The 111,106-nt window shown below is 59.6% G+C and carries 117 protein-coding genes, 2 tRNA genes and 3 pseudogenes (1 of these 122 cut by a window edge); 62 read left to right on the forward strand and 60 right to left on the reverse strand.

The window, feature by feature from the left end; genetic code table 11:
- Window positions 1-122: 122 nt before the first annotated feature.
- Entirely contained in the window at window positions 123-1,583 is a 1,461-nt protein-coding gene (locus FJ320_00775) for an aspartyl/glutamyl-tRNA amidotransferase subunit A (GenBank protein MBM3924516.1), read from the forward strand.
- Here the strand turns inward: FJ320_00775 and FJ320_00780 are convergent.
- The 6 genes and pseudogenes from FJ320_00780 to FJ320_00805 form a co-directional block, all read right to left on the reverse strand.
- Window positions 1,580-2,161: a hypothetical protein gene (locus FJ320_00780; GenBank protein ID MBM3924517.1), complete on the reverse strand. Its 582-nt coding sequence runs from the start codon at window positions 2,159-2,161 to the stop codon at window positions 1,580-1,582. The two genes, FJ320_00775 and FJ320_00780, sit on opposite strands and share 4 nt — an antisense overlap.
- Before the next feature lie 153 nt (window positions 2,162-2,314).
- Window positions 2,315-3,276: pseudogene (locus FJ320_00785) on the reverse strand (ABC transporter ATP-binding protein).
- Window positions 3,276-3,632: a hypothetical protein gene (locus tag FJ320_00790; protein ID MBM3924518.1), complete on the reverse strand. Its 357-nt coding sequence runs from the start codon at window positions 3,630-3,632 to the stop codon at window positions 3,276-3,278. Before FJ320_00790 ends, FJ320_00785 begins: the two are co-directional and overlap by 1 nt.
- Window positions 3,633-3,638: 6 nt before the next feature.
- Entirely contained in the window at window positions 3,639-4,625 is a 987-nt protein-coding gene (locus FJ320_00795; GenBank protein ID MBM3924519.1) for a DUF3500 domain-containing protein, read from the reverse strand.
- 113 nt (window positions 4,626-4,738) lie between these two features.
- The gene (locus tag FJ320_00800; GenBank protein MBM3924520.1) at window positions 4,739-5,164 is read right to left on the reverse strand and encodes a PIN domain-containing protein; all 426 of its coding nucleotides are present in this window, start codon (window positions 5,162-5,164) and stop codon (window positions 4,739-4,741) included.
- Window positions 5,155-5,379: a ribbon-helix-helix protein, CopG family gene (locus FJ320_00805; protein ID MBM3924521.1), complete on the reverse strand. Its 225-nt coding sequence runs from the start codon at window positions 5,377-5,379 to the stop codon at window positions 5,155-5,157. The genes FJ320_00800 and FJ320_00805 overlap by 10 nt, the downstream gene beginning before the upstream one ends.
- Window positions 5,380-5,567: 188 nt before the next feature.
- On the opposite strand from FJ320_00805, the gene FJ320_00810 reads away from it, so the two are divergent.
- The 3 genes from FJ320_00810 to FJ320_00820 all read left to right on the forward strand — a co-directional run bounded on the left by FJ320_00810 (window position 5,568) and on the right by FJ320_00820 (window position 7,777).
- Window positions 5,568-5,810, forward strand: coding sequence for a zinc ribbon domain-containing protein (locus FJ320_00810; GenBank protein MBM3924522.1), 243 nt, complete (start codon window positions 5,568-5,570; stop codon window positions 5,808-5,810).
- 98 nt (window positions 5,811-5,908) lie between these two features.
- The gene (locus FJ320_00815) at window positions 5,909-6,655 is read left to right on the forward strand and encodes a 3-oxoacyl-ACP reductase FabG (protein ID MBM3924523.1); all 747 of its coding nucleotides are present in this window, start codon (window positions 5,909-5,911) and stop codon (window positions 6,653-6,655) included.
- A 105-nt stretch (window positions 6,656-6,760) separates the two neighbouring features.
- Window positions 6,761-7,777: a hypothetical protein gene (locus FJ320_00820; GenBank protein MBM3924524.1), complete on the forward strand. Its 1,017-nt coding sequence runs from the start codon at window positions 6,761-6,763 to the stop codon at window positions 7,775-7,777.
- Window positions 7,778-7,781: 4 nt separating this feature from the next.
- On the opposite strand, the gene FJ320_00825 is transcribed toward FJ320_00820, so the two are convergent.
- Window positions 7,782-8,261: a gluconate 2-dehydrogenase subunit 3 family protein gene (locus tag FJ320_00825; GenBank protein ID MBM3924525.1), complete on the reverse strand. Its 480-nt coding sequence runs from the start codon at window positions 8,259-8,261 to the stop codon at window positions 7,782-7,784.
- Between the two features lie 14 nt (window positions 8,262-8,275).
- Window positions 8,276-9,889: a GMC family oxidoreductase gene (locus tag FJ320_00830; protein ID MBM3924526.1), complete on the reverse strand. Its 1,614-nt coding sequence runs from the start codon at window positions 9,887-9,889 to the stop codon at window positions 8,276-8,278.
- Window positions 9,890-10,020: 131 nt separating this feature from the next.
- Between FJ320_00830 and FJ320_00835 the strand changes: the two genes are divergently transcribed.
- From FJ320_00835 to FJ320_00910, 16 genes are all read left to right on the forward strand, one after another.
- Window positions 10,021-11,025, forward strand: coding sequence for an asparaginase (locus FJ320_00835; protein MBM3924527.1), 1,005 nt, complete (start codon window positions 10,021-10,023; stop codon window positions 11,023-11,025).
- 221 nt (window positions 11,026-11,246) lie between these two features.
- The gene (locus FJ320_00840; GenBank protein ID MBM3924528.1) at window positions 11,247-12,512 is read left to right on the forward strand and encodes an MFS transporter; all 1,266 of its coding nucleotides are present in this window, start codon (window positions 11,247-11,249) and stop codon (window positions 12,510-12,512) included.
- Window positions 12,368-13,240 (forward strand): DUF1028 domain-containing protein, encoded by an 873-nt coding sequence (locus FJ320_00845; GenBank protein MBM3924529.1) that lies wholly within the window; start codon window positions 12,368-12,370, stop codon window positions 13,238-13,240. Before FJ320_00840 ends, FJ320_00845 begins: the two co-directional genes overlap by 145 nt.
- Window positions 13,206-13,778 (forward strand): GrpB family protein, encoded by a 573-nt coding sequence (locus FJ320_00850; protein MBM3924530.1) that lies wholly within the window; start codon window positions 13,206-13,208, stop codon window positions 13,776-13,778. Before FJ320_00845 ends, FJ320_00850 begins: the two co-directional genes overlap by 35 nt.
- A gap of 85 nt (window positions 13,779-13,863) precedes the next feature.
- A complete protein-coding gene (locus FJ320_00855; GenBank protein ID MBM3924531.1) occupies window positions 13,864-14,067 on the forward strand; it encodes a hypothetical protein in 204 nt (67 codons plus the stop codon).
- Window positions 14,057-15,478 (forward strand): amidase, encoded by a 1,422-nt coding sequence (locus FJ320_00860; GenBank protein ID MBM3924532.1) that lies wholly within the window; start codon window positions 14,057-14,059, stop codon window positions 15,476-15,478. Before FJ320_00855 ends, FJ320_00860 begins: the two co-directional genes overlap by 11 nt.
- A gap of 11 nt (window positions 15,479-15,489) precedes the next feature.
- Window positions 15,490-16,164: a TIGR00266 family protein gene (locus FJ320_00865; protein ID MBM3924533.1), complete on the forward strand. Its 675-nt coding sequence runs from the start codon at window positions 15,490-15,492 to the stop codon at window positions 16,162-16,164.
- A 203-nt stretch (window positions 16,165-16,367) separates the two neighbouring features.
- Window positions 16,368-17,669 (forward strand): glycosyltransferase family 4 protein, encoded by a 1,302-nt coding sequence (locus FJ320_00870; protein ID MBM3924534.1) that lies wholly within the window; start codon window positions 16,368-16,370, stop codon window positions 17,667-17,669.
- A gap of 209 nt (window positions 17,670-17,878) precedes the next feature.
- Complete coding sequence (locus FJ320_00875) at window positions 17,879-18,097, forward strand: hypothetical protein (protein ID MBM3924535.1); 219 nt, start codon at window positions 17,879-17,881, stop codon at window positions 18,095-18,097.
- Window positions 18,098-18,136: 39 nt separating this feature from the next.
- Window positions 18,137-19,312, forward strand: a complete 1,176-nt coding sequence (locus tag FJ320_00880) for a hypothetical protein (protein MBM3924536.1) — start codon at window positions 18,137-18,139, stop codon at window positions 19,310-19,312.
- A gap of 43 nt (window positions 19,313-19,355) precedes the next feature.
- The gene (locus FJ320_00885) at window positions 19,356-20,711 is read left to right on the forward strand and encodes a hypothetical protein (GenBank protein ID MBM3924537.1); all 1,356 of its coding nucleotides are present in this window, start codon (window positions 19,356-19,358) and stop codon (window positions 20,709-20,711) included.
- 37 nt (window positions 20,712-20,748) lie between these two features.
- Entirely contained in the window at window positions 20,749-21,708 is a 960-nt protein-coding gene (locus FJ320_00890) for an ornithine cyclodeaminase family protein (protein ID MBM3924538.1), read from the forward strand.
- A gap of 30 nt (window positions 21,709-21,738) precedes the next feature.
- A complete protein-coding gene (locus FJ320_00895) occupies window positions 21,739-23,094 on the forward strand; it encodes a CoA transferase (GenBank protein ID MBM3924539.1) in 1,356 nt (451 codons plus the stop codon).
- Between the two features lies 1 nt (window position 23,095).
- Window positions 23,096-24,322, forward strand: a complete 1,227-nt coding sequence (locus FJ320_00900; GenBank protein ID MBM3924540.1) for a CoA transferase — start codon at window positions 23,096-23,098, stop codon at window positions 24,320-24,322.
- A 74-nt stretch (window positions 24,323-24,396) separates the two neighbouring features.
- Entirely contained in the window at window positions 24,397-24,669 is a 273-nt protein-coding gene (locus FJ320_00905; protein MBM3924541.1) for a hypothetical protein, read from the forward strand.
- A 167-nt stretch (window positions 24,670-24,836) separates the two neighbouring features.
- Window positions 24,837-25,556 carry a dienelactone hydrolase family protein gene (locus FJ320_00910; protein MBM3924542.1) on the forward strand — a complete coding sequence of 240 codons (720 nt, stop codon included), beginning with the start codon at window positions 24,837-24,839 and terminating at the stop codon, window positions 25,554-25,556.
- 381 nt (window positions 25,557-25,937) lie between these two features.
- Here FJ320_00910 and FJ320_00915 read toward each other — a convergent pair.
- Window positions 25,938-26,177, reverse strand: a pseudogene (locus FJ320_00915) (DUF433 domain-containing protein).
- 24 nt (window positions 26,178-26,201) lie between these two features.
- A tRNA-Glu gene (locus FJ320_00920) sits at window positions 26,202-26,278 on the reverse strand.
- 71 nt (window positions 26,279-26,349) lie between these two features.
- On the opposite strand from FJ320_00920, the gene FJ320_00925 reads away from it, so the two are divergent.
- The 5 genes from FJ320_00925 to FJ320_00945 all read left to right on the forward strand — a co-directional run bounded on the left by FJ320_00925 (window position 26,350) and on the right by FJ320_00945 (window position 28,704).
- A tRNA-Gln gene (locus FJ320_00925) sits at window positions 26,350-26,423 on the forward strand.
- A gap of 91 nt (window positions 26,424-26,514) precedes the next feature.
- Entirely contained in the window at window positions 26,515-26,772 is a 258-nt protein-coding gene (locus FJ320_00930; protein MBM3924543.1) for a ribbon-helix-helix protein, CopG family, read from the forward strand.
- Window positions 26,769-27,086, forward strand: a complete 318-nt coding sequence (locus FJ320_00935; GenBank protein MBM3924544.1) for a type II toxin-antitoxin system PemK/MazF family toxin — start codon at window positions 26,769-26,771, stop codon at window positions 27,084-27,086. The genes FJ320_00930 and FJ320_00935 overlap by 4 nt, the downstream gene beginning before the upstream one ends.
- A gap of 170 nt (window positions 27,087-27,256) precedes the next feature.
- Window positions 27,257-27,694, forward strand: a complete 438-nt coding sequence (locus FJ320_00940) for an SRPBCC family protein (GenBank protein MBM3924545.1) — start codon at window positions 27,257-27,259, stop codon at window positions 27,692-27,694.
- A 104-nt stretch (window positions 27,695-27,798) separates the two neighbouring features.
- Entirely contained in the window at window positions 27,799-28,704 is a 906-nt protein-coding gene (locus FJ320_00945) for an NAD(P)-dependent oxidoreductase (protein MBM3924546.1), read from the forward strand.
- On the opposite strand, the gene FJ320_00950 is transcribed toward FJ320_00945, so the two are convergent.
- The 12 genes from FJ320_00950 to FJ320_01005 form a co-directional block, all read right to left on the reverse strand.
- Complete coding sequence (locus tag FJ320_00950) at window positions 28,675-29,955, reverse strand: DNA replication/repair protein RecF (GenBank protein MBM3924547.1); 1,281 nt, start codon at window positions 29,953-29,955, stop codon at window positions 28,675-28,677. The genes FJ320_00945 and FJ320_00950 overlap by 30 nt on opposite strands.
- Entirely contained in the window at window positions 29,956-30,702 is a 747-nt protein-coding gene (locus FJ320_00955) for a hypothetical protein (GenBank protein ID MBM3924548.1), read from the reverse strand.
- 85 nt (window positions 30,703-30,787) lie between these two features.
- Entirely contained in the window at window positions 30,788-31,168 is a 381-nt protein-coding gene (locus tag FJ320_00960; protein MBM3924549.1) for a RidA family protein, read from the reverse strand.
- An 85-nt stretch (window positions 31,169-31,253) separates the two neighbouring features.
- On the reverse strand, window positions 31,254-31,655 hold the full coding sequence (locus tag FJ320_00965) for a RidA family protein (protein MBM3924550.1): 402 nt from the start codon (window positions 31,653-31,655) through the stop codon (window positions 31,254-31,256).
- 38 nt (window positions 31,656-31,693) lie between these two features.
- On the reverse strand, window positions 31,694-32,155 hold the full coding sequence (locus tag FJ320_00970; GenBank protein MBM3924551.1) for a Zn-ribbon domain-containing OB-fold protein: 462 nt from the start codon (window positions 32,153-32,155) through the stop codon (window positions 31,694-31,696).
- A gap of 4 nt (window positions 32,156-32,159) precedes the next feature.
- Complete coding sequence (locus FJ320_00975; GenBank protein ID MBM3924552.1) at window positions 32,160-32,516, reverse strand: clan AA aspartic protease; 357 nt, start codon at window positions 32,514-32,516, stop codon at window positions 32,160-32,162.
- 7 nt (window positions 32,517-32,523) lie between these two features.
- The gene (locus FJ320_00980; GenBank protein MBM3924553.1) at window positions 32,524-33,039 is read right to left on the reverse strand and encodes a Zn-ribbon domain-containing OB-fold protein; all 516 of its coding nucleotides are present in this window, start codon (window positions 33,037-33,039) and stop codon (window positions 32,524-32,526) included.
- Window positions 33,039-34,175, reverse strand: coding sequence for a thiolase domain-containing protein (locus FJ320_00985; GenBank protein MBM3924554.1), 1,137 nt, complete (start codon window positions 34,173-34,175; stop codon window positions 33,039-33,041). The genes FJ320_00980 and FJ320_00985 overlap by 1 nt, the downstream gene beginning before the upstream one ends.
- 54 nt (window positions 34,176-34,229) lie before the next feature.
- A complete protein-coding gene (locus FJ320_00990; protein ID MBM3924555.1) occupies window positions 34,230-34,469 on the reverse strand; it encodes a type II toxin-antitoxin system HicB family antitoxin in 240 nt (79 codons plus the stop codon).
- Window positions 34,470-34,477: 8 nt separating this feature from the next.
- A complete protein-coding gene (locus tag FJ320_00995) occupies window positions 34,478-34,711 on the reverse strand; it encodes a type II toxin-antitoxin system HicA family toxin (GenBank protein MBM3924556.1) in 234 nt (77 codons plus the stop codon).
- Between the two features lie 12 nt (window positions 34,712-34,723).
- Window positions 34,724-35,746 (reverse strand): acetyl-CoA acetyltransferase, encoded by a 1,023-nt coding sequence (locus FJ320_01000; GenBank protein ID MBM3924557.1) that lies wholly within the window; start codon window positions 35,744-35,746, stop codon window positions 34,724-34,726.
- Window positions 35,747-35,903: 157 nt separating this feature from the next.
- Window positions 35,904-36,125: a DUF2905 domain-containing protein gene (locus tag FJ320_01005; GenBank protein ID MBM3924558.1), complete on the reverse strand. Its 222-nt coding sequence runs from the start codon at window positions 36,123-36,125 to the stop codon at window positions 35,904-35,906.
- Window positions 36,126-36,268: 143 nt separating this feature from the next.
- On the opposite strand from FJ320_01005, the gene FJ320_01010 reads away from it, so the two are divergent.
- Window positions 36,269-36,640, forward strand: coding sequence for an iron-sulfur cluster assembly accessory protein (locus FJ320_01010; protein ID MBM3924559.1), 372 nt, complete (start codon window positions 36,269-36,271; stop codon window positions 36,638-36,640).
- Window positions 36,641-36,709: 69 nt separating this feature from the next.
- On the opposite strand, the gene trxB is transcribed toward FJ320_01010, so the two are convergent.
- The 4 genes from trxB to FJ320_01030 form a co-directional block, all read right to left on the reverse strand.
- Complete coding sequence (gene trxB / locus FJ320_01015; GenBank protein ID MBM3924560.1) at window positions 36,710-37,633, reverse strand: thioredoxin-disulfide reductase; 924 nt, start codon at window positions 37,631-37,633, stop codon at window positions 36,710-36,712.
- 21 nt (window positions 37,634-37,654) lie between these two features.
- The gene (locus FJ320_01020; GenBank protein ID MBM3924561.1) at window positions 37,655-38,605 is read right to left on the reverse strand and encodes an SDR family oxidoreductase; all 951 of its coding nucleotides are present in this window, start codon (window positions 38,603-38,605) and stop codon (window positions 37,655-37,657) included.
- Window positions 38,599-39,492, reverse strand: a complete 894-nt coding sequence (locus FJ320_01025) for a protease HtpX (GenBank protein MBM3924562.1) — start codon at window positions 39,490-39,492, stop codon at window positions 38,599-38,601. The genes FJ320_01020 and FJ320_01025 overlap by 7 nt, the downstream gene beginning before the upstream one ends.
- Before the next feature lie 66 nt (window positions 39,493-39,558).
- Window positions 39,559-40,992 carry a magnesium chelatase gene (locus tag FJ320_01030; GenBank protein MBM3924563.1) on the reverse strand — a complete coding sequence of 478 codons (1,434 nt, stop codon included), beginning with the start codon at window positions 40,990-40,992 and terminating at the stop codon, window positions 39,559-39,561.
- A 237-nt stretch (window positions 40,993-41,229) separates the two neighbouring features.
- On the opposite strand from FJ320_01030, the gene FJ320_01035 reads away from it, so the two are divergent.
- Both FJ320_01035 and FJ320_01040 read left to right on the forward strand, forming a co-directional pair.
- The gene (locus tag FJ320_01035; protein MBM3924564.1) at window positions 41,230-41,415 is read left to right on the forward strand and encodes a hypothetical protein; all 186 of its coding nucleotides are present in this window, start codon (window positions 41,230-41,232) and stop codon (window positions 41,413-41,415) included.
- Window positions 41,416-41,549: 134 nt separating this feature from the next.
- Complete coding sequence (locus tag FJ320_01040) at window positions 41,550-42,425, forward strand: sortase (protein ID MBM3924565.1); 876 nt, start codon at window positions 41,550-41,552, stop codon at window positions 42,423-42,425.
- A gap of 32 nt (window positions 42,426-42,457) precedes the next feature.
- Here the strand turns inward: FJ320_01040 and FJ320_01045 are convergent, their stop codons facing one another.
- The gene (locus FJ320_01045; protein ID MBM3924566.1) at window positions 42,458-43,138 is read right to left on the reverse strand and encodes a hypothetical protein; all 681 of its coding nucleotides are present in this window, start codon (window positions 43,136-43,138) and stop codon (window positions 42,458-42,460) included.
- A gap of 132 nt (window positions 43,139-43,270) precedes the next feature.
- Between FJ320_01045 and FJ320_01050 the strand changes: the two genes are divergently transcribed.
- Together FJ320_01050 and FJ320_01055 are read left to right on the forward strand one after the other, a co-directional pair.
- Window positions 43,271-44,692, forward strand: coding sequence for a class II fumarate hydratase (locus FJ320_01050; protein MBM3924567.1), 1,422 nt, complete (start codon window positions 43,271-43,273; stop codon window positions 44,690-44,692).
- 79 nt (window positions 44,693-44,771) lie between these two features.
- Window positions 44,772-45,092 carry an antibiotic biosynthesis monooxygenase gene (locus FJ320_01055; protein ID MBM3924568.1) on the forward strand — a complete coding sequence of 107 codons (321 nt, stop codon included), beginning with the start codon at window positions 44,772-44,774 and terminating at the stop codon, window positions 45,090-45,092.
- Between the two features lie 69 nt (window positions 45,093-45,161).
- Here FJ320_01055 and FJ320_01060 read toward each other — a convergent pair whose 3' ends face one another.
- Genes FJ320_01060 through FJ320_01070 form a run of 3 tightly spaced genes read right to left on the reverse strand, consistent with a single transcriptional unit; the run spans window position 45,162 to window position 47,491 of the window.
- Window positions 45,162-46,022 carry an oxaloacetate decarboxylase gene (locus FJ320_01060; protein ID MBM3924569.1) on the reverse strand — a complete coding sequence of 287 codons (861 nt, stop codon included), beginning with the start codon at window positions 46,020-46,022 and terminating at the stop codon, window positions 45,162-45,164.
- Window positions 46,023-46,059: 37 nt separating this feature from the next.
- Window positions 46,060-46,497 carry a type II 3-dehydroquinate dehydratase gene (locus FJ320_01065; protein MBM3924570.1) on the reverse strand — a complete coding sequence of 146 codons (438 nt, stop codon included), beginning with the start codon at window positions 46,495-46,497 and terminating at the stop codon, window positions 46,060-46,062.
- A gap of 22 nt (window positions 46,498-46,519) precedes the next feature.
- Window positions 46,520-47,491: a hypothetical protein gene (locus FJ320_01070; GenBank protein ID MBM3924571.1), complete on the reverse strand. Its 972-nt coding sequence runs from the start codon at window positions 47,489-47,491 to the stop codon at window positions 46,520-46,522.
- Between the two features lie 155 nt (window positions 47,492-47,646).
- On the opposite strand from FJ320_01070, the gene FJ320_01075 reads away from it, so the two are divergent.
- A complete protein-coding gene (locus FJ320_01075) occupies window positions 47,647-48,828 on the forward strand; it encodes a hypothetical protein (protein ID MBM3924572.1) in 1,182 nt (393 codons plus the stop codon).
- Between the two features lie 319 nt (window positions 48,829-49,147).
- Here FJ320_01075 and FJ320_01080 read toward each other — a convergent pair whose 3' ends face one another.
- The 6 genes from FJ320_01080 to FJ320_01105 form a co-directional block, all read right to left on the reverse strand.
- Window positions 49,148-50,524, reverse strand: coding sequence for an aminotransferase class III-fold pyridoxal phosphate-dependent enzyme (locus FJ320_01080; GenBank protein MBM3924573.1), 1,377 nt, complete (start codon window positions 50,522-50,524; stop codon window positions 49,148-49,150).
- A 155-nt stretch (window positions 50,525-50,679) separates the two neighbouring features.
- Window positions 50,680-51,207: a response regulator gene (locus FJ320_01085; GenBank protein ID MBM3924574.1), complete on the reverse strand. Its 528-nt coding sequence runs from the start codon at window positions 51,205-51,207 to the stop codon at window positions 50,680-50,682.
- Window positions 51,208-51,522: 315 nt separating this feature from the next.
- Window positions 51,523-51,822 carry a hypothetical protein gene (locus tag FJ320_01090; protein MBM3924575.1) on the reverse strand — a complete coding sequence of 100 codons (300 nt, stop codon included), beginning with the start codon at window positions 51,820-51,822 and terminating at the stop codon, window positions 51,523-51,525.
- Window positions 51,823-52,059: 237 nt separating this feature from the next.
- Window positions 52,060-53,238 carry an aminotransferase class I/II-fold pyridoxal phosphate-dependent enzyme gene (locus FJ320_01095; protein ID MBM3924576.1) on the reverse strand — a complete coding sequence of 393 codons (1,179 nt, stop codon included), beginning with the start codon at window positions 53,236-53,238 and terminating at the stop codon, window positions 52,060-52,062.
- Window positions 53,239-53,336: 98 nt separating this feature from the next.
- Entirely contained in the window at window positions 53,337-54,236 is a 900-nt protein-coding gene (locus FJ320_01100; protein ID MBM3924577.1) for an NAD(P)-dependent oxidoreductase, read from the reverse strand.
- Between the two features lie 27 nt (window positions 54,237-54,263).
- The gene (locus tag FJ320_01105; GenBank protein MBM3924578.1) at window positions 54,264-54,677 is read right to left on the reverse strand and encodes a hypothetical protein; all 414 of its coding nucleotides are present in this window, start codon (window positions 54,675-54,677) and stop codon (window positions 54,264-54,266) included.
- Between the two features lie 148 nt (window positions 54,678-54,825).
- Here FJ320_01105 and FJ320_01110 point away from each other — a divergent pair, with 148 nt between their 5' ends.
- The 3 genes from FJ320_01110 to FJ320_01120 are packed head-to-tail and all read left to right on the forward strand — an operon-like array spanning window position 54,826 to window position 57,463.
- The gene (locus FJ320_01110) at window positions 54,826-55,584 is read left to right on the forward strand and encodes a LamB/YcsF family protein (GenBank protein MBM3924579.1); all 759 of its coding nucleotides are present in this window, start codon (window positions 54,826-54,828) and stop codon (window positions 55,582-55,584) included.
- Window positions 55,585-55,589: 5 nt separating this feature from the next.
- Entirely contained in the window at window positions 55,590-56,321 is a 732-nt protein-coding gene (pxpB, locus tag FJ320_01115; GenBank protein MBM3924580.1) for a 5-oxoprolinase subunit PxpB, read from the forward strand.
- An 8-nt stretch (window positions 56,322-56,329) separates the two neighbouring features.
- On the forward strand, window positions 56,330-57,463 hold the full coding sequence (locus FJ320_01120) for a biotin-dependent carboxyltransferase family protein (protein ID MBM3924581.1): 1,134 nt from the start codon (window positions 56,330-56,332) through the stop codon (window positions 57,461-57,463).
- Here FJ320_01120 and FJ320_01125 read toward each other — a convergent pair.
- Window positions 57,460-57,825 carry a DUF393 domain-containing protein gene (locus FJ320_01125; GenBank protein MBM3924582.1) on the reverse strand — a complete coding sequence of 122 codons (366 nt, stop codon included), beginning with the start codon at window positions 57,823-57,825 and terminating at the stop codon, window positions 57,460-57,462. The two genes, FJ320_01120 and FJ320_01125, sit on opposite strands and share 4 nt — an antisense overlap.
- A gap of 116 nt (window positions 57,826-57,941) precedes the next feature.
- Here FJ320_01125 and FJ320_01130 point away from each other — a divergent pair, with 116 nt between their 5' ends.
- The 3 genes from FJ320_01130 (at window position 57,942) to lhgO (ending at window position 61,260) form a co-directional block, all read left to right on the forward strand.
- Window positions 57,942-58,841 carry a hypothetical protein gene (locus FJ320_01130; protein ID MBM3924583.1) on the forward strand — a complete coding sequence of 300 codons (900 nt, stop codon included), beginning with the start codon at window positions 57,942-57,944 and terminating at the stop codon, window positions 58,839-58,841.
- A gap of 112 nt (window positions 58,842-58,953) precedes the next feature.
- Complete coding sequence (locus tag FJ320_01135; protein ID MBM3924584.1) at window positions 58,954-60,039, forward strand: Ldh family oxidoreductase; 1,086 nt, start codon at window positions 58,954-58,956, stop codon at window positions 60,037-60,039.
- Window positions 60,040-60,042: 3 nt separating this feature from the next.
- Window positions 60,043-61,260 carry an L-2-hydroxyglutarate oxidase gene (gene lhgO, locus FJ320_01140; GenBank protein MBM3924585.1) on the forward strand — a complete coding sequence of 406 codons (1,218 nt, stop codon included), beginning with the start codon at window positions 60,043-60,045 and terminating at the stop codon, window positions 61,258-61,260.
- On the opposite strand, the gene FJ320_01145 is transcribed toward lhgO, so the two are convergent.
- Entirely contained in the window at window positions 61,257-62,285 is a 1,029-nt protein-coding gene (locus FJ320_01145; GenBank protein MBM3924586.1) for an LLM class flavin-dependent oxidoreductase, read from the reverse strand. The genes lhgO and FJ320_01145 overlap by 4 nt on opposite strands.
- Before the next feature lie 167 nt (window positions 62,286-62,452).
- On the opposite strand from FJ320_01145, the gene FJ320_01150 reads away from it, so the two are divergent.
- The gene (locus tag FJ320_01150) at window positions 62,453-63,655 is read left to right on the forward strand and encodes a hypothetical protein (GenBank protein ID MBM3924587.1); all 1,203 of its coding nucleotides are present in this window, start codon (window positions 62,453-62,455) and stop codon (window positions 63,653-63,655) included.
- Window positions 63,656-63,660: 5 nt separating this feature from the next.
- Here FJ320_01150 and FJ320_01155 read toward each other — a convergent pair whose 3' ends face one another.
- Window positions 63,661-64,899, reverse strand: coding sequence for an MFS transporter (locus tag FJ320_01155; GenBank protein ID MBM3924588.1), 1,239 nt, complete (start codon window positions 64,897-64,899; stop codon window positions 63,661-63,663).
- Window positions 64,900-65,278: 379 nt separating this feature from the next.
- Here FJ320_01155 and FJ320_01160 point away from each other — a divergent pair, with 379 nt between their 5' ends.
- From FJ320_01160 to FJ320_01170, 3 genes and pseudogenes are all read left to right on the forward strand, one after another.
- On the forward strand, window positions 65,279-66,178 hold the full coding sequence (locus FJ320_01160) for a HAMP domain-containing histidine kinase (GenBank protein MBM3924589.1): 900 nt from the start codon (window positions 65,279-65,281) through the stop codon (window positions 66,176-66,178).
- A 708-nt stretch (window positions 66,179-66,886) separates the two neighbouring features.
- Window positions 66,887-66,967, forward strand: a pseudogene (locus tag FJ320_01165) (histone).
- Window positions 66,968-66,981: 14 nt separating this feature from the next.
- A complete protein-coding gene (locus tag FJ320_01170; protein ID MBM3924590.1) occupies window positions 66,982-68,406 on the forward strand; it encodes an amidase in 1,425 nt (474 codons plus the stop codon).
- On the opposite strand, the gene FJ320_01175 is transcribed toward FJ320_01170, so the two are convergent.
- Complete coding sequence (locus tag FJ320_01175) at window positions 68,407-68,736, reverse strand: carboxymuconolactone decarboxylase family protein (protein ID MBM3924591.1); 330 nt, start codon at window positions 68,734-68,736, stop codon at window positions 68,407-68,409.
- 108 nt (window positions 68,737-68,844) lie between these two features.
- Between FJ320_01175 and FJ320_01180 the strand changes: the two genes are divergently transcribed.
- Window positions 68,845-69,735, forward strand: coding sequence for an LLM class F420-dependent oxidoreductase (locus FJ320_01180; protein ID MBM3924592.1), 891 nt, complete (start codon window positions 68,845-68,847; stop codon window positions 69,733-69,735).
- 68 nt (window positions 69,736-69,803) lie between these two features.
- Window positions 69,804-70,334, forward strand: a complete 531-nt coding sequence (locus FJ320_01185) for a hypothetical protein (protein ID MBM3924593.1) — start codon at window positions 69,804-69,806, stop codon at window positions 70,332-70,334.
- A 32-nt stretch (window positions 70,335-70,366) separates the two neighbouring features.
- On the opposite strand, the gene FJ320_01190 is transcribed toward FJ320_01185, so the two are convergent.
- Window positions 70,367-71,161 (reverse strand): SDR family oxidoreductase, encoded by a 795-nt coding sequence (locus FJ320_01190; protein ID MBM3924594.1) that lies wholly within the window; start codon window positions 71,159-71,161, stop codon window positions 70,367-70,369.
- 248 nt (window positions 71,162-71,409) lie between these two features.
- Between FJ320_01190 and FJ320_01195 the strand changes: the two genes are divergently transcribed.
- From FJ320_01195 to FJ320_01205, 3 genes are all read left to right on the forward strand, one after another.
- The gene (locus FJ320_01195; protein ID MBM3924595.1) at window positions 71,410-71,982 is read left to right on the forward strand and encodes a hypothetical protein; all 573 of its coding nucleotides are present in this window, start codon (window positions 71,410-71,412) and stop codon (window positions 71,980-71,982) included.
- Window positions 71,983-72,161: 179 nt separating this feature from the next.
- Entirely contained in the window at window positions 72,162-73,382 is a 1,221-nt protein-coding gene (locus tag FJ320_01200) for a CoA transferase (protein ID MBM3924596.1), read from the forward strand.
- A 26-nt stretch (window positions 73,383-73,408) separates the two neighbouring features.
- On the forward strand, window positions 73,409-73,684 hold the full coding sequence (locus tag FJ320_01205; GenBank protein MBM3924597.1) for a hypothetical protein: 276 nt from the start codon (window positions 73,409-73,411) through the stop codon (window positions 73,682-73,684).
- Between the two features lie 7 nt (window positions 73,685-73,691).
- Here FJ320_01205 and FJ320_01210 read toward each other — a convergent pair whose 3' ends face one another.
- Window positions 73,692-73,910: a hypothetical protein gene (locus FJ320_01210; protein MBM3924598.1), complete on the reverse strand. Its 219-nt coding sequence runs from the start codon at window positions 73,908-73,910 to the stop codon at window positions 73,692-73,694.
- Between the two features lie 211 nt (window positions 73,911-74,121).
- On the opposite strand from FJ320_01210, the gene FJ320_01215 reads away from it, so the two are divergent.
- Window positions 74,122-75,018 (forward strand): PDZ domain-containing protein, encoded by an 897-nt coding sequence (locus FJ320_01215; GenBank protein MBM3924599.1) that lies wholly within the window; start codon window positions 74,122-74,124, stop codon window positions 75,016-75,018.
- Window positions 75,019-75,023: 5 nt separating this feature from the next.
- Window positions 75,024-75,632 carry a hypothetical protein gene (locus tag FJ320_01220; protein MBM3924600.1) on the forward strand — a complete coding sequence of 203 codons (609 nt, stop codon included), beginning with the start codon at window positions 75,024-75,026 and terminating at the stop codon, window positions 75,630-75,632.
- A 335-nt stretch (window positions 75,633-75,967) separates the two neighbouring features.
- Here the strand turns inward: FJ320_01220 and FJ320_01225 are convergent, their stop codons facing one another.
- Window positions 75,968-77,515 carry an amidohydrolase family protein gene (locus FJ320_01225; protein ID MBM3924601.1) on the reverse strand — a complete coding sequence of 516 codons (1,548 nt, stop codon included), beginning with the start codon at window positions 77,513-77,515 and terminating at the stop codon, window positions 75,968-75,970.
- A 129-nt stretch (window positions 77,516-77,644) separates the two neighbouring features.
- Between FJ320_01225 and FJ320_01230 the strand changes: the two genes are divergently transcribed.
- Entirely contained in the window at window positions 77,645-78,988 is a 1,344-nt protein-coding gene (locus FJ320_01230) for an aminotransferase class III-fold pyridoxal phosphate-dependent enzyme (protein MBM3924602.1), read from the forward strand.
- A 29-nt stretch (window positions 78,989-79,017) separates the two neighbouring features.
- Here FJ320_01230 and FJ320_01235 read toward each other — a convergent pair whose 3' ends face one another.
- The 3 genes from FJ320_01235 to FJ320_01245 all read right to left on the reverse strand — a co-directional run bounded on the left by FJ320_01235 (window position 79,018) and on the right by FJ320_01245 (window position 82,294).
- Window positions 79,018-80,853 carry an APC family permease gene (locus tag FJ320_01235; protein MBM3924603.1) on the reverse strand — a complete coding sequence of 612 codons (1,836 nt, stop codon included), beginning with the start codon at window positions 80,851-80,853 and terminating at the stop codon, window positions 79,018-79,020.
- A gap of 46 nt (window positions 80,854-80,899) precedes the next feature.
- Complete coding sequence (locus FJ320_01240; protein ID MBM3924604.1) at window positions 80,900-81,865, reverse strand: hypothetical protein; 966 nt, start codon at window positions 81,863-81,865, stop codon at window positions 80,900-80,902.
- A 132-nt stretch (window positions 81,866-81,997) separates the two neighbouring features.
- Window positions 81,998-82,294, reverse strand: coding sequence for a hypothetical protein (locus tag FJ320_01245; GenBank protein MBM3924605.1), 297 nt, complete (start codon window positions 82,292-82,294; stop codon window positions 81,998-82,000).
- A gap of 188 nt (window positions 82,295-82,482) precedes the next feature.
- Here FJ320_01245 and FJ320_01250 point away from each other — a divergent pair, with 188 nt between their 5' ends.
- From FJ320_01250 to FJ320_01260, 3 genes are all read left to right on the forward strand, one after another.
- Complete coding sequence (locus FJ320_01250; protein ID MBM3924606.1) at window positions 82,483-83,676, forward strand: amidohydrolase family protein; 1,194 nt, start codon at window positions 82,483-82,485, stop codon at window positions 83,674-83,676.
- A 239-nt stretch (window positions 83,677-83,915) separates the two neighbouring features.
- The gene (locus FJ320_01255; GenBank protein ID MBM3924607.1) at window positions 83,916-85,739 is read left to right on the forward strand and encodes an ABC transporter substrate-binding protein; all 1,824 of its coding nucleotides are present in this window, start codon (window positions 83,916-83,918) and stop codon (window positions 85,737-85,739) included.
- Between the two features lie 122 nt (window positions 85,740-85,861).
- Window positions 85,862-87,562: a CocE/NonD family hydrolase gene (locus FJ320_01260; GenBank protein ID MBM3924608.1), complete on the forward strand. Its 1,701-nt coding sequence runs from the start codon at window positions 85,862-85,864 to the stop codon at window positions 87,560-87,562.
- Window positions 87,563-87,569: 7 nt separating this feature from the next.
- Here the strand turns inward: FJ320_01260 and FJ320_01265 are convergent, their stop codons facing one another.
- Both FJ320_01265 and FJ320_01270 read right to left on the reverse strand, forming a co-directional pair.
- Window positions 87,570-87,887, reverse strand: a complete 318-nt coding sequence (locus FJ320_01265) for a cupin domain-containing protein (GenBank protein ID MBM3924609.1) — start codon at window positions 87,885-87,887, stop codon at window positions 87,570-87,572.
- A gap of 78 nt (window positions 87,888-87,965) precedes the next feature.
- A complete protein-coding gene (locus FJ320_01270; protein ID MBM3924610.1) occupies window positions 87,966-89,102 on the reverse strand; it encodes an amidohydrolase in 1,137 nt (378 codons plus the stop codon).
- 148 nt (window positions 89,103-89,250) lie between these two features.
- Here FJ320_01270 and FJ320_01275 point away from each other — a divergent pair, with 148 nt between their 5' ends.
- Window positions 89,251-90,075 carry a hypothetical protein gene (locus tag FJ320_01275; GenBank protein ID MBM3924611.1) on the forward strand — a complete coding sequence of 275 codons (825 nt, stop codon included), beginning with the start codon at window positions 89,251-89,253 and terminating at the stop codon, window positions 90,073-90,075.
- A 71-nt stretch (window positions 90,076-90,146) separates the two neighbouring features.
- Here FJ320_01275 and FJ320_01280 read toward each other — a convergent pair whose 3' ends face one another.
- The 5 genes from FJ320_01280 to FJ320_01300 form a co-directional block, all read right to left on the reverse strand.
- Entirely contained in the window at window positions 90,147-91,274 is a 1,128-nt protein-coding gene (locus FJ320_01280; GenBank protein MBM3924612.1) for an amidohydrolase, read from the reverse strand.
- Between the two features lie 65 nt (window positions 91,275-91,339).
- Window positions 91,340-91,657 carry a hypothetical protein gene (locus FJ320_01285; protein ID MBM3924613.1) on the reverse strand — a complete coding sequence of 106 codons (318 nt, stop codon included), beginning with the start codon at window positions 91,655-91,657 and terminating at the stop codon, window positions 91,340-91,342.
- Window positions 91,658-91,662: 5 nt separating this feature from the next.
- Entirely contained in the window at window positions 91,663-91,956 is a 294-nt protein-coding gene (locus FJ320_01290; protein ID MBM3924614.1) for a hypothetical protein, read from the reverse strand.
- A gap of 265 nt (window positions 91,957-92,221) precedes the next feature.
- Window positions 92,222-93,217 carry an amidohydrolase gene (locus FJ320_01295; protein MBM3924615.1) on the reverse strand — a complete coding sequence of 332 codons (996 nt, stop codon included), beginning with the start codon at window positions 93,215-93,217 and terminating at the stop codon, window positions 92,222-92,224.
- A 306-nt stretch (window positions 93,218-93,523) separates the two neighbouring features.
- A complete protein-coding gene (locus tag FJ320_01300) occupies window positions 93,524-94,519 on the reverse strand; it encodes an amidohydrolase (GenBank protein ID MBM3924616.1) in 996 nt (331 codons plus the stop codon).
- A gap of 325 nt (window positions 94,520-94,844) precedes the next feature.
- Between FJ320_01300 and modA the strand changes: the two genes are divergently transcribed.
- The 4 genes from modA to FJ320_01320 all read left to right on the forward strand — a co-directional run bounded on the left by modA (window position 94,845) and on the right by FJ320_01320 (window position 98,843).
- Window positions 94,845-95,549, forward strand: a complete 705-nt coding sequence (gene modA / locus FJ320_01305; GenBank protein ID MBM3924617.1) for a molybdate ABC transporter substrate-binding protein — start codon at window positions 94,845-94,847, stop codon at window positions 95,547-95,549.
- A complete protein-coding gene (modB, locus tag FJ320_01310; protein ID MBM3924618.1) occupies window positions 95,546-96,370 on the forward strand; it encodes a molybdate ABC transporter permease subunit in 825 nt (274 codons plus the stop codon). The genes modA and modB overlap by 4 nt, the downstream gene beginning before the upstream one ends.
- Window positions 96,367-97,440 (forward strand): molybdenum ABC transporter ATP-binding protein, encoded by a 1,074-nt coding sequence (modC, locus tag FJ320_01315; protein ID MBM3924619.1) that lies wholly within the window; start codon window positions 96,367-96,369, stop codon window positions 97,438-97,440. Before modB ends, modC begins: the two co-directional genes overlap by 4 nt.
- Before the next feature lie 71 nt (window positions 97,441-97,511).
- Window positions 97,512-98,843 (forward strand): MFS transporter, encoded by a 1,332-nt coding sequence (locus tag FJ320_01320; GenBank protein ID MBM3924620.1) that lies wholly within the window; start codon window positions 97,512-97,514, stop codon window positions 98,841-98,843.
- Window positions 98,844-99,122: 279 nt separating this feature from the next.
- On the opposite strand, the gene FJ320_01325 is transcribed toward FJ320_01320, so the two are convergent.
- The 3 genes from FJ320_01325 to FJ320_01335 form a co-directional block, all read right to left on the reverse strand.
- Window positions 99,123-99,770, reverse strand: a complete 648-nt coding sequence (locus FJ320_01325) for an MFS transporter (GenBank protein ID MBM3924621.1) — start codon at window positions 99,768-99,770, stop codon at window positions 99,123-99,125.
- Window positions 99,771-99,786: 16 nt separating this feature from the next.
- Complete coding sequence (locus FJ320_01330; GenBank protein MBM3924622.1) at window positions 99,787-100,503, reverse strand: MFS transporter; 717 nt, start codon at window positions 100,501-100,503, stop codon at window positions 99,787-99,789.
- Between the two features lie 310 nt (window positions 100,504-100,813).
- Complete coding sequence (locus FJ320_01335) at window positions 100,814-101,023, reverse strand: hypothetical protein (GenBank protein MBM3924623.1); 210 nt, start codon at window positions 101,021-101,023, stop codon at window positions 100,814-100,816.
- A gap of 200 nt (window positions 101,024-101,223) precedes the next feature.
- On the opposite strand from FJ320_01335, the gene FJ320_01340 reads away from it, so the two are divergent.
- The 3 genes from FJ320_01340 to FJ320_01350 all read left to right on the forward strand — a co-directional run bounded on the left by FJ320_01340 (window position 101,224) and on the right by FJ320_01350 (window position 104,922).
- Window positions 101,224-102,642 carry a DUF1800 domain-containing protein gene (locus FJ320_01340; GenBank protein MBM3924624.1) on the forward strand — a complete coding sequence of 473 codons (1,419 nt, stop codon included), beginning with the start codon at window positions 101,224-101,226 and terminating at the stop codon, window positions 102,640-102,642.
- A 229-nt stretch (window positions 102,643-102,871) separates the two neighbouring features.
- Window positions 102,872-103,891, forward strand: a complete 1,020-nt coding sequence (locus tag FJ320_01345; GenBank protein MBM3924625.1) for a hypothetical protein — start codon at window positions 102,872-102,874, stop codon at window positions 103,889-103,891.
- Window positions 103,892-103,902: 11 nt separating this feature from the next.
- Window positions 103,903-104,922, forward strand: a complete 1,020-nt coding sequence (locus FJ320_01350) for an aldo/keto reductase (GenBank protein ID MBM3924626.1) — start codon at window positions 103,903-103,905, stop codon at window positions 104,920-104,922.
- A gap of 398 nt (window positions 104,923-105,320) precedes the next feature.
- Here the strand turns inward: FJ320_01350 and FJ320_01355 are convergent, their stop codons facing one another.
- Window positions 105,321-106,535: a M20/M25/M40 family metallo-hydrolase gene (locus FJ320_01355; GenBank protein MBM3924627.1), complete on the reverse strand. Its 1,215-nt coding sequence runs from the start codon at window positions 106,533-106,535 to the stop codon at window positions 105,321-105,323.
- Between the two features lie 645 nt (window positions 106,536-107,180).
- On the opposite strand from FJ320_01355, the gene FJ320_01360 reads away from it, so the two are divergent.
- On the forward strand, window positions 107,181-107,663 hold the full coding sequence (locus FJ320_01360; GenBank protein ID MBM3924628.1) for a nuclear transport factor 2 family protein: 483 nt from the start codon (window positions 107,181-107,183) through the stop codon (window positions 107,661-107,663).
- A 14-nt stretch (window positions 107,664-107,677) separates the two neighbouring features.
- Here the strand turns inward: FJ320_01360 and FJ320_01365 are convergent, their stop codons facing one another.
- The 3 genes from FJ320_01365 to FJ320_01375 all read right to left on the reverse strand — a co-directional run bounded on the left by FJ320_01365 (window position 107,678) and on the right by FJ320_01375 (window position 110,646).
- The gene (locus FJ320_01365; GenBank protein ID MBM3924629.1) at window positions 107,678-108,232 is read right to left on the reverse strand and encodes a hypothetical protein; all 555 of its coding nucleotides are present in this window, start codon (window positions 108,230-108,232) and stop codon (window positions 107,678-107,680) included.
- Window positions 108,233-108,332: 100 nt separating this feature from the next.
- Window positions 108,333-108,767, reverse strand: a complete 435-nt coding sequence (locus tag FJ320_01370; protein ID MBM3924630.1) for a RidA family protein — start codon at window positions 108,765-108,767, stop codon at window positions 108,333-108,335.
- A 601-nt stretch (window positions 108,768-109,368) separates the two neighbouring features.
- On the reverse strand, window positions 109,369-110,646 hold the full coding sequence (locus FJ320_01375; protein ID MBM3924631.1) for a M20 family metallopeptidase: 1,278 nt from the start codon (window positions 110,644-110,646) through the stop codon (window positions 109,369-109,371).
- 120 nt (window positions 110,647-110,766) lie between these two features.
- Between FJ320_01375 and FJ320_01380 the strand changes: the two genes are divergently transcribed.
- On the forward strand, window positions 110,767-111,106 hold the beginning of the coding sequence (locus tag FJ320_01380) for an alpha/beta hydrolase (protein ID MBM3924632.1). 521 nt of this gene lie beyond the right edge of the window; only the first 340 of its 861 coding nucleotides appear in the window; the start codon lies at window positions 110,767-110,769; its stop codon lies off the right edge, out of view.

Raw genomic sequence — 111,106 nt, forward strand, 5'->3', positions numbered from 1 at the left:
CTTTCCCTTTGACGCTGAGCGTACTCGCCAATGCTCTCCCGGTTCACGGCTACCTCCCTGGGATTTCGGTAACCGTAGTTTTGAGACAATCACTTTATTTCGGTAACCATATTTTTAATGTCATGCGTGGACTTGACCCAGGAGGAGCCGTCACACCTATTTGTGAACGGAGGGCGTTAGAGATGGCTAAGCAAGACATCGCCAGGCTGAGCCTGACCCAGCTTTCGACCAAGCTAAAGGCTAAAGAGGTGTCGCCGGTGGAGGCGCTGGACGCCGTCTTCGAGCGCATCGATGAGGCCGACGCCGCGCTGAATTCCCACATCACCCTCTGCCGGGAGGAGGCGCGAAAGCAGGCTAAAGAGGCGGAGCGCCAGATTCTACAAGGCCAGTACCTCGGCCCGCTGCACGGCGTGCCGCTGGGCCTGAAGGACATCATCGCCACCAAGGGCGTGCGGACGACTATGGGCTCGCAGGTCTTCGCCGACTGGGCGCCGGACTACGACGCCACGGTGTCGCGGCGGCTCAAGGACGCGGGGGCGGTGATAACCGGCAAGCAGCACTGCCACGAGTTCGCCTGGTCTCACCACAATAAGAAGTACGGGCCGGTACGCAATCCATGGGACCAGGGCCGCGAGCCGGGCGGCTCCAGTTCCGGCACTGGAGCAGCGGTGGCGAGTTATATGTGCTACGGCGGCATCGGCTCCGACACGGGCGGCTCCATACGCATACCGGCCTCGCTGTGCGGCATCGTTGGCTTGAAGCCGACCTATGGCCGCGTCAGCCGCCATGGCGTTTTCCCGCTGTCCTGGTCGTTAGACCACCTGGGGCCAATGACCCGGACGGTGGAGGACACGGCCATCATTCTCCAGGCCATCGCCGGTCCGGACGCCAAGGACCCCACCACCCTTAACACGCCGCCCGCGCCCTATTATGCCGGCGCGATGAAGCGGGACATCAAGGGCGTGAGGCTGGGCGTGCCTGCCGACCATTTCTTCGACCACGCCGACAAGGAGACCAAGGCGGCGATAGATAAGGCGTTGGGGGTTTTGGAGAAGGCGGGGGCTGTGGTAGAGGAGGTTAAGACACCCATGGCCAACTACATTATCCCGGCCTGGTGGACGGTCATCGCGTCGGAGGTCGCCAGCGTCCACGAGCCTTATTTGAAGAAGTGGGGCAAGACATACACGCAGTCGCTGCTGGACGTGGCGGGGCCGGGGTGGTTCCTGCCTGCCGCCACGGTTCTGAAGGCGCAGCGCGCGCGGGCGATGATCACTCGCGGGTTCAACGAGTTGCTGCGAAAGGTGGACGCGCTGATAACGCCGGCGTCGCCCATACCGGCGTGGCCCCTAGGCGGGATGCTGAACCTGGGGAAGAACTCGGCGGAGTCGATAGGCGTGGTGGTAAGCTGCACGGGGCCGTTCAACCTGACGGGCCTGCCGTCCATGTCAGTGCCCTGCGGGCTGAATAAGGATGCGCTGCCGCTGGGCATGCAGATATCGGGCCGGGCGTTTGATGAGGCGATGGTCTTGAGGGTGGGGTATGCTTACGAACAGTTATCTCCGCCACCCCGCTTAAAAATCTAAAGCTCCTTTCGACTGAAGACGGCCCAGGCCCCCACGCTCAGCACGACAACAAGGCCGCAGGCGATGGCGAAGCCCGGCCAGAGTTCGTAGGAGTCGCCGACCATGACGTGGTTGGCGAATTCAGGGCCCACCACCGGCCAGAACCGTCTGGAGTGGGGAATGTTGGTCAGGATTTGCATTGCAATAAACACACCGAAGGCCAGACCTGAGACTAGGAGCTGTCTGGTGAACATGGAGCTCCAAAAAAGGGTGAGGCTGCCGATAAACAGCATAGATGTGGCGCTGATTAGAAGGCCGAGAATAAAGCGTCCCAAGCCGCCATTGCCGAAGAGGACCAGGGTCAGCAGGTAGGTCACGACGCCGGCGAGAAAGACCGCCCCGTATATCGATACCGCAAGAGCGAAGAACTTGGCTGACACAAAGGCGGCGCGAGTTACGGGCTTGTTCAGAGTCATGGCGGCAGTCCCACTGGCGCGTTCGCCGGCCAGGGCGCCGGAGGTGGTAATAATCGCAAGAAACAGGCCGAGGGCAGGTATGATGTCCCCCCGCGACGCCCCGCAGGATGTCCCTGGCTTCATCGACACCGTGAGGATGCCCCTGCGCCCGAGCGACGATGTATGAAATTGTGGGGACCAGCACTCCGACCAGGGTAAGGACAGCCGCCATGGCGAAGAATCTCCATGTCCGCCGCAGCTCCATGGCCTCTTTGCTTACCAGCGGCCAAAAACCGGTCATTGCCCTCTTTTATCCTCCTGACCGACCAAGGTCATAAACACATCTTCAAGGCTCGCAAGCTTCAGTTCGTATCGCAGAAGGGTGAGGCCGTTTTCAACCAAGAGCTTGGGCAACTCCTTCTTGGCTAGGACAACGTCTTTGGCATCCACCAACAGCACACGTCGTTGGCCTTGGGGCTTGACGCTGACGGTCCGCACCCAGGGGGTGTTGTTTAATTTCGCGGCTGTGGAGGCCAGATCTTCCTCAGCCTCTATTTCAAAAAGGGAGGACTGGCTTTGGGACTGGAGGTCTGAAATAGACCCGGAGGCGACGATTTTGCCTTTATTGATGATGGCTACCTGGTCACAGATGCGCTCAACGTCGGCCAAAATATGGGTTGATATGAAAATAGTGGTCTTTCCTCTAAGACCCTGAATGGTCTCAAGCATATCCCTCCGGCCCATAGGGTCCAGGGCGGATGCAGGCTCATCCAGGAGGAGGACCTCGGGGCTGTTGATTAGAGCCTGGGCTAGGCCGAGTCGCTGCTGCATACCTCGCGAGTAGCCGCGCACCTTGCGGCTGGCGGCGTCGGCGAGATTCACATGCCGGAGCAGTTCGTCCGCTCGACGCGAGGCGGCGGCCCTATCCAGCCCGTGGAGCTCGCCAGTAAACCGCAGAAATTCAAAGCCTGTCATCCAGCCGTAGAAAGCCGGCGATTCCGGCAAGTAGCCAATCTCGGAACGAAGCCGCAGGGGTTCCCGGACACGTTATGCCCTTCGACCCAGACTTGCCCCGACGTGGGATGAGTTAGGCCGGCGAGGAGCCTGAGGGTTGTAGTCTTGCCCGCCCCGTTAGGGCCAAGAAAGCCGAAGGACGCCCCCTTCTTAATCGCCAAGGTGAGGCTGTCAAGGGCGACGAAACTGCCGAAGTGCTTGGACAGGTTTTCGCAGCGTATCGCTTCCTGGGCGCCGATTGACATCAAGGAGCGGGCCTGAACATGGGCTTGAAGAAGGAGTGGAGGAAGTTGCGCTGGTGGGCCCACTTGTGGGCGCGCCGAAGGCCGGCGTCGGCGATGGGGCCGTCCCGATGGGTGATCGCGACGGCGTGGTACCGCTCGCCGGGCTGGAGCATGGGGTCGACGCCCACCTCCACCTTGCAGCCCGTGGCTTCGAGTGCAGCCTTCAGAACCTCGTAGCCTTTGGCCTTTTTGTTGGGCGTTATGTAAATATAGAACTCGGTGCTGCCCAAGACCTCGTCGATGTGGAAGGCGTCGACGTCGGCGCCAGAGCCCTGGCGGAGGTCGCGGCGGGAGGCGTTGAGGTCGTGGCGGTACATGGATGGTTAGAGGATGTGGAAGAGGAGGAGGTGGTCGCGCAGCACGTCTTGGGCGAAGTCGTTGTTGACGTCGCGCCAGACCGAGTGGATGTGGTTGGCGCCGTTCTGCCGGTTGTCGAACTCGACGACGAAGTTGCCGCCGTGGATCCGGTAGTAGTGTTCCTTGTCCTTGGAGATGGGGCCGCCCCAGGCAAAGTGCAGCTTGTCGAAGTCCTCCTGCTGAAGGCGCGTCAGCTTGTCCTTGGCTACCTCCGGTCTCGCCTGGTTCACGTACTCGGACACCAGGGCCATAAGCATTTCGCGCTGCGAACCGGACATCTTGGACACGGGCAGACCCTCGTACTCCGGCAGGGTGGCGCGGGCCGAGTTGTAGGTGAGGATGTCCCAGGGGGCGTTGGGCCAGATGACGGCCTTGGACCGCTGCGTCTTGTCGAAGCTGTCTATGAGGTCGAAGGCCAGGTCTTCGCGATCGCCGAGGATGCGCAGGCCCTTCTTGGGGCCTTTTCGTACCTCGGCGGGATTGGAGCCGAAGAAGAAAGGCGTGACGGAGACGACCTCTTTGTCCCAGACGCTGAAGTTCAGGGAGACGTGGTGGCCCTCAAACCGCCAGCCCCAGGGGTCCTTCTCGCCCGGCTGGCCGAAGAAGATGAAATAGTAGAGCTGCGGGTCGCGGACAAAGGTAATGCGGTTTTGCTCCTTTTCGATGGCGCCAAGGACGTTCTCGTGCTCAACGATCTGCAAGGCTTGTTTGTAGGACTTCTCCGGCAGGGAGACGGCCAGGATGTCCAGGGCCAGCTTTCGCTGATGGGGCTCCATATCGCGGAGGGGGAGGCCGTGGCGGTTGAGGGGAGGATAGAACCAGAAGAAACGCTCGCCATCGGCAAAGTTATAAATAGTCTTGGCGCGCTGAGGGGCCGAAAGGCTTTCAAGGAACTTGTCGCAGGCATCCGCCATCTGGGAGGCTAGCTTGGAGTGAGACTGGCCGCTGTGCATAAGAGGCCTCCTTTATGTCAAGTCGTGTATGGCAGCTTTGATGATGCCATAGGGAGAAGGGGAGGCGCAAATAATAGAAAAGGACGGTTACGAGTTCTTGGCTGTTTGACGCTCTATAGTTGGTCTTCGGGTACAAGCTTAAGAGTGTCCACATGTCGGGGGCGAAGAAATCGGAAGTGGCGGTAGTCTAGGGTAGCGAGCTTGGGCTCATTTAGGCGTTCCACGATAGCTAAGACTGCGGCGTCTACGAATCCTATATCGGTGTCAGCATAGCGGTCGCAAATCTCGCGGATGCGCCGATAATCAGAGGGCTGCAACTCCTCTACATGGTAGGAGCCAGCAAAAATATCGTCGAGAAGCACTAGGAAAACCCCAGAATGAAGCCTGTTATGCACAAGCCAGTCCACTTCAATCAGTACGGGCGCAGGTATTACCAGCGCCTCAGCAGTGCCTTCTAAAAAGTCGAGGCACCGACGATTCTGGGCGTCAGTTCGATCCAGAGTTGCGTATAATGGCCCAGTGTCAAGAACTAGCGCCATGAACGCGGTACCGGTCGCATGTCACCCGCTTTTGTCGAGGTGTCAGTGTAGCCCGAGGCGCCAATACCCCAACTTCGTGGTCTTGGTCGATAACTCTTGGCCTTCTCTTCTAGAGCTTCTCGGACTAGAGCAGCAATAGACGTACGCCGCTCTGCCGCCATCAAACGCAAGCATTGCAACAATTCTTCAGGGATAGATATTGTGGTGCGTTCCATGGCATCATGATATCACTAATGATGCGTTAAAGCTATGTAATATACGTGACTTTAGAGCGATTTATTCCCAAGAGACTTTAAAAGAATGGCAGTGACTTGCTTTATAATACCCTGAAGCGTTCCAAGCGGCCCATATAGGGCTTGGACAGAAGTAAGCCGCTTTAAGGCCAATCATAGGAGGTTCATCTATGGCTATCTATGAATACTACTGCGGCTCCTGCAAGCAGGAGTTCCAGCTTATGCGCTCCATGAGCCAGTTCAATGAGCCTGGGCCATGCCCGACCTGCGGGAAGCCGTCGCAGAAGCTGGTGTCGGCACACGCTTCCAAGATTGGGTATTATTTGAAGCCCTCGTCCGGGGGAGCGTTTCGGAGTCATAAGGCGGCATCGGAAACCGCCAAGAAGGGCAAGCCAAAGAAGAAAAGCAAGTAGCCAAACGCCATTCTTTGCTTTGGGCCCGTCCCGATGGAATCGAGGCGGGCTTTTGCTTATATTCGAGGCAAACGATACAGGGTAATTAGGAGGGAGCTATGGACTTGAAGGGGAAGGTGGCACTGGTGACGGGGTCGGGAAGGAACATTGGAAAGGCGACGGTCTTAGAATTGGCCCGCCAGGGCGCCGACGTGGTGGTGAACGCGCGGTCTAACCGAGGGGAGGCAGAGGCGGTGGCGCGGGAGGCGCGGGAGATGGGGGTGCGGGCGCAGGCGGCGGTGGCGGACGTGGGCGACGCAGCGCAGGTGGAGCGGATGGTGGCGTCGGCGATTAAAGAATTCGGGCGCATCGACATCCTGATAAACAACGCAGGCCTGCGGAAGACCACACCCTTCGTCGACATGACGCATCAGGAGTGGCGGGAGATTATGGCGGTGAACCTGGACGGGCCGTTCTACTGCTGCAAGGCGGTGGCGCCGGGGATGATAGAGCGGAAGTGGGGCCGCATTATCAACGTCGGCGGGCTGTACGCCTTCAAGGGGAATAAGGGGTTTGCTCACGTGGGCGCGGCGAAGATGGGGGCGCTGGGGCTGACGCGGTCCCTGGCGGTGGAGCTGGCGCCCTACGGCATTGTGGTCAACCACATCGTGCCCGGGTCCTTCGACACCAGCCGCGAGGGCGGAAAGCGGACGCAGTTGACGCCGGCGCAGCTAGCGGGGATACCCCTGGGGAGGTTAGGCCAGCCGGAGGAGGTGGCGAAACTGTGCGCTTTCCTCTCCTCCGACGGGGCCAGCTACATTACGGGGCAGATGATACACGTGAACGGCGGTGTGGTGACGCATTAGGAGAAGTCGTCGATTCTGGTACTAGAGTCCAGTAGAGGTCGCGAAAAGCCCCTCCTATAATCGTGTGCGTTGGACCAAGGTCCGACCGTATATGGAGGCCCTGCTGTGTCCGTCTATGACTTGGCCCTGGCAGACCGTGAGGGATTTTTCAGCGCGCGCGTCCGTGAGCTTTGTGGATTTCAAAACCTGTCGTTTTTCCTCGTCGAGCCGGTGTGGCTTCGAGAGTTCCTGGAGAAGCTGCAGCGAGGCCAGATTGGGGTTGGCGTATTAATCGACATGGCCTCGGACCCCTACGACGCGTCGGACCTCTACTACCGGCTGGCGAAGGAGGTCAAGGCCAGCGGCGGCCATGTCATCGACGACCCGGACCGCAGCCCCCTGGCGACGCACAAGGGCAAGTTCCACCAGGTGCTGCTGCAGAACCACGTGCCGGTGCCAGACACCGTATTTGTCAAGCGCAAAGACCTGGCGACGTTTAAGCTAACCGACGAGATAAAGTCCCGGCTGGGCATGCCCTTTGTGGTAAAGCCGGGTTGGGGGTTCGGCGGGCGGGGCGTGGAGCTGAACGCGACTTCGGAGGCGGAGGTGAGGAGGTCGGCGGAGCGGAGGCCGGAGTCGGACACCTTCATGCTGCAGAAGAAGCTCAAACCCAAGGCGCTGGACGGGCGCGTCGGCTGGTTCCGCATCTTCCATGTCTGCGGCGAGTACATCACCTGTTGGTGGAACCCGTCCAACGGCGACTACGGCATGGTGTCTCCCCTGGAGCGGCATCGCTACGGCCTGCTGGGGCTGGAGAAGATCGTCTATAAGATAGCCCAGCTATCCAAGATGGAGTTCTTTTCGACGGAAATAGCGATGCTGGAGGACGGGCAGTTTGTGGCGGTGGACTATCTGAACGACGAGTGTGACACGCACCCCAAGTCCTACTGGCCGTCAGGCGTGCCGGACGAGGTGGTGCGGCGCATCGCGTGGCTGTTTGTCCAGAAGGCGATGAGCGTGGTGCACAAGCACCCGTTTGAGAACGAGCTGGTGGAGCGGGATAAGAGCTGGCAGAACGGCCACAAGCGGCGCGAGCCGATGACAAAGGCGCAGGAGATAACGCCCAAGGTGACGGTGGAGTAGGGAATTACGCGTCCCTATATAGCTTCTTCCGCGCCTTGACCTTCTCAATTAGCACCAGCGTTTGCCCTTGCTCCAGCTTGTAGCCCTTGGGCTGGGGAGGCTCGTGGGGGAGGCCCAGCTTTTTGAGGACTTCCGGATTGGTGTAATAGCTGCCATAGACCATTTGGATAAGGGTCTCAAAAAAGATAGGCTCGGCGGATTCTATGGACTGGAGGACGGACACCTTGGCTTTTTCGGGGAGGCTGGCGAAGGGCTTGCCGCCTTTGGCGTGAGCGGCGAGGTCAATTTTATGTAAACCTTCCAGAAATGCGCGGCGTAGTTCGGGGGAGCGGCGGACCTCGCGGTCGATGAATACGACGCCGCCCGCCTGGCCGGCGCCGGGGGTGTTGCCCCGGGGTGGGATGAGGACGTCGGCCAGGGCTTCGACGAGGGCGGCCTGGGCCTCGCTGAAGAAGGTGAGGGGCTGGGCGGTGGTTTCAGGCATATTTATCTCTCCGGTTAGTCCAGCAGATGCCGATGGCTGCGCTTGAAGTGGTCGGCGAAGTAGAGGGCCAGGGCCTGCACGGTGGAGCAGGGGTTCACCGCGCCGGAGGTGACGAAGGCGCTGCCGTCGATGACGAACAGGTTCTTGACATCGTGGGCGCGGCCATGGCCGTCCACCACCGAGTTGCCGGCGTGGGTGCCCATGCGCGCCGTGCCCATGAGATGCCAGCCCGATACCCTCGCCAGCGGGTTCACGAATATTTGCTTGGCACCCGCCGCGTCCAGCAGCTCCTTGGCCCGGTCGATGCCGTGGTCCATCATCTTGCGGCTGTTCTCGCTGAGCTTGTAGGTAATCTTGGGGGCGGGAATGCCGTCGCCGTCGGTGAGGACGGGGTCGATGGTAACCTGGTTGTGGTGTTCGGGGAGGTCCTCGCCGCAGACGGCGATGTTGATGGTGTGGCCGAGGCGCTCTTTGAGGACGCGATGGTGGTCCTGGCCCCAGGGAACGCGGAACCGACCCTGGTTCCCCATGGCGGTCATAAGGGGGCCGGCACCTCGCCCTATCTGGAAGGAGTGGCTTCGGACGAAGCCGCGGCTCAGGTCGGTCTCGTAGAACTCCTGACAGAAGACGGTGCAGCTATTGGGGCCGATGTAGGACTCCAGGTCTTCCTCGAAGACGCCCATAGCCATGGCGTAGGGGTGGAACATGAGGTTCTTCCCGACCATGCCGCCGCTGTTGGCCAAGCCGTCTGGGGAAAGGGCCGACTTGGAGTTGAGGAGCAGGCGCGGGGTGCCGATGCCGTTGGCGGCAACGACCACGATTTTGGCCTTCTGGTGGTGGAGGCGGCCATCGCGGTCATAGTAGATAGCGCCGTCGGCGAGGCCCTGCTTGTTGACGGTGATCTCGCGGACGCGGGCGTAGGTCTTGAGCTGAGCGCCCTTGGCGATAGCCTTGGGCCAGTAGGTCACATCGCTGCTGGCCTTGGCCTTGACGGCGCAGCCGATGTCGCAGGGGCCGCAGTTGTTGCACGCGCCGCGCCCGTCGTAGTCGCGGGTGAGAATGGCGGCGTCGGAGGGCCACCAGTGCCAGCCCAGCTTGTCGAGGCCGCGGACAATGGTGTCGCCCATCTTGCCCAGGGGTATGGGCGGCAGGGGGCGGGCAGGCTTGATGGGGTAAGCGGGGTCGCCGGCGACGCCCGCCACGCCCACCATCTTGTCGTTGAGGTCATAGAAAGGCTCCAGGTCTTTGTAGGACATAGGCCAGTCGTCGGCGACGCCGTCCAGGGTGCGGACGCGGAAGTCGGAGGGCCGCAGGCGGGGGAACTGGCCGCCCCAGTGAATGGTGCTGCCGCCGACGGCGTTGAACATGAGAGGCGAAATGGGCGAGTCGGCATCGTTGACGGGATAGTCCTCGGGGAGGCGGCGGACGTTGGGGTTGGTGGCGTAGTCGCCGTAGCGGGTGAACTCCCAGCCTTCCTTCATAGCGGGATAGTGCTGGGGGTTGAGCCAGCCGCCCTGCTCCAGGCATAGGACTTGGAACCCGGCCTCGGTGAGGCTCCAGGTGAAAGCGCCGCCGGACGCGCCCGCGCCAATGACCAGCACGTCCACGGTATTGTATTGTTTAGCCATGCTGTCTCCGATTTTGTAAGTGCGACGTGAATTATAGCAAGGCGGAGACTTATACACACAGCCAGCAGATGGGTTGAGGGCTGGTGTTTGCTTCTATAAAATGGCGGCCATTGATAGAGGGAGGTGTTTATATGCCAGCCAAGCCTAATATTGTTGTTTTTGGGACGGGCGGGACCATTGCCGCCGTCAGCCCGGACAGGATGGACTTCACGCGATACGGCGACGTGGGAAGGCGCATGCCGGTGGCCGAGAACCTGGAGCGTCTGCCGGAGGCCAAAGAAATCGCTAACCTGCGGGCGGAGGACCTGTATCGGACTTCCAGCGGCGAGATTGGGCCGAAAGAGTGGCTCAACATGGCGCGACGCATCAACGAGACCTTCGCCAGGGACAAGACTGTTGACGGCATCGTGCTGACCCACGGCACGGGGACTATGGAAGAAAGCGCCTATTTCCTGAACCTGACGGTAAAGTCCAACAAGCCGGTGGTTATGACAGGGTCGATGCGCCCCGCCTCGGCCATTGGTACGGACGCCGACGTCAACCTGTACAACGCCATCAAGATCGCGGCGTCGCCGCAAGCCAGGGGGATGGGCGTGGTGGTGTGCCTGAACCATCAGATACACTCGGCGCGAGAGGTGACCAAGAGTGACCCCCTGCGCGTCGAGACCTTCAAGACCCACGAGTTCGGGATACTGGGCTACGCCGACTCGGACGGTGAGGTGCGATTTTATCGAGCGCCGGTGAGGAAGCACACCACGGCGACGCCCTTCGAGGTCAACGGCCTCACCGACCTGCCGAGGGTGGACATAGTGCCCCTCTATGCCGGCGGCGACGATTTGCTGATCAATGCGGTGCGCAAGAACAAGTCGGCTGGGCTGGTGCTGTCGGGTGTGGGCGGTGGTAGCGGGTCCAAGGTGCAGCGGGCGGCGGCGCTGGCGGCGGTGAAGGAGGGTATGGCGGTGGCGCTGTCGTCGAGGACCAGCGGCGGACGGGTGGTGATGACGCCGGAGCGAGAGGAGGAAGGGTTCATATCCGCGGACGACCTGCGGCCCTTGAAGGCGCGGATATTGCTGATGCTGGCGCTGAGCATGACCAAGGACCGCAAGGCCATCCAAAGAATGTTTTATGAGATGTAGGGAGGGGACCCTCATTACCCTTAGTCCCTCTTCTCCCGACTACAGGAGAAGGGGGAGAGAAAAATTAAAGAGCACCTCATCACCCTCCATCTCCCTCTTCTCCTTTTCAATAGGAGAAGAGGGAGGGCCAGAAGAGATACCCCAGCCTCATGGCACCCCTGTTAATAAACCCCTAAGCCATAATCCATCTATCCTCACTCTAAGAAGAAGTACACTGATTCATGCGCAATAGTCGCATACTGGCGGCGTTTAGCGTGCCGGGCTATGGGTGGCTGTGGCTTAGCACGCTCACAAACTCCAGCATCATCAGCGTATTCCTTCTGGCCCAGGGCTGGCTTCTCCTGGATATGACGGGGTCGGCGTTCATGGTGGGTTTCGGCCCGGGGTTCTTTGGCGGGGCCAGTCTGCTGTCCGGCCTTTTCGCGGGCGTGCTGGCGGACAGGGTAGACCGTCGAAACATAGTTATGGCCGTGCAGAGCAGCCTGGCGGCAGCCATACTCCTTCTGGCGGTGCTGGCGGTCAGCGACCTGATCCAGGTTTGGCATGTGCTTGCCGTCGCGGGTGTTGTGGGGCTGCTATGGGGGTGCCAGGGGCCGTCACGCAGCACTTTGCAGTTCGACCTGGTGGGACGCGAGAGGCTAGTGAACGCCATCGCGACGCAGTTCATGGCGCATCACTTGTCGTCGGTGCTGGGGCCGCTGGGCGCAGGATTTGTCCTGGAGTATTATGGAGCGGGACCGCTTTTCTTCATCGTCAGCGGGTGGCTGGCCCTGGGCGCCCTGTGTTTGACGAAGGTGCCGCGACCGGCACGAGTCACGCCAGCTAAAGGCTCGGTGATCTCCAACCTGCTGGCAGGGTTCTCATATATCTGGCACGACAAGCGGTCACGGACGGTGTTCTCGGTGATCCTGATCACGGAAGGGCTTGGATTCTCCAGCGTGTCGATGCTGCCAGTGGTGGTCAGGGACAACCTTCACGCCGGCGCATTGGTGTTAGGACTCCTGGCCACTTTCAGGGGTGTAGGAGGCATGACGGCGGCGCTTATCGTTTCCAGGTTCTCTGACGTGAAGTCTAAGGGATGGGTGTTTGTATGCGCGTCCTTCGGGTTTGGGGCCTCCCTGGTGCTATTCTCGTTCTCGCGCGAAATTCCGTTATCGCTGGCGCTGCTGGTGGCCGTCGGCGCGTGCGGCGTGGTCTACGACACCTTTGGCGTGACCCTTCTGCAATCGCTGTCGCCGGAGGCTATGCGGGGGCGGGTGATGGGGGTGTATAGCTCCATCCTCAGCGGGATTAACCTGGGAGGCTTCGGCATGGGGTCGGTGGCGGGAGCGCTGGGGGTAACATGGGCTATCGCGGGAGGCGGCGGCATCGTGGCGCTTCACGCGTTAAGCCGGATGCCGATGGCGGGATTTATGGGGAGGCCGCGCGGGGTGGAGGAATCAGCGACCCCGCCGGGCCGACCCGCGGCGGCGGGGGCGAAGGACTAGCGATGGATCCTATGTTCCGTATTGGCCCCGAGACCAACACCTTCACCATCCTCGCCCGGTGCCCCCAACGCGGCGCCCTGGGCACGGCCATCGCGACATACTCGCTGGCGGTAGGCGGGACGTGCCAGGCGATTAAGTCCGGCGTCGGCGTCATGGCAAGCCAGGCCTTCGGCGACCCCAGGCTTCGGCCGTTGGCGATGGGGATGCTGGAGGCGGGGTTGGACGCTTATGACACGCTGGAGCGAGTGAAGCGCAAGGACCCGTATATCGAATACCGGCAAATCGGGATTGTGGACTCGATGGGGCGGGTGGCGGCGCACACGGGGCCGAAGGCGAGGCCGTGGCACGGGCACATGGTGGGGCGAGGGTATGTGGTGATGGGGAACGCGCTGGTGGGCGGGCAGGTGCTGGAGGCGATGTCGAAAGCCTACGAGGCGTCGGAGTTGGAGGAACTGGAAGAGCGGCTGCTGCGGGCGCTGGAGGCGGGTCGGGACGCCGGCGGGCAGCCCCAGGGGCAACGGTCGTCGGTGCTGGTGGCGCATCGAGAGGAGAGCTACCCGTGGATGGACCTGCGGGTGGACGCGCACTCTGAGCCGGTGGGGGAGCTGCGGCGGGTGTACGAGACGTACAAGCCCATGGCGACGTACTACTACGAGATGCGGCCCAAGGACCCGGCCCATCTGCCGACTCAGGATGAGTGGCTGGCGAGGCAGAAGTGGAGCGGGTGATCAATTGTTGCGCAGCGCCCCCATAGAAGTTGTCGACTATGACCCTAAGTGGCCGCTTATGTACGAGGCGGAGAAAGAGCGGATTGCCTCGGCTTTAGGCCCCTTGGTCCGAGCGATTGAGCATATCGGAAGCACGTCAGTAGCGGGTCTGGCGGCGAAGCCTACTATTGATGCGCTGGTGGGTATTCATAATCTAGCTGACGTCGGTAAGTGCATAGTGCCGCTGGAACAGATTGGATACCAACACAGGCCAGCCTTTGAATCCCAGTTCCTAGGCGGCCATTACTTCAGGCGGCGCAACGAGTTGGGCCAGCATACTTATCATATCCATGTAACTGAGTTCAACAGCGAGTTTTGGAATCGACACATCGGCTTTAGGAATTATCTGAGGACGCATCCTGAAGCTGCCAGACAATACGAGCAGTTAAAAAGAGGTCTGGCGCAGAAGTTTCCGAACGACCGCGAGCGGTACACGGAGGGGAAGAGCGAGTTCATCCGCGGAATAGAAAAGATTGCCGGTATGCCAGCGAATGGTTGACACGTCCCAGTCCGTAAACAAATCTGCTATATTAGCGCCCATCGAACAGGCTTGAGATTCTGAGTATTCTCCGAAGGGAGGCGCTATGAAGCCGTACACCTATGACGAAGTCGCGATGCTGGCCAAGGCGGCGGGCATCAAGTGGGTGAAGGGGGCGGACCTGGTGGAGGTGACGCACCGGCTGAACTTTATTATTCAGGGCGTCGAGAAGTTTGAGCATCCTGACATCGACGCCACGCCGCCCGTCGCCACCTATCCTTTGAACGAGGAGCCTGGCCATGGAAAGTAAACTTTTGGAAAAACTGTCGGGGGCGGAGATGGCGCGGCTCATCGCCAAGAAAGAGCTGTCGCCCGTCGAGCTGACGGAGGCGTACCTGGAGCGCATCGAAAAAATCGACTCCAAGATTGGGGCGTATATCACGGTGACGGGCGAGTACGCGTTGAAGGAGGCCAAGAAGGCGGAGCGGGCGGCGGCCAAGGGCGAGAAGCTGGGGCCGCTCCACGGCCTGCCTATCGCTCTTAAAGACCAGTTCGATACCAAGGGCATCAAGACCACCTCCGGCTCGCGAAGCCTGGACAAGAACATACCCAAGCAGGACGCCACCACAGTGGAGCGGGTGAAGAAGGCTGGGGCCATCATCATCGGCAAGACGCAGATGACCCAGTTCGCCACGGGCATGCCCGACCCGTACCAGTACACCGACCCGCCTCGCAACGTGTGGGACCTGGAGCGCGACCCGCTAGGCTCTAGCACGGGGTCGGCCATGGCCATCGCGGCGTCCATGGCGGCCACGTCGCTGGGCGAGGACACGGGCGGGTCCATTCGGTGCCCGTCATCGGCCAACGGCGTCGTCGGGCTGAGGCCGACGTGGGGCCGGGTCAGCCGCCACGGCGTGATCCCGCTAAGCTGGTCTATGGACCAGGCGGGGCCGATAACTCGGACGGTGGAAGACGCCGCTATCATGATGAACGTCATCGCCGGCTATGACCCTCGCGACGCCCTGACGTCCAGGCTGCCGGTGCCGGACTACACCAAGTCGCTGAAGACCAGCCTTCGCGGCATGAGGGTGGCGGTGGTGAAGGAGCTGACCGACGATGACGCCGCCGACCCGGTGGTGTCCAAGGCGGTGAAGAAGGCGGCGGACCACCTGGCGGAGCTGGGGGCGGAAGTGGACGAGGTGTCGCTGCCCATGCTGCCGGACGCGATAGCAGTAGCCGGCGCAGTGACGGGCAGCGATTCAGCGTATGTACATTACAAGGGGATCCGCGAGCATCCCGAGAACTACGGGCGCACCCTGCGCATGAGGCTGGTGGCCAACTCGCTGATACCCAGCCAGGTGCTGCACAGGGCCAACAAGATTCGCGAGCTGCTGCGCCGTCACTGGCTGGCGCTCTTCGAGAAGAATGATGTTCTATTAAGCCCCACGCTGATGTACCAGGTCAACAAGATTCGATACCCGAAGGTCATCAAGTCGCAGGATGAATTGGTATCGAAGTTCGGCGTCGGCAGCGGCGACTCGACGGTCCACGCCGCCTTCCTGGGGACGCCCGCGATATCGGTGCCCTGCGGCTTCGACACCAACGGCGTGCCCATCGGCCTCATGGTCATGGGCGACAGGTTCCAGGAAGAAAAGATACTGAGGGTGGCCCACGCCTATGAGCGCAGCACCGACTGGCACAAGAAGCGGCCTAAGCTCTAGAGGGGAAAATTGTGGAATATCAGATACTGTATAAGCCGTCCTACGCCCTGGCCGTCATCAAGTTAAGGGAGGGCGAGTCGCTGAACGCTGAGTCCGGCGCCATGGTCAGCATGTCGGAAGGCATCCAGATGGACACTCACATCCGGGGCGGCCTGTTCTCCGGCCTCAAGCGCACCGTCCTGGGCGGGGAGAGTTTTTTCATCAACACCTTCAAGGCCAACCAGCCGGGTGAGGTAACCGTGGCGCCCGCCCTGCCCGGGGACTTGGCCTACCATGCCATGGACGGCGAGACGCTTTTCGTGCAGTCGGGGTCCTACATCGCGTCGTCGACAGAGATACAGGTGGACACCAAATGGGGCGGGGCCCGGTCCTTTTTCTCCAGGGAGGGCCTGTTCCTGCTCAAGGCGACGGGTCGAGGCCACCTGTTCATGTCGAGCTACGGCGCCATCCACGAGCTTACACTGGCCGCGGGGCAGAAATACACCGTCGATACCGGGCACATGGTGGCTTTTCAGGAGGGCGTCCAATACAACGTGCGGCGGTCAGGAAGTTGGAAGACGACCATATTCGGCGGCGAGGGGCTGGTGGTGGAGCTGACGGGGCCGGGAAAGATATATATGCAGACGCGCAGCCCCGAGTCTTTCCTGAGTTGGATTGTTCCTAAGCTGCCATTCAAGCGAGAGTAGGGTGTCAGGCCCGGATAATTTCTTCCCTCGTCCTTTTGTGCGCCGCGCTAATCCAATAGTGGCGGCCAAAGACAACCATTGTAATGGTTGCGGCGGTCCCGGAATCGGATAGCCTAATCGCTGGGGCGGGCGCGGAACACAGACTAAGCGCTGGCCCTAGAAAGACGCGCGATTTCAACTAACAAGCTGCCCCCATCAAATCAATGGGTCCTGGCGCGATGAAGTTACGAGCAAGCCTGGCGACACTCTCGCGCCGCCAGAAGGCGAAGGCTGGCCCATCGGAAGTCGAAGCGAGGACAAGGCCCAGCCCCGCGGCTGTCCTTTTCATAAATACCACTGAATTCTTTGGCCCTGTGATGCAAGTCCACAGCCGGATAATCAAGCGCCTGGACCCGCAGGACTACCGCGTCATAGTGGCGACCAACAGGCGGGGCGACTCGCATGACCAGTTCAGGAAAATCGACGGCATCGACATCCGTCTCTACAACCTGGGCGTTTCCTTTAATAGCTACAGCAAAAGTCCCCTGGGAAGAGGCGCGGCGCTAATCAGCAATCTGGAGTCAATAGGGAATATTCCACGGCTCATAGGCCTTATCTGGAAAGAGAGGGTCAAGGTCATACACAGCGCCTCAGCGCCCCGGATGGTCCTGCTGGGCGCGGCGCTGGCGCTTTTGACCCCGGCGAAGCTAGTAGTACACGTCCATGAGAAGCCGTCTTCGCTGCGAGGCGTTAAGCGCGTTCTGGTGAAGTGGGCTTCTCAAAGGGCTAAGGCGGTCATCACGGTCTCCAAGTTCATAGCCAGAGACATGGAGATCCTCGGCGTCGACTCGAAGAAGATATGGCCGGTGCTGAACACCGTCGATGCGGAACGGTTTAACCCCCATGCCAGCGGCGAGGCGATACGCCGGGAGTTTGGCGTCAAGCCGGATGAGCTGCTGGTGGTGGTGGTCGGCAGGATTGTCAAGGAAAAAGGGCAGTGGGACCTCATCGAGGCCATGGCGATGGTAAAGGAGCGATGTCCCAAGGCCAAAGCCCTGCTGGTGGGCTGGTCGCCGCCAGGGGACGGCTACCTGGAAGAGCTGCGGAGCTATCGCGACACTCTTGGTCTGGCCGACACCGTTATATTTGGAAAGCCGAGGACGGATATTCCGGAGGTGACGGCGGCGGCGGACGTAGTGGCGGTGCCATCTACCAAGTCCGACCCGTGCCCGCTGGTGGTCCTGGAGGCTATGGCTAGCGGAAAGCCGGTGGTGGGCACCATCACCGGCGGCATACCCGAGATGCTGGTGGAAGGGACCGGGCTTCTGGCGCCGCCCAGGGAGCCTGCCGCGCTGGCCGGGGCCCTTATCACACTGTTGTCCGACGCATCGCTGCGTCGAAGGCTGGGGGAGGCGGCGCGGCGGCGGGTGGAGCGGGACTTTTACGAAGGGCGGCTGGCGGAGCAGGTGTCGGAGGTCTACCGCGCGGTGGTTGGGAGCGAGGCAAGACAAGCCGTCGTGAAGTAGCCGGTCCCCCAGGCAGCTGAGTCAACAGGCGCCATTTAGCTGCGACAGCGCGCGCCGCCGCGTTTCCGTGATTCGGCACCCACGTTGACCCTGAAAACAAGCCCACGTATAATCCCGCCAAACTCGACTTGTGCAGTGGCTTCAGGATTTACTCTCCAAAACCGTTGCGCTAGTTAAACTTGCATATTGCCTGCGAGGTTCAACGTCCCATGATGGACCCGAAGAAGATAGGGATATATCTGAACAAGAAGGACGGGAAGCTGCTGAGGATAACCTCGCCCTACTACATCCCCAAGGGCTCGGACTGGACCATGGTGAGTAGCGACCCCAACGAAACGCTGGTCTCCTTAAGGAAGATTATTAAGAAGAAAAAGCTCCTAAAAGAACCCGAGAAGGCCGCCTGGGGAAGGCTGCCGCTGGAAAAGTAGCCGCAAGATTTCAAGCCACAGAAAGTTGGAGGAGTACCAATGACCGACCGAATCGAGGAATTTATTCGAGACTCCCAGGCCTACATAGGCAAAGAGGCCGAGGATGTCCCGCCCGGCGCTGAGCTGGCCGACTGGCTGACCATCCGCCGCTTCTGCGCCGCTCTGGGAGACCAGAACCCGCTATACAAAGACCCCGCCCACGGCGTCGGCTCCAAGTACCACGCCATGATAGCGCCACAGACCTTCGTGGCGGCCATACGCACGCCGACGGCGGGGGCGGCTTACGTCCACAAAGACTACGGCGTCGCGACGTTCCTGACCTCGGCGTCTATGGAGCTGGTGGACGTGGTCCGGTCGGGAGACAGGTTCAACAGCAGCCTAAAGGTGACGGGTGTGAAGGACGGGCCGGGGTGGAAGGACCGCGGTACGGCGCAGGTGAGGTCGAGCGCGGAGTACCGCAACTCCTATGGCGGGCTTATCGGCACCTCGACGGGCACAGTGGACGTGATACCCTTCGAGCGCGGCCGGGAGTTCTTCGATGAGCGGGATATATACAGCTATTCAGATGACGAGATCAAGGCGATAAAGAAGGGCATCGAAAGCGAGCCTCCGCCTCGCGGTAGGCACGTCCGGTATTGGAACGACGTGAAGGTGGGCGAGCGGCTGCCGGTGCTGGTGAAGGGGCCAATGAGCCTGCAGGACATGATGGCCTGGAGCGTGGCCGAGCAGAAGGTACTGGCCCTGGGCACGCCTATATACCAGGCCCTGAAAAAGATGCCGGGCCGTGTGCGCGTCAACCCCACCACCAACTGGCCCTACTGGGACGCCGACCAGGAGTTTGAGGACATACTGTCTTGCCAGGACCTGGGGTTCAAGGCGCCGGCGGGGCGCGGTATGCAGCGGGTGTGCCTGGCGGGCCACCTGGCGACGCAGTGGATGGGTGACGACGGCTTCCTGCGGTCGTTGGAGGCCGAGATGCCGCGCCACTGGCTCTACGGCGACACTATGTGGCTCACCGGCGATATCATCGACAAGTACAAAGAGAAGGTAGGCAAGGAGTTGTATCACGCGGCGGTGGTGCGGGTCACCGGCCACAACCAGCTTAAGGAAACTATCCTGCGAGGACGAGCCGTGGTGTACTTGCCCAACCCGGGGTACCCAGTGGAACTACCCATACCCCATGAGGATTGGGCGCCGTACTACGAAGGACGTTAAACGTTATTAGCGGTTATTTGTTAGACCTTTAAGGAGGCCAATCTTGGCTAAAGCAGCGCACGAGCAGAATTTTGAAGAAGCCATTCAAGAGTACCTGGAGAAGTCCAGGGCAATGATCGGCAAAGAGGTCATGGAGAACCTGCCGCCGGAGCCGCCCGCGCCCTTTGACCAGAAGGGACCGCCCTTCGAGGCGGCGCTGCGCATGGACTCGCGGACTATTCGCAACTACGCCCTGACCATCGGTGACGACAACCCTCTGTACACCGATCCCGATTACGGCAAGAAGACCAAGTACGGCAGCCAGATAGCGCCCGGGCCTATCCTATCTCTGGTGCGATACCCTTCCGCCCACGGCGCCAAGCGGCCCGAGGGCTATCCCATGGCTAACTTCATATCGGGCACGGCCTGGGAGTTCTACGACGCGATCAGAGTCGGGTCCAAATTCCGCTCGTCAAAAGTCACTAAAGAGGTGTTGGAGCGCAAGGGCGGCCAGGGCACCCTCATATTCCTCATTTCCGAGTGCTACTACACCGACTTCCACGGCGACATCCCTGCCAAGTGCTACGGCACGCAGATTATGGTGCCCAGGCCCGAGATGGGCGCCACCCGCGCCATGCCTAAGACCAAGCTGGGCCAGAGCATGATGTACAGCCGTCCGGCGTCCAAGTATTCGCGGGAGCAGATTGAAGACCTGGTGAAGAAAATTGAAGGGTTCAAGCGGCGCGGGCCGGAGCCTCTATACTGGGAAGACGTGCAGGTGGGCGATAAGGTGGGGCCGTTTGTGCTGCCGCCGTGGTCGCTGCAAGACCAGGTGTCGCGGCACTTCATGGACTACTGCTGCCGCGCGCCGGAGAACCTCCCCGGCGACAACTACGCCTTCGAGCCTTTCTACCACTTCGCGCTGAAAAAGACGGAATGGGTGCGCGAGCATCCCATCACCCGATGGCCCCACGAGCCGGGGTCGGAGCACGAGGACGCGCTGCTGGCGATATATCGAGGCCAACCCGGCCCCTTCGACTTCGGCGTGCAGCGGGTGCAAATACCGCAGCGTCTTATGAGCGACTGGGCGGGCGACGAGGGGTTTATTCGCCGCATGTACATCGCCATGCGACGCCCCGTCTTCTACGCCGACGCCACGATTTACGAAGGCGAGGTGGTGAAGAAATTTACGGAGGTCCAGGAGGGTAAGGCGGAGCCAGGCGGGGTGCCCGGCAAGGCCACGTACCACGCGGTCGGTATCAAGATTAACGGCACTAACCAGGTGGGCGAGCCACAGGCCCCCGGCACGGCGACGGTGTACCTGCCGTCGCGCGAGCACGGGCCGGTGCAGTTGCCTATACCCCACGCGGCCAGAACGCCTTTTGTGCCTTACGACACGTATAGGCAGGACTGGTATTAATCTAACCCCATACACAGTAGGAAGGCAGGAGTAGTCGATGGCCCTGTTGCTAGGCGATAAGGAAGTAACGCAGGTTATGTCCATGAAGGACTGCGTGGGCGTCATGGACGATGCCTTCAAGCAGGCCGGAAACGGCCAGACTTGGAACCGCCCCCGCTCTCGAATACGCATGCCGCGAGGTTTCCACCATCTGATGGCGGCAGCGGTGCTTGGCAGTAAGGTCTTTGGCCTCAAGACCTACACCAGCTTCCGCGCTGGCGTGCGATTCATGATCGTGCTGTACGACAGCGAGACGGGCGATCTGCTTGCGCTGGTACAGGGCTCACAGTGCTCGTTGATGCGGACGGGTGCTGTGACGGGCGTCGCGACCAAGTATATGGCCCGTCAGAACGCCTCGACGGTGGGGATCATCGGCACGGGGTTTCAGGGCCGGGGGCAGTTGGAGGGTGTGTGCGCCGTGCGGAATGTGAAGTCCGTTAAAGCTTTTGACGCTGTGCCGGAGTCGCTGAACAAGTTCTGTGGGGATATGAGCAAGAAGCTGGGTATCGAGGTCAAGCCGGCCGCCAGCGCCCAGGATTGTGTCAAGGGAGTGGACATGGTCATCACCATGACTACGTCTCGAGAGCCGGTGCTGCTGGGAGACTGGCTCGAGGCTGGGCAGCACGTCAATGCCGCCGGCAGCAACCACTGGATTCGCCGCGAGGTGGACGATAACGTCATCAAACGCTCGAACATCGTTGTGGTGGACAGTCTGGAGGACGCCAAAGTGGAGGCGGGGGACCTGCTGTACCCCATCGAGCGCGGAGTGATTCGATGGGACCAGATCCACGAGCTGGCGTCGGTGGCGGTAGGTAGGGTCCATGGCCGCGACAACGACCAGCAGATAACGCTTTTCGAGTCCCAGGGCGTCGCTATAAGCGATGTGGCGGCGGCTGCGTATGTTTACAAGAAGGCCAAGGAGCAGGGACTGGGGACGGAGATAAAGCTGGAACTGTAGGGGAAGGGACAATAAGAAACGAGGCGACGCTTGAAAGGGAATGGACAGCAGGGGCCTCTGGCAGGCCTTCGGATAATCGATTCCAACACCATGGTCGCCATGCCGACGGGGATGCACATCCTGGCGGACATGGGGGCCGAGGTGGTGAAGGTGGACAGCCACACCGTCTTCCGCACCGAGGAGGCCCGGGTTATCTACGCTGACAACGATCCCGGCGACCAGCCGTGGAACCGCGAAGGCTCCTTCAACACGCTGCAGCGCAGCAAGCTGGGCGTCACCTTGAATCTTAAGACTCCCCAGGGCATCGAGTTATTTAAAGAGTTGGTGGCTATCAGCGACGTGCTGGTGGAGAACAACCGGGCCGGCACTATGGAGCGGCTGGGCCTGGGCTATGATGAGATGAAGAAGATCAGACCGGACTTAATTTATGTCTCCAACACTGGTTTCGGGCACACTGGCCCGTGGCGTCGCTACGCCGGCATCGGACGCATGTTTGAACTGACCTGCGGCCTCAGCCAGTTTACAGGTTACACCGACGAAGGGCCTCGCCGAGTCGGCAAAGCCTTCTTCGACCTGCACGTTGGCTGGATGGTGGTCTTCGCGATTATGTCGGCGTTGCACCATCGCCAGAAAACCGGACGGGGCCAGTGGATTGACTTCGCGATGTACCAGGTAGGCGTGTCTACCATGGGCGACGCAGTCCTGGACTTCATCGCCAACGGCCGCAACGGCAAGACCATGGGCAATCGACACCCCTCTATAGCCCCCCATGGCGTCTACCCTTGCAAGGGCGACGACAAGTGGGTCGCCATATCCTGCGAGAACGACCAGCAGTGGGAGTCGCTGGTGACGGCCATGGGGAGCCCGTCGTGGGCGACGGATGAAAAGTTCAGTGACAGCCTGGCACGATGGAAAAACCAGGACGAGCTGGACAAGAACATTAGCCAGTGGACGCGGCACTTCGAGAATCTGAAGCTGACGCACATGCTCCAAGGCGTCGGGCTGCCAGCCATGGCGGTGATGAACAGCCGCGAACTGCTTACCGACGAACACATGAAGGCGCGGGGGTTCTATGAGAAGGTGGAGCACCCCGCCGAGACCAAGATCGGCACCAAGCTCTACTTCGGCAGGCCGTGGAAGATGTCCAAGACGCCATCGTTTATTCGCCGCCCTGCGCCCAATCTGGGCGAGCATAACGAGGAGATTATCGGCGATTTGCTGGGCCGGAGCAGGCAGGAGATGGAGAGGTTATACGAGCTCGGGGTGTGCGGCACTGTGCCGGACATCAAGCCCACGTATAAGCCGCCTAGCTACGACCAGCAGATGCAGGAAGGCACCCTGACCGCCATCGACACCGACTATCGAAAAATCCTGGGGTTGGAGTAATATGCCTGGCTTAGCTTTAGACCACTTCAACGTCCTGGACCTGAGCGGCAACATCGCCGGGCCTTTCTGCGCCAAGCTGCTGGCGGACTACGGAGCCGAGGTTATAAAAATCGAGCCACCGGGCCACGGCGACCCGGCCCGCAGCGCCGGCCCCTTCTTTAAGGACGACCCACACCCTGAAAAGAGCCTTCTCTACTTCTACCTCAACTGCAACAAACGCGGCGTGACGCTGAACCTGGAAAACTCGTCAGGGCGGAAGATATTCCTAGAGTTGGTGAAGAAGGCGGACGTGCTCATCGAGAGCTTCCTTCCTGGATACATGGCAAAGCTGGGCCTCGGTTACGAAGACCTGGAGAAAATTAATCCGGGGCTGGTAGTGCTTTCCATCACGCACTTTGGGCAGGACGGACCGTATAAAGACTACGCAGGCAACGACCTGGCCTACTACGCCATGAGCGGGATGATGCTGACCAGCGGGGCCTATGCCCGCGAGCCCCTGAAGCACGGCCACCCCCAGAGCTACTACATGGGCGGCATCATCGGCTCCTACACCGTGTCCGCGGCGCTGTTCTCGCGATACATGACAGGCGAGGGCCAGCACATCGACCTGTCGCTGGCCGAGTGCGTGGCGGCCCACAACTACGACAGCGCAACCAGATACGTTTACAGCGGTACTATCGAGCGCCGCGCGCCCAAGGTGGAAGCCTTTTCGACCAAGGGCATCCAATACGAAGGCATAGTGCCAACTAAGGACGGGTATATATCGCCCACTATGCAGAAGGGACGGCCTACCGCGCCTTTTAAGGAGTACGCCACCCTGCTGGGCCATCCGGAGCTTGAGAACCCCAAATATGACACGCGGCAGAAGGTGCTGGACAATCGAGAAGAGGTGGACGACCTGCTGCTCCCTATCATCAAGAACGAATGGAAGAAGTTCGACTATTACAACACGTTCATGGAGGAGGGGTTTGTGGCGGGGGTAGTGCAGACCAGCGAAGACCTGGTGAACTGCCCGCAGCTAGACGAGCGCGGCTACTTCATCGGGGTGGAGCACCCGGTCATCGGCAAGATTAAGTATCCGGGGGAGATGTTCCGCCTGCCGGACAGCCCCTGGAGCCTTCGGAGGCCCGCCCCGCTGCTGGGCCAGCACAATCGAGAGGTGTATTGCAGGGAGCTTAAGTACTCCAAAGACGACCTGGTGCTGCTGCGGCAGCAGGGGGCGATTTAGCAATCTACTGAAGTCGTTCTTCCAAGGTTGTAACCGCAAATTTGCATATTTCATCCCGTCATGGGAGGTTGCTTGTGGATGAAAGCACCAAGAAATCAATAACCCTGGGTAGAACGATTTACAGCTTTTTCCTTCTTGCCATCGTCGCATATCTATCGGTATTTCTGTGGCTGGAGCGCATTGGGTATGAGTACATTATCGATGATCAACCTGATTTGCTCCGTTTAACAACTATTGCCCTGGCCGTAATTGGCGTTATAAACCTCATTCAACCTTACTTCACCTTTAAAAGAATGATACTCCGTGGAGAACCAAACAATAACAAGCCTACTGTCCCCTTCCGTTAGCCTTCCTGATTCGTGCCAGTTTCTGCCAGAGTGTTGCTGTCTATGGTCTAATCTTAGGCGTCTTAGGGGCAAAATGGTATGTGGTGTTGCCATTTCTCCTGACGTCAACCATCGCTCTCGTTTTGACCTTCCCGAATGAACGACAGTTAGAGAATTAGGAGGCAGATATGACAGTCCGATGGGACAACGCCAGCGTCGGCGGCAACGCCATGCGCGTTTACGCCGCCGTCCCCTCCAGCGACGGCCCGCACCCGGCGGTGGTGGTCATCCATCACGGCGCGGGCGTCGATGGGTTTACCCAGGATGTTGTCAATCGGCTGTGGCGGGAGGGTTACGCCGCCGTGGCGCCGGACCTGTTCCATCGCCAGCCCGAGAGGCTGCCCGAGGGCAAGCGCCGCATCGATTTGTTGAAGGACAGTGAGATTATTGCTGACGTGAACGCCACAGTGTCGTATTTAAGGAACGCGGGCGCAGGTAAGGTAGGGATTGTAGGGTTCTGCATGGGCGGACGGGTGGTGTATCTGGCAGCGGGAGCCAGTAAGGATTTCAGCGCCGGGGCGTGCTTCTACGGCGGCAACATTTTCAAGCCCTGGGGCGGCGATGGCCCCACCCCCTTCGATCGCACCAAGAGCGTCGCGTGCCCCATCATCGGCTTCTTTGGCAAAGACGATCCCAACCCCACCCCCGCAGACGTGGATAAGATAAGTAAAGAGCTGACTAAACACGGCAAGGAGCACAGGTTCTATTCGTACACCGGTGCCGGCCACGCCTTCCAGAACTTCCTGGCGGACAGCTACCGAGAGCGGGCTGCCAAGGACTCGTGGGGTAAGATGCTGCGGTTTTTCGAGGAGAAGCTGAAGGCGAGGGAGATGGCGGGGGTAAGGTAGACTAGCTAGTTAGCTTACTTTACCTCGCTATCCTCATGTACCCTAAGCCGTCCAGGCTCCACGATCCATAGCTTTCCTGTTGGAGTTTCTGTCCGTAACGCCCTGATCAGCGTTTCGATGAGGAGCTTCGTAGTGGCGAAGAGTTGGTTTGGGCTGCGAAGGACTACAACCCCTAACGATTCTGCGGGGGGGGATAGCGGAGGACATTGGCGAAGTCCAAGTCCAAGGTGATTAGAATTCTTCCTTCAGCGCCGCATAATCTGAGGAGCGATGCATCATCTAGCCGGCTAATTCCTTGCTCTTTAACACTGGCTGCGTTATGGCCTGCGGTTCGCAACGGCTCAACAAGCCTAACGTCGAGGTTTTCGTCAAGTTTGACCTTCATCCGGCTTTTGGAGATAGGTCTACGAACCGCTCGCGAGCCATCTCAGCGGCAAAGGCCAGGGCTGCTCTTATATCCTCTCTGGTAAGGGCAGGAAAAGCTTCAATTATCTCTTCGTCAGTGGCGCCGGCAGCAAGATTATCTACGATGAGGGACACCCACACTCAAGTGCCCTTAATGCATGGCCGTCCATGACATGTTCTTGGGTCTATGGAGATTCGAGACTTCCAATCTTGCAAAAGACACCCGCCGCAAAGGCTTGTTGGTGGCGCATACGGGGTTCGAACCCGTGATCTCCGCCTTGAGAGGGCGATGTCCTAGGCCACTAGACGAATGCGCCACGCTGAGGCTATTTTAGCATAACCTAGTCTTGACCCCAATCCCGTGATAGGATTAGATGGAATTTCGCACTGCCCGATGGTGCAGCGGTAGCACACATGACTCTGGATCATGTAACCCTGGTTCGAATCCAGGTCGGGCAGCCAGCTTTCCCTCAACATTGCGATTCTCCGTGTTGACGACCGCCGATCATGCTGTCATACTGCTTTCATACCATTGTCATACCGAGGTGCTGCTATGGCTAAGATAGCTATTAGCCTTCCAGATTCCGTTTTGGATGCTGTTGAGAAAAAGCGCAAGTCGCGAGGGCAGAGTCGCAGCGATTTTTTCCGTCAGGCTGCTGAGGCCCTTCTAAAGCGAGAGACAGAGGCCATACAAAAATATATTCAGGGCTACCTTAAATATCCCGAGACTCGAGAAGGGCTGGATTGGCTTCAAGGAGCTTCTCGAGAGGTCCTTAATGAATATCCTTGGGACTCTGAGGATGACAAGTGAGGCGGGGTGAGGTGTGGTGGGCAGACCTGCCGCCTCCATCGGGCCGTAGGCCGGTGGTGCTTCTATCTCGTGATGAAGCTTACTCCCTTAGAGAATTCGTTATCATGTCCCCTATTACGACACGCAGAAGAGGTCTTTCCACCGAGGTATCTCTAGGGCCGGAGGAGGGCCTTCCCAAATCTTGTGTCGCAAATCTGGATGTCATCATCACGGGACCCAAAGCCAGTCTTAAAGAACGAATCGGCGTTTTGTCTTCGGCCAAGCTGCGCGCGGTGGAGGCTTCAATGCGTTTCGCGCTGGGGCTGGAGGACTAGAGGCCTAAGTTAGATCATGAACCTGGCTATCAATCGATTACGTATTTCGTCGCATTAAGTAGCATTCGTCCCGCCATTGGCCTGCCCCTCTTCACAAAAACAAGAATTCGAGTTATTATCTCTGCCATTTTAAGGGATGCCAACCGGCACTTAAAGGAGAAGGAGGTCCCATGCCTACTACTCAGGTGTCTATAAACGCCCCGCCGGAGAAGGTCTTTCCCGCCTTGAGCGATCTTACGCGCCACGCCAAGTGGTCCATTCATAACATAGAGATCAAGCAGCTTAGCGGCAACGGCAACGTCGTCGGCTCCGAGTACTCTTCCGGCCATGCCGGCAAGAAGGGCGACATAGTGAAGATCACCAAGGTTGATCCCAACAAGACCTTCGCCTTCCGATCAGCCATGCCCAACAAGATGGAGATTGATCATACTTTTAATATCAGGCCGGAAGGCACTGGGACGCGAGTGGTGCATCACATGAAGATGACCAAGGTGCCGGGAGCTATGATTCTCGCCACGCCTCTTCTAAAGCTGATGATTGGAATGGCGGCGCCCGGACAGGACCGCAAGTTCCTGCACAATATGAAGGTGGAGATGGAAAAGAGATAGCCTGAGCCAGTGTTTTCCGACGCCCCCTGATTCAATCAGGGGGCGTCTTTTGTTTTGCGCGGTGCTACAATTCAGCCGCTAACAGTATTCAGGGCAGGTGTGAAATGAGGATAGGTTTCATCGGCACGGGGCGCATGGGCAACCCCATGGCTCGCCACCTTATCGAAAAAGGCCACCAGCTGAAGGTGCACGACCTGGTACACAAGGCAACCACCAACCTGGAGGAGATGGGCGCCAAATGGGCCGCCACGCCCAAGGCCGCGTCCCAGGGCAGCGACGTAGTCTTCACCTCGTTGCCGGGGCCTAAGGAGGTGGAGGCGGCGGTAACGGGCGGGGATGGCGTCATAGAGGGCGCTGCCAGGGGCGCGGTGTACATCGACCTGTCTACTAGCTCGCCGACATCGACGCGCAAGATAGCCCAGGCGCTGCAAGCCAGGGGTGTCGATATGCTGGACGCCCCGGTCAGCGGCGGGGTCGTTGGCGCCGAGGCCGCCACCCTGGCGGTTATGGTGGGCGGTGACGAGGCGGTGTATCGACGGGTCAAGCCCGTGCTGGACTGCATTGGCGACAAGGCTATGTATTGCGGGCCGTTGGGAAGCGGGATGGTGTGCAAAATATGCAACAACCTGGTGACGCTGAGTCTGGCCGCGTTCCTGCCCGAGGTGCTGACCATGGGTGTGAAGGCAGGGGTGGACCTGGGGGTGCTGGCCAAGGCGATCACCAGCGGCTCCGGCCAGAACTACGCCCTGGAAAAGAAGTACCCCAACAAGCTCTTCAAGGGCGACTTCGATCCCGGCTTCAGCCTCGCGATGGCGGCCAAAGACATGGGGCTGGCTTCCGCCCTGGGCAAGGAGCTGGGGCTGCCTATGGAGGTTGCCAACGTGCTGGAACAGAGGTACGTCGAGGCTATGGGCCGTGGTCTGGGGCCGAAGGACAGCGACGTGGTGGCGACGCTCTACGAGGAGCGGACCGGCGTGAAGTTAAGACTCCGGGGCGCCAAGAAGTCCTAGCCTCGCCTCGATTTCGCTGGACAGCACCTGTCCCGCCCCTTTGACCACCTGCACGGAGGCCTTGTTGACGCCGTAGATGGTCGCCATGGCAAGGAACCCCGACTCGAAGGGCGCCAGGTCGGTAGTGGTGATAAGGGTCTGTCGAAAGCCCTGGACCCGTTCCAACACCTGCCGGCGGCGCTGCACGTCCAGCTCGGAAAGTACATCGTCCAGCAGCATGATAGGCTCGCCCTTGACCGACGACAGATAGGACGCCTCGGCCAGTCGCAGGGCCAACGCCAGGGTGCGGGCCTGGCCCCGGGACGAATAGCTGGACATATCCACGCCGTTGATAAGCAGCTTGAAGTCGTCGCGGTGAGGGCCGACACTGGTGGAGCCGGTGCTGAGGTCGCGGCGCAGGCTGGTCGTCAGGGCCTGGGCCATGCGAGTTTCCAACGTGCCGTTCTTTTCCGCCTCCACGCTGGGCCGGTAGTCTATCTCAAGGGCCTCACGTCCTTGCGTCAGCTCCTTCAACAGCGATTTGGCCTTCACCGATAGCAGCCTCACGGCATCGACGCGCTTTGTCGTAATAAATGCGCCCTCTTTCGTAAGCTCAACGTTCCAGAAGTCGAGTTCAGGCTCCTTCGCCCGTCCCTCGCGCAGGGCCTTAAGCAGTTGATTGCGCTGCTGCAGGACCTTCTGATAGCGCTGCAGCGAGCGCAGGTAAGAAGAGTCGGCCTGGGAGATGAGGATGTCTAAGAAGCGGCGTCGCTGCGATGGCGCGCCGGTCACCAGTTGGATATCGTCGGCGGAAAAGAGGACGGCGTTGAGCACGCCCACCAGGTCGGCGGCGGAGCGGCGGACGCCCCCCACCCGAATCTCCTTCCTCACCAGCATACCAACGCCGTCGGAAGGCGAGGGCTGAGGCGCAGGCGTGGCCCTCGTCGGCTGGTAGCCGACGATAACGCGAAGACGGCCGTTGTCGCCTATCAGCAGCCCGTCGACGGCGGCTTGATGGCCTGCTGTAGCGGCGCGCCAGTTGACCACCTCGCGTTCGTTCTCGGCGCGGAAGGCCCTGGCGATGGCAAGGAGGTAAACGGCCTCCAACAGCGTGGTCTTGCCCTGGGCGTTGGTGCCGACAAAAATGGAGGGGCCTTCCGGCAGGGCCAGTTCCAGGTGCTGGAAGCTTCTAAAGTTAGTCAGCTTTAGATGGGAAAGATACACGGTTCCCCCTGACGCCCGCCTGTCAGTGGAGGCCACCAGGCTGGGTATCTAGCCTTCCAGCGATTTTATCTCCTGATCCAGCTTCCCTATTCTGGACTGGTCTTTGTCCGAGAGGCTGTAGCACCGGTCGACATAGAGCTGGGCCAGCCGCGCTCCCTTGTCCGACGGGTCTTTAGCCCACTGTATAACTTGACCGATCTTGTATTCCTCGGGCATATAGCGGCCCAAAAGGCGCATCTCCTCCTCCACGTCCCGCTGCATTAGCTTGTCGCGGCTTTCCACGGCGAAGCGCAGTCGGACCAGCAGGCGGGAAAGCTCGCCCAGCTTGTCGCGCTCGCCCAGAAGGCCGAACATGACCTCGTTAAAGGCCGCGCCCTCCTCAATTGGGGTTGGTTGGGCAGCGGCGCTCTGGGCCTTATGGTGCGAGTCCCACATGTCGGTATACCGCTGAGCGATTTCCCCCACGGTCTGCATGGCTACGGCTACATCGAAGTTGCCCAGGTCGCCGCCGAAAATCAGGTCATCGCTTCGGGACTTGGCCAGGCGCACCAGCCAGTCGTAGCTTTCGACCTCTTCAGGGGCCGGCGGCATGGGGAAGGAGGAGATTTCGCCCATGGACGCGCCGCCTAGGGATGATGCCAGGAAGGGCGGCACGTACTTGGCGATGTTTATCTTTAGCGGGAACACCACCAGATAAGTAGCGAAGACTTTGCCAGGGTGGACCGCGCCTCGAAAGTACACTAGGGCGTGGCCCTTGGGGGTGGAGGCGTCGCCGATGTCAAAGGTGAATTGCATAGGTTTACGTTTAGAGTATAACCGAAAAGGGCGCGCCGCCATCGGCCTGAGGCGGACGGCGGCGCGGGTTGGGAATGGGTATCGACTAGCCGGTGTAGGCCCAGGCCTCGACCTCGACGCGAAGCTCAGGCTGTGCCAGGGCCGTGACTACCACCAGGGTGCTGGTGGGGTAGTTGGGGTTCTTCATGTACTTGGCGCGGACGGCGCGGAAGGGGTCCATGTCCTCTTTGTGGGTGACGTAGACGGTAATTTTCACAATCTGGTCCAGCGTCGCCCCGGCCAGCGCCAGCGCGGATTTCAGGTTCTCGAAGGTCTGAGTGGTCTGGCCGGTGATGTCCGATGGGATGGTGCCGTCAGGCTTGCGGCCGGTCTGGCCGGAGACGTACACAGTGTTGCCGGCTTTGATGGCGGGGATGAATCCTCTAGCGGGGCCCTGGCCCTTGGGGTCAAAACGCTGAGCAGGCATGTCAGCCTCCTTACGATGGTTGGTGTCGCGGGGCTACTGTATTCCAGCACGCAGGCCAGGTCAAGCGGACTGTTGGAACGCCGACTTACCCCACGTAGGCCCAGACTTCTATCGCGATGAGAAGCTCTGGGAAAGCCAATGCCTTCGCCGCGATCATGCTGCTGGTGGGATGATTCGGGGCCTTCATATGTCTGGCGCGGACGGCGCGATAGGCGTCCATGTCTTTCTCGTCCTTCACGAAAACGGTCATTTTCACTACCTGGTCTAGCGTTGCGCCCGCCATCGCTAAGGCGGACTTAATATTCTCGAAGGTCTGGTTGGCCTGACCAATGAAATCGGACGCGATAGTGCCGTCAGGTCTATGGCCGCCCTGGCCTGCGATGAAAACGAAGCTGCCAGCCTTGATGGCGTGGACCCACCCGCGTTTGGCTGCCTGGTTTTCGGGGTCGAAGCGTTGAATAGGCATAGTCGCCTCCTTGCTGCCCATAGTATTCGCGGCTACCGTAGGGCAGGAAGGAAGCCAGGTCAAGCGGGCCGGAAGAAGCGGATGTCCTCCAGGCTGCCGGTGCGTTTGTCCGACCACTCGGGCGCGACCTTCATGTCAATTTTTACCTTCGACGCCTCCACGCCTTCCAGCCGGTGCAGCAGCCCGCCTTCCACGTCGTCCCACCCCACCATAACCGCGACGATGGGCTTTTCCAGCGGCTCCTCATCCAGCGTGCGGTGCAGGACGGTGAAGGCTGTGATAACGCCCGGCCCTTCCACCGGCGACCAATCGGTCATTTCGACAAAACATTTTTCGCAGTACATCTTGGGCGGCAGCCATCGCTTGCCGCATTGGGGACATCGGGAGGTGAGAATTTGCTGCTGGTCGCGCAAGGCTTTGAAGAACCGTTCGCCGGCGACGCCCAGGGTGTAGCGGTGGTATATAGGGATGTTGCCCTGAACGGCGCGAGAGGGGGTGGAGCGGTTGGTTTTTTCTAGCATTGATTTACCTTAAAGAGCCAGGGACTGGAAAGAGTTTTCTTTTTAGGGGGTCAACCGCCAGCCCAAAGCTCTCTAACGAAAAAGCGCCGAGAAGAGGTTCCGTATCCTCCTCGCCAAAAACGACAAGTTGTGTCCTTGTCATACCGTCAAACTTCACTTTAGTCTCAGCCATGTCCAATTGGACCTCACGTCCGTCGGGGAGAATAAAGGGAAACTTGAAGGTGGGCTTTACGCCGAGCTTCTCTAATATCGAGCGAGGGACGTAGGTGTAGGACGCGCCGGTATCAACCATGGCGGACACTCGCTCAAACCGCCTGCCCTGCGTATCCCTTATCTCGATGTCGATGTTGAAAGTGCCCATGTGGATACTATTTTAATAGCCTGAAGTATTTAATATCCGTAATCGCGCCCTCTCGTTCAGCGGCGGGCTTCCATACCGCCTGCACTCTCATACCGATTTTCACACGTCGGCGTATGTCCTCTAGATCATCGCCTACCTCGCCTAGCAGATGGAGGATACCCATACCAGCACTGGCGCCGTCGATTTCTATAACGGCAGGGATTTCGGGGGTCTCGCGTCGAGTGGCGTCCCAGTTCACGAAGGAGATGGAGAAGGTGTTGATGATGCCGGTGTCTTGCAGTTCCACCCAGTCGTTGATGGGGCGGAAGCAAAGCTCACAAAAGCCGCGAGGGGGGATAAGGGTGCGTTTGCACTGTGGACATCGGACGCCCAGAAGCTTGCCTTCCTTTAGTCCGGCGAGGAACTTGCCGACAGCCTGGCCGGTGTCCCAAGCGTAGTCGGCCTTGACACGCCACATAGTCGCCAGGACTTCGCCCTGGGCTAAGGCCTGGTCAGTCAGGGAGGTTCCAGCGAAGGGTTTCATTACTTCTTGTCCTTGCCCATAATTATGACCGTACCCACCTGCATCAGGTCGCCCCAGGCCTGCGCCAGCCCCCGCTGCACCTCCCGTTTTACCTGCCGCGCGCCCGCCTGGCCCTTAAGCTGCCAGTAAAGCTCGGCCACTTTCATCATGCCCGCGGCGGCGATGGGGTTGCCAACGCCTAGGAGGCCGCCCGATGGTGTGGCAGGGATGCCTCTGGTGGTGTCCCGGTCCCAGAACCCCTCCTCGGCTAGGCGGGGGGCCTGGCCCTTGTCCGCTAGCTGCAACCCTTCCAGATGGTGCAGCTCTTTATAAGCAAAGGGGTCGTATGGCTCGACGAAGTGAATCTCTTTGCGGGGGTCTCTGACGCCCGCCATGTCGTAGGCCATCCTGGCGGCTTTTTCGACGTAACGAGGGTAGGCTAAGTCGCGAGTCGTCCAATAGGAGGTGTCTAGGTTCCAGCCTACGCCTTCAATCCACACAGGCTTGAGGCCGCGCTTTTTCACGAACTCCTCCGACGCCAGCACCACCGCTCCCGCGCCGTCGCTGATGGGCGACACCATTAGACGATGCACCGGCCAGGCCATGACCTCCGACTCCATGATTTGCTGGATAGTGAAGTCGCCGGCGATGCCTCTCTGGGAAGAGGGGTGGTCGAGGCCGTTGCGCTTGTTTTTCTGGGCTACCCGCGCGAAGGTCTCCATGGGAACTTTGTAGGCGTTCATGTAACGGTTCATTTCCAGCGAGAAGATCCAGAGAAGGTTCACCCCCAGAGGGCGCTCGATGAACTGGTCGTAGATAGCGTTGAAGGCACCCTGAGGGTGAGGCAGCGACGAGGACATCTTCTCCTCGCACACCACCAGGCAGGTGTCGAAGTAGCCGCTGGCGATGTGGTACCAGCCGTGGATAGCGCTAAAGACACCGCTGCCACCGCCGACGAAGCTCCGCATGTAAGGCTTGCCGTGGGCGCCTGCGCCGTCGGCGAAATACTCGGTGTTCATATGAACGCCGTCGAAGGCGTCGGGTGCCGTCACGCCGACGACACAGTCGATGTCGCTGATTTGCAGGCCGGCGTCGTCCAGGGCGGCGCGAGAGGCCTCGAAGGCCAGCTCCTTGGGGGTTTCAAGGGCGCGGCGCATGAACTTGGTGAGTCCAGCGCCAACGACAGCTACGCGGGATTTATAGGCCAAGGTTTACGCCTCAACCGAGACAAGTGATATTAGCCCGGTAGTCTGGGCGTTTTCACCCGGAATGGGAAGCCCGCGCTCTTTCAGACTGAGGATATAGCCCTGGACCGCTTCTTCTGCATTTTTTAACGCTTCCTCTACGGTTTCACCCTGAGTTACACAGCCAGGAAGGGCTGGAATTTTGACCCAATAGCCTCCCTCATCCGCTTCACCTGGAATTAGTAGTACCGTATATGAGAGTCTCATTTTCTCACCTAAAGCAAATCTTTTAACTCACTAATACTTAGACCTGCTTGCTCAAGGATGTCTGATAAAAGTCCTTTTTTGACGGGTCGGTTATGTACTGGCACAACTATCGTAACATCCGGTCTATTAGCATTCACCAACATATGATGTGAACCATGGACTCTATGAACAGTCCAACCTGCTCTTCTTAATGCCCGAACAACTCTTGCACCGTTTACCTGTGGAAGACGTTGAGTGCCCATCTAGGTAGTGTCTTATCTCCCCAACACCATTACGCCCCCACTCGCCGTGGGGATGCCCCGCCAGGACTGCGCCAGGCCGGCGCGGGCGCGGTCTAACTGGCGCTCGCCGGCATGGCCTCGAAGCTGGAGGACGCACTCCAGAACGCTGCGAATGCCTGACATATCGTGGGTATAACCGCAGCCCAGGCTGCCGCCGGAAACGTTGACCGGCAGCTTGGCGCCATTTAAGCCAAGGGCTGTGAGGTGCTGAGGCTCCTTGTAGGCGAAGGCGTCGTCAACCTCAGCGAAATCAATTTCGCGGACTGGGTTCTTAACGCCTGCCATCTTGTAGGCCCGCTGCGCAGCGGCCTCGGCGTAGCGGGCGCGGGACCAGTCGCGGGCTTCCAGGTTAGGCGTGTCCTGGCTCCAGCCGACGCCCTTTATGTAAACTGCCGTACCGCTGAGCTTCTTGGCGGCTTCCTCCGTCGCCAGTACCAGAACGATAGCGCCGTCGGCCCGCTGGGCGACTTCTAGCTCGCGCAGGGGATCGGCCACGGGCGGCGAGGAGAGCACGTCGGAGGCGGAAACCCGCGCGGGGTAGGCGGCCAGGGGGTTGCGAAGGGCGCGGCGTCGGTTTTTCTCGACCACCGCCGCGATTTGCTCCTTCGTCAGGCCGGACGATTCCATAAACGCCCGCATCTCCATGCCGGCGATGAAGTGGGGATGGAAGGCCAGGGGACGGATGAAAACGGGGTCCAGGGCGAAGGCCTCGATGTGAGCGGGGCGGAGGACGTTGGAGGCCTTGCTGTGGGCTTCAATGACGGCGACGTTAAAGGCGCCGGTGGCTAGCTGCATGGCGGCGGCGCCCAGGGCGGCGATGCCGTCGGCGCCTATAGTGTGGACGGGCTTGAGGACGGCGCCGAGCTGGTCGGGCACATACTCGTCCGCGATGGCGGTGCCTTCCATATAGTCCTCGGTCACAGACATAAAGGTGTCCACCTGGGCCGGCGTTATGCCTGCGTCCTCGTAGGCCTTAGTCGCGGCCTCGAAGATCATCTCGCGGAAGGAGACCTCCGGCGACACGGGCCTGAACGGCGTGTATCCAACACCGACGATGGCGACTCGTTGCGGCAAGGGCAGACCTCGATGGGCTAACTGGCTGGATTGTATCGGGGCCGTTGGGCAGAGACAAGTATCGAAGGGATTACTTATGTCATCGGACAAAGAAGCGGAAGACAATCATAAGGACTAGGGATAAAAGGATGCTGACTATAATGCTGGTGACCCAGGGAAAGTAAAAGGTGAAATTGTCGCGCTGGACTACAATGTCGCCTGGGAGGCGGCCAAGGCCCAGCCGGTTCATGAGCAGCACCGCCAGCCCCGCCAGGACTATCACCCCGCCCGCGATAAGCAGAAGTTTCCCAACCGCATCCATCTATCACATCCCCTAGCTACTATTATAGAAGGGGCCCAGGATATAAACAGCATAGTGTGATAAAAAGCGCTAAAGCCATTGACAACGCTGACGCAATCCTGCTACGGTTGTACGTGCAGGTATGTGAATCAAAGGAGGGGTTAATGCTGGAAGTCACCAGTGTTGCCGCGGAGAAGATTAAAGAGGTCCTGAAGGAAGAAGGCACGCCCCAGGCCGCCCTGCGCGTTATCGCCATACCCCAGGGCCAAGGTGTGCAGTATATGCTCACTATGGAGGATGAGACCCAGCCCGACGACATGACTCTTGACCGCGACGGCCTCAAGTTCCTGGTGGACTCCGACAGCGCCCCCTTCCTGGACAAGGCCACCATCGACTTCGTCGAAGACCTTACCCGCGTCGGCTTCATCATCTCCAACCCCGACTTCCCGGCCGCCAGCGGCGGATGCGGCTCCGGTGGGTGCGGCTGCGGGGCTGGGGGATGTGGCGGCGGCGGTCACGAAGGCCACGGCCACTAGGCCGATACGTAATAAAAATCAAAAGGCCCTCCGATTATCGGAGGGCCTTTTATATTGCCTGGGCCGTGGTTAATGGGCTTCGGTGATGTACTTGTAGGCGGACAGCGCGGCGGCGATACCGTCGCCGACGGCGTTGCCTAGCTGGCGGAAGGACTGGGAGCGGATGTCGCCGGCGGCGAATACGCCGGGGATGCCGGTGGACATGTTTATGTCTGTCTTTACGTGGCCGGTCTCGTCCAGGGACACCTGGCCCTTCAGGAACTCGGTGTTGGACACAAAACCAATGTAGATAAACGCGCCGGTGGCGGGATACTCATAGCTCTTGCCGGACTTGAGGTCTTTGACCTGCACCCGGTCCATTTGTCCGTTCCCTTTAATCTCCTCCACCACGTGGCTCCATAGAAACTTGAACTTGGGGTTCTTTAAGGCCCGCTCCTGGAGGATTTTGCTGGCGCGAAGCTCGTCGCGGCGATGAACTACCGTGACCTGCTTCACCAGGCCCGACAGGTAGAGCCCCTCGTCTAAAGCCGCGTCGCCGCCGCCGACCACCACTACGTCCTGCCCCTTGAAGAAGTTGCCGTCGCAGACGGCGCAGTAGGACACGCCTTTGCCTGAGAACTCCTCCTCGCCGGGAACGCCCAGCTTTCGATGGGAGCCTCCGGCGGCGATGATGATGGTCTTGGCGTGATAAGTGCCCTCAGTGGTGTGGACCTGCTTCAGCTTGGCGTCGAGGCGGGAGACGCCGGTGATCTCCTCAAACTTCATCTCCGCGCCGAAGCGTTTGGTCTGCTTCTCCATCAGAATGCCCAGGTCCGGGCCTTTAATGCCTTCCGGGAAGCCCGGGTAGTTATCGATAACGTCGGTGACCAGGATCTGGCCGCCGTAGCCCAGCTTTTCCAGGATAAGGGTCTTGAGCATGGCGCGGGTGGTATAAAGGCCGGCGCTGAGGCCCGCGGCGCCGCCGCCTAAGATGATAACGTCATACTGCTGCATTTATCGCGACCTCCCAATGATTTAAACCCGCGCCTGGACGCCCACAGCCTTTCGAAAGAAATCGGCGGTGCGGCGCAGCCCATCATCGATGCCAACTTTTGGCGACCAGCCTAGCTCCCGCCGGGCTTTGGAGGCGTCCAGGGCGATTTTGTAGACATCCCCCGGACGGGGCGGCCCGTACTTGGCCTCCGATTTGTATCCCAAGGCGGCGCTGAGGATCTTGTACACACGATTGACATTGACGCCGTTTCCGGTGCCGATATTGTAGTGGCCGGCTATGCCGGGTTTCATGGCTAGAATGTTGGCTTCCACCACGTCGTCCACGTATACAAAGTCCCGTTCCTGGAGGCCGTCGCCAAAAATGGTGGGCTGCTTCCCCGCCAGCATCATGCTGGCGAAGATGGCCACTACGCCTGCCTCGCCGTGGGGGTCCTGCCGAGGCCCGTACACGTTGCCGTATCGCAGGGCCACGGACTTGAGGCCGTGGATGCGGCCATAAAGCTCCATATACTGCTCGCCTGCGTATTTGGACGTCCCGTAAGGCGAGAGCGCATTTATGGGGTGTCCCTCGTCGCAGGGGAGGTATTCCGGCTCCCCGTACAGAGCGCCGCCGGTGGAAGAGAAGACCAGCTTCTCGACCTTGTAACGGCGGCATAGCTCCAGCACTCGAAGGATGCCCAGGACGTTAGTCTCCGCGTCTTTAGCCGGCTCTCGAACTGATACGCTGACGCTAATCTGCGCGGCGTTGTGAAAGACTATGCTGGGTTTCTCGGCCTCGAAGACCCTATCCAGGTCAGGGCTGGTGATAGAGGCAGGGTAGAACTTGGCCTGGGTAGGGAGGTTCTCCCGCTTGCCTGTGCTGAGGTCGTCCGCCACCGCAACGCGAAGGCCCAGGCCCGCCAAGCGTTCGACCAGGTGCGAGCCGATAAATCCCGCGCCGCCGGTAACCAGGGCCGACGCGCGGCTTACCATCCTTCCTTTACTGCCCTCAGACGCTTCACCCGCTCCGCAATGGGCGGGTGGGTGGATAATAGGTTCATCAGGCTGTCGGCGTTGAAGAAGCCCATTGCGCCCTTGTGCATAGGCTCGACGATGAACAGATGGGCGACGGCGGTGTTGGCCTCCATAGGCTTGCGCTTGGAACCTATGTGGAGTTTCTCCAGGGCGCTGGCCAGGGCCTCAGGAGTGCCGGAGGTGCGGGCGCCGGTGGCGTCCGCCTGGTACTCGCGAGTCCGCGAGATGGCGAGTCGAATAATGGTGGTTATCAGCGGTATCAGGATGGCGATGACCAGCAGGCCAACGATCCCGATAATCCCGCCGCCTCCTCCCCGCTCATCGCGGTCCCGGCCGCCGAAGCCGCCGAATATCATGGACCACTGGGCCATCCAGGCAATCATGCCCAGGGCGGAGGCCACAGTGGCGACTATGGTCATGATAAGGGTGTCGCGGTTGCCGACGTGGGCTAGCTCGTGGGCGATGACGCCGCCCAGCTCGTCTCGATTGAGAATGCGCATGATGCCCGTGGTGGCGGCGATGGAAGCGTGCTTGGGGCTGCGGCCCGTGGCGAAGGCGTTGGGGGAGTCGTTGTTAATTATGTAAACTTTGGGCTTGGGTATGCCAGCCTTGGCAACCTGCTCATCGACCACCGAATGAAGCACAGGCTCGGCTTCGGGCGTGGCCTCGTGGGCGCCGGCCATTCGGAGCGCGATCTTGTCGCTGAACCAGTACATGGCGAAGTTCAGGACGAAGGCGAAAATGAGGGCGACGATGATGCCGCCCATGCCGCCCATCAGGTATCCGACGGCCAGCAGCAAACCGCCCAGCAGCATCATGAAGAAGCCGGTCTTAACGGTATTCATCTGTCTCTAGGCCTCCAAAGCTAGACCCGGTCTAAACTACAATAGAATTATACCATTCCTGCAGCCCTACTTCTCACGCCTGGGAGCGCCTGCGGCGGTGAGGGCCCCGTAGCGCGTCCTGCCGTTGACGCTCTCACGATTGAGCTTGCGGTTCAGGTATAGGCCTTCCAGGACAAACTCCACGGCGGCGGACTGGGCCTCGGGGCGCTTGTCCGGCCCCAGCCTGGCGATGGCCTTTTCCAGGGCCGGCACCTGGGAGAGCAGCTTCACGTAGTGGGCCGCCGGCGTCTGGCTTCCCACCTCCACGGACTTTCCGTCCTCGAAATACTGCACCACGGGTTGCAGGGCGTTGACATCCAGGTGGCGGCCAAAGACGCCCAGGACGGCCCGCTTGACCAGGTCGTCGATGATCTTTCCTTCCTTGCCCTCGTCGAAAGACTCCATCTCCACTTTGCCCGTGAAGGAGGCTTGAATGTAAGGCAGATCGCTGATGCGCGGCACGGCCCACTCCTCGTTGCTGCGAAGGGCGCGGCGGGTGGCGTTGCCGATGACGGTCTCCAGGTTGGCGATGGAGACGCGGACGCTAACGCCGGAGCGCTGGTTTATCTGCTGGCTCTTGCGGGCCAGGGCGGTGATGTCCGCTATCACCTCCTTGAAGTATGGCGGTATGAAAACCTGGTCTTCGTTCAGGAAGCGGGAACGCTCCTGGTCCATGATGGCGATTTCGTCTTTGGTGTCGTGAGGATAGTGGGTGCGTATCTGGGCGCCGTAGCGGTCCTTCAAAGGCGTGATAATGCGGCCTCGATTGGTGTAGTCCTCCGGATTGGCGGTGGCGACGACGAAGATGTCCAGCGGCAGGCGGATTCGATAGCCCTTTATCTGAACGTCCCGCTCCTCCATGAGGTTGAACAGGCCCACCTGCACGCGCTCCGCCAGGTCAGGCAGCTCATTGATGCAGAAGATGCCGCGGTTGGTGCGGGGCACCAGGCCGTAGTGGATGGTGTACTCGTCCGCCAGATAGCGGCCCTCGGCCACTTTTATCGGGTCCACCTCGCCGATGAGGTCGGCGATGGAGATGTCGGGGGTGGCCAGCTTTTCCGAGTACCGCTCGTCGCGGGCGATCCATGCTATCTCTATCTTGTCTCCCTCTTTAGCGATGCGGTTTTTGCAGGGCGTGCATATAGGGTTGAAAGGGTCGTCATTGATTTCGCAGCCGGCTATGGCGGGGACTTCTTCATTCAATAAGGAGACCATCTGGCGGATAATCCTGGACTTGGCCTGGCCTCGCTCTCCAAGAAGGATGATGTCCTGGCCCGCCAGAATGGCGTTCTCAAGCTGCGGTATAACGGTGTCGTCGTAGCCGACTATGCCTGGAAAGAGCCTCTCGCCGTTCTTGATCTTCTCCGCCAGGTTCTTGCGCATCTCCTGCCTGACGCTGGCGGGCTTGTGACCCGAGCGTCGAAGGGATGCCAGGGTTGTTGATTTTGAGCGGGTCGGCATGATAATCCCCCATCCATCACAATATTGCCCCACGTGTAGGCGTGAGGTTGATTATAGACGGCCCCCAGCGCATACGCCAGACACAGGACGCAAGCTGAGGCGCGCCTGAAAATCTATTACATATACGCTTGCTTTTAACTTGTCATTCAGAAAACGTGGATGCTATACTTCGACGACTTTGGTAAACCATCGAGGCGATTAGGAGGGATTGTGGAAGAAAGGGCCCTACCCCAGTGCATGAGGTGCAATACAGGACTGCTGGTTCCGCTTTCGGACTACGGTAGCCAGGGGGCTGCCGTTCACTACAAGGCATGGGTGTGTATAAATCCTGACTGTGGCTTCAATATAAAGATTCGCAACGGCGACATCTATCTCAACGAGCCTATCAACAGCGGCGCCGCCCATGCGCCCAGAATGCGGTAACCTTCCTAAAGCGCCCCTAACAGGGCGCTTTAGAACGCATCCAGTCCCTCGCCTTCGCTCGTACCCTCTCCTGTGGGCAGGCGCGTCCGGCGCGTAAAAAACGGACGCGCCTTTAGGCCCGCCGGAGGATTAATTTGGGTCCTGGTCAAGCAAAGACGCCCGCGGTAAATCCCTGGAAATCCAGGGCCGTCCTGGCGGCTATGGCCATAGGCGTGTTGCTTCTGGCCGCCGGTGGGGGCTATTTCCTCTACTCGTTGAAGGCGCACCAGGGTCTGGACAAGCTTAACGTCTCGCTGCCCAGCGACTCGGTGGACGTCACTAACTCGGACGGGCTTATCGGGGGCCGCGCGCCCACGCCTTCCGGCGGCGATGCGCCGTCAGCCTCGCCCAGCGACGCCGCCATCGCGTCCTTCGGCCTCTACCCCGGCGAGGTGTTGAACCCCCTCCTGTGGGCGGAGCCGTTGCACGACGAACACCAGGCCTACATCCCGACGCCGCCCCTGGATGGATACGAGCCGGTGGACGCGACCTCCCTCCCTGTCGTTGGCGCCTTAGACCCGCCCAGCCGCATGTTAATACGCGCCATCAGTATGGAAGCCACGGTGCAAGGCCTGAAAATCGAGAACGTTGGCGATAGCCGCGCCTACCAGACGCCCAAGGACGTGGTGGGCCACATCCCTGAGACGGCCAATGCCGGCGAGAGGGGCACGGCGTGGTTCTTCGGCCACCTGCAAAGCCCGGTCAGGGACGAAGGCAACGTCTTTGCCAACCTGCCCAAGATAGCTGGCCTGCTGCGGAAGGGCATACCCGTGTATGTAGAGGTGGAGAACGGCCAGGCCTCTTACCTGTACCGCATCACCGACAGCAAAATCATCCATCAAAACGAACTGGTCATCGAGGACGGCGGGGCGGCCATCATCAGCCTGGTCACCTGCTATCCGCCGATTTATTATGACGAGCGGGTTGTTGTTTCAGGGCCGCTAGTGGGCGTGAAGGCGAGGGCGGGGTAGGTACAATCTGTATTTGAAGCACTGCTAGAGTCTCAACAAGGCCCTGAAAGTGGGCACTGTGGGGCACTGAACGTTCCTGCTGGCTCTATGATGACTGCTTCACGTGGAATGTTAAGGTTGGCAAGAATTTCTTGAACGGCTTTTATTGCCGCTTCATTTGGGCTATCGCCTTCCGTGCCTATGAATATCCGGTTCTTACTTTCGTCTAAGTCCTTCATATTAACGCCATACTGCCATAACTTCTGTGTCCGTAATTTTGAGTACCAATCAGAAAGTTGGGCCATTGTATAATCGCCTTGTATTAAGCGGATTCCATCTTGTGGAATCCTCTTGGTTCCAAAAGTATCTGCAATTGCTTCTTGAGCTCTTTGAATATCACCACTTTTTTGCTCCCCTACCCAATAAACGTTAATAACACGTTGGTCTGCACTCATAAACAGTCCACCAAATTCAGGAACCCTTGAACCAATTTCTGCAAGCTGCTCGTTCATGTCCTTATGCTGTGCCTGATCATAGTTACGTTCTCGGTCAGTTCCTTCATAAAGGCTTGGTGTAGCGGTAGCTGTTGGCGTGAGAGTAGGAGAGGCCGTGGGGGTCGCTGTTTGTGGCGCGGAAGTATGGGTTGGCGTTGACGTTGCAGCTGGCTTCTCAGCACACCCTACAGAGAGAATCAGCACTAAGCTGAATAGCCATACTGAAATAGTAGATTTCATTTCGGAACACCTGATGATACTTAATGATACAAGTGTGCAGGCTTGTTAGTTAGAGCCAATGGTTGGCTAACCCATGAAAAAGCGTTATCCTTTTGCCCGCATACATAAATCGCCTGGAAGGGGTATCGCTGCATGACCACCAAGACCGCAAAGACTCGCATCGAAAAAGACTCCATGGGGCCAATGGAGGTGCCCGCCGAGGCCTATTACGGCGCATCCACTATGCGGGCCGTCCTCAACTTCCCCATCAGTAGCCTCCGGTTCTCTCGAGGCTTTATCCGCGCCCTGGCCCTGATTAAAGGCTCGGCGGCCCAGGTGAACATGGATCTGGGTATCCTCGACAAGACTATCGGCGAGGCCGTTGTGAAGGCCGCCCAGGAAGTCGCCGACGGCAATTTTGACCGCGAGTTTGTCCTCGACATCTTCCAGACCGGCTCCGGCACCTCCACCAACATGAACGCCAACGAGGTCATCGCCAACCGCGCCGGCGAGACCCTGGGCCACCCCCTGGGCTCCCGCAAAGTCCACCCCAACGATCACGTGAACATCTGCCAGTCCTCCAACGACGTCATCCCATCGGCTATCCACCTGGCCGCGCTTATCGAAATCAAGGAGAGACTGATACCGGCCCTCCAGAATCTGCAGCAAGCCCTGGATAAAAAGAGCAAGGAGTTCTGGCCTATTATCAAGACAGGCAGGACGCATTTGCAGGATGCCACGCCCGTCCGGCTGGGCCAGGAGTTCCAGGGCTACGCCAGTCAGATAAAGCTGTCGCTGAAGCGGCTGCAGCACGCCCAGGAAGAGCTGTCGGAGCTGGCCCTGGGGGGCACCGCCGTCGGCACCGGCGTCAACGCCCACCCTGAGTTCTCGCGACGCGTCTGCGAAAAGCTGTCTCAGACCACGGGCATAAAAGTCCGCGAGACCCAGCACCACTTCCAGGCCCAGTGCACCCTAGACGCTGTGGTGGAGGCCAGCGCCGCGCTGCGCACCATCGCCGTCAGCATGTACAAAATCGCCAACGACATTCGATGGCTCGGTTCCGGCCCTCGCGCCGGCCTGGGCGAAATCGCCCTGCCGGAGGTTCAGCCCGGCAGCTCCATCATGCCCGGCAAGGTCAACCCAGTCATAGCCGAGTCGGTCATACAGGTCTCCGCCCAGGTTATCGGCAACGACGCCACGGTGGTCCAGGCCGGCCAAGGCGGCTACTTTGAGCTGAACATGATGATGCCAGTGGCGGCGCACAACCTCCTGGAATCCATATCGCTGCTGGCGGCGTCGGCCAACAACTTCGCCGACCAGTGCGTCAAGGGCCTCAAGGCCACGGACACCGGCCCGAAGATGGTGGAGCGCGGCCTCATGCTGGCCACGGGCCTCGCCCCGGCCATCGGCTACGACAAGGCGGCGGACATCGCCAAGACAGCGGCCGCCAGCGGGTCGACGATTCGAGAGGTCGCCAAGCAGAAGACCAGCCTGACCGATAAAGAACTGGACAAATTGCTGGACCCCACCGGCATGACGGAGCCGGGTCTGGGCAAGGGCGGCGGCGGAGGCTAACAGACAAGCCATTGTTGACAGCCCTGCCGATTGTTAAAATGGGTCGGTTTTACAACTAAATCGTCTGCGAGGAAACGGCATGTACGTAATACTATCGCCCATCCAGATCAAACGAGAGCATCGCGAAGAGTTCATGAAGGCCATTGTCGAAGACGCCCAGATGTCGGTGAAGAACGAGCCGGGCTGCCTGCGGTTCGACGTTATCCAGGACGCCAACCACATGGACCGCATCTGGCTCTACGAAGTCTATAAGGACAAGTCCGCCTTCGACGCCCACCTTCAGACGCCCCACTTCAAGAAGGTGGCGCCGGTGCTGGAGAAGGCGCGAGACCAGGGCCCCGCGGGCGCGGGCCGGGGCAGCTACACCGTCTGGCCCACCGATAAGGAATGGAAGAAGTAGAGCCGCCTCTATGAATTACAAAGGCCTCCGATATGTTCGGAGGCCTTTTTGTTTGCATCAGTTGTCGGGCTAGTTCAGGTACTTCTCCTGCCAGTCCTTATAGTCCTTTGTGCGGAAGACCATGTTCATGACCTCTTCCGTAGCCATCTTCCCCTTCAGTTCCTCCGGCGAGCCTCCGTCCTTCAGGTGCTTTATCGAATCGTATAGAGACTGGACCGCCACGTAGAAGGAGAAGTGGCCGCGCAGGGCTATGCGCACGCCGCAATCGGCCAGCTTCTTTAGATCGTCGGTCTTGGGCGTGACGTAACCTATGATGAGGGGCAGCTCCGTGGCGTGGTGGATGGCGGCTATCTGCTCATAGCTGGTGGCGCCCATAAGCATCAGGGCGTCCACTCCCGCGCCGGCGTAGGCCTCAATGCGCTCTATGGCCTGCTCCGGGCAGTGCTGCAATGCGCTGCTTCTGCCTATCACTACCAGGTCCGGGTCCCGTTTGGCCTCCACCGCCGCCTTGAGCTTGGCGATCATTTCATCCTTGCCGATAAGCTCGCCGCCCTTCTTCTGCCGGAAAGGCTTGGGCAGGGCCGTGTCTTCGATGGTCAGGGCCGACGCCCCCGCTGACTCCAGCTCCTGTACTGTGCGCATCACGTTCAGCGCGTTGCCATACCCGTGGTCGGCGTCGACGATGAGGCTGATGTCCGCGGCGCGGGTGGTGCGGTTAACGTGGTCGGCCAGTTCAGTGAGGGTGAGGACGATGAGGTCCGGTGCTGCCAGGACTGAGGCTGAGGCCAGGGAGCCACCCATGATGCCGGCCTCGAAGCCCAGGGCGAAGGCGATGCGGGCTGAGATGGGGTCGTAAACGGAAGCGGGGTAGATGACCTCCTTCCGCTCTAGTATCTTTCTAAACCGTTTTCGTGCCTGACTTTGGTCCATAAACTTCCTGAGCTAGATTTGATGCATAGCTGTAAAGCTATTTCTTTTTAGACGCCAGGTCTTTAACGGCCTGCAGCGCCAGATAGTAACCGAAATATCCAAATCCGTAAACCAGGCCCTTGCTCACCCGCTGCACCTGGGAAACCGTGCCCCGCGCTGACGGGTTGGAGGCGTGGACTTCAATAACGGGACATTTGATTTGAGTGATGGCGCCCAGCAGCGGCCCAGTGCCCGTGGTGTATCCGGCGGGATTCATCACCACGGCATCCACGCCGGAGTCGTGCGCTGCGTAGAGCTTGTTCACCACCTCGCCCTCGATGTTCGAATGGAATATTTCCAGTTCGATGCCCAGGCCCTTGGCCCAGTCTCGAATGCGCGCATTTATCTGGTCCAGCGTGTCAGTTCCAAAGATATCGATTTGGGCTTTGCCGCGCATGTTCATGCCCGCGCCTTGGACGACCAGGACTTTAACCATGCTTTTCTCCCCCGGCCGCTACTCAGCGCATAGACGGCGTCTTGACCTTTTTGAGCTTCTGGAGGCTCCGAATCTCGCGGGGTGGGGTCATCTTGCTGCCGGTGTTGGTCCAGGACACCTCGGCCACGTAGATGTCGCCGTTGGGGTCCAGGGCCACGCCGTGGGGCGCGATGAACTTGCCGTCCTCCAGTCCGGGGCCGGTGTCGCCTAGGCGCGCCAGGAGCTCGCCGCTGAGATTGTAGATGGACACCCTGGGTCCCAGGCCGGGAGCGCCCTCGTTGGTGCCGATGGCCGTGCCCAGCTCGCCGATGTAGCACAACTGGTCTTCGTCCGACAGGTCTATATAAAGGCCGCAGGGCCTCGCCATATCCACCCACTGGGTCTCGAAAAGGCCATTGGAATCGAAGACCTGGATGCGCTGGTTCTCGCGGTCGGCCACATACACGTAGCCTTCCCGGTCCACCGCGATGTTGTGGACTATATTGAACTGGCCGGGGTCGGTGCCGGACTCGCCCCAGGACTTCAGCAGTTTACCTTTGGGCGAATACTTGTGGACCCTTGCGTTGCAGTAACCGTCGGCGACAAAAATTGAGCCGTCTACGGGAGAAATGGCTATGTGGGTGCATCGGTTGAAGGGCTTGCCGCTGTAAAACCCCGAAGGCTTTCCCGGCGCGCCCAGGGTCAGCAGCACCTTGCCGTCGAAAGTGCATTGACGGACAGCGTGGTCCATGTCGTCGGTACACCAGATAGTGTCGTCAACGCCCATGGTCACGCCGTGGGCGCGTTTGAAGATATCCTCGCCCCAGGACTTGACGAAATTGCCCTGCCGGTCGAATACGATCATAGGGTGGTCGCCGCGATTGAAGGCATACACGTTGCCTTTTGAGTCCACGCCTACCGCCGCCACCTCCCTGAAGCTCCACCCAAGAGGCAACCTGCCCCATCCCTGGGCCACCTCGTAAGTAAAGCCTCTGTCGCTCAACTGTACTGACATCAAAAACTCCTAACCATGGATTATGACAGGTTAACGCGTGCGCGGCTAGCGTTCAAGATGCATGTGCCTGTCAAAAAGCCAGCCAACCACGTTTTATATCAAATCAGGGTCGGCTTTGTGATATATTGTCGCAAATAAGGCCAAAGGAGGGCGAAATGCAGTACAACCTAGTCTCCGGTGACTCCCACGTGGACATGAGCTGGCTGCCTGGCGACCTCTTTACCAAGAACGGGCCTTCCCACTTAAAAGACGTCATGCCGCAGGTGGTGGAGACGGATAAAGGCGGACGATGGGTGACGGAGGGCCGGGAGCTGGGCGTCTACGGCGGCATGGGCTTCGGCTTTACCGCGCCCCGACGGGGCCGCAATCGGACCGTAGATAAGCTCTACGAGGCGGGTTTCTACGAAGGCCCGCCCCGCCCCATCAACCCCAAGCTGCGCCTGGAGGACATGGCCCGCGACGGCGTCGACGCCGAGGTGCTTTACGGAATGACCACCGCCGGCATGAGGATTAAGAACCCCGAAGTCCTCACCCACACCTTTCGCATATATAACGAGTGGGTGTCCAAATTCTGCCGTCAGGCCCCAGGCCGGTGGTACGCCCTGGCCTGCGTCCCCATCCACGACCCCGCCCTGGCCGGCGACGAGGTGCGCCGCGCCTCCAAGCTGGGCCTTCGGGGCGTCGACCTCTATGTGACCGGCACCATCCGGCCTATATACCTGCGCGACGGCTACTGGGACCCGCTATGGAAAGCATCAGCGGAGTGCCACATGCCCATTTCGTTCCACATAGGCGGCGGCGGGATTCAGGTGCCCGGCCCCAACCCGGGCGAGGAGGCCAAGGCTGCCTTCGCCAAGGTGAACCCCACCCAGGATGAGCTGGCCTACCAGGGCGTACACTTGCCCCTGGAGCAGCTGGCCGGTTCCGAGTGGCTTGTGAGTATTATCATGAGCGGCGCCTGCGACCGCTTCCCCGAGTTCCAATTCGTCCTCGGCGAGTGCGGCGCCGGCTGGGTGCCCTTCATCATCGAGCGCATGGACATCAAGTACCACGACCAGTACCTGGACGAGAAGTTCAATCCGCGCCTGTCCCTGGAGCCCAGCGAGTACTGGTACCGCCAGGGCGCGACAACCTTCCAGAAGGACCCGTGCGTCGGCTATATGGCGGAGCACATCGGCGAAAACAATCTCATGTGGGGCAGCGACTACCCCCACCCAGACGGCGTCTGGCCGGGCAGCCAGGAGGTCATTAAAGAGACCATGAGCATGCTGCCCAAGAAGACCCTGCGAAAGATTGTCTGCGAGAATGCAGTGAAAAGGTACAGGATGGGGGAGTAGCGGCTATCACTCGTTCGCTGGATTTATCCACGGTTAGGTATTCTTCTTGTGGGTGGATGGGTAGTCTCAGCCTGCTTCGTGGAAGCCGCCTCGTTAAGATTCATAATGAAAATTAACGTGGAGGTGACACTAATGATTCAAGCTACCTTAATGGTTTGCCTGGCGGCGGGGACGGCGCTCCTGGGGCGGTCTGGTGACTGTTTCCACTGTCAGGAGAGGCAACATCCATCGCAAGTAGAATACTGTTGAAGCGTGGGAGGAGCGCAGGAGGGTTCGATTCCCTCCACGCCCCGCCTTCTAATGATTCTTTGATGCCCTATTACCTCAGCTCCTCCCGGTGCTTCGTCAGGAAGTCCCGCGTCACGTCTATAGTCCTCGCAATCTCTTCATCCGTATGCGCCGCCGATATAAAGCCCCTGCTGGTGTAGTAGGGCTGTAGGTAGACGCCGGCGTTCAGCAGCGTGTTGCGGTAGGCCACGTCCTTCTCGTAGTTCTTGTGCTGCGACGCCATGTTCTGGATGTCGCGGTAGTTTTCCACCTTTCGAGTGAAGTAGAGGTTCCATATGGAGCCGAAGTTGACGCATTTGGCGTTGATGTCCAGCTCGTCGATGACGGCGTTGACCTCGCGGGTGACGCGGTCGCCCATATCCCATAATCGCCGGTGCACATGGCCGTCACGGAGGATTTCGATGGTCTTGAGCGCCGCCGTGACGCCCAGCAGGTGGCCCATGTAGGTGCCCGACATGAACACCGGCCCCTCCGGCGCGAACATGGACATTATCTCGTTCTTGCCCGACAGCGCGCTGATGGCGTAGCCGTTGGCCATGGCCTTGCCGAAGACTCCCAGGTCCGGCGTTACACCTAAGACCGCCTGCGCCCCGCCGATGTGATGCCGAAAGCCTGTGATAACCTCGTCGAAGACCAGCACGATGCCGTACTGGTCGCATATCTTTCGCAAGAACTGGAGGAAATCGGGCTTGAGGATGAGACAGCCCGCGCTGTGGCTTACAGGCTCGATGACGATGGCCGCCAGGTCGTCTTTGTGCTTACGCACCAGCTTTTCGACGGCCGCCTGGTTATTGAACGGCGCGACGATGATCTTGTCCACCGTCTCTTTTAGCGCGCCGGCGGAGATGGGGACGGTATGGGGAGCGTCGGCGGGGCCGACTTTCGCGGGGTCGGGCCGCACGCTAGCCAGGAGGTAGTCGTGCCAGCCGTGGTACCCGCCCTCAAACTTCATAATCTTAGTCTTGCCGGTATAAGCGCGGGCCACGCGGACGGCGTGGTACATGGGATCGGAGCCGCCCCCGCCGCAAAGGACCGTCTTTTCGGCGCAGGGCACAAGCTCGGCAAAGAGCCTGGTCAGTTCCACCTCTTTGGGATGAGGGGTGGCGAAGAGGACGCCCTCGTTATCAAGGGTTTCAAGAATGGCCTGCTTGACCCGCGGGTCGTTGTGGCCCAGGACGGCGGGGCCATAGGAGCCGTGGTAGTCGATGTATCCGTTGCCGTCCACGTCCCATATCTGAGACCCCTGGGCGCGTTGGATAAAGATGGGGAAAGGCTCGTACCATCGCCCGTCGCCCTGCACGCCGGCAGGGGCGTACCGCCGCGCCTCCTCCAGTAAACGTTTGCTTTCGTCCAGCTTTACCTTGATAGGAACGTTAAGCACGGAGGGCCTCCCGGTGTACGGCGGAATGTGGTGTACTCAAGAGTGTGGAGGCCTACTATATCACCTGCGGCGGCCTGCTCCCACCTGCCGGCAGTTTTTATGAGTTGAACAGAATAATTGAGCTTGAGTCGGCGGGCTAAAGCGATGCCGGCGTCGCGGCCTGCTTTGTTAGCGATAGAACCCTATGACTTGGACCGTGACGACTTTAAAGCCTTTTCAATGGTCTTAATCAGATCCGTCAGGTCGCAGGGCTTGACCAGAAAACCTATGGCGCCTTCCCGGAAGGCCACCTCTTTTGCTCCCACTGATGGAAAGCCGGTGAGGACAATGGCCCTGCACCGGGGCTGCTGAGTCTTCAAAGTGCGCATGACTTCCAGGCCGCTGTGCCTATCCAGGTCCATGTCCACAATGGTTATGCTGAAATCTTTTCTTTCTATCAGGTTGTTAGCCGCGGAAATGTCCGAGGCGTACCAGACATGAAACCCTTCGCGTTCCAGGACGGCTTTCAAGGTCAGGCCGGTAGTCCTGTGGTCGTCCACAATGAGCAGATTGAGCGACCCGGAGGAGTTCCCCTCGGTTATATTGGCAGCCAGCCGGTCTGTTTCGACTTCCTTGCTCATACCATTATGAGACCGCAGTCCCTCCTTGCTGTCCGCCAGCCTGCGTCTATGCCTGCCGCCGCTGTTCGAGTTCTTATATTGGTTTAGCATCTCCTGTCTAATTATTCCTATCGAACGCGGGCTCTTCCATTGTCCAATTGAGTGACTTCAATGGTTACATTCATTAGCTGGAATTTTTGAATAGGGCACCTTTCCGCTTAGCAGCAGGTCAAGCGGTAGGTACCATTTCTACCTGTCTTTTATCTGCGTAGGCTCTTTCCCACGATGGGTCTGAGTTTATGGACTGCGGCGGCTTAATTTGCGCGGGTCGGTTTTAGCCCTGCCAATGGGCGCCGATGTTATGCGGGGTGGTAATCTAGTAGGGGCGGCCAAATCAGAGGCGTCAGAGCAACAATCGGATAACGCCTAGCCTGGCTGCGAGGTCATTGTCGCGCCCATAAGGCGCTTCAGGGTTTCGACACGGGCTAAGATCTCCGTCATGTCGTCTTCAATCTCTTCCAGCATCTCGACAATTTCGTGAAGCATAGAGCCGTACTCAGCATCCCGCTGCTCGGAAAGCTCCAGCTCCTGAATGAACAATCCCCACTTGATCTTAGGAGAAAGAAGGCGGGACGAGTTCAAGTGGGAAGAAAGCAATTGGACGTCACGAACCAAATCTTTTTCACTTGTGAATTGAGCAAACCTTGCCACCAATACCTCCGCCACACCGCCCCCGTAGGTCCAATACGGATTCTAAATGAGTGTCAGTACACTCTACCTTCGTCCGCAGCGTGTCTCTACCGCTTTAATAAGTATTTGTGCAATGACACAACCGCTTGCCTGATTACACTTAATGTCTAGTCAGCCTTAACTAGCTGTTAGGCAGGGTGGGAGCGCAGCCTTGCCGCTTATAAAACTTGGGATGCGTCCTAGAAGCCGTCCGCCCGCTTGGAGCGACGGCTTCTAGCTTCTGCGGTACTGCGCCAGGTTGGACAGCTTCTCACGCGCCCTGGCGAAGGTCTCGGGCCGTTTGGGGAAGGCGAAGCGGATATAGGGTTTTGCCAGGTCCGCGTCATGGTAGAAGGCCTTGGCGGGCACAGGGGTCACGCCCACCTTGCTGGACAAAAATATAGAGAACTTCATGTCGTCCGTGTAGCCGCAGTCCGGGTAGCGGGTCATCACGTAATAGGCGCCCTTGGGCGTGATGTAGTCGAAGCCCATCTCGCCCAGGATAGAGAGCATGGCGTCGCGGCGCACTGTGTAGTCGGCGGCCAGCGTGTCGTAATAGCTCCTGGGGAATCGAAAGGCGGTGACGGACGCCTCCTGGAGCGGCGCGGCGGCGCCGACGGTGATGAAATCGTGGGCGCGCCTTATGGCCACCGATACCTTTTCGTCCAGGCAGATGGCCCAGCCGATGCGCCAGCCCGTGACGCTGTAGGTCTTGGACATGCTGTTGACGGTAATGGTGCGATGCCCCATCCCCGGCAGCGACGCGATGCTGTAATGCCTCTCGCCGTCGAAGAGAATGTGTTCGTAAGGCTCGTCGGTGATAGCCAGGGCGTCATGCTCCTGGCAAAGCTCCGCAATGAAACCCAGCTCGTCGTAAGAAAATACCTTGCCCGTGGGGTTGTGGGGCGTGTTGATGATAATAGCCTTGGTCTTCTTGGAGAAGGCGCGGCGGAGCTCGTCGCGGTCGAACTGAAAGGAATCGCCCACTTGCCGCAGCGACACGTAGACCGGCTTGCCGCCGGACAGCAGCGAGTCCGGGCCGTAGTTCTCGTAGAACGGCTCGAAAATAATAACCTCGTCGCCCGGGTCTATGACGGCCAGGACGGCGGCCAGCATGGCCTCAGTCCCGCCGCAGGCGATGGTTACGTGCTTATCCGGGTGTACCTCGACGCCGTTGTACCAGGCAAACTTTTCCGCCAGAGCCTGCCGCAGGCGGGGCGCGCCCCAGGTAATGGCATACTGGTTAAAGTTGCCGTCCAGGGCGGTCTTGGCGGCCTCGATAAGCTCTTTAGGCGGGTCGAAGTCCGGGAAGCCCTGGGCCAGGTTGATGGCGTTGTGCTGGTTGTTGACACGGGTCATCTCTCGGATGATGGACTCGGTGAAAAGGTTCACCCTTCGGGAGGTATAATCCATTCTGTTAGCCTTTTTGACTCGCGCGCTCATAATTATTTATGGACAGGTTATCACCAATCTCCACAGGTATCCAAGAGATACGCCCGCGCCATGCCCCGCTATCCCGTCGACGCGCCATCCTTCCCCATCCCCTCGACAAAGGCGCGGATGGTGTCCTCCAGCGTGCGGCCCTTGTCCACCGTTTCCGCCCGCTCCTCCGCGAAAGGCGTGGTTCCCAGGATTCGATACACCTCAGCGGCGCCGTGGTGGAAGTGCGACGGCGCGCCCAGCGACTCGTAGGTGGCGGCTATCTCCTCCATCTCGCCTACCCATCGCAGGGTCTTGGCCGGCAGCGGCGGTATCCACCGGTTCATAGACTGCAAGACCGTCGCCTGGCTGTACTCCAGCTCCATAATCAGCGGCTCCCACAGCCCTAGCGACATAGCCGCCGACAGTATAGCGATGTGGAGGGCTGTGGTGCCCTTGGTCATCCCGGCGAAGCACATCTTAATGCCGGAGGCCTGTCCCACCTTGTCCCCGACGTTGCGGATCAGTATCCCCTTGCCATCGAACTCGGACATGACCGGAGCGTGGCCGCCCGACACGTAAAACCGGGGCATTGCGCCCTCCCGCGGTACGCCGCCGATGATGGAGGCGTCGATGAACCTGCCGCCGGCGTCGGCAATTATGCGTTCGGACAACTGGACGGTCTGGGGCGATACGGCGTTGCAGTCGGCATAGTAAGGCGTCGCGCCGGTGCGACGCAGGGCGCGGGCCACTCGCCAGGCGTGGCTCACGGACTCGGACGGGACGATGATACATAAGACGATATCCGCCTGCGTGACCACGTCTTCGAGCGATCCTACATCCTCTATCCTTGCCTTTTTAGCCAGGCCATGAGTGCGCTGGCTTCGCCCCTCCAGGCTGGTGATGACGCGGTAGCCGTGCTGATGGAGCGCCCGCCCCACATTGCTGCCCATATCGCCGGGGCTCAAAATCGCTACAGTTCCAAAGGACACTGGTCACCTCCAAGGAAAATAGGAAAGCTAAACGAAATCCAGGATCCTCTGTCCAATCACAACATTCTCCCCCTGCTTAACGTGGACAGCTTTAATAACGCCGTCGCGCTGGGCCTGCAAATTGACCTCCATCTTCATGGCCTCCAGGACGCACACTATCTGGTTCCGGGCTACCTGCTCTCCCTGGCGTACGCTGAGACGCAGAACAACGCCGGGCATGGGGGCGCGGAGCGTGTCGCCGTCCCCCGGGTCTGAGGCAATGTCCGCCTGTCCAGCACCCTCGGCTTCGGGGGCGCTGGAAGGGACCAAGTCCCCCACGTCTACCTCCAGGGTCTCGCCGTCTACGATAACCTGGATGGGATTAGCATCCAGGCGTTCAACCTCGACGACGTACCATCGTTCGCCGATTTTGACCTTTAGCCGTCTAGGTTTTCGTTCCATGCGTTAGCAAGAGTTTTCCTGTGGAATTCTCAAGGGGTCTTTGCGCTTTATGGGATAACCGCGCGTTGCCTAGCGTTGAGATGTCATTATAATAGTGCAAACTAGGCGTCCGCCAATTCACTTCCAGTGAAGGAGCCGTGCAGTGGCTATTAAAATAGACTTCAACGCGGATATGGGCGAAGGCTTCGGGATGTACAAGCTGGGCTTTGACGACGACCTGGCCAAGTACATCACCTCCGCCAACCTGGCCTGCGGCTTCCATGCCGGCGACCCGCTGACTATTGAGCGCACTGTGCGCCTATGCGAAGCCCACGGCGTCGGCATCGGCGCCCAGCCCAGCTACCCCGACCTTATGGGCTTCGGCCGCCGGTTCATGGCGGTAAGCCCGGAAGAGGCCAAGGCAGACGTGACCTACCAGATTGGCGCGCTCCAGGCCTTCACCAAGAAGAAGAAGCTGCAGCACGTGAAGCCTCACGGCGCCATGTACAACGCCGCCGTGAAGGACCTGGTGTTAGCCCGGGCCATCTGCCAGGCGGTGAAGGACACCGACCCTGACATGATAATCGTGGCCCTGGCGGGGTCCCAGTGGGTGGGCCTGGCCCACGAAATGGGCCTGCGGGTGGCCCGCGAGGCCTTTGCCGACCGCGCCTTCAACGACGACGGCACTCTGGTGCCCCGCACCAAGCCCGGCGCGGTCATTCATGACGTGGACGAGGTGGTAAAGCGCAGCGTCCGAATGGTCACGCAAGGCAAGGCCACATCCATCAACGGCAAGGAAATCGACATGCGTGCCGACAGCCTGTGCCTTCACGGGGATACCCCAGGGGCGGTGGAGATGGCTAGGAAGGTTAAGGATACTCTCCTGAAGTCGGGCGTCCAGATTGTTCCTATGGCCCAGTTGGTCTAGCCGCCGTGTTTCCCAGCCCTCGATATATACCCGCGGGCGACAGCGCCCTGGTGGTCGAGTTGGGCAACAGCATTAGCCCTCACGTAAATCGGATGGTGCACAACCTGGCACGCGCCGTCGAAAAGGAAGCCGTCAACGGCGTTGTAGACCTCACGCCGTCCTACCGCTCCCTTCTGGTCTACTACAACCCTTCGGTCATCGCGGCGTCAGACCTCCAGAAGAAACTGCACGCCCTCCACGGCTCGCTGCTGGAAGGCGCGGCTCGCGGCAAGGCCAGGGTTGTACGTGTGCCAACCCTCTACGGCGGCGACATGGGGCCGGACCTGGAGGTTGTGGCTAAGCACAATAGCCTGTCGACCGACGAGGTTATCCAGATACATTCCAGCGCCGACTATCTGGTGTATATGCTCGGCTTCTCGCCAGGCTATCCTTACCTGGGCGGCATGTCGGAGCGCATTGCGACGCCTCGATTGAAGACGCCTCGGACGGCGGTGCCGGCGGGGTCCGTGGCCCTGGCGGAAAAACAGACCGGCGTCTATCCCACCGAGACGCCCGGCGGCTGGCAGATCCTGGGCCGCACGCCGCTGAAGTTCTTCGACGCCAGCCGCGACAAGCCCTCCCTGGTGGAGCCCGGGGACTATATTCGATTTGTCGCCATCGACGCCGGCGAGTACGCGCGGGTCAAAAAGCAGGTCGATGAAGGGACGTATCAGGTGAAAATCGAGGCCAAGGACTAGTCGTGGAAATCATTGAGGTTATTGAGGGCGGCCTGCACACTACGGTCCAGGACCTGGGCCGGTACGGTTACCAGCGTTACGGCGTCCCGGTTTCCGGAGCCATGGACTCGCACTCGCTGCGCCTTGCCAATCTCCTGATAGGGAACCCGGAGGATGCCGCCGGCCTGGAGATAACCCTGGTCGGCCCCAAGCTGAAGTTTTTGGCCGACACCGCTGTTGTGCTGGGCGGCGCCGATCTCCGCCCCCGCGTCGACGGCCAGCCCTTCCAGATGTGGCGAATCGTCAAAATTAAGGCAGGCAGCCTTTTGACCTTCGACGGCCCGCAGGCGGGGATGCGCTGCTACCTGGCTGTTCCCGGCGGCGTCGATGTGCCTGTGGTCATGGGCAGCCGCTCCACCTATACCCGCTCCGCCATCGGCGGATATAAAGGACGCATCCTCAAGCCAGGCGACCGTTTATCCGCCCTCCAAGGCCCCGGCCCCCTGAGCCGAGGGTGCAAGCTGCCTCAAGCCCTTATGCCCGCCTTCGGCCATCTACATCTGCTGCGAGTGATCATGGGCCCCCAGGAGGACGCCTTCACCCCCCAGGGCATCGCCAGCTTCCTTAGCTCCACCTACACGGTCAGCCGGCAGTCGGACCGGGTGGGCATCCGGCTGGAAGGAGAGGGCATTCAGCACGTTAAAAGCGGAGATATCATTTCCGACGGCGCGCCCTTCGGCGCGGTCCAGGTTCCTGGCAGCGGCCAACCCGTGGTCCTGATGGCGGACCGGGGCACTACCGGCGGCTACACCAAAATCGCGGCCATTATAACCACGGATATAGGCAAGCTGGCCCAGGCGCTTCCCGGCGACAAGGTCAGCTTTAAGGCTGTGACTTTGAATGAGGCCCAGGCGCTGCTGGCCGAGCGCGAGGAGCTGGTGCTGGAGTTTAAGCGGCACGTCGAGGGCATCAAGGCGGGCGGCGTGTCCAGAGTTACAATAGCTGTGGAGGGCGCGGCGCTTCTGGTCACTGACGACTCGGGGACGCCTCTGACCGAGACCGAGAGGTTTCCCATCGGGCATGCCGGCTTGAAGCGCTCTATGACGGTCAGGGCGGGCGGGCAGGCTTACACCTTCGAGGTTGAGGTGCATAGGCAGGATTAGGACTTCCTGACGCCCCCAAGCCTGTACCGGTTTCGTGCCACCCATCGATAGACCACGGGTCCGAGCCAGCCCATGCCCGGCAGCCATAACAGCGCCGCCAGAGGCCAAAACCAGGGCCTTCGCCAGGCCAGGCGTCGCACCGCATGAAAGCCACCGTATTTGCGACCGTCCGGCAACACTAGCCAGAGTTGTCGATGAACGTCCTGGCGCGTCAGTCCGGCGGGCAGTTGCTCAATGCCCTGGGAGGGCCGATACTCCATCGATTCATCTTCCTGGCGGCCCTTAACAAGCCCTACGCTGGCGGCGCAGAACTTGCACTCCCCGTCGTAATAGACGGCCGGCTTTTTCTTCTCGTCAGCCATAGCATTAGTCTAGCAAAAGCGGGCTGACCATAGGCTCATTGACCCTTCATTTCTACTGGGGTACACTACCAGCGCCTGCACAATTAGGCGTACTTGGCGGGCGAGCAGGAGGGTTTATGGTCAGCGTGGGGACCGGTAAATATAGCTACAAAGTAGTCGAAGGCTGGGGAAAGCTGCCTGAGGGGTATGAGTTCGGCCAGGTGGCGGGCGTCGCCACCGACTCCCAGGGCAACGTCCACCTCTTCAACCGCAGCAAGCACCCCATCCAGGTCTTCGACATGAACGGCAAGTTCCTCCGGGCCTGGGGCCAGGGCCAGTTCGCCAGCCCCCACGGTATCACCATCGCGCCCGACAACACCTACTGGATGGTGGATACTGACCTGCATCAGGTACTCAAGTTCTCCTCCGACGGCAAGCTGCAGATGACCCTTGGCGCCAAGGGCCGGCCCTCCGATACCGGCTATTCTGAAAAGGACCGCACCGTGAAACGCGCCGCCGGCCCCTTCAACCGCCCCACTAAAGTTGCCCTCGGTAAGCGCGGCGAGGTCTATATATCCGACGGTTACGGCAACAGCCGCGTCCACAAGTACTCCTCTGACGGTAAGCTGCTCATGTCCTGGGGCGAGCCCGGTACCGGCCCCGGCCAGTTCCACCTGCCCCACAGCATCTGGGTAGACAAGGACGAGCGGGTCCTGGTCTGCGACCGCGAGAACCATCGCATCCAGGTCTTCACGCCGGAGGGCCGTTACATTACCCAGTGGACCGGCTTTAAGCAGCCCACGGACATCTACATTGACCCCTCCAACACCGTCTACGTGTCGGAGTTGGGCGACCGCGTAAGTATCCTTGATTTGAAGGGCAACCTCCTAGCGCGGTGGGGCGAGGACAAGCCCCGCAGCCACAAGCCCGGCGAGTTCTTTGGCGCCCACGGCATCTGGGTCTGCGCCCGCGGCGACATCTACGTCAGCGAGGTGCTGGAGGGGCGTCGTGTACAGAAGTTCGTCCGCTCCACCTAGACGCGCTCCTATCTGATGGCCCTTCAAATTCAAGGACTAGCCCGCGCCGCCAGGGTCCTTTTGCGCCCTTGCCCCTCATTCATGCCAATCGAAAAGCTGATGAAGGAGACTCATGCTTAAGCAGTTCCATACCTCCGACGCCCAGGCTGTTAGAGTAAAAGCCGATAGCCTTCGCGACACGGTCCAGGCCATCTTTGAGCGCCTGGAGGTGCCCAAGGACCAGGCCTGGCTGGGCGCCGACGTCCTCACCTTGACGGACCTCCGGGGCGTGGAAAGCCACGGCGTCTCCGGCCAGTTCAAGACCTACGTGCGCGAGTACCGCCAGGGCGTCACCAACCCCAAGCCCAAGTGGCGCGTCACCCGCCAGACCGAGGCCACCGCCAACATCGACTCAGACCGGGGCCTGGGTATCATCATCGCGCCGCAAGCTATGGAGATAGCCATTGAGAAGGCCAAGAAGTCCGGCGTGGGCATGGTGACAATGCACAACGGGCGGCACATGGGAATGGCTGCCTACCACGCCATGAAGGCCCTGGACCACGATATGATAGGCGTCGCCATGACCTGCGCCGGGCCGTCGGTAGTGCCCACCTTTGGCGCGGTGCCTCGCCTAGGCACCAACCCTATCTGCCTGGCGGCGCCAGGCAAGACCCAGCTCCCCTTTGTCTACGACGGCGCCACCAGCGTCATCGCCGGCAACAAAGTCGGTGTGGCGCGGCGCAACGGCAGCAAGCTCCTTCCCGGCTGGCTTGCCGGCCCTGACGGCGCGCCCGTTATGGAGGAGGCCGACCCGCCCGACACCAACCACCCGTCCCTGCTGCCCCTGGGCAGCACCCGAGAGGGCGGCTCCCACAAAGGCTACGGCCTCGGCGCCATGGTAACGGTGCTGACGGGCATCCTCTCCGGCGGCGGCTTCGACAGTTTCCCCGGCCGCCCCTACTACTATCACATGGTAGCCGCCTACCGCATCGACGCCTTCACCGACCTGGAAGACTTCAAGAAGATGATGGACGACTTCGTTATCACCCTCAAGTCTACCCCGCCGGCCCCGGGCCACGAGCGTGTGCTGGTCCCCGGCCAGGTCGAATGGGAGACGATGAAGGAGCGGCAGGCTAAGGGCATCCCCATCCATAAGGATGTTATCAAGTGGCTGAAGGACATGTGCGGGGAGTTGGAGATCCCCTTCAAGCTGGCCTAGCCTATGGCGTCGCTGGACTTTGAAGTCGTTGTCATAGGGGCGGGCATCATCGGCCTGGCCTCAGCCCGCGCCCTGACGCGACGGTTCCCCAAAACGCGTGTCGCTGTGCTGGAAAAGGAAGAGCAGTTGGCCTTCCACCAGACGGGCCACAACAGCGGCGTTATTCATTCCGGCATCTACTACAAGCCCGGCTCTCAGAAGGCCAAGTTCTGCGTTGCGGGTGTGGACGCTTTGAAGAAATACTGCCGTGACCACGCCATACCTTACGAGGAGTGCGGCAAGGTAGTCGTCGCAACCGACGAGTCGCAGCTTGGCCGAATGGAAGAGCTGTACAAGCGCGGCACCGCCAACGGCGTCCCTGGGATGGAAATCATCAGCGGCGAGGCGTTGAAGGAGATTGAGCCTCACGCCGTCGGCGTAAAAGCTCTGCTGGTGCCCAAGACCGCCATAGTCGATTATAAGGCAGTAGCCGCCGCCTACGCCGAGGACTTCAAGATGTCGGGCGGCTCCATACTCACCGGCCACAAACTCACCGCCATCAACCACGTCAACGGCGGTCTATCCCTCACCACGTCGAAAGGCACTGTCCAAACCAAGCACCTCGTAAACTGCGCCGGCCTCTATTGCGATAAGGTGGCCGCCATGATGGGTGTGCCGCCCAACGTCCGCATCCTCCCCTTTCGCGGCGAATACTATTTCCTCCGGCCCGAAAGCCACCACCTGGTCAAGGGCCTCATATATCCCGTGCCGGACCCCCGATTTCCCTTCCTGGGCGTCCACTTCACGCGCCGCGTCACCGGCGAGGTGGACGCCGGCCCCAACGCCGTCCTGGCCTGGTCGCGAGAAGGCTACACTAGGTCCAAGATAAACGTGGCCGAAGCCATGGCTACCCTCACCTTCCCTGGCTTCTGGCGCATGTCGCGTAAGTACTGGCGCATCGGCATGGGCGAGATGCACCGCTCGCTAATGAAGAGCGTGTTCGTGAAAGACCTTCAGCGCCTGGTGCCTGACGTCAAGGACAGCGACTTCGTTGGCGGCGGCTCCGGAGTCCGTGCCCAGGCGGTCAGCCGCAAAGGCGTCCTCTTGGACGACTTCTTCATCGAAGAAAGCCCCGGCGCCATCCACGTCCTTAACGCCCCCTCGCCCGGCGCCACCTCCTCCCTCGCCATCGGCAGCTACATCGCCGAGCTGGCAGGCAAGAGTTTTGGTCTGAAGGGCTAGCGGAACCTCGGCATCACCCTTTCTGCAAACAGCCGCATCGATTTCGCCACCCTATCCCTCGGCATCTCCCCCGGCGTCATTCCCAGCAGCATGTTCCGCACGCCGGCGTCTTTAAGCTCCGCTATCTTCTCCGCTACCGTCCTGGGCGACCCGACGATTAAAAACTTCGACGGGTCGCTGGCGCCCTGGGGTGGTGCAGGAATAGCCTCCGGATAGTCCTTGGGGTTGTGCTTCTCCCGCGCCTCGCGAATGTGCCGCCGCTCCGCCATGAAGTGCGGCAACGCCTCCTGGGCCTCGGCGTCGCTGTCGGCCACGTAAAGCGACTTCCGCGCCCACGTCTCGTCCAGCGCCCCTTCCGCCGCCTCCTCGCTAAACCCCGACGACAGCATGATGTCCCGGTAGGTATCCAGGCGAAACTTGAACTCCTCAGGCGTCTCCACGCCCATCAGCACCGGCCGCCCAATCTTCGCCATCTCGAACATCGAATCGCGGCCCAGGCAGGCCCTCACCAGCGGCGGGTGGGGCTTCTGAAAGGGACGAGGCCGCATCAGCGGAAACTTCACCTGCCAGTACTTGCCCTGGTAGTCCACGTCCTCGCCCGTCCAGGACCTCAGCAGAAGGTCCTCGGCCTCGGCCAGCCGCTGCCTCCCCTCCTCCATGCTCACCCCAAATCCCATGTATTCGTAGGCGTTGTAAGCCGAGCCGCGCCCCGTCCCGACGATGAGCCGCCCGTGGCTCAGGTTGTCGAGAAGCGCCGTCTGGGCCGCCAGCTTCACCGGGTGGTGGAAGGCCATCTGCACTACCGCGAAGCCAATAGTTATCCGCTTGGTGCGGGCCGCCACCGCCGCGCCGAAGACCACCGGGTCGGCATAGACGGTGTCGCCGGCGAAGTAGTGCTCCGTGAGCCACACGACGTCGAAGCCCAGGGTGTCGGCCAGCTCCGCCTCCCGCAGCGTCTGGTCGATGACCTGGCTGTCCTTAGCCGGGTCCGGGCTTACCTGCAATACAAAGGTGCCGAATCGCATGGCCGCATTATAGACAACCAATGGCAGGGCCAAAAGGCCCCGGCAGGAACCGCAAGAGGCCGCAAATCTAGTCCAGCCTGATGATTTCTCTGATATTTATGCGCCGTACACTTAAACATATCCGAGTTAACACGCGGCCCCTTTCATCAAGGCTTTGGGAGGCTTTTATGGCTACCACGACTCAGTACCCCATCAATGCTACACGAGAAAACCTGCGAGACCTTTTGCCTTTAATCCACTCGCAAGAACTCTTCCTATCAGCATACCTGGACACCACACGTTCCGAACACACCGCCAAAGAGGCGCGCCTGCGTCTGGCGTCGATGCTGGACCAAATCTCCGCCGACGTGGAAGACACCCACTTGGAGAAACCATTTAAAGCCGAGCGAGAGGTGGTAGAGTCCTACCTGGAAGGACTGGCGCCAGGCAGCGACGGCCTCCTTATATTGAGCGCTTCCGGAGGAAGTCAGTGGCGCGCGCTGTGGCTGCCAAGCCAGCCGTCCCGGGAGCGGGCGCGGTTTGGCCGCGGCGTCTTCGCCCTTCCTATCATGGAGACGCTGGACGAGTGGGAACCCGTCGCCTTCATCGGCATATCCAAGGACAAGGCCAGGCTGCTGGTGGCGGCGGCGGGGCGTATCGGCGAGGCGCGGCGGCTGGCGTCCAGCGTCCCGGGGAGCCATAAGGCCGTCGGCGGAAGCGCCACTTATCGCGGGCCGGGCGGCTCCAAGAAGGAAGGCGGCGGCGGCGCGGGCCTCCGACACGAACGCCACATTGACGTGCATATGGAGGGCCACTTCAAGTCGGTGATCGACGAGCTGACTGCTGTGCAGCGGACGCAGCCCTTCAGGCGGTTATTCCTCGCAGGCCCCATCGAGTCTCTGACCAAGTTCAAAGAGGCTATGCCGAAGGTCTTCAAGGACATGGTGGTTGGCGAGCTGCCGGCGCCCGGCTACGCCTCCGACAACGACGTGCTGTCCATGCTTCGAGACGAGGCCCAGCGGGTCGAGCGGGAGCAGGAGGAAGCCCTGGTGCAGGACCTGATCAATCGCGCCGAAAAGGGCGGGAACGCGGTAGCCGGCGTCGCGCCTATTCTGGGCGCTCTAAACCTTCGCACAGTCCACCTCCTCGTCATGGACGCCGACACGGAGCATCAGGGCCGCCAGTGCCTAACTTGCGACTTGCTGCTGCCTCCCGAGAATGCCCGATGCCCCCAGTGCGCCCAGAAGACCCGGCCTGTCGATCTGCTGGAGGAGGCCCCCAACGCCGTGGCGGGCCAGGGCACAAGGCTGGAGTTAGTGCGCGGCCAGGCCGCGGCGGCGCTGACGAATTACCAGGGCATCGCGGCGATGCTGAAGGCGCCCACCAGGTAGCCGCGTTACTGCAAGCTGCGTATTCGCGGCGCGAAGGCGTAGCAATAAAAGCTGACCATCACCAGCATCACGCCCGTGGCCCCCACCGCCCACTGCACCCCCACAAACTCGGCGGCGATGGCTACGATAAAGGCGCCCAGGCTGGTGACGCCCCACTGCATCATAAACAGGCTCATAACCCGGCCTATATAGGCGTCCTCGGTGTAGCTTTGCAGCAGGGTGTTGCTTAGAGTCAGCCGCGCCGCCTGGCCGAAGCCCGCGGCTATCATTATCAGCAGCGACATCCAGAAGAGCCCGCTTATGGAAAAGGCGATGATGCTAGCCCCCAGGAAGACGCCTGTGTGCAAAAAGATTATCCCCCGGTTCTTGTTTCCCATGGACGCCACGATTAGCGAGCTGACCAGCGCTCCCGCGCCCGATACGCTGACCAGTATGCCGAGCTTTTCAGGCCCTACGTGCAGTATGTCCTCGGTGAAGACCGGCAGCAGCAGCCTGAAGGGCATAGCCAGGATGACGGTTATCTGGGTGAGTATCAGTATCATCAAAAGAGTCTGATTGCTCCTGACGTACACCAGGCCGTCCTTAATGTCGCCCATGACGCTGCGTCTGGGCTGGCCGGAGGGCCTTTTGGCCCCGTTCCCCGCCCTCATAGGCAGGAAAAGGACGGCAGCCACCAGGAACAGGCCCACCATCAGGTAGTACACGCTTTCGATGCCCGAGGCCGCCACCATGAACCCCGCGATGGCCGGCGCCCCAATCTGGTTGACGTTCATCACCGCGCCGTTGAGGGCCACGGCGTTCATCAGATGCTCCCGCCCCACTATCTCGTTTATCAGCGACTGCCGGGCGGGCATCATGAAGGAGATGATGCAGCCCTGGATGAAGCTGCTGATGACAATGTAATGCCAGGTAATGATGCCCGCCGTGGTGGAGACGGCTATCCATAACGACAGTAAGCTGGACAGGATAAGGCAGACAATCATGATGTATTTTCGATGGGCGCGGTCCGCCAGCGTGCCGCCCAGGAAGGAGAGGACCAGGGGAGGTATGGCGTTGGCCAGAAGCGTGAGGCCCAGCAGCGCCTCAGAGCCGGTGAGCTTATAGACAAACCAGCCGTCCACAACCATTCGCATGTTCATGCAGGCCATGTGGAACAGGCCTGACAGCATATGAAAGCGGTAGTCCCTGATCTTCAGGGACTGGAAAGTCCGCAGATTGAATACTCGAGCGGTGGCTAACGCCATGTTGTTCGCAAGAAATTGCCCCAACTACTGAGATTACCACAGCGACCCTGACAGGGCTATATGGGCGGCAGGCTGGTTGAGGCCATTGAGAACTTCACTCAGGTACGATTTCCATCTAGTCCGTTAGGACTATTTTGCTGAAAGTCGATGGGCTTACCCAATGGAAATTCTAGAAAATGGTCTATTATTTGTTTGGAAAAGGTGTGGCATGAAAATCGGCTTTATAGTGTATGCGCGGCGTTGGCTTTCGAATCTGAACTAGCGAAGCATTGCGTTGCCAGACTTACCGTCAAAAGAAGAGGTTGCCCGGCTCATACAGGAGAATTTTCCTAACCTGCAAGGCGTGGTCGTAGACACCTCAGATGAGAGGCAAGTGGTTGTGACCATCAGGCCCCCCAGACCTTCCGCTCCTCCCTCCTCCAGGCCGCGGGAGGGTAGGGAGCCGTCCCCGTCGCTTCTGGCCGCCGGTACAGCCTCGGAGCCTCACAGGGAGATTATTGATCGCCTCGCCCAGGCCCTCAAGACAACCAGGCAAGTTCCCTGGCCCCGGGAGGAAAAGCAATCGTCCTCCGGGTTCCTGGACCCCGGACTGCCTCCGGAGCGCCATAAAGAGATCATCGACAGGCTGGCCCACGAGCTGCGTAACCCCCTCATGTCCATCGCAGGCTACATCGACCTGTGGCTGAAGCGGACCGACATCGATGTCGCCTTCCGCCAGCAGCTGCTTCTGGCCTGCCGCGAGTCCAAACGCATCATCACCACCGCCAACAATCTGATAGTGACGGCTTCCATTGAGGCCGGTACGCTGGCCGTCAACCCTTCGCAAATCGATCTTAGAAGCTTCCTGGACGAGCTTCTTCGCGAGCGCCAGTGCCAGACGGCGGGCCGGGACATTTCTGTCAGTACCCATCTTTCTCTTCCAGAGGTCAAGGCGGATAGGATGCTGCTGTCCCTGGCCCTGTGGAACCTGATAAGCAACGCTCTGAAGTACGGCTCCGAGGAAGGCAGCATCTCCATCTCCCCCTATTTCGAGCAGGCGCGGCGTCGGGTGGTTATCGCCGTCGCCAACGACGGCGAGGGAATTGACCAGTCCACACAGCTTTTCAGCGGCGCCTCTTTCGCAGGCCCCAAGGCGGGAGTTAAGGACGTGTTCACAGGGTTAGGGGTGGGGCTCTTTGTGGTGAAGGGCGTAGCGGAGGCCATGCAAGGCGGTTTTTGGATGGAAAGCAGCAAAACCCAGGGCACTACAGCCTACCTGGCCGTCCCCAGCGTTTCGTAACATCGCTGTCAGGCGGCGCGTGTCTTCTAATGACATCTGCCCATTTACTTAAGCTCTTCATCTCCACTATCCTGTCCCCGTGCCCTCCAATCTTCCATACCTTTCAGCTTATCTCCCCGCAACCCTGGGAGTGTGCCTAGTCTATCCGTATTCCCCCCATCTCAGAAACGAATCACGCTTGAGCCACGCCTGGAAATCCGATTCGTTTACCCCAAAAACTTTTTTCTGAGACCTTAAAAGGAAAATCGAATAGCCGACGGGAGGTTGTTTTGGTTGTTTTTGGGCGTTTTAGACACAAAAGCACCCCCTTTTTCGAGAAACAACCTCCACCCGCATTCCCAACTCTCCCTCTCCCTACATCCCCATACCTACTGTTACCCGGGATTCGTTCCTCCCCCACAAAACGAATACGCGTAAACAGCCCGCTCATTGACACCCGTCTGCCGCCGATGCAAGATAGGGCCGCATCGCTTGCCCATTTGTGATGGTTAAAGCGATGCCATATCCAGCCAGGAGGCCCCAATGGCAGACCTCACCAAGGATGACATCAAGTCCATGGCTAAGGCCGTAGGCTTGGACATCAAAGAGCCTCACCTTTCGGAAGTCACCTACAATATCAACGCCCTCAAGGAGCTGCTGGACGACCTCAATCCGCCGGGCCTGGAGAACGTCGAGCCCCTGCCCATCATCCACCCCAACCAGTGGCCCCCTGCCGCCGGCGCCGCCCCCGCCAGGAAGCCCGCGGCGAAACGGACTGCCGCTAAGAAGCCCTCCACCAAGAAGGCCGCCAGGCGCGCCCGCCGATGAGAAAGGCCGACATCCCCTTTCTTACCGCGGCCCAGCTCGGCAGTCTCATCCGTAAAAAAGAGGTCTCCCCGGTCGAGGCCACGGAGGCCTACCTGGAGCGCATCCGGGCGATTGACCCTAAGGTCCACGGGTATATCACCGTCACCGACGAGTACGCGCTGAAGGCGGCGCGGCAGGCTGAGAAGGCCATCGCCAAGGGTGCGTACATCGGCCCCCTCCACGGCATCCCCTACGCCGTCAAAGACCAGTTCTGGAGCAAGGGCATCCTGACCACCGGCGGCTCTAACGTCCTGCGCGATTTTGTGCCCGCCGAAGATGCCACGGTAATAGCTCGAATGAATAGCGCCGGCGCTGTTCTCCTCGGGAAGCTGAATTTGAGCGAGTTCGCCACGGGCAATAGCGTTGTTCACCCCTGGGGCATTCCCCGGAATCCCTGGGACCTGGAGCGCACTCCTGGTACCTCCAGCAGCGGATCAGGCGTGGCTGCCGCCGCCTTCCTCTGCTCCACTTCCCTGGGCGAGGACACGGGCGGCTCCATTCGCGGCCCCGCCAACAACTGCGGACTGGTGGGCCTGCGTCCCACCTACGGCCTGGTCAGCCGCTACGGGATGCTGGGCGCGTCCTGGTCTAACGACATCGGCGGCCCCGTATCCCGCACCGCCGAGGACGCCGCCATCACCCTCCAGGCCATTGCCGGACACGACCCCAAGGACCCATACACCGCCCGCTACACTCCGCCCGACTACCGTGCCGGTCTTAAGGGCGGCATCAAGGGGTTGAAAGTCGGCATCTTCAAAGAGGCTATGTACGCCGACTTTGTCCATCCCGAGACCCGCAAGGTGGTCGGCAAGGCCGTCGACAAGCTGAAGGAGCTGGGCGCGAAAATCAGCGAGGTCTCGGTGCCGCTAATGCCCTACACTTCGGCGATAAACCGTATCTTCATCGAGGTCGAAGCGGCCCACCAGCACCGCCAGTGGCTTGAGACCCGCCCGCGCGACTACGACCACAACGTCCGCACCGACTTCTACACGGGCCTGGTCACGCCCGCCAACCTTTACTACAAGGCCCAGCGGCTGCGAGAAATGATTCGCCGCCAGGTCTTTGAGGCGTTGGACAAGGTGGACATCCTGGCCCTCCCCGGCTCCTCCGATGCGCCGCCGCTGATAAGCACCAAGGTCGGCATCTTCAGCAAAGAGGAGGCCCTATCCAGGATGACGGGCCGCCGCGCCCTCAACGGCGCTTTCAATCTGGCCAGCGTGCCTGCCATGACCTTCCACTGCGGCTTCCTCAGCTATACAGGCAAAGACCTGCCCATTGGGCTGCAAATCGCGGGCCGCCCCTTTTCCGATGGCCTGCTCCTTCGCGTCGCCCATACCTACGGGCAGGCCACGGACTGGCGCAAACGCCGCCCGCCTATCTAACTATAACTGGACAGGCTCGAAAGCGTTGAGGGCGGGGAACAGCACCGCCAGCCCGCCCATGTAGTACGCTACTTCGCAGGTTTCGGCAATCTCCTGCTCGGTGGCGCCCAGCTTGCGGGCGCGGTCCGCCAGCACCTTGACGCCATGGGGTCGGGCCAGGAAGGCGTCGCCCAGCATCATCATCAGGGTCTTGGTCTTGAGGTCCAAGCCGCCGTCCTTGCGGACGTGGTTCTGAACGCTCAGCACCAGCTTCAACAGATTAGGGTCGTGTCGATAGACCACCTGCTGCCAGGGCGGCAAATCCTGGACCGGGGGAAGCTTCTCTTGCATGGCGTCCTCCTTGAGGTTTGGCTTGCGTTCCAAGTCTAAGCCTCGCTAGTGTATTCTACAAAAGCCGATGGGCAAAGGCCGTCGGGCTAAATACTGAGGGGGTGAGCTATGAAATTCGGCATCTGCCTGCCTACCAACAAGGGTATCACCGACTTCCGCGCCCTCATCAGCATCGCGCCCAAAGCCGAGGAGCTGGGCTTCGACTCGGTATGGGTCAGCGACCACCTGTTCAACATTGGATACATCGCCAAAGGCCTCGGCAACCGCCCCTACTACGATCCCATGACTGTCCTGACCTACGCCGCGGCCATCACCTCCAAGGTCAAGCTGGGCACGTCGGTGCTGGTGCTGCCTTACCACCACCCCGCCAGGCTCGCCAAAGTGGCCGCGACGCTGGACCAGGCCTCGGCGGGACGTGTGGTGCTGGGCCTGGGCGTGGGCCGGATAAAGGAGGAGTACGACGCTATCGGCGCAACCTTTGAACGTCGTGGCGCTCAGGCCAACGAGATGCTGCGGGCCATGAAGGCGCTCTGGACCCAGGAGAAGCCGGAATTCCACGGCAAGTTTTACAACTTCTCGGACGCCTATTTCTCGCCCAAGCCTCTTCAGAAACCACACCCCCCGCTTTGGATTGGCGGCATGAGCGAGTCGGCCATGAAGCGCGCCGCGCGCTACGGCGATGCCTGGCACCCCAACAGCCTGACGCCAGACCAGGTGCGGCAGGGCCTGGAATTCGTACGGCGAGAGGCGTCCAAGCTGGGCAGGGATGGCAAGATGCCGGCGACTATGCTCATTACCTGGGACCCTGCCAACAAGACCGGACCCACGGCGGAGAGCGCTAGCCTCAGCGGCTCGCCGGTGGACGTTATCAAGCGGGTGAAGGAGTACCAGGCCGCCGGTGTCACTGAGTTCGCCATCGGCATACCCGTTGACGACCCTCTAGTTATGCAGCGGCATATGGTCCGCTTCGCCAACGAGGTCCTGCCGTCTTTTAAGTAATCAGCCCATATTGCGTTTTCAAGACCAAACGGCTCGAATAAACATGAATATCCAGAAGGTGATTGGACATGAATTACCAGACTTTAGAAAACCAATTACTGAAACTTAGTTTATTGTGTGGCCTAACTCCCAACAGCAAGTCAACCCACAGAAAACAGTTTTTTCTCTTGGCTTATACGATTCTACATTCCAGAAATCACCAGGAAGACTACCAAAGAACCCTTGAGTCTGGAGTTAAGAAAGGAATCTGGGGTAACGATTTAAGATTGACGGGTCAATATTTTATTACAGCTAACGGCTATTTGCTGGCGCAAAAATCGTTTCCAGACGCAGTCTCCCAGTTTTCCCCGGTCAAGCTTGATCAGTGCAACTTTTACCAGAAAGGTAAAATACGAGGACTTTCAATATTTATTGCAGGGCGAGGAAGGCAAAATGACGTATTCATCAACGGAGAAAGAATGCGGAATGCCAAAACTGCATGCGAACTGATTATGGCTGAAACTGGCACTCCAATCCCTATAAAAGGAGCATCTGCTTTTACAAAGCTTTACAACTTGGCTTTAGATTACAGCTTCCGGATGAATTGTTGGTTTACTTAGCTTTCAAGACATATTTAGATTAATGCCCTTGCTCAGTAGTAGATGCCCCGGCCCGCGCCGCCATCGACAGCGATGGACTGGCCGGTGATAGCCCCGGCCTTGTTAGATGCCAGGAACACCGCCAAGCTGGCAATATCCTCCGGCTCCACCATCCTCCCGATGGGGATAGACTGTAGGGACTGCCGCCGCACTTCTTCCACGGTTATGTTCAGCAGCCTGGCCCTGTCCTGAGCGAGTTGGACGTTCCTGGGTGTGCGCGTGGTGCCAGGATGTATACAGTTCACCAGGATGCCATCCTTAGCCACTTCCTCGGCCAGATTCTTGGCGGTGGCCGCCACGCCGGCGTTGGTGACGGCGTTGCTGGCGTTGGTGGCGCTGACGCCCCGCGCCGCCATCCCTCCGATGACAACAATCCGCCCGCCGCCTCGCTTCTTCATGTGGGGCGTCACCTCGCGGGCCAGGCGCACAAAGGCCATAAGCTTCACGCTGATATGGTTCATCCAGTCCGAGTCTTTAAGCGTCAGGACGCCTCCGGGCACCGAGTTCACGGCGTTGCTGACCAGGATGTCTATGCCGCCCAGGTCTCTTACAGCATCAGCTACCAGCGCCTGGATGTCGGAAGGGTTGGTGACGTCGGCGCGGATGGGGACGGTGTTGACGCCGGTGGCGTCGGCGATTTCACGGGCCGCCTGGCGCAAGGGGCCTTCGCCTCGGGCGCAAATCGCTACGTTAACGCCCTCCCTCGCCAGCGCCAGCGCCGTGGCCTTGCCGATGCCCTGGCTGCCGCCGGTAACTATGGCCGTTTTCCCCTTGAGTCCCAGGTCCATAACCGCCTCCCTTTGAGCGTGAACTCGTCAAGCTTTAGACACCGCCGACAGAGCTGCTAGCTTAAGATATCGCCGCTTCTTAGTACTAGTCCTCTACTATTTTTTCGAGCATCCATTTGGATGAATTGAGAATTACCCTAGGGACATACAATATTACTAGCTGTGTCATCTCATGGACTGGGATAGGGGCGAGCGCCGGCAGTTCGACCAGAGATAGGGGCCGCTAGATACCAGGGAGGTACAAAATCATGCGAGAACGGAATGACATTATACGCCAGTATTGCAGCGATCTGCTGTCCTTGGACCGCCAGATCCTAGACATGCTAAAGAACCATTCGTCTCAGCAAGAGGTGCTGCAGTACCCTGAGGCGCACCAGTTGGTAGGCAAGGCCCAGCAGGCGGTAGGAAGGGTCTTTATGGAGCTTGAGCAGAACCTGACGGCCCAGGGCGGGGACACCATGTCGCCGCTGAAGGTGGCCATGAACAGGGTGACGGGCATGATGGTGGGTATGGCCGGCAAAGCGGAAGGCTCGGAAAAATGTTCAAAGGTGCTGCGAAACACCTACGCATCCCTGGACGCCGCTTCTTTAGGCGCCATGATGCTGCACACTACCGCGCTGGCTTTTAATCTGCCATCCACTGCAGAAGTGGCCTCAAAGCACTTCAGAGAGCTGGCGCCCATAGCCAACGAGGCGCGGGACATGATACCTGGCATAGTGGTCAAGGAGTTTGTGGACCAGGGGTATCAGGTGGATACCGGGGCCGCCGAGGAGGTTAAAAAGGAGATGCAGCAGGTCTGGGTTTCCGGCGGAACGTCCTAGCTATGCTATAGAAGCCTCTCAACAATGGTCTTATCCCAGCGCCCCATTTCCATCAGGGCGCTGGAACTATTTGCGACGGCTTTCAAGGACTACTAGACGGACGGGACGCTCTGCACTAGAGTAATGGCTAGCTGATGCCGGCCAGGCATCACGGACAGTCTGTCCTATAGGAGTAGCCCATGGCTAAGCGACGGCATGCCCTGGAAGGCGTTCGAGTTCTGGACCTGGGGAGGTATCAGGCGGGGCCGCGGGCGGCGCTGGTGATGGCCCGCATGGGCGCCGAGGTTATAAAGGTGGAGGCGCCCGGCGGCGATGAGAGCCGCTCCAACGGCCCCTACGTGCGGGGCCAGAGCGCCTACTGGGTGCAGTACAACAGCGGAAAGAAGAGCCTTGGCCTGAACATGCGCACCGACAAGGGCAAGGAGATTATTAAAGATCTGGTAAAAGTCTCCGATATCTTTATCCAGAACTTCCGCCCTGGGACTATCGACAAGATGGGTTTTTCATATGACACGCTGCGGTCGCTGAACAAGGGCATCATTATGGTCAACGTATCCGCCTATGGGCAGTACGGGCCCTATCGAGACCAGGTGGGCTTCGACCCCATCGGCCAGGCTATCAGCGGCATGATGATGCTTAACGGCTTCGAGGGTATGCCGCCCATTCGTGGCTACAACCCTGTTATCGACCGCATAACGTCGCTGCACGCTACCATCGGGGCGTTGTCGGCGCTGTACGAGCGGCAGTTCACCGGCGAGGGCCAGTGCGTGGACGTGTGCCTGGCGGACAGCGGTTACACCATGACCGAGATTCAGATGAGCGCGTACCTGGGCGGGGGCATTGTGACCAAGCGAGAGGGCAACGGACGTGGCACCAGCAACGTATATCAGACCAAGGACGGATGGGTGCTGATTGCCGCGGCCAGCGACAACATATGGCCTCGCTTCTGCCAAGTCATCGGCGCGCCGGAATGGGCCACCGATGCCAGATTCGTCGGCAAGCGGGAGCGAGAGAAGAACCTGGACGTAATGGAAGAACGGCTGAAAAGGTGGTTCCTGGGCCACACCACAGCGGACACGGTGGCGAAGCTCGGCCCCCTAGGCATCCCCGTCAACGCCGTCAACGACGTGCCTGCCGCCGCTAAAGACCCTCACCTTCTGGGCCGCGATCTGCTGGTAGAAGTGCCGGACCCCGTTGCCGGCAAGATGTACGTCTCGGGCAAGAACATCAAGCTGAGCCGCAGCGAGACGGTGGTCGGCACCACGCCCGTCCCAGGCCAGCACACCCGCGAAATCCTGACTCGTGTGTTGAAATACAGCGACGCCGACGTGGAGCGGCTGGAGTCGGAAGGCGTGGTCTACACGCCGACGGCCAAGGAACGGGCGACAGCGTCGGACTAGAGGATATATCGTCGACGGAGGAGACTTTGAAGATTTACTGGCAGGAGAGAAGGTCAGGCCAGGAGCTAGTGCTGGAGCGAGATGGCGGGGAGAAGGTTACCCTGGGCGGCGTAAGAAAAACGCCCCGGGGCTTCGACGCCTTCGCCACCACCACCGGCTACGATCCCGGCAGGGCGGTTAAGGGTGCGCCATCCATGGAGGAGGCCAAGGCCTTTGTGGAGTCCTTTGAGCCGTGGAACCTGTTTATGGAAGTGGTAGATGAAGTGACGGTAGAGCCGGGGGTGAGGCCTATGGTGGGGTAGGCGAATTCTATCCAAGCAAGGACAGGATAAGGGACAGGACTACAACCCAAGCCACAATTAGTCCCGCTATAAACATGGCATCTTTAAGAGTCATTCGGCGGAGGGCGCTGGGCTTGCGCTCCCAGGGTCTACCTTCTTTGGCTTGAGCCTCTTCTCGGTGGCGCATTTCCTTGGAAGCGGTGTACTCGCGGGACGGGTCTGATTCGGGGCCTATGGGCGTAATCATGATACCTTCGCTTTCCCGACGCCATGCTCGCGCTGAGTGGTTAGCCTTAGGTTATCACACATATCTTGTCACCAGGTTCACAGCGCTTACTTGGAGTGACTGCAAACAAGCCCTAACCAATCGTCTAGGCGACGGCCCCGCCTAACGGCTCATGCGCCCGCTGACTGGTAGATCTAGGCTATAGCTACAGTCCTTATCTAAGGAGCGCATCATGGCGGAACTACTATCTAACTTTTCCAACGCGCTGGCTGAGACAGTATCGAAGGCGGCGCCGAGCGTGGTCCGAGTCGAAGGGCGGCGGGGCATACCAGCCAGCGGCATCGTGTGGTGGGCCGATGGCGTCATCGTGACGGCGCATCACGTGTTGGAGCGCGACGACAACCTGGAGGTGGGCCTTGCGGACGGGCAGTCGCTGCAAGCGGCGCTGGTGGGCCGGGACCCGACCACCGACCTGGCGGTCCTCAGGGTGAAGGCCATTGGCCTTCCCGCAGTGAGCCGTGGCAGCATCGAAAACTTGCGGGTGGGGCACCTGGCGCTGGCGCTGGGGCGGCCCGGGGAGTCGGTGCGGGCGACGATGGGGGTGGTCAGCGCCCTGGGCAAGGGCTGGCGCACGCCTACCGGCGGCGAGGTGGACCGATACCTTCAGACCGATCTAGTTATGTATCCGGGATTCTCGGGCGGACCGCTGGTGGACGCCGAGGGCAAGGTACAGGGAGTTAACACGTCGGCCATACTGCGAGGCGTGTCCCTGGCAGTACCCATCGGGACTATAAATCGAGTGGTGGAGGCGCTGCAGGCCCACGGGCGAATCCGTCGGGGCAAGCTGGGCATTGGCGCGCAGCCGGCGCGGTTGTCGGAGGGCGTCGCGGGGCAGGCAGGACAGGAGACGGGGTTGCTGGTGGTGGCCGTCGAGAAGGGCAGCGCGGCCGATGCGGCGGGGCTTCTGATGGGCGACACCATCGTATCCCTGGACGGGCAGTCGGTGCGGCACCTGGACGACCTGCTGGCGCTGCTGAGCGCCGAGCGCATCGGCAAGCGGGTGAGTGTGCGGATAATTCGCGGCGGCCAGCCTAAGGAGATTACGGTGGCCGTGGCGGAAAGGACTTAGTATCGATGGCTAATCTTTTGCAATTGCTAAACGACGAGATGGCGCAGGTGGCGGAGAAGGCGAGCCGCAGCCTGGTGCAAGTCCACGCTCTTGGTCAGGGCAACGGGTCGGGAGTTAGCGCCCATGCTTATGGTCTGGTGCTGACCAACGCCCACGTGGTGCGCGGCCCTAAGCTGATGGCGGTAACTATGGACGGCCGAAAGCTGCCCGCGCGATTAATGGCCTACGACACGGATATCGACCTGGCGGCGCTGGTTGTGGAGGCTGACGGCCTCGTGCCCATGGAGTTTGGTGAGTCGACGAAGCTGCAGCCGGGGCAGCTGGTGATGGCTCTGGGGTATCCCTGGGGAGGCCCGGGCGCGGTGACCACAGGTGCTGTCATCGGGTCCGGGCGTGAGTGGGTTAACCTGCCGAGAAGTCACCGCGACTGGGTGGGGGTGAGCCTGCCCCAGCGGCCGGGAAATTCGGGCGGGCCGCTGATTGATGTCGAGGGCCGGCTGGTAGGGCTGAACACGATGATTACAGGCCCAGACGTAGCCATGGCTGTGCCTATCCACGTGGTGAAGGCGTTCCTGAAGAAGAACGTGGCGATTAAGGAGCCGGTGATGGTGTAGGGGACGGTGGGGATCACCGATTCCAAATTTCCATCCCCCAGCTTTGCAAGAATAGCCAGCGCCGTTCCTCATCGGTTCGACCTTATCGCCCTTTGTACCTCTTCTCAGAAAGGAGAAGAGGGAAAGAGAAAAATAAAGCACCACAACCTCCTCCTTCGGCCAGGCTCAGGACGGCGTCTAACTCCCTCTTCTTCCCTCGGGGGGGGGGGGGGGGGGGGGGGGGGGGGGGGGGGTACTCGGGACAGGCACTTTGCAATAGGAGAAGAGGGAGAACCAGATGGGACAGCCCCAGAACCCGAAGGAATCGGATAGGCAGGGATTCTAGGACTAAATTGTTACTCGCGTCCGTTGTAGGCGTAGAAGGGCTTCGGCATCTCTTGAGTCGTGCCAGTACTGGCGAAGAAGCGCTGCAGGTAGGGTTCGATCTGCGGGCGGAGTTCGCGCCAGGCGACCTTTTGGGGCAGCGGCGGCTTCTTGAAGGTCTTGGCGAGTTCCTTATAGAGAGCTTTCTTGTCTATCTTCGTAAGCCTCTTGCCCTTCATCACCACCTCGCCATCAACGACGACCGTGTCCACATCCACGCCGCGGCCCCTATATAGAACGCCGTCTATGATGGACACGCTCGGATCCAGAAGCGGCGCTTCGATGTTGCCTAAGTCCATGAGTAGCATATCGGCGCGGCGGCCAGGTTCGAGGGCGCCGATGCTATCGGCGAAGCCGGTGGAGGCGGCGCCGTTTTCCCACACCATCTGAAACACTTCGTAGGAAGTGAGGGGACGTGCGTCGGTGCCGGGGACTCGGTGGAGCTTGTGGACCAGACGCATCTCCTGGAGCAGGTCCTTGTCGTCGTTGAGGCCTGCTTCGTCGGTGCCGATGGACACGCGGACGCCAGCGTGCCGCAGCCGGGCGAGGGGCGTCACGCCGGCCTGAAGACGCAGGTTAGAGCTGGGGTTGGTAGCAACGAAGACACCGTGGCGAGCCATGACATCGATATCTTTCTCCGTGGCCCAGACGCTGTGGACGCAGTCGACCTCGGGGCCGAGAAATCGCAGGTCTTGCAGGTGCCCAACAGGCGTCTTTTTCCAGGCCCACTGCCCGTAGAGCCTCTGCTGGTAGACCTCCACCACGTGGATATGTATGGAGGTGTCATGTTTGACCGCCAGGTCTTTGAGGGCGGTGAGGAGCGTGTCGGAGCATCGATGGACGTTGCCGGGGGCGACGTTGATATTGAGCCTGGAGCTTGCGCCGCTGTACTTCGAGAAAACATCTTCGTGGCGGGCGATTAGCTCCTCCACAGGCAGATAGCCGGGCTTGAGAAAGTCCCAAAATCGTCGGCGAAGGTCGGGAGGCAGCGACGCGCTGAACTGCTCCTCGCCGCCACGGGCGCCGGCGACGGTGGTGTTCTGGTCGACAACCTCGGGCGCGAAAGCGAGGCGCATGCCGGCGTCTAGGTAGGCTTTGATAACCTTGTCAGTGTGTTCAGGGATGATGGGTGGGAAACCGCGGCCGGGGTCGTAGATAACCTGGACAGTAGTGGTGCCGGTCTCAAGCATCTGGATGGCGCCATAGAGGTGCTCCAGGTATGGGTCTAGGTCCCAGGGTCCGGCCAGGGAAAAGCTCTCCATAGCCTTATCCGGCTGGCCGAGTTGGAAGAACGAGACGCCGGTGTGATAGTGGGAGTTGATGAGGCCGGGCATGACCACAAACCGCCTGGAGCCGATGTCTTCGACGTCAGGGTGTTTGGCTTTCAGCGTTCGGTAGTCGCCCACCTCTTTGATGCGCCCATCTTTCTGGTAGACAGCGCCGTCGTTGATGATGGTTGCGGAGGAGGGGCCGGTGATTTTGCAGATGACGTACTTGCCGTGGATAAGTGATGAAGGCATGGGCAACCTCAAGTCGAAGTGAGGGGAGTGTACCAAATCGTCGGCTTTGACACTTCCCCACAGCCGTTGTTAGACTCACGGCGTTAGGCGAAATAATTATATGGATGAAGTGTTCCCTAAGGAGGGGCTATGTCTACGGCCAAGGCTTACCGGCGAGAAGAGGAGCGGCATTTCGCGCGCACGTCCAAATCTAGGCGGCTGGCGGAAGAGGCGAAGAAGTACCTGCCGGGCGGCAACACCCGCGCCGCCGCCTGGCTGGACCCCTATCCAGTCTTCGCCGTCCGCGGACAGGGCGCGCATATCTATGACGCCGACGGCAACAAGTACCTCGACTTCCTGATTAACGCCACCAGCCTGATACTGGGCCACGCGCATCCGGCGGTGGTGTCGGCGCTGCAGGAGCAGGCGACGATGGGGACCGCCTTCGCCAATCCCACAGAGTCGCAGGTGCGGCTGGCGAAGATGCTGTGCGAGCGAGTGCCCTCCGTGGAGCGCGTGCGGTTCACCAACTCGGGCACTGAGGCGACCATCAACGCTATCCGCGCCGCCCGAGCCTACACGGGACGCCCCAAAATCGCGAAGTTCGAAGGCACCTACCACGGTGTGTACGACTATGTGTCCGTCAGCGTGAAGCCGCCGCTGGACAAGGCGGGGAGGAAGAACGCGCCCAAGGCCGTGGCCGGAGACCCCAGCGTGACTGCGTCGGTGGTGAAGGACGTGGTGATTCTGCCGTTCAATGACCTGGAATCGAGCGAGAAGATACTTCGCAAACATGCGCATGAGCTGTCGTGCGTCATCATGGAACCGATTGTGTCCATGCTGGGGTATGTGGTCGGCGATCTGGAGTTCCTGCAAGGCATCCGCCGCATAACTGAGGAACTGGAGATTGTGCTGATATATGACGAGGTGCAGAGTTTGAGACTTGGCCGGGGCGGCGCGCAGGAGATGTATGGGGTGAGGCCGGACCTTAGCACCTTTGGAAAGACTATTGGCGGCGGTTTGCCCGTGGGGGCTTTTGGCGGGAAGAAGGAGATTATGGCGCTGTTCGACCCATCGGAGGGGAACGCGGCGCTGCCCCACGCGGGGACGTTTAACGCCAACCCTATGACTATGGTGGCGGGGGCTACGGTGCTGGAGCACCTAACGCCTGGTATCTACAAGAGGTTGAACAGCCTGGGCGACAGGGCCAGGCAGAAGCTGCAGGCGACTTTCGACGAGATGGACGTGCCTGCCAAGTTAACCGGCGTAGGGTCGTTGTACGGCATCCACTTCACCGACAAGCCTGTGAAGGACTATCGCGACGCCGCCAGGGCGGACCAGGAACTAAGAAAGTGCCTGGTGCTAGGACTGCAGAACGAGGGCGTCATCCTTTACGAGCGGGCTACGGGCGCGATAGCCGTGCCCCATAGCGATGACGACGTCGACTTGCTAGTGGAGGCTACTCGAAAGGTTATCCAGAGGGCGAGGGGCTAGGACAAGCGCAAGCAGCAACCGTCCAGCGGTCATCGGGGCAGGTGGTAGGGGACGCTCACGACGATGATATGCCGCTGGAAGAGCAGGGCGCCTTTTATGAAGAGGGCGGTCTGGTTGTGCAGGAACTGCTGCCACCACCGCCTCGGCACAAACTCGGGTATGACTACCACGACACGCTGATGGGGACTCTCCTCGGCGACTTTATGTATGTATTGGACTAGCGGCGAAACGACGGCCCTGTATGGTGACGGCAGGAAGATAAGGTTCAGGCCCTGGCTTATCCTCGACCAGCGGTCCCTGACCGATTGCGCCGCCACCTCGTCCACCGTGACGTGCACCGCCCGGACATCGGCGGCGATGGACCTGGCGTAGTCAATGGCCGGCAGGACTGCGCGATGGACGGCGCCGATAGGAACGATGGCGATGATTCCGGTCATGCGCTCCAGGGAAGTCTCGCGCTCCAGGGAAAGGGCGTCGGCCACGGCGGTGTAGTGGTTGCGGATAGCGTAGAAGAGAAGGATGAGAAGAAAGATTACTAACACAATAATCCAGGCGCCCACCCAGGTGCCCGGAGCGAACTTGACCACGGTGATTTCGACAAGTACCACGCCTGTGACAATCGCGCCGATGCCGTTGATGATGAGTCCGCTCCGCCAGCCCTTCTCTCGATTCTTTAGCCAGTAAGAGACCATACCACTCTGAGTAAGCGTGAAACCTACGAACACGCCTATGGCGTAGAGAGGGATAAGGCTATGGGTATTGGCATTGGAGAGGATGATAAGAATCACGGAGAAGAAGGCGAGAGTAAGGATGCCGTTGAAGTACACCAGCCTGTCGCCCAGGTTGGCCAGGGGCCTGGGTAGGTAGCCGTCGCGGGCCATGATGGCGGAGAGACGGGGGAAGTCGGCAAAGGCGGTATTGGCGGCCAGGAGGAGTATCAGGGTAGTGCTGGTGAGAACAATGTAGTAGAAGATGTTGACTCCCAGGCTGGCCTTGGCGACCTGCGATACCAGGGTCTCGCTGTCCGAGTGCCCGATGTCGAAAAGGTAGGTGAGAAGGGAGATGCCCATGAAGAGGGCAGCCATGATAACGCCCAGCATCAGCAAGGTGACGCGGGCGTTATGGGAGACCGGCGCCTTAAAAATGGTGGTGGCGTTGGACACAGACTCGATACCCGTCAGGGCCACACAGCCGGCGGCGAAGGCCCGGAGCAAGAGAAGAATGCCGATGGCGCCGGAGGTCTGAGAGACCTGGTTTATGTCAACCGTGGCGGGCGTCCCATGGACCAGATACCTGAAGACGCCTATTCCAGTCATCACGATCAAGCAGATGATAAAGAGGTAAACGGGCAGGGCAAAGGCGAAAGCCGATTCCCTGACGCCTCGAAGGTTTAGCACCGTTAGGCCGAGTATAAGAGCAATGGAAACGGACACCTTATGGTCGGCGAACTCGGGAAAGGCGGAAGCCAGGGCCGCCACGCCGGCGGAGACGGACACGGCCACGGTCAGGACGTAGTCTATGAGAAGTCCCGCGCCTGCTATCAGGCCCCAGGGGACTCCCAGGTTCGTCTTGGCGACGGTGTAGGAGCCTCCGCCGCCTGTATACACGCGAACGACCTGCTGGTAGGAGAAGACGACGATGAAATAGAGCGCGACAATGGCCAGGCTGACAAAAAGCGCGTAGGTGAGGCCCCTGGCGCCTGTGTCTCCAAAGGCGATAAGGATTTCTTCCGAGGCGTAGGCGGAAGAGGACAGGGGGTTGGCGGAGAGGATGACAAAGGCTAAAGGCACCGCCAACCGCTGAATGGCGCTCTGAGAGGTGGCCAGGGGATACCCGAAGACCAGGTGTCGCAGGGCGTTGAGCATGAATTATCTGCGGTCCAATGACGCGGCGGAAGGCGTCATAGCTGTCTTACTTTTTTCGGACCAGCTTTTGCAAAGTACGCAACTCCTGGCGTTGACCGTCCTTGTGCTGGCTTAACAGGCTCTGGACTAGCTCAGGGCTTAGATTCGCCTTTGGGACTTCAGCCACGTACATGTCACCTCGCGAGTCTATGGCTATGCCGTGGGGGGTAAGGAACTGGCCGGCGCCTTCGCCTAAATGCGGGTCGCCCAGTCGGTGCAGCTCTTTACCCTTCCTATTAAAAATGGTAACACAGTGGCCTACGCCCGGGGCGTCCTGGATGTAGGGCGGTGCGGACATCTGGGCCACGTAGACTATGCCGTCGGCGTCCAGGGCCAGGCCGGCGGCGCGCCAGATGTTGCCCCAGACAGCCTGGAGCTTGCCCTTGGCGTCGAAGACCTGCATACGATGATTTTCCCGGTCGGCTATGTAGATGAACTCATCTTTGTCGATGACCACATTGTGGGGCACCACAAACTGGCCCTTCTCAGTGCCGGCCTCGCCCCAGGAGTAGAGCAGCTTGCCCTCGGGGCTGTAGCGATGGACGCGGGCGTTGCCATAGCCGTCGGCGACGAAGAGGTCGCCGGAGACGGGAGACACGGCCATATGGGCGGGCCGGTTGAAGGGCCGGCCGCTGAATCGCGGCGACTCTCCACCCAGGGTAAAGAGCAGCTTGCCTTCTGGAGAGAACTTGCGGATAACGTGGTCTCTAACGTCGGAGAGGTAGACGGAGTCGTCGGGTGATATGCTGATGCCGTGGCGGCCATGAATAATGTCCTGGCCGAAAGAGCGTAAGAAGTTGCCGTGGCGGTCGAAGACAATGACGGGGCGCTGGCCGTTGCAGTAAACGTAGACCTGGTCTTTGGAGTCCACCGCCACGCCGACGCAGTCGCCGAAGAGCCAGCCGGGCGGGAGCTTAGCCCAGCCCTCCAGGGGTTCAAAGCTCAGGGACTTTGCAGATTTCGCGGTAGCCATACACGCAGCCTCCTAGTTGTTGTGGAGCGGCGGCGCCGCATTAACAGACGGCGACGGCTGATATCCTACTCCGTTATAGGAGACCCTACAAATCCTGCCCTACAAGTTCTACCGCTTAGGCGAAGAAGCCGGCTATTCGATAAGGGTGAAATACTCCTGGGCGCCGAAGTCCATAATCGCCTGAAACTCTGGAAACCACTGTCGGAATTCGTCAGAGCCCGTCAGCCTGCGATGGGTCTGAATAAACTGGTCAAAGCTGTCGAATTCCCGTTCGAATATAAAGGTGCCCTGTCTGCCTGAAACGCCTTGAAGAATTTGCGCTTTGGGAGCGCCATATTTGGCCGACATCTCATTTATCTTCTTCAGCATCTCTACAGCCTTAACGCTGGCGCCGTACCTGGTGTGAAGGACAATGCGTTCTCTGTACACCAAACTTCTCCTTATCATCTTATAGACTTTTGGCAAGAGGGCCGACGGCGGGAGATTATACAAACATCTAGGACAGGAAACCTACTATGATACGACTCGGATATTGATTGGATTTACTTATTCGCCTAAAATCCAGCCAAATCTCGTGTTTGTCGCAGCTTTCACTTCCGCTGAAAGGTGGTCAGGCCATGTCTATGAACTTGCTTATACGGAATGTAAGGCTTATCGACGGCAGCGGCGCGCCGCCTATCCCTTCCGTCAATGTGGCGGTGGAGGATGGAGTTATCAGATGGATAGGAGAGGGACGGCTCAACCCTTCCAGGCATCCGCATTATGAGGACATTAACGCGGAAGACCTGACGCTGGTGCCCGGCTGGTTTGACTGCCATGAGCATTTCAGCGGGGACGGCGGTCAAAACGGCGTCATGCAGATGGACGTGGATAGGGACAGCCGGGAAGTGATCTTTTTTAGGGCCGCGGCGAACGCGCATCGGGCCTTGTTATCGGGACAGACCTCGGCGCGGGACGTGGGGTCGCCGTACGGGATAGGAATCACATTGGCGAGGGCCGTGGCGGCAGGGTCGCTGCCGGGGCCGAGGATAACCGCCTCAGGCCAGTGGATTCAGATGCCGACGACATGGCCTTATGGAATTGTTCGGACTGTGGAGAGCGCCGAGGAGATGCGGAAGGTGATAAGAGACCAGATAGCCCAGGGTGCGGGGCTTATCAAGGTGGGCGCCACGGGTGTCAGGGAGGATGGGACGGGCTACGGAACACTAGGCCCCAAGATAGCCAAACTGGTGGCGGACATGGCCCACAAGGCGGGGCTTAAGGCCGCCGCCCACTGCGTGGGCGGGTTCGAGGGGACGTACCAGGCGGTGGCGGCTGGCATCGACTCGATTGAACACTGCTCACACGTGGACGAAAAGACAGCCAAGCTCATGGAGAAGAACGGCACCTTTGGTGTGCCGACGATGTCGACTTTCGACTACCGGCTGAGCCATGCCAAGGTGTGGGGTCTGCTAAAAGACGAGATAGCCGCGTCGGAAGCGAGAAGGGACGCCTCAGTCAAGAGCTTTAAGAATATGCTGAAACACGGCGTGAAGGTCGCCTGCGGCACCGACGCGGGGGGGTCGCCGGTGCGACACGGCACCGCCGTCCACGAGATGGAGGTGATGGTGCGGTACGGGATGACGCCCATGCAGGCCCTGGAGTCGGCGACGCGGCTGGCGGCGGAGCTGGTGGGGACGTTGGACCATGTGGGGACAGTGGAGCCAGGCAAGCTGGCGGACATGGTGCTGGTGGACGGAGACCCGCTATCCGATATCGGCAGCCTGCGGAACGTCTGGGCGGCGTTCCAGGGGGGGCGGCGGATAAGGTGACGGACAACCCCCTAGCCGCAAATGTGACAAGACTTCTCGTTACGCCTTCCGCATAAAACAAGCCTTGCGCAGCGTGAAGCCACTATAGCGTGGAGCGGGCTAGAGTAAATCACCCGTATATTATCATGCCATTGACAAGATGGTGTTCTGGCCCATAAGATGCCGCTCATTGGGACAGATTCGCCCACTTTGCGTCCGGTCAAGCCGCGCTTGGTAAAATTGGCCCTGGAGGCGATATCATGAGATTCCCCCGCTGGTCGTCACGTTTGAGTCTCTTTAGCGTTCTTGCCCTGTTTAGCCTTTTCACGCTGCTGATAGTGGGCTGCGGAGATGATGAAACCCCCACCGCGACCACTAGGCCCGGGGTCACGGCTAGCCCCACCGCTACGGCCACAGCTACGTCAAGGCCCAGCCCTACCAACACTCCCACCAGCGCTCCTAAGGTGGCTGTAGAGTCAAGGTTGAAGGTGGCCATACCAACTCCGAGCTTCCAGGTCACTATGGTGCACCTGATGAACCAAATTTCGGCTCGCATTATGCCTCAGTACGACTACCTGGTAGGCCACCACCACCAGACCAATGAAGAGATGCCTCAATTGGCCAGGGGATGGACAATGGGCCCTGACGGCAAAGCTTTTAACTTCAAGCTGCGTTCGGGCATTCCGTACTATCGTGACGGCAAGCCTATACCTGGGATGACCATGACGGCTAAAGACGTTATCCTGGCCTTTGGGCTGGCTGCGGGAAAGGACAGTCAAAAAACTGTTCAAGTTAGGCCGGAATTCGGCGGAAAAGTTGATGCCGATATTGTTGATGATCAAGAACTAAATCTTCGCCTGGCCTTCCCAAGCCCGGACCTATTGTTCCTGATCTCAGATGAATATGCAGTTGGGGTAGTCAGCAAAGACCACTGGGACAAGACGGGTGGTGAAGAAGGCTATCAGAAGGACCCCATAGGCAACGGTCCCTGGAGCATGGTGGAACTCAAGACTAACGAATACGTGCTCCACAAGAGGAATGAAAATCACTACCGCAAGACGCCTGATTTTGCGGAGGCCCAATTCCTCTTTGTTAAAGAGGCGGCTACCCGTCTGGGCATGATTATTAACAAAGAGGCCCATATAGTTTCTGTTCCTAGGGGCATACAGCAGCAGGCCAAGGATGCCGGCATGGTGGTCTATAAGAGTACCCTGCCAGCAGTCCACGTGCAGCTAAGGTTTTCCTGGTTCAAGCCTGAAAACTACATAGATCCGGCTACGGGCAAGCGTCCTACCGGAGCAAAGGACCAGGGCACTACGGTTAGAGGCTATGATCCGAACGACCCGCTTCGCAAGCTGGAAGTCCGCAAGGCTATTAACCTGGCCATTGACCGTGACAAGATTAACAAGACCTTCTACAAGGGTGAAGGCTTCCCTGAAGTCGACTACTTCCCGCCCTGGCGTAACGACTTCAAGGACGAGTGGGCCCCTATCCCCGGCCCTGAAGGGAAGACCGGCAAGGCCGGCGGATGGCCGTATCCGTACGATCCCGCCACGGCCAAGCAGCTCATCTCCGCCCTTTATCCTCAGCGTATGAAGACAACTATCGTGGTCGGCAACAACCAGGACGTGAACCAGGAGCAACCTGATGTGGCCGAGGCAATTGCTGGAATGCTTAAGGAAGTGGGTATAGATGTGACCCTTGATGCGAAGCCTGTGGCCGACGTGCTCGAAATGTGGTCACAACGCGACCGAGCTAACACTTCATACCTAATCTCCCCGTCTTTGGACCCTGCTTGTGTAGTGCCCACCTTCATATGGTGGAAAGGAGCGCGGGGAGTCCAGGACTTTGACGAGATAGTCAAGCTAAAGGAAGACTGCGACAAGACGATGGACCCAGAAGCCAGGCGCAAACTGGCCCAGGGCTTTGGCGACTGGTGGGTGAAGAACTACATCAGCGCGCCTATCGTCTGGCTCTTCGCGGACGCTACTGTTAACCCGGCTGTGGTGCAGGAGTACAAGGTCAACATGCTGCACATGGGGCCAGTCCGCTACCATGAGTACACCAAGCCTGTGCTAAAGTAATCCTGGAGTCGGATTAGGAGACGTTTAGCCGCCCCGGTTGTCCGGGGCGGCTTCTTTTTGCGCATTGGCCGCGGCACAGTCGAAATCGATATAATTCAGCCACTGTCATCAGGAGACTTCATATGTCCAGAAGCGCATTTCTGCCGGCCGGCGTAGAGGTCAGTTATCATGTAAAGATTCCTATGAGAGACGGAGTGAAGCTCTCCTCGGATATCTATTTCCCCCGGGGAGAGAGAATACCCAGGCCCGTGGTGCTGCTCCGCACGCCGTACGACAATATGACCGAAAACTTGATTGACGAAGGCGTCTTTTACGCTCAGCACGGCTATGTCTATGTGGTGCAGGACGCGCGAGGGCGCAACGATTCGGACGGGGTTTTCTACCCCTGGGCGAATGAGGCCAACGATGGCTATGACACAATTGAGTGGATAGGGAGGCAGCCGTGGTGCGACGGCAACGTGGGGATGGTGGGCAGCTCCTACGCCGGCAATGTGCAGTGGCAAGCGGCGGTGATGGGGAGCAAGTATCTCAAAACTATCATACCTAGGGTCATAGGCCACAACCTGTACGAGGCGCCCCACTACCAGGGCGGCGCTTTTCAGTTGGGATGGAGCGCCACCTGGGTGTACAGAATCGACGGGCGGACCGCGCAAAAGATAGACAAGTTCAACTGGAACCATATCTTCAGCTCGCTGCCGCTAAAAGATGTGGACAAGGCGGGCGGCAAGAACATCAAGTATTTTCAAGACTGGCTGGACCACCCGGACTATGATGACTATTGGAAGTCGCACGCCCTGGAAGAACGCTACGGGGACGTGAAGATACCTGTCTTTAACATCGGCGGTTGGTACGACTTTTTCAGCATCGGCATTTTCGAGAACTTTTCGAGGATGAGGAAGATGGGCGGGTCGGAGTTGGCGCGTCGAAATCAGAAGATTCTGGTGGGGCCGTGGGTGCATCGAGCGAATACATGGACTCATGCGGGCGAGGTCGACTTCGGCTACGACTCGCTGCTGGACTTGCGATACATCGAGCTTGGATGGATGGACCGGTGGCTGAAGGGGGCGAAGAACGGCTTAGACCAGGAAGCGCCGGTGAAGCTGTTTGTGATGGGGATAAACCAGTGGCGCGACGAGCGGGAATGGCCGCTGGCGAGGGCAAACTACGTTCCCTTTTATCTGCACAGTCGTGGAAACGCCCGAACCCTTAGAGGAGATGGCGTCCTATCCAAGGAGAAGCCTTCACAAGAGTCGCCAGACGGCTATGAGTACGACCCTACGTTGCCGACGCCGACTCGTGGCGGCAGCACCTGCTGCAACCCGGAGGTGCTGCCCTACGGGGCTTATGACCAACGGGTCGTGGAACAGCGGAGTGACGTTCTGGTGTACACGTCGGAAGCGCTGCTGGAGGATATGGAGGTGACCGGGCCGGTGTGGGCGACGGTTTACGCCAGCTCGTCGACGGTGGACACAGATTTCACGGCGAAGCTGGTGGACGTGCACCCGGATGGGTATGCCCTGAACCTGTGCGACGGCATCCTTCGGGCGCGCTATCGCGAGTCGAGGGAGAGGCAGAAGCTGATGGAGCCCGGGAAGGTCTACGAGTTCAAAATTAATCTAGGGCCCACCAGCAACGTTTTCTTAAAGGGGCACCGGATAAGGTTTGAGATAGCTAGCTGTAATTTTCCTCGCTTTGACCGCAACCTCAACACCGGGGCCGACCCCTTTGCGACCGACGCGGAGATAAAGGTGGCGCAGCAGCGAGTCTTCCATGAAAGCGCCTACCCATCACATGTTCTGCTGCCGGTTATTCCATCGCGCTAAGGGCGGCCTAGAGGTAGACCACCGAGGTTGCCGCCGGTTGCGTGCCGATAAGGAAGGCGCGGTGGCCTTTGCCCTGCAGGTCATCTTCGATAATCACATCGCCCGGGCTGAACTCGCGGGTTGTGCCGTCCTCCATTTCGACTCGAAGGCGGCCTTTGAGGAGGAATTGGACCTGGCGGCGGCCTGCGGGATGCCATTTGGAATTCACGTTTAGGTTTGTCTTTCTGAGGACTAGCTCAGTGGCAGGCAGACGCAGCTCTTGTGAGGATACGTCCTCCATGCGGCAGACACCGTCAGCTCCGGTATACATTCGGACAATTTGCATGGCGGTTCTCCTGATGAAATAGAAAGTCCGCTCCTCCACCTGTGCGGGTGAGCGGACTTTCCGGCTGGGAGTCCTGATTTACTTCTTGCCCTGTGAGTGACCGGCGACGAGCCGTTTACCGTAAATCTTTACGGAGTTATCCCAAAGAATCTTTTTCTTGCTCTCTTTGGTCAACGGCTGCTCCATCATGTTCTTGAGAGGCTCGCTGGTGGCGGGGGCGTCAGGGTGCGGGTAGTCCGTGTTGAAGACGATGTTGTCGTCGCCGAGATAGTCGACGACGTATTTGATGGAAGGCTCGTCCGCATCGGCGGCCACGGCGCACTGGCGCAGGAAGTACTCCTGGGGCGTGGCCTTGAGCGGATGCTCGTCAAAAAACACCGACTGTCTGCCTTCACAATATTTCTCAAGTCGGTTTAGCCAGAAGGGCACCCAGCCGGAGTTGGCTTCCAAGACCAGGAGCCTGAGCTTAGGATAGCGGTCCAGGATACCTGAATACATGAAGTGGCCAAGATTTATCATGTTCTCGAAGGGGAAGCCGATAGCCTGGCCCAGGGCGATGAAAGGGCCAGCGTGGGGATTGTATCGGGTGTTGGTGAGGGGGTCGCCGCTGGAGCTGCTGCTGCCATGGACGGATATGGGCACGTCCAGGTCCTGAATGGTCTGCCACACGGCGTTGTAGTCGGGGTGATGCCACATCTTGTCGGGGATGGCCTTGGGGAGGAAGATGGACACAGCACCGAGCTCTGTGATGGCGCGGCGGGCCTCGGACTGAAGCTCGTTGACATCATGGCCTGGCACGGGCGCAGTGAACTTCACGCGATTGTTGGACTCGCTGCAGAAGTCATGGGCCCAGTTGTTATAGGCTTTCACCATGGCGCCCTGGACATCAGCGGGGATGAAGGCGGGAAGGGAAACGGCCTTGGTGGGCAGACATACCTGAATATCCCAGCCCTCGTTGTCCATATCCTTGAGGCGGCTCTTGAGGCTCCAGTTGTCTCTAAAAGCATGGCCGAACTTGGCATCCATTTGACCCCAGAGGGTCTTGGCGCGGGAGACGCCGGCAGGCTCGCCCTCAAACTTGACCATAGAGTTCCCCTGCATTTCAGCAACCTTGGGCACCCGATTACGAAAGGCGGGTTCCGTGTACTTCTCCCACAGGTCTGCGGTCTCGTAGAAATGCCCGTCCGCATCAATAACCTTAAAGCCGTTACGCATTTAACGTCCTCCTATTTTGTCAAGGCCAACCGAGCTTTGGCCCCATTCTAGGACTGCGATATATTTGTGTCAACGGAGGGTGGGCGTTCTCAAATCAGAAACAACATGCTAATATGCGTCGCGTTTTGACAAATTCGGAGGCCGCGATATGCCTAAGAACCCATTGAAGCTAGACGATGGCGAACAGCTTGCTTATTTTGAATCTGGCGGGAGCTGGTGTTACATGCGCACACCTGCAGCTTATAAAGCGACTCGGGGTAAAGCTGTCCCGCTAATTATTCGATGCCGCGGTTATGGGGGATTTGTGCGGATGGGGTATACCGAGTGGATGGATAGGCCGGGCAGCAAGATGATCATCGATGCCCTTGTGGAAAAAGGGTTTGCTGTGGCTGGCTCCGACCTGTCCGGCGATCACTGGGGGAGGCCGGCGGGTGTGGCGGCCAACGTGTCGCTGTACAACTTCCTTATGGACAATACTAACGTCGATGCGGCAAGGGTAGGTATGTTTACGGGTGCGGGTATGGGCGGAACGGCTTTGTGGAATTCGGTCATCGGGCCGTTGCACGGCAAAGTGAAAGGCGTGGTGATGCTTCAGGCGGTGGTGTCGCTGGCGGGGATGTTTCCGGCATGGCGTCGAAACGTAATGGAGGCTTACGGTCTGGCGCTGAACACGGACGACGCCGTCGCCATCGCCAGCCTAGCGCAGAACGACCCGCTATTGCAGACTCAGAACCTGCTTTCGGTCAAGGGCGCCGCCTTCACGAAAGGATTGCCGGAGGTGTACTGGCTGCACGGTGAGAAGGACAAGCCGGTAAATTATGAGGCCAACGCGGCAGCGCTGACGCGGCTGTTAAAGAAGCATGGGGTAGCATGCACGCTCAAGGGCTACAAAGATAAGGGGCACGACCTTCACCTGATGCCTGAGGAGATGACGAAGCTGATTACAGCGTTCTTCGTTAAGATACTGGATTAGCCAACGCCTCGCTAAAGAAAAGAGGGAGACGTGACATAGCGCGTCTCCCTCTTTTCTTTGACCTAGCGGTTCTAGTTGGTCCGCATGTTGTAGAGGCGAATGCAGTTGTCTCGAGTTATCTTGCGCTTCACGCGGTCGGGGATGCCGGCGAAGTTATCGTCAACAATCTTCCTGGAGTTGGGGAAGGTGGACTGGGCGTGGGGATAGTCGCTGGCCCAGGCGTAGTTGTCTTCGCCGAAGTAGTCGTAGAGGCGGACACCGACGGGATCGTCCATGTAGGTGACGAAGAATTGACGCTTGGCATACTCGGTGGGGTACATTTTCAGGGTGGTGGGGTTGGAGTACTTGGCCTTGTCGTGGAAGTGGTCGGCGCGATAGAGGAAGTGAGGCACCCAGCCAATGTCATTTTCTGCGGAAACAATCTTCAGGTTGGGATGCCGCTCGAAGGCGCCGGAGAACATGATCTCGGTGAGGGAACGCTGGACTTCGTGGATAATGCTGATGGCGCGGAGGTAGTGGTTCTGCTTGAACTTGCCGACGTTGCGGCTCTCCTCGCCGTGGCCGGTGAGGATGTGGAGGCTGATGGGCATGTCCAGTTCGGCGGCGGCGGCCCACAGGGGTTCGTACTTGGGGTCGGCGTAGCTGACGCCGTCGGGCGGGGAAGCCATGATGAGGGCGCCGCGAAGGCCCAGGTCGGCGCAGCGTCGCAGCTCTGTGACGCCAGCCTCGACATCCAGCAGGGAGATAAGGCCCAGGCCAATGAACCGCTTTTTGTCGAAGCTGCAGTACTCGGCAATCCAGGTGTTGAAGGCGCGGAAGAGGGCCTGCTGGTAGGGGGCGTCGGTGAGGCGGAAGAGTCGGAAGCCCAGGGTGGTGTAGATAATCTCGGCCTCGACGCCATCAACCTCAATCTCCTTCTGGCGCTCGGAGGGTATGTATGCGCCCAGGGGGCACTGGTCTTTGACCGAGGCCTCTTCCAGCATCTTCTTTAGCTCTTCCGGCGACGCGCCGGCGGAAAAGCCGCCGCCGACTTTCTCCGGCTCCTGGCCGGGGACGACGAAGAAATCGCCCTTCTTGTCGCCAGGGTTGGTGACAATTCGTGGGGCTCGGTCTCGGAAGGAGGGGTCGATATAATCAACCCACATATTGCGAGGCTCGAAGACGTGGGAATCCGCCGAAATCAACTTGAAGTTGGGCATAACGCCTCCTAAGTCCAGCTCTTCTGGCCCAATATTAGATTGAGGTGCGGGGGATGTCAACGAACCTAGTCTTTGCTTGCCGCCAGGGTCTCCAAATCCTCCTTTAGGTTTTTCAAATCATACTGCACGGCTATTTTGTCTCGTCTGACGTATTCCATCATCTCCCAAATAGAAACGCCGGATTCCTGGGCGGCACGTGCCATGGATATTTTGCCTTTGCCATAGAGAGAGGCATAATGGCTAAGTTTCCAGTCGCCGACAGCCCGCGCAAGAAGTTTTCTTACTGTGGTGGAACGATCTGTCTGCTCCACACTTTCTATAGTTTCTAAGTCACGTAACAATTCCTCAGGAAGCCTTGAGGCTACCATGCGCTCTTTTCTCATTTACTTCACTCCTTGGCTCGGCGGAGTACCTCAGTTATAACACTTGGAGATATCCACAAAATTCCGCTTAAATCCAGAATACTGACTTCCAGTTCTCCTAGAGTCATCTTGTTGCTGAACCGCCCTTGGAGCAAAATCCCCGCAGTTCCAATTACTTTGGCCCCATACGCTTTCGCGGTGGCTCTGGCTTCTAAGTCGTCTGCTGCAAGCCATATCCTTCGACTCACCGCCACGCCAATAGATTCTGCCTCACCCATGTGAAGCCTGGTGTTCCTGGCAAATTTTTCTGCCAGTTGCATCTCGCGCTTTGTAAGCTCAGTTTCATGTAGCCAACCGGCTGATAAAGCTGCCTCTAGTACTGAGATTTCTTTTGCTCTAATTTTCTTCCCCTGGTCTATGACCTCGAATTTAACCGCGGGACTGATAAGGGTCTCTCCGTAGAGTTTTTGGAGGATCTCCAGCCGCCTAATCTTTGATAGTGCTATAAGTACCGTAGCATCAACAACTATCAGAATAGACTCCTACATCTGCTCAGTATATGTTAACAAATGTTACTGGTGTTTTCTACACTACCAGCAATTCCTCCAGGTTCTTCCAGAGGATTCGTTCTTTCTCCGCCTTCGTAAGGCTCTTCATGTCCATCACCCACTGGACGGGGGACTCCAGGCCCATGTCAGCAGGCCAGTCGCTGCCGAGGACTACATGGTCGGCGCCGACGGTGTCGATGAGGAGGCGGAGGCCGGCCTCGCTGTGGGTGAGGCAGTCGTAGTACATGCGTCGGAGGTAGGAACTGGGCTTGTCCAAGATGTTAACCCTGGCTTCCGGACGGGCGGCCCAGGCGCGGTCCATTCGTCCGATGCCGAAGCAGGCGGGGCCGCCGCCGTGGGCGATGCAGACTCGCAGGTTGGGGCACTTTCCCAGCACGCCGCCGAAGATTAAGGCGGCGACGGCCAGGATGTCCTCGGCGGTGTTGCCGATGGTGTTGCCGAGGTAGTATTTGCGGGTGCGCTCTTGCAGAAGGAGCGAGTTAGCGGGGTGGAAGAAGAGCAGTGCGCCCAGTGACTCGGCGGCTTTGAAGAGGGGAAGGTATTTGGGGTCGTCCCAGGTGCTGCCGTTGACGTTGGTCTCGACCTCAGCGCCCTTCAGCCCGATTTTCATGCAGCGTTCCAGTTCTTTTATCGACAGCTTTACGTCCTGAAGGGGCAGCGTGCCGACGCCGGCGAGACGCTTGGGGTTGTCCTTAGCCATGCCGGCGATCTCGTCATTTACCTCTTTGCACATCGATAGGCAGTCGGCAGCTTTGATGTGGTAGTTGTAAAGGGCAGGGGCTATAGACACCATCTGCACATCGACGTCTAGTTTGTCCATGTCCTTGATGCGCTGCTGGGGGGTGAACCTAGCTTTGGGGCCTTGAGGGCCGGTGCGCTGTAACTCGTTGACGAGGTAGTGGTTCCCTTCTTTGTCCTTTTCCAGCCGCATACCGTACCATTCTTTGCCCTGGTCGATGACTTTAAACATGGCTTTGGGGCTCATGTGGGCGTGGATGTCGATGGCTCGCATTATGGCACCTCTTCCTTATCTAATCCTGGGGCACAAGAAAAACCGGCCCTGTTCTCAACCGGGATACCATCCCCTGACCCCTTCCTGCTGGAAGGGGAAGAGAAATTAAGATCACCTCATCACCCTCCTTCGGCCAGGCTCAGGACGGCGTCTAACTCCCTCTTCTCCTTTGCAGTAGGAGAAGAGGGAGAACCAGACCTCAGTGGCCCCCATCCACGATTGCGGAAGGGCGAGTGTCTAGAGGCGTACTGATGAGTTTCCATTGGAGGAATGGGGAACATATTGATATGCATATTCACTAAAGGGTTAGATACTCAGAAGTTTCTCCAGGTTTTTGTACAAAATCTTTTCCTTCTCTTCCCGAGTCAGGCTGTCCATGCTAAGAATCCAAGTGGTGGGCCAGTCGATGCCCATGTCGGCGGGGTAGTCGCTGCCGAGGACGACGCGGTCGGCACCGACGGTATCGATGAGGAGGCGGAGGGACGCCTCACTGTGGGTGAGGCAGTCGTAGTAGAACTTGCGGAGGTAGGAGCTGGGGGTTTTCTTGGTGGTGCCTCGCGTCTCCTGGCGCACTCGCCAGCCCGCGTCCATACGCCCGACACCGTAGCAGACATAGCCACCGCCGTGGGCCAGGCAGACCTTGAGTTTGGGGTGCTGGTCCATGACGCCGCCGAAGACCAGGCAGGCGTAGGTGATGGAGCGCTCCACCAGGTTGCCGATGCTGTTGGGCAGATGGTACTTCCGAGTGCGCCCGTCCACGACAGTGGGGCCGCCCTGATGGATAAAGATAAGCGCGCCCATCTCTTCAGCGGCTTTCCAGAAGGGTCGGAAGTGGGGCTCCTCTAAAGTCTTGCCGCGGATGTGGTCAGAAATCATAGCGCCCTTCAAGCCTAGCTTTGTCACGGAACGCTCAAGCTCGGTGATAGCTAGCTTGACGTCCTGCATTGGGATGATGGCCAGGCCGGCGTAGCGCTGGGGGTAGGCTTTGCAGGCTTTGGCGACCTCATCGTTGCAGGCTTTGTGCAGGCCGACTATCTCCTTGGCATCGGGTTCCGGGTAGTACCAGGCTGGGATGGTGGAGAGGACTTGCACATCCACACCCTTGGAGGACATATCAGAGATGCGCTCCTCAAGGGTGTGGCGGTCCATGGGCCAGAGGCGGTTGCGGTAGGGGCCGCGGACGGGCCATTCGACGTTGTCCTTGTCGCGCTCCAGGCCGATGCCGTGCCACTTCTTGCCCTGGTCGACGGTGTTCCAGTAGGCGGGAGGCACGAAATGGGCATGGATGTCTATGCTGCGCATGGCGAACCCCCTGGGGTGGATTTATCGGGAGGTGTAAAACGCTGCAAGGATATACCGCGATACTGACAAAAGCAAAAGCGCAACGTCTAAAAAAGTGGATGGGCAGGAAGCTAGAGGTGTGAAGCAAGTTGAAAGGGTATCGTATACTCTTGGTCTGGCAGACTTTACTGTAACGAGAAACGTGACACTTAGGACACTACTGCCGCTAGCGGCGCTTATCGTGGGCTTAGCATGCTCTTTCGAAGGCACGCCACAAGCACAGACACCGGACACTTCTCTAATCAAAGCTACATGCGCTCCCACGTCGCGCTCCTCTTGCGACTTGATGGTGTTCGCAGCGTCTTCGCTTACCGAGGCATTTACTGAGATTAAAGACGCCTTCGAAAAGGTCCACCTCGGATATGCCGTAACCTACAATTTCGCGGGAACGCCGACGCTGCGCACGCAAATCGAGCAAGGAGCCAGGGCGGACGTTTTCGCCTCGGCAAACGAGCAACAGATGGAGGCGGCTATTCGGTTCGGCGTCATCGAGGGCGAGCCGGTGCTGTTCGCGTCTAACCGGCTGGTGGTGGTGACGCCGAAGGGGAGCGATGTGGTTGCCAGCCTTCAAGACCTGGCTAGGCCGGGGGTAAAGCTGGTGCTGGCGCTGAGAGATGTGCCGGTGGGCGGGTACGCGCGAGAGGCCATCGCAGAGATGGGGGCGTCGGGGCGGTTTGGGGAAGGGTTCGAAGGGAGGGCGCTGGGGAACCTGGTGTCGGAGGAGGTGAATGTGCGGCAGGCGTTGTCGAAAGTGGCACTGGGCGAAGCGGACGCCAGCATTGTATATGCCACCGACGTCACGCCGGAGATTCGGTCAAGGGTGGACGCGATAGATATACCAGACTCCTATAACGTCATTGCCCTTTACCCTATGGCGGCAGTGAAGGGAGCGGCCCATAAGACTGCCGCTGAGCTTTTCATCGACTTTGTTCTCTCGGCGGAGGGCCAGAGTATTCTGTCCAAGCATGGGTTTGGCGGGGCGCTATCATGACGAACGGCGTCGCGGGCAGGCTGCGGGTTATGAACCCCTTGCTGGTCTTGGGCGGACTGGTGATGGCGCTGTACCTGGCGTTTATCGGACTACCGATCGTGTCGCTGATTGTGGAGGCTGTGGGCGAGGAGAACTTTCTGGATAGTTTCACCAGCACTATCGCTTACCAGTCTTTGAGGCTCTCGCTAATTACCACGGCTATAAGCCTGGCGATAATCGTGGTCTTGGGCACGCCCTTTGCTTACCTTCTGGCCCGCAGCCGGCACTGGACGCTGCGAGTGGTAGACAGCCTGGTGGAACTGCCAATAGTGCTGCCGCCAGTGGTAGCAGGGCTAGCTATGCTCATGGCCTTTGGTCGTCGAGGGTTGCTGGGGCCGGGGCTGGAGGACATAGGCGTGACTATTTCTTTCAGCACGGTGGCGGTGCTTTTCGCCCAGATATTCGTGTCAGCGCCTTTTTACATACGAGCGGCCAAGATAGGGTTTGAGGGGGTAGAGAGGGACTACGAGGACGTGTCGCAGACGCTGGGGGTATCGCCGTGGCGGACCTTCTGGCGGTTGACGCTGCCGATGGCGTGGCCGGTGCTGGCGGGGGGCGCGGTGCTGGCCTGGGCGCGGGCGTTGTCCGAATTCGGGGCTACTATTATGTTTGCCGGCAACTTCATCGGCGAGACCCAGACCATGCCGCTGGCTATCCTGAGCGCCATGGAGAGCAACATCCCAGCGGCGCTGGCCCTGGCGGTGATGCTGACGGTTATCTCGGCGGTGTTCCTACTGGGACTGCGGCTGGTCTATCGCGCGCCGATGTGGGGGCGGCGATGATTCGAGGGTGGATACGGCATAACGCTGGCGGCTTCAGCCTGGAAAGCCGGTTGGAGGCGGCTGCGGGGTCCATACTAGTGCTGTTCGGAGCGTCCGGGTCGGGAAAGAGCTTGACGCTTAAGGCCATCGCCGGGCTGATAAGGCCTCGTGAGGGGCGAATCGAGATTGGGGAGAGAGTTGTGCTTGACCATGAGCGGGGCGTTTGGCTGCCAGCACACCTCCGGAGGGTTGGATACGTGCCGCAGGACTACCAATTATTTCCTCACCTGGATGTGGCAGGAAACATTGCGTACGGGCTGAACGGGAAGAAGGCAGCGGAGGGGAAGGAACGAGTGGGAGAACTTGTGCAGCAGTTCGAGATGCAGGGAATGGAGAGGAGGCGGGTGTGGGAGCTGTCCGGGGGGCAGAGGCAGCGGGTGGCAGTGGCGCGAGCGCTGGCGTCGACACCGGCGGCGTTGCTATTGGACGAGCCTTTCGCAGCGCTGGACACCGAGCTGCGACGGAGCCTGCGTACGGAGCTCAGGGATGTCCTCAGAGCGGCCGGCGTGCCGGTGGTCCTGGTCACACATGATAAAGAGGAGGCGCTGGCGATGGGGGACGCTGTAGTAGTGATGGACAATGGGAGGGTATCAGCACAAGGCGAACCGGTAGAGGTATTGGGGCATCCGACTCAGAGCAGGGTGGCGCGGCTGACAGGCGTGGAGAACCTCATCGAGATGACGGTGGAGGAAACCCACTCCATGGAGGGGACCATGACCTGCGCCAGGGGTGTGTTCAGGCTGGAAGCGCCGCTGTCGGATGCGAGGTGGGGACAGAAGGTTACCCTGGGCATCAGGGCGTCGGACATTATACTAGCGTCGGAGGAGCCGAAGGGCCTGTCGGCGAGAAACCGGCTGCCTGGGAGGGTGGTATCGGTGGAGGCGCATGGGGCTGGGTACGAGGTGACGCTGGACTGCGGCGCGCCGCTGCGATGCCATGTGACCCAGGGGGCCATAAGGGAGCTGGGTATAAAGCCCGGGGCGCAGTTATGGGCGGTCATAAAGGCATCATCTATATTCCTGGTAGGGTAGGTAGAGCGGGTATGAGGCGTGTGGACGATAATCACACGTCAGCGTATTATGGCTGACGGCCATGAAATTGGATTCCACAATCCCATTATCGCAATCTGAAGGAGGACGCGGTGGCGTCCTCTAGTCCTTCAAGCACACCTCAGCCGACGCCAAAGCCTGGTCCTATTGCACGACTGCTGGTCTCATTCCACATAGCGGACTATCGCCGCCTGTGGACTTACAACGTGCTGGCTTCCATAGGCATGAGCATGGAGATGCTGGCGCAGGGGTGGCTGGTGCTGGAGATCACAGATTCGGCCTTCTGGGTGGGAGCGGTTACGGGGATACGCGGCATTGGACAGATTGGCTTTGGACCGCTGGGCGGGGTGGTGGCGGACCGGTTCGACCGGCGGCGGGTGCTGCAAGGGGTACAGACAACTCGCGCTCTGATGCTCTTCGCCATAGGCCTACTGGTGGCCCTGGACAGCATTGAGCTGTGGCACTTGCTGGCGGTGGCGGTAATCGAGGGGCTGCTTCACGCGACGGTGCTGCCGTCCAACGGGACGCTGCTGTTCGACATTGTCGGGCGGCAGAGGCTGCTCAATGCTGTCGCCAGCCAGTACATGGCCTTCAATATCGCCAAGCTGGTGGGGTCGGTGGTTGTGGGAGTACTCATCGACACCATAGGCCTCCACGTCGCGTATTTTGTCATCGCGGGGGCATACGGCTGCAGCCCTATATCGCTGTCGTTCATCAAGACCAAGGCTTCAGGCGTCCGCTCGCGACAGTCCATGCTCGCCAATTTGCAAGCGGGCCTGCAATATGTGGGCGGACACAAGACTATCCGACGGATTCTGGGATTCTCGGTCCTTATCGAGGGTTTCGGGTTTGCGCATCAGACCATGCTGCCGGTGGTAGCGCGGGATGTCCTGGATGTAGGTGGTGTGGGGCTGGGATTCCTGTCGGCGGCAGGGGGTGTGGGGGCGCTGGTAGGGGCGGTGTTCATGGGGAGCCTGGGGGACTTCCGGGCCAAAGGGCTGATTTTGCTGGTCTTCAGCGCCGTGGTGGGCGTAAGCCTCATCCTCTTTGGGCTGTCGCCGTGGTACGCGACGTCGCTAATCCTGGCGGGGCTGATACAGACCAGCCTGGTGGCCTACGATTCGACATTGAACGTCACTCTCCAGCTTATGTCCGACGATGCCATGCGTGGGCGGGTGCTGGGGCTGGTGGGGTTCATATACGGGTTCACGCCGGTGGGCGGGTTTATATATGGCGCACTGGCGAGCTGGTATGGCGCCCCCCTGGCCCTGGCTACGGGCGGCGGGCTTATTCTGGCGGGGTGGATCAGCGTGCTTGTCCCGACGACGGCGCTGCGCGAACCCACGGAACCTTCGGCGCCTGCGGAGGCGAAGAGTCCTGGATAGGCTTAGGAAGGTGAGTGGTAATAAGCAGCCCACATACCCGAACTGCCACCTCTCTAACTCCCTTCTTCAAGATGGGTTGTGATAATTCTTCTGGATTGAGAGAGACGAACCGTTGGGTTTGTTGGTGGTGATATAGGTATTGTGCTTCCAGGGTTTCCCCCTCATCCTGCACCTTCTCCTCCCTCGGGGGTACTCGGGACAGGCACAAGGGGAGAAGGAAGTTCCTGGGTGGCCGTCCGTACTGTTATCTGACACACAAACCTCAATTATCGCCAGGCGTTAGGAGTCGCCGGCGGCCATGTGGGAGGCGGCGGGTTGGGCGGCTACGCTGGCTTGGTGTGCCGCTTGCTTCTCCCATTCGGGGATAAGCATGTGGTCGGTGCGTTCCAGGAGAAGGATGCTAATAGCCCCGCCGACGCTGGCGGCGATGGAGATAACCAGGGCCCATTCGTAGCCGCCGGTCATATCGAAGATAACGCCGCCGACCCAGCCGCCCAGGGCCATGCCAAGGCCCGCGCCCAGCATCTGGAAGCCGTAGGGGCTGCCCATGGGGGCATGGCCGTAGTATTTTCTATTGAGGATGGGGAAGCCGCCAGACTCACCGCCGTAACCGACGGCAAAGGCGACGGCGAAGAGGTAGAAGGTCCACGGGTCGTGGGACCAGAAGAGGATAAAGACGGTCACGCCCTGGAGGAAATAGCAAGCCGACATTACCAGCCTAGGGCCGTATCGGTCGGAGAGCATGGGGGTCAGGAGGCGGGATATAACGCTGACGCCGGACATGACGGTCAGGAGGCTGGCGGCCATGACCAGGGATATACCTTCCTGAACGGCCAGGGGTATGAGATAGACCAGGATGATGGCGTGGCCGACGCAGCCGAGGAAGTGGATGGAGGACATGTTCCAGAAGGCGGCGGTCTTGCGCATGTAGCCGGCGTAGACCCTAGCGCGAACCTTGTCGGGGGTTCGGGGCGGCTCGGGAGGGTCGGTGGGCCGGGCGCCGTAGGGGAGGGCGCCGATGTCGGAAGGGCGGTCGCGGAAGAGAAGAGCAGCACCATAATCGCCATGATGGCGCCGGACCAGGCGGCGGTGACCCAGAAAGAGTTTGCCAGCCTAGGTCGCCGATCATCCAGCCCATGAGGGGCGCGACGAGGGCCGGCCCGGCCCCCCATCCCGCCATGACCACTCCCATACCCAGTCCCAGGTGCCGTCGGAACCAGGCCATGGAGGCAGGAATCAGCGGCACCAGGAATATGGCTTTGGCGATGCCGATGAGGAACCCGAAGGCCAAGTAGAGCTGCCACAGCTCGTTTATTATGCCGGTCAGCACCATGCCGATAACGAAGAGGATGCTGCCCAGGGCCAGGGTCCTTCGTCCGCCGTAACGATCGCCCATCCAGCCCGCCAGGGGCGACGCCAGGGCGGTGACGATGCTGGAGATGGCGTAGGCCAGGGTTATAGATCCCTGGCCCCAGCCGAAATTATCGCTGAGAGGCTGGATGAAGACGCCGAAGGCCATCTGGGTGGAGGCGCCGACCATCTGCATAACGGAGACGATGGCAACGATGACCCAGGCGTAGTGCCAGTACACTGCCCGGTCGGTAGGCGGGTACGGGGCCGTGGCCGCGACGGCCTTATGGCCGTTGGATTTTCTGAACATAGGTGGCTTTGCACGGGGAGTGGGGTGTTGGTCTCATTCGAGGCCACCATCCCCTAGCCCCTTCCTCTTCGGGAAGGGAAGAGAAAATAAGGAACCACAACCCCCTCCTTCGGCATACTCAGGACGGCGTCTAACTCCCCCTTCGCCTTTCAGGCCGAAGGGGGAGAACAAGATGGGAGCAGGCCCAAGGGCCCCCGTCGAGATGTTACGCCTCATATCTGCTTCCGGACCAGGGGTACACCGAGTTTTCGTGTAAAGCTAACATAGGCGATAAAAAAGCCGCCTGCCGGCGGCGGGTCGTTAGTTATGTCTAGTGGACAGGACATACGAAAAGGGCAGCCTCCTCCCACCAGGCCTTTTCCGCCTCGGCGTTGTTGACAGCAATGCCACCGGTCTCCATGGTAATAGAGGGGTTGAACCGGACCTGACGCCCCTCGACGCTGTTCTGGGCGGCCCAACCGCCGAAGAAGATTACCAACGATAGGGTAATAATCAGCACGGTCACGAATTGCAGGGGCAAGCCTAGAATTCGGATAGGCTTTTGGGTTCCCCGGGTGATTTGGTGTTGGGTGGACATGGCGGCCTGAGATTCATCATACACTTGGCCCTACCTTGCATCAAGGACATCTTGTCACTATCTAATCGCTCAAAATAGAGCTTCTTGACACTCCAAAGGCGTCTGCCTATCATCAGGCCAGAGCTACCCCAGGAGGCACACCTATGGCCGGCAAAGACATCGCGCTGATGGCGCATCTGATGCGGCGGGCGGGATTTGGAGCGACGCGGGAGGAGCTGGAGCGGCGGGTGGCCGCGGGGTACGAGGCCACGGTGGAGGAGCTGGTGGACCCGGAGGGCCACGGCATTGCCCACGCCGACGAGGACGTACTCTATCGACACCACCCGGCGTCGGAGAACGCGGGGGGCAACCCGCTGAACGGCCAGTTGGACTGGACGTGGCGGCTGATAACATCGCCGAGGCCGCTGGAAGAAAAGATGGCGCTGTTCTGGCACTGCGTCTTCGCCACGGGCAACGCTAAAGTCGACCACTGCGCGGTGGTTATGGCGCAGATAGAGATGTTTAGAAAGCACGGGATGGGGAGCTATAAAGACCTGTTGGTCAGACTGGCCAAAGACCCGGCCATGATCTTCTGGCTTGATAACCTGCAAAACCACAAGGGCGCGCCCAATGAGAACTGGGGTAGGGAACTGCTGGAGCTGTTCTCCATGGGCCAGGGGAACTACACAGAGAAAGATGTGAAGGAAGCCTCCCGCGCCTTCACCGGCTGGACCATCCAGCCCAGCCTGCCTCGAATGCCCTACCAGCGCTTTCCGTGGATTTTCGAGTATAAGGCCGACGACCACGACGATGAGGAGAAGATGTTCCTTGGGCACAAGGGCAACTTCAACGGCGAAGACATCATCGACATCATCTGCAAACAGCCGGCCACAGCGCGGTTCGTGGCGCGTCATATGTACAACTTCTTCGTCGCAGACGAGGTGCAGGTGCCGTCATGGCTGGACGTGCCTCCCAAGGATTCGGTGGCTATCAATATCCTGGCGTCGACGCTTATGGACACCAACTGGGATATCAGACAGACGCTGCGGGTGCTTTTCAACTCGGACTTCTTCAAGGACGAGAAGGTGTGGTTCAGCAAGGTCAAAAGTCCCGCCGAACTGGTGACCGGCGTTATGCGGTTCGTGGGGGACTACCGGTTCCCCGGGCCGGGCATCGGCGAGATTGGACAGGAGCCCAGGTATCAGGGGCAGGCGCTGCTGGACCCGCCCAGCGTGGAGGGGTGGCATACGGGGGCGGAGTGGATCGACAGCGGCGCGCTGGTGCGACGGGTGAACTTCGCGGCCAACTGGCTTGGCAAGACCGACCTGCCGGGGGTGAAGTCGATAGTCGATAGGCTGGAGACCCGGCACAGCCTGACGGCGGAGGAGCTGGTGGACGGATGCCTGGAGCTTTTAGGGCCGCTGACGTTAGAAGCGACGACGCGGCAGGAGCTTATCGATCATGTGAAGCAGGGGGGCACGATCAGGCGGGGCGCGACGGAGAAGGCGAGGGCGGCTTTTGCGTCTAGGGTGGGTGAGCTGTTGCAGCTTATCGCGGCGACGCGGGAGTACCAGTTCTGCTAAGTTGGTCCTCTAACTAAGGCTTCTCCTTCGTGAGAGGAAGGGATAAACGCAGCATGGAAGGTCGGCATTGATAAAGCATCGTAGCTCCAGGGTTTCACCCCTCAACCTGCGCCTTCTCCCACAAGGGGAGAAGGAAGTTTCTTTGTGGCCGGCAGCACTTTTATCCTGGGCGTAAACCTCAATTAACACCAGCCATTCAAGGTAGGGATACACAAAGGGAAGGTTAACAATGCAGACTATATTGTCTAAGGGCCGGGTTTTTAACTACTCGCACTGTGTAGGGAACAACGCAGTGTCGGAGACGGGGTTTCACTATCCGAATGGGATTGTAAGAGGGCCGGGGAATGTTGTCTACGTGCTGAACCAGCCGGACGAGTTGCAGCCGGTGCCGCATGTCAGCGTAGCGGACGTGGGCAACGACTGGCACCAGGAGGAATGGATTAAGGACTTCGGCGACCTTGGAGAAGGCAACGGCAACTTTGTGTGGCCCGCGGGCATTGCGCGAGACGGTGATGGGAATATCTACGTTTCCGATCAGTGGCTGCATCGCGTCAGCGTTTTCGACAAGGATGGCAAGTTCCTCCACAAGTTCGGGGCTAAGGGGTCAGGGAAGGGACAGTTAAATGGGCCGACGGGCCTGGCGGTGGACAGCCGGGGGAACGTATACGTGTCGGAGTATGACAACCATCGGATACAGAAGCTGACCAAAGAAGGGAAGCACATCGCGATGTGGGGCGGCTTGGGGGAGGAGCACGGGCAGTTCCGGCACCCGTGGGGCGTCGCGACGGACAAGGACGACAATGTGTACGTCGCCGACTGGCGCAACGACCGGGTCGAGAAATTCACTTCGGACGGGCGGTATTTGATGACCTTTGGGACGGTAGGGAGCGGGAAGGGGCAGTACCAGCGGCCCAGCGCGGTGGCGGTGGACAAGGATGGCGACGTGTATATCTGCGACTGGTGGAACCACAAGGTGGAGGTCTTCGACGCCAAGGGCGGGTATGTGACGACGTTTGTGGGCGACGCGGAGAGGCTGTCCAAGTGGGGCGAGGCGCGGGTGAAGTCGAACCCGGACGCGGTGAAGGCGCGGATGCGGATGAAGACGTTGGAGATGGAGTGGCGGTTCAATCGTCCGACGGCGATAGCCACGGGGGATGACGGGCGGATTATGGTGGTGGAGACTCAGAGGATGCGGGTGCAGATTTACAAGAAGGAGCAGAACTGGACGGAGCCGCAGTTCAACCTGTAGCAGCACTGTCTATGCCTCTGCCCGATTCCGCCTATCTTCAGTTCACCGACGACCTTAGCATCTGCCGGGTGCTGAACGGGATGTGGCAGGTGTCGGGCGCTCATGGCCCCATCAACCCCAAAGCTGCGCTGGATGCTATGGAGCGGCACCATGACGCCGGATTCACTACCTGGGACCTGGCCGACCACTACGGCCCCGCCGAAGACTTCATCGGTCAGTTCAGGCGCAGGCTGGCGGCATCGCGGGGTGAAGAGGTGTTGGCTGACATTCAAGCGTTCACCAAGTGGGTGCCGCCGCCGGGGCCGATGATCCGGCAGGTGGTGGAGAAAGCCGTGGGGGTGTCGCTGCGGAGGATGGGCACGCCGAGGCTGGACCTGCTGCAGTTCCACTGGTGGGAGTATGACGACCATCGGTATCTGGATGCGCTGGCGCGGCTAGCTGACCTGGCGAGTGAGGGCAAGATACGGCATCTGGGGCTGACTAACTTTGATACAGAGCATCTGGAGATCATCACCGCCAAGGGCATCAGTATAGTGTCCAATCAGGTGCAGTATTCGCTGATAGACCGTCGTCCAGAGGTGAGGATGGCGGCCTTTTGCCGAGAGAGGGGAGTCCAGCTTCTAGCCTATGGGACGCTTTGCGGCGGGCTGCTGTCGGAGAGGTACTTGGGGAGGCCGGAGCCGTCTCGATGGGAGTTGGATACGGTGAGCCTGCAGAAGTACAAGCAGATGGTGGACGTTTGGGGAGGGTGGACGCTCTTTCAGCAGCTTCTATCGGTGTTGAAGCAGGTGGCGGGGAAGTACAGGGTGAGCATCGCCAACGTGGCGGTGCGGTGGGTGCTAGACAGGCCCGCCGTGGTGGGGGCGATGGTGGGGGCGAGGCTGGGGCTTAGCGACAACCTGTCGGACAACTCCAGGGTTTTCGGGTTTGGGCTGGATGGGGAGGACAGGGAGCGGATTGAGGATGTGATTTCGCAGTCCAAGGACTTGTACGGGCTTATTGGGGATTGTGGGGATGAGTACCGGCGGTAGGGTTTAAGCGTAGAATTCCCTACCATACCCTGCCAGATCGCCCCTGTATTTTCCCTGTCAAGATGCTTAATGCAGATAAGGTACCTCGCCATAAGTGGGATACCTTCTTCCCCTGGCCCCTTCTTCCCCGACTGCATCGGGACTGGGTACAGCCTGCTGGAAGAAGGGGAAGAGAAAAAAGAAATACCACAACCCCCTCCTTCGGCCAGGCTCAGGACGGCGTCTGTTCTCCCCCATCGAGGGGGAGAAGGTAAAACAGGAGACAAAGATCGGAATTTGGACTCTTTTCATAGTAATGACAGAATGAGATCTTGTTTCGTGAACTTGGGGTGTGATGGTAGCGGATGTGTCGTTGAGATTCCTCCACTACGGTCGGAATGACGTGACCGCACTACCTATTAGCGCTGCACTAATAGCTCGCGGCAGAAGCGGGCGGTGTCTACCAGGTCTTTGATGTAGACGTGCTCGCGGACGGTGTGCATCTCGTTGGTGGACATGCCTACGACGACGCACTTGATGCCCTCTCGATTTAGCACGTTGGCGTCGGTGCCGCCGCCGGAGGGGCCGGGGTCGGGGCGGAGGCCGATGCCGGTGAGAAGCTTGGTGGTGCGGGCGACCATAGGGTCGTCGGGCGATAGGGCGTACATCTGGAATTCGACCTTCAGCTCGTCCTCGATTTTGGCGTCGCGGTACTTTTTGCGGGCCTTGTCGATGACCTCCAGGGTCTGAAGGCGGAGGAGGTCCAGGGTTTCGACGTTGCGGCTGCGGAACTCGCCGACGAAGACGGCGTTGTCGGGCACGGTATTGCGGACGTTGCCGCCCTTAATCGTGCCGACGTTGAAGGTGGTCTCCTGGTCCAGGCGGCCCTGGGGCAGCGATGTGATAATGTCCGAGGCGATGCGGATGGCGGAGAGGCCTTTTTCGGGTTCGACGCCGGCGTGGGCGGCGCGGCCTGTGACCTTCACGTCCAGGCTCATGTAGGTGGGGCTGGCGGTGGTGATCTTGCTGACGGGGCCGTTGCCGTCGAAGACCACGCCCTCTTTGGCTTTAAGCATGGACATGTCCAGATACTTGGCGCCGACCAGGCCCAGCTCCTCGCCTCGGGTGAAGACAAGCTGGGCGGGACGGCGCTTTTTGCGCTCCTCGTGGAGGGACTCGAGGGCTTCCAGGATAGCGGCGAGGCCGGCCTTGCAGTCGCCGCCGAGGATTGTGGCGCCGTCGGAGATAATGCGGCCTTCGACGACGCGGGGCTTGACGCCCCGGCCAGGCTCGACGGTGTCCATGTGGGCGGAGAGGAGGAGGGGGTTGTCGCCGGGCTCGTTGGCGATGAGGTTGCCGTGGGCGTCGCGCAGGATAGTGAAGCCCCAGGCCTTGAGTCGCCGGGCGAGGTCCTGGGCGACGGCCTCTTCTTCGCCGGAGGGGCTGTCGATGCGGACGATGTCGCAGAAGGTCTTGACGAGGCGTTCCTGCTGGATCACGGCGGCCTCCCTGGGAGTGGTGATGGGGGTCCGGCTTGTCGGACTGCGCCGATTGAATAATAGTATGTGGCGCAGATTATAGCACCTGGGGAGGTGAGAGGGAGGGAGGCGGGATATGGCGAGCCTGACCAACAATTCGTTTCAGGGGAGTCGTTTTGCGATTTTTTCTCAGATCGACTCGAATATTTAGGCACGAGTTAGGCGCGGAGTCGTTTTAGTGGTTTATAGTTGATCCTGAAGATAATGTATGGGGGAAGGGTGGGTCTATCAGTAGATGATGTGAATAGATAAAGGTTCCCAGACCCGCCGCTACATTTATGGTCCGGAGGGCCGACGCGTCGGCCTGCCCCTCCCGATTGTCATCGGGATTTCGTATTGGATTAAGTTAAGGCGCTCAAGACTCAATGATGGATTGTGGGGCAATTGTTTCTCCAAAAAGGGGGTGCTTTTGTGCCTAATCCTGCCAAAAACAACTGAAACAACCTACGGGGACTCGTCTTGTTTTGCGGGCGGTAAAAAAGCATTAACATCTTTTTTATTTGACAAACGAATCGCAAACGAATCCGAAACCCGTAAAGGGAGGGGGAAGGGCGAGGGCCGATAGATCGGCCTCCACATTTTATAGGCAAATAGCGGTGGTGGAGCGATCTTGCCCCTACAAAATTGGGATAGGCAAACCCGCAAGCTTAAATCAATGGGCAGATGTCACTACTCAGAGGTGGTCAGCGATGGGGCATGTCGAGTATTATCTCTGGTCAATAAGTTAAGTGGGTGATAGAGATGCCATTGGATGACATGGAGCGCCGAATTGAGAGGCTGGAGGATATAGAGGCCATCAAGAGGCTGAAGGCGCGGTACTGCGCCTATTGCGACGACAACTATAACGCCGAGGGCATCGCCAGCCTGTTTACCGAGGACGGGGTGTGGGACGGGGAGCCTCGGGGTGTGAACCACGGGCGGGAGGCAATCCGGCAGTTCTTTAGCCGGGGGCACCAGAGGGTGCCTTTCGCGGTGCACATGGTGATGAACCCGATGATTGAGGTGGAGGGGGAGAAGGCGCACGGGACGTGGTACTTGTTCCAGGCCGTGACGGAGGGAGGGCAGGCCACTTCGACAGGCTCAGGACAGGCTAAGTGGGTGTCGGGGAGATACGAGGAGGACTACGTGAAGGTAAAGGGACGGTGGTTTATAAAGAAGCTGTGGGTGCGGTTCAATTTCTGGACGCCGTACGAGAAGGGGTGGGTGAAGGAGAGGTGGGGGTAGGAAGTATCTACCCCTTACTCACGCCGAACCGGTAGGACTAAATGCGGAATTTCCTTGTTACAGTGTGGTAAGCGCGCGTGTGCATTGTGGTAGCTAATCAGCAGATCCCTTTCTACCTCTAGAAACCAGTGACCAAAACGAATAGCAACTAGTGCGTGCGGAATATCAATCCCTTCCAGTCCAGACTCTTGCGCATAGGCGTTAACTTCCTCAGCGGAGGGCATTGTGAATTGTAAGGCTGCCACAAACAAGTTATGAGGCGGAGGAGGGAAACCGCTCTCAAAAAACCTTCTCCCGCCGCGGTGATATCCTTTTCTCCCAGTGCGCGCTGCTTTATCCCACTGATCCCAGCGTTCGACCAAGCAACGAAAAGACCTCTCGCCATCTCGAGTCGGACCTCCAGATTCTCCAATATTAAGTACATTCTCTTCTAATGGATTTGCAGGCCCGTTTGGAATCTGACCACTTGGGAATCTGGCGATTAGATACACGCCCCCCACGTTTGAACCTGGAACAGATTTCCTGTTCTGCCAAGGAAACCATTGGGAAAACTCTATACCATCTTTCATAAACTCTCCTGCAAAAGGTACAAGATTCTACCAGTAGGAGGGAGATAGGCCGTTTTGGTCAATACTTGTTATAGTGTTGGTTGGGTTGCCTCAGCGTCGGCTACCCCCTGACCTCCACCACCATCTCGACCTCCACGGGCACACCGGCGGGGAGGGCGGCGACGCCGACGGCGGAGCGGGCGTGGCGGCCGGTGTCGCCGTAGAGTTCGACTAATAAATCAGAGCAGCCGTTGACGACGGCGGGGGGCTGGGTGAAGTCGGGGGCGGAGTTGACGAGGCCGAGGACTTTGACGATGCGGACGACTTTATCGAGGTCGCCGATTTCTTTTTTGAGGTTGGCGAGGAGAGCGAGGGCGCAGCCTTTGGCGGCGGCGTACCCCTGTTCGACGGTCATGGTGGCTCCGAGTTTGCCGACGAGGAGCTTGCCGTCGGCGCCGCGGGGGACGACGCCGGACATGAAGACGAGGTTGCCGGTGCGGACGGTGGGGACGTAGGTGGCCATGGGGGTGGGAGCGTCGGGAAGGGTGAGGCCCATTTTCTTGAGTTTCTCTTCGATTTTAGGCAAGGGGTTCCTCCTTGGATATTGTTGCTGATGGGGTGCGATGGCGATTACCAAGCTGGGTGGCGGGCACAACAGATTCTTCGACTTCGCTCAGAATGACAAAAAGGGGCTGGGAGGCGTGGGTAGTAGAGATGGGGCGTGATGGTAGCGTGCGTGTTGTTGAGGTTTCTTCCGCCACGGCGGACTCGAAATGACGTATCACCCAACTCAAACCTACCACAGGAAGTGGAGAAAGCCAGCGAGGAGTTAACCGGCAGGCTGGCTTTGGGCATAGATCCTTCGACTACGCCTGAGTGCACGCTTCGCTCAGGATGACAAATATAGCGTGTCGATAATGGAGGGGGCGTGATGCTGGCGGACGGCAGGTTGAGGTTTCTCCACCAATTCGACAGGCTCAGAATAGGCTTCGGTCGAGATGACGTATAGCCCTTTGCCCCAGCACGACTCGGGGAAGGGAGGGAGCTGGTGCTAAACGTACCCTCGCCCTTCGACAAGCTCAGGGTGAGCGGAACAAAATGGAACGCGCCATTATATGTCACGACTAGAAACGACCTTAGAGATAAAGATAGGTGGGTCATTTTTTTATACGCAGGCCGGAGGGTGGGACGGGGGTTTTGGCGTCCAGGCTGCAGACGTCCAGGGCGGTGAGGGCGAGGACTTTGGCGACGCGCTCCATGTGGCTGATGGTGGTGTACTCGTCCGGGGAGGTGGAGGACTCGATGCCGCCGGCGGGGCCGTATAGGAGGCACTGAACGCCGGCCTTCAGCAATTTGGAGGTGTCGTCGCAGCTATAGGACCAGGGGACTACCGTGCCGACTTTTTGGGGGTCGGAGCCGTGGACGGCGCGGTAGTGGCGGAGGACGCTGTCGAGGATGTAGGCGTCCTTGGGCAGGTCGAAAGGCTCGACGATGAGGGAGAAGCACTGGTACTTGGCGGGCGGCGGCATCTCTATTTCGTAGCGGAAGTCGGAGTCCGACCTCTTGATGGCGTCCAGGGCTTCTACGACGTCGGCTTTTATCTGGTCGGCGGTGGCGCCGGGCGGGTAACGGACGTCGATGACGATGGTGCAGAAGTCGGCGATGTAGGTGGCCTCGGTGCGGTTGTAGTCGCGGCCCACGCCGCCGATGATGTTGCCGACGTTGACGCGAGGGAGGGCGGGCAGGTCGGGCCGTGGCTTCACGCGGAACTTGACGGCTTTGATGGCCTGGATAGCCTTTATCATCTTTTCGATGGCGTCGATGGCCTGCTCGACGTTGTTCATGTGGCGGGCGCGGCCCAGAGTGTGAATAGCCATCTCGGCGGAGCCGGCGTGGACGGTGAGGATGTTATCGGCACCGAAGGGCTCGGGCACTACGGCCATGTCGGTGAGGGGGCCGTTTTCGCAGAGATATTTGGTGCCGACGCCGCCCTGAAGCTCGCCGGCGACGCAGGCGAGGACAACGTCGCCTTTGAGGGAGGCGCCGGAGGTGCGGAGGGCCTCAGCGGCCTCGATCATGGCGGCGACACCGCCTTTCATGTTGCGGCTGCCGGCGCCGTAGAGTCGGTCGCCCTCGACGGTGGGGGACCAGGGGTCGCGGCGCCAGCCGTGGGCCAGGGGGTTGACGTCGATGTGGCCGTTGAACATTATCGACTTGCCGCCGCCTTTGCCTTTGAGGGTAGCGATGGTCTGAAATCGGCCAGGCTCCACTTCTTGAAGCTGGACGTGGTAGCCTCGATGGCCGAGCCAGTCGGCGAGGAATTTGGCGGCGGGGGTCTCGTTGCCTTTGAAGCTGGGGATGCGCATGAGGTCTTGGCAAAGGCCAACCATGCGGTCTCTGCGGAGGGCGTCGAAAATTTGCTGCTGTTTAGTCATAGGATAGGCCCTAGTCGCCGCCAAGTGTGCCGCAAAGTAAGGGGATGGTCAAGGGAGATTGGTTGACTTGCGAGGCCGGGGATACTAACTTACGGCCCAGACCACTTATGAGAGGTAGAGATGCCGCATCCACATCGCGAGTTTTTGATGAAGGACGTGAATTTATCCAACGGGATGAGGATGCGGTATTACGAGTGGCCGGGTTCTAAGCCGAACCTGATTTTGCTGCACCCATCGACGGGGTACGGGCGGATGTGGGAGTGGACGGCGGGGTATTTGGGGTCGAGGTTTCATATCTATGCTTTGGACCAGCGAGGTCACGGCGACAGCAGCCGGCCCGATGGGGACTATTCGGCGGAGGAGTATGCCGAGGACTTGCATCTGTTTATGCAAAAGCTGGGGTTGGAGAAGGCGGTTATCGCGGGGCACTCGCTGGGGAGCCGGGTGGGGCAGGCTTTCG

The sequence above is a fragment of the SAR202 cluster bacterium genome (assembly GCA_016872285.1).
GTDB lineage: Bacteria > Chloroflexota > Dehalococcoidia > Lucifugimonadales.

What these genes read in the sequence shown, in the direction of transcription:
- FJ320_00775 (MBM3924516.1), top strand. Translation starts at nt 123, where the DNA reads ATGCGTGGACTTGACCCAGGAGGAGCCGTCACACCTATTTGTGAACGG.
- FJ320_00780 (MBM3924517.1), bottom strand. Translation starts at nt 2,161, where the DNA reads ATGAAGCCAGGGACATCCTGCGGGGCGTCGCGGGGGGACATCATACCT.
- FJ320_00790 (MBM3924518.1), bottom strand. Translation starts at nt 3,632, where the DNA reads ATGTACCGCCACGACCTCAACGCCTCCCGCCGCGACCTCCGCCAGGGC.
- FJ320_00795 (MBM3924519.1), bottom strand. Translation starts at nt 4,625, where the DNA reads ATGCACAGCGGCCAGTCTCACTCCAAGCTAGCCTCCCAGATGGCGGAT.
- FJ320_00800 (MBM3924520.1), bottom strand. Translation starts at nt 5,164, where the DNA reads ATGGCGCTAGTTCTTGACACTGGGCCATTATACGCAACTCTGGATCGA.
- FJ320_00805 (MBM3924521.1), bottom strand. Translation starts at nt 5,379, where the DNA reads ATGGAACGCACCACAATATCTATCCCTGAAGAATTGTTGCAATGCTTG.
- FJ320_00810 (MBM3924522.1), top strand. Translation starts at nt 5,568, where the DNA reads ATGGCTATCTATGAATACTACTGCGGCTCCTGCAAGCAGGAGTTCCAG.
- FJ320_00815 (MBM3924523.1), top strand. Translation starts at nt 5,909, where the DNA reads ATGGACTTGAAGGGGAAGGTGGCACTGGTGACGGGGTCGGGAAGGAAC.
- FJ320_00825 (MBM3924525.1), bottom strand. Translation starts at nt 8,261, where the DNA reads ATGCCTGAAACCACCGCCCAGCCCCTCACCTTCTTCAGCGAGGCCCAG.
- FJ320_00830 (MBM3924526.1), bottom strand. Translation starts at nt 9,889, where the DNA reads ATGGCTAAACAATACAATACCGTGGACGTGCTGGTCATTGGCGCGGGC.
- FJ320_00835 (MBM3924527.1), top strand. Translation starts at nt 10,021, where the DNA reads ATGCCAGCCAAGCCTAATATTGTTGTTTTTGGGACGGGCGGGACCATT.
- FJ320_00840 (MBM3924528.1), top strand. Translation starts at nt 11,247, where the DNA reads ATGCGCAATAGTCGCATACTGGCGGCGTTTAGCGTGCCGGGCTATGGG.
- FJ320_00845 (MBM3924529.1), top strand. Translation starts at nt 12,368, where the DNA reads ATGGGCTATCGCGGGAGGCGGCGGCATCGTGGCGCTTCACGCGTTAAG.
- FJ320_00850 (MBM3924530.1), top strand. Translation starts at nt 13,206, where the DNA reads ATGAGTGGCTGGCGAGGCAGAAGTGGAGCGGGTGATCAATTGTTGCGC.
- FJ320_00855 (MBM3924531.1), top strand. Translation starts at nt 13,864, where the DNA reads ATGAAGCCGTACACCTATGACGAAGTCGCGATGCTGGCCAAGGCGGCG.
- FJ320_00860 (MBM3924532.1), top strand. Translation starts at nt 14,057, where the DNA reads ATGGAAAGTAAACTTTTGGAAAAACTGTCGGGGGCGGAGATGGCGCGG.
- FJ320_00870 (MBM3924534.1), top strand. Translation starts at nt 16,368, where the DNA reads ATGGGTCCTGGCGCGATGAAGTTACGAGCAAGCCTGGCGACACTCTCG.
- FJ320_00875 (MBM3924535.1), top strand. Translation starts at nt 17,879, where the DNA reads ATGATGGACCCGAAGAAGATAGGGATATATCTGAACAAGAAGGACGGG.
- FJ320_00880 (MBM3924536.1), top strand. Translation starts at nt 18,137, where the DNA reads ATGACCGACCGAATCGAGGAATTTATTCGAGACTCCCAGGCCTACATA.
- FJ320_00890 (MBM3924538.1), top strand. Translation starts at nt 20,749, where the DNA reads ATGGCCCTGTTGCTAGGCGATAAGGAAGTAACGCAGGTTATGTCCATG.
- FJ320_00900 (MBM3924540.1), top strand. Translation starts at nt 23,096, where the DNA reads ATGCCTGGCTTAGCTTTAGACCACTTCAACGTCCTGGACCTGAGCGGC.
- FJ320_00910 (MBM3924542.1), top strand. Translation starts at nt 24,837, where the DNA reads ATGACAGTCCGATGGGACAACGCCAGCGTCGGCGGCAACGCCATGCGC.
- FJ320_00930 (MBM3924543.1), top strand. Translation starts at nt 26,515, where the DNA reads ATGGCTAAGATAGCTATTAGCCTTCCAGATTCCGTTTTGGATGCTGTT.
- FJ320_00940 (MBM3924545.1), top strand. Translation starts at nt 27,257, where the DNA reads ATGCCTACTACTCAGGTGTCTATAAACGCCCCGCCGGAGAAGGTCTTT.
- FJ320_00945 (MBM3924546.1), top strand. Translation starts at nt 27,799, where the DNA reads ATGAGGATAGGTTTCATCGGCACGGGGCGCATGGGCAACCCCATGGCT.
- FJ320_00955 (MBM3924548.1), bottom strand. Translation starts at nt 30,702, where the DNA reads ATGCAATTCACCTTTGACATCGGCGACGCCTCCACCCCCAAGGGCCAC.
- FJ320_00960 (MBM3924549.1), bottom strand. Translation starts at nt 31,168, where the DNA reads ATGCCTGCTCAGCGTTTTGACCCCAAGGGCCAGGGCCCCGCTAGAGGA.
- FJ320_00965 (MBM3924550.1), bottom strand. Translation starts at nt 31,655, where the DNA reads ATGGGCAGCAAGGAGGCGACTATGCCTATTCAACGCTTCGACCCCGAA.
- FJ320_00970 (MBM3924551.1), bottom strand. Translation starts at nt 32,155, where the DNA reads ATGCTAGAAAAAACCAACCGCTCCACCCCCTCTCGCGCCGTTCAGGGC.
- FJ320_00975 (MBM3924552.1), bottom strand. Translation starts at nt 32,516, where the DNA reads ATGGGCACTTTCAACATCGACATCGAGATAAGGGATACGCAGGGCAGG.
- FJ320_00980 (MBM3924553.1), bottom strand. Translation starts at nt 33,039, where the DNA reads ATGAAACCCTTCGCTGGAACCTCCCTGACTGACCAGGCCTTAGCCCAG.
- FJ320_00985 (MBM3924554.1), bottom strand. Translation starts at nt 34,175, where the DNA reads ATGCGCCGCGCCCTTGAAACCCCCAAGGAGCTGGCCTTCGAGGCCTCT.
- FJ320_00990 (MBM3924555.1), bottom strand. Translation starts at nt 34,469, where the DNA reads ATGAGACTCTCATATACGGTACTACTAATTCCAGGTGAAGCGGATGAG.
- FJ320_00995 (MBM3924556.1), bottom strand. Translation starts at nt 34,711, where the DNA reads ATGGGCACTCAACGTCTTCCACAGGTAAACGGTGCAAGAGTTGTTCGG.
- FJ320_01000 (MBM3924557.1), bottom strand. Translation starts at nt 35,746, where the DNA reads ATGATCTTCGAGGCCGCGACTAAGGCCTACGAGGACGCAGGCATAACG.
- FJ320_01005 (MBM3924558.1), bottom strand. Translation starts at nt 36,125, where the DNA reads ATGGATGCGGTTGGGAAACTTCTGCTTATCGCGGGCGGGGTGATAGTC.
- FJ320_01010 (MBM3924559.1), top strand. Translation starts at nt 36,269, where the DNA reads ATGCTGGAAGTCACCAGTGTTGCCGCGGAGAAGATTAAAGAGGTCCTG.
- trxB (MBM3924560.1), bottom strand. Translation starts at nt 37,633, where the DNA reads ATGCAGCAGTATGACGTTATCATCTTAGGCGGCGGCGCCGCGGGCCTC.
- FJ320_01020 (MBM3924561.1), bottom strand. Translation starts at nt 38,605, where the DNA reads ATGGTAAGCCGCGCGTCGGCCCTGGTTACCGGCGGCGCGGGATTTATC.
- FJ320_01025 (MBM3924562.1), bottom strand. Translation starts at nt 39,492, where the DNA reads ATGAATACCGTTAAGACCGGCTTCTTCATGATGCTGCTGGGCGGTTTG.
- FJ320_01030 (MBM3924563.1), bottom strand. Translation starts at nt 40,992, where the DNA reads ATGCCGACCCGCTCAAAATCAACAACCCTGGCATCCCTTCGACGCTCG.
- FJ320_01035 (MBM3924564.1), top strand. Translation starts at nt 41,230, where the DNA reads ATGAGGTGCAATACAGGACTGCTGGTTCCGCTTTCGGACTACGGTAGC.
- FJ320_01045 (MBM3924566.1), bottom strand. Translation starts at nt 43,138, where the DNA reads ATGAAATCTACTATTTCAGTATGGCTATTCAGCTTAGTGCTGATTCTC.
- FJ320_01050 (MBM3924567.1), top strand. Translation starts at nt 43,271, where the DNA reads ATGACCACCAAGACCGCAAAGACTCGCATCGAAAAAGACTCCATGGGG.
- FJ320_01055 (MBM3924568.1), top strand. Translation starts at nt 44,772, where the DNA reads ATGTACGTAATACTATCGCCCATCCAGATCAAACGAGAGCATCGCGAA.
- FJ320_01060 (MBM3924569.1), bottom strand. Translation starts at nt 46,022, where the DNA reads ATGGACCAAAGTCAGGCACGAAAACGGTTTAGAAAGATACTAGAGCGG.
- FJ320_01065 (MBM3924570.1), bottom strand. Translation starts at nt 46,497, where the DNA reads ATGGTTAAAGTCCTGGTCGTCCAAGGCGCGGGCATGAACATGCGCGGC.
- FJ320_01070 (MBM3924571.1), bottom strand. Translation starts at nt 47,491, where the DNA reads ATGTCAGTACAGTTGAGCGACAGAGGCTTTACTTACGAGGTGGCCCAG.
- FJ320_01075 (MBM3924572.1), top strand. Translation starts at nt 47,647, where the DNA reads ATGCAGTACAACCTAGTCTCCGGTGACTCCCACGTGGACATGAGCTGG.
- FJ320_01085 (MBM3924574.1), bottom strand. Translation starts at nt 51,207, where the DNA reads ATGCTAAACCAATATAAGAACTCGAACAGCGGCGGCAGGCATAGACGC.
- FJ320_01095 (MBM3924576.1), bottom strand. Translation starts at nt 53,238, where the DNA reads ATGGATTATACCTCCCGAAGGGTGAACCTTTTCACCGAGTCCATCATC.
- FJ320_01105 (MBM3924578.1), bottom strand. Translation starts at nt 54,677, where the DNA reads ATGGAACGAAAACCTAGACGGCTAAAGGTCAAAATCGGCGAACGATGG.
- FJ320_01125 (MBM3924582.1), bottom strand. Translation starts at nt 57,825, where the DNA reads ATGGCTGACGAGAAGAAAAAGCCGGCCGTCTATTACGACGGGGAGTGC.
- FJ320_01130 (MBM3924583.1), top strand. Translation starts at nt 57,942, where the DNA reads ATGGTCAGCGTGGGGACCGGTAAATATAGCTACAAAGTAGTCGAAGGC.
- FJ320_01135 (MBM3924584.1), top strand. Translation starts at nt 58,954, where the DNA reads ATGCTTAAGCAGTTCCATACCTCCGACGCCCAGGCTGTTAGAGTAAAA.
- lhgO (MBM3924585.1), top strand. Translation starts at nt 60,043, where the DNA reads ATGGCGTCGCTGGACTTTGAAGTCGTTGTCATAGGGGCGGGCATCATC.
- FJ320_01145 (MBM3924586.1), bottom strand. Translation starts at nt 62,285, where the DNA reads ATGCGATTCGGCACCTTTGTATTGCAGGTAAGCCCGGACCCGGCTAAG.
- FJ320_01150 (MBM3924587.1), top strand. Translation starts at nt 62,453, where the DNA reads ATGGCTACCACGACTCAGTACCCCATCAATGCTACACGAGAAAACCTG.
- FJ320_01155 (MBM3924588.1), bottom strand. Translation starts at nt 64,899, where the DNA reads ATGGCGTTAGCCACCGCTCGAGTATTCAATCTGCGGACTTTCCAGTCC.
- FJ320_01170 (MBM3924590.1), top strand. Translation starts at nt 66,982, where the DNA reads ATGAGAAAGGCCGACATCCCCTTTCTTACCGCGGCCCAGCTCGGCAGT.
- FJ320_01175 (MBM3924591.1), bottom strand. Translation starts at nt 68,736, where the DNA reads ATGCAAGAGAAGCTTCCCCCGGTCCAGGATTTGCCGCCCTGGCAGCAG.
- FJ320_01180 (MBM3924592.1), top strand. Translation starts at nt 68,845, where the DNA reads ATGAAATTCGGCATCTGCCTGCCTACCAACAAGGGTATCACCGACTTC.
- FJ320_01185 (MBM3924593.1), top strand. Translation starts at nt 69,804, where the DNA reads ATGAATTACCAGACTTTAGAAAACCAATTACTGAAACTTAGTTTATTG.
- FJ320_01190 (MBM3924594.1), bottom strand. Translation starts at nt 71,161, where the DNA reads ATGGACCTGGGACTCAAGGGGAAAACGGCCATAGTTACCGGCGGCAGC.
- FJ320_01195 (MBM3924595.1), top strand. Translation starts at nt 71,410, where the DNA reads ATGCGAGAACGGAATGACATTATACGCCAGTATTGCAGCGATCTGCTG.
- FJ320_01200 (MBM3924596.1), top strand. Translation starts at nt 72,162, where the DNA reads ATGGCTAAGCGACGGCATGCCCTGGAAGGCGTTCGAGTTCTGGACCTG.
- FJ320_01210 (MBM3924598.1), bottom strand. Translation starts at nt 73,910, where the DNA reads ATGATTACGCCCATAGGCCCCGAATCAGACCCGTCCCGCGAGTACACC.
- FJ320_01215 (MBM3924599.1), top strand. Translation starts at nt 74,122, where the DNA reads ATGGCGGAACTACTATCTAACTTTTCCAACGCGCTGGCTGAGACAGTA.
- FJ320_01220 (MBM3924600.1), top strand. Translation starts at nt 75,024, where the DNA reads ATGGCTAATCTTTTGCAATTGCTAAACGACGAGATGGCGCAGGTGGCG.
- FJ320_01225 (MBM3924601.1), bottom strand. Translation starts at nt 77,515, where the DNA reads ATGCCTTCATCACTTATCCACGGCAAGTACGTCATCTGCAAAATCACC.
- FJ320_01230 (MBM3924602.1), top strand. Translation starts at nt 77,645, where the DNA reads ATGTCTACGGCCAAGGCTTACCGGCGAGAAGAGGAGCGGCATTTCGCG.
- FJ320_01235 (MBM3924603.1), bottom strand. Translation starts at nt 80,853, where the DNA reads ATGCTCAACGCCCTGCGACACCTGGTCTTCGGGTATCCCCTGGCCACC.
- FJ320_01240 (MBM3924604.1), bottom strand. Translation starts at nt 81,865, where the DNA reads ATGGCTACCGCGAAATCTGCAAAGTCCCTGAGCTTTGAACCCCTGGAG.
- FJ320_01250 (MBM3924606.1), top strand. Translation starts at nt 82,483, where the DNA reads ATGTCTATGAACTTGCTTATACGGAATGTAAGGCTTATCGACGGCAGC.
- FJ320_01255 (MBM3924607.1), top strand. Translation starts at nt 83,916, where the DNA reads ATGAGATTCCCCCGCTGGTCGTCACGTTTGAGTCTCTTTAGCGTTCTT.
- FJ320_01260 (MBM3924608.1), top strand. Translation starts at nt 85,862, where the DNA reads ATGTCCAGAAGCGCATTTCTGCCGGCCGGCGTAGAGGTCAGTTATCAT.
- FJ320_01265 (MBM3924609.1), bottom strand. Translation starts at nt 87,887, where the DNA reads ATGCAAATTGTCCGAATGTATACCGGAGCTGACGGTGTCTGCCGCATG.
- FJ320_01270 (MBM3924610.1), bottom strand. Translation starts at nt 89,102, where the DNA reads ATGCGTAACGGCTTTAAGGTTATTGATGCGGACGGGCATTTCTACGAG.
- FJ320_01275 (MBM3924611.1), top strand. Translation starts at nt 89,251, where the DNA reads ATGCCTAAGAACCCATTGAAGCTAGACGATGGCGAACAGCTTGCTTAT.
- FJ320_01280 (MBM3924612.1), bottom strand. Translation starts at nt 91,274, where the DNA reads ATGCCCAACTTCAAGTTGATTTCGGCGGATTCCCACGTCTTCGAGCCT.
- FJ320_01285 (MBM3924613.1), bottom strand. Translation starts at nt 91,657, where the DNA reads ATGAGAAAAGAGCGCATGGTAGCCTCAAGGCTTCCTGAGGAATTGTTA.
- FJ320_01290 (MBM3924614.1), bottom strand. Translation starts at nt 91,956, where the DNA reads ATGCAACTGGCAGAAAAATTTGCCAGGAACACCAGGCTTCACATGGGT.
- FJ320_01295 (MBM3924615.1), bottom strand. Translation starts at nt 93,217, where the DNA reads ATGCGAGCCATCGACATCCACGCCCACATGAGCCCCAAAGCCATGTTT.
- FJ320_01300 (MBM3924616.1), bottom strand. Translation starts at nt 94,519, where the DNA reads ATGCGCAGCATAGACATCCATGCCCATTTCGTGCCTCCCGCCTACTGG.
- modA (MBM3924617.1), top strand. Translation starts at nt 94,845, where the DNA reads ATGGTGTTCGCAGCGTCTTCGCTTACCGAGGCATTTACTGAGATTAAA.
- modB (MBM3924618.1), top strand. Translation starts at nt 95,546, where the DNA reads ATGACGAACGGCGTCGCGGGCAGGCTGCGGGTTATGAACCCCTTGCTG.
- modC (MBM3924619.1), top strand. Translation starts at nt 96,367, where the DNA reads ATGATTCGAGGGTGGATACGGCATAACGCTGGCGGCTTCAGCCTGGAA.
- FJ320_01325 (MBM3924621.1), bottom strand. Translation starts at nt 99,770, where the DNA reads ATGCGCAAGACCGCCGCCTTCTGGAACATGTCCTCCATCCACTTCCTC.
- FJ320_01330 (MBM3924622.1), bottom strand. Translation starts at nt 100,503, where the DNA reads ATGTTCAGAAAATCCAACGGCCATAAGGCCGTCGCGGCCACGGCCCCG.
- FJ320_01340 (MBM3924624.1), top strand. Translation starts at nt 101,224, where the DNA reads ATGGCCGGCAAAGACATCGCGCTGATGGCGCATCTGATGCGGCGGGCG.
- FJ320_01345 (MBM3924625.1), top strand. Translation starts at nt 102,872, where the DNA reads ATGCAGACTATATTGTCTAAGGGCCGGGTTTTTAACTACTCGCACTGT.
- FJ320_01350 (MBM3924626.1), top strand. Translation starts at nt 103,903, where the DNA reads ATGCCTCTGCCCGATTCCGCCTATCTTCAGTTCACCGACGACCTTAGC.
- FJ320_01360 (MBM3924628.1), top strand. Translation starts at nt 107,181, where the DNA reads ATGCCATTGGATGACATGGAGCGCCGAATTGAGAGGCTGGAGGATATA.
- FJ320_01365 (MBM3924629.1), bottom strand. Translation starts at nt 108,232, where the DNA reads ATGAAAGATGGTATAGAGTTTTCCCAATGGTTTCCTTGGCAGAACAGG.
- FJ320_01370 (MBM3924630.1), bottom strand. Translation starts at nt 108,767, where the DNA reads ATGGGCCTCACCCTTCCCGACGCTCCCACCCCCATGGCCACCTACGTC.
- FJ320_01375 (MBM3924631.1), bottom strand. Translation starts at nt 110,646, where the DNA reads ATGACTAAACAGCAGCAAATTTTCGACGCCCTCCGCAGAGACCGCATG.